Below are 115,343 nucleotides of genomic sequence, written 5' to 3'. Positions count from 1 at the left end.
GGTTGCGCATGTCGCCGTGCACCTGAATCCGCTGGCGTAACGTGCTCAAGGTGTCCTGGTACAGCGCACCGCAGGCGGCAATGACATTTTCGTGGGCCGGGCCGAAATGTTCCACCTGGGACTGGATCTGCGGCAGGCGTTTGCCGATGGTTTCCAGCATGTCGTCGCGCTTGGCCAGTTGACGCTCGAGGCCCAGCATCGACAGTGCGTAGCGCAGCGGTTCGCGCTGCAAGGTGCTGGGGTCGCGTTCCAGGGCGCCGATCAACGCGCGATAGCCTTCACGCAACGCTAGATCATCGCCGCCGTAGACTTCCAGGGTGTCCTTGGGGTCGCGGATCAACAGGCTGCCAAGCATGCAGGTCAGGCCTGCCTCGGTGACCTGGCCGGTCTTGGCGATCTTGTCCACCAGTACAGCGGCGAGGAAAACCCCGCCCAGTGCCGTCAATTGCTCCTGGGTCGGGCTCATGCCTGGCTGCTCCAGGCTTCGGCGACTTCGATCACGCCGCCGCCCAGGCAGATTTCACCGTCATAGAACACGACTGACTGGCCAGGAGTGACCGCACGCTGCGGGTCATCAAAGGTGGCGCGATAGCCGTCGGCGGTTTTTTCCAGGGTGCAGGGCTGATCGCTCTGGCGATAGCGCACCTTGGCCGTCAGGCGGCGAGGGCTGCTCAAGTCGATCGGGTTGACCCAGTAGATCTCCGACGCCAGCAGGGCGCCCGAGAACAGCAGCGGGTGCTCGTTGCCCTGGCCAACGATCAGCTCGTTGTGTTCCAGGTCCTTGACCAGCACGTACCACGGCTCTTCGCCGGCATCTTTCAAACCGCCGATGCCCAAGCCCTGGCGCTGGCCAATGGTGTGGTACATCAGGCCGTGGTGACGGCCAATCACGTCACCTTCGGTGGTTTTGATCTCGCCGGGTTGCGCCGGCAGGTACTGCTTGAGGAAGTCGCTGAAACGGCGCTCACCGATAAAGCAGATCCCGGTGGAATCCTTTTTCTTGGCGGTAGCCAGGCCGTGTTTCTCGGCGATCTTGCGCACTTCGGGCTTTTCCAGTTCGCCTACCGGGAACAGGGTCTTGGCGATCTGTTCACCGCCGACGGCGTGCAGGAAGTAGCTCTGGTCTTTGTTCGGGTCCAGGCCCTTGAGCAGTTCGGTACGCCCATCGATATCGCGACGGCGCACATAGTGGCCGGTAGCAATCAGGTCGGCGCCCAGCATCATGGCGTAGTCGAGGAATGCCTTGAACTTGATTTCGCGGTTGCACAGGATGTCCGGGTTCGGCGTGCGGCCGGCCTTGTATTCGGCCAGGAAGTGCTCGAACACGTTGTCCCAGTACTCGGCGGCAAAGTTGGCGGTGTGCAACTTGATGCCGATTTTGTCGCACACGGCCTGGGCGTCCGCCAGATCGTCCATGGCGGTGCAGTATTCCGTTCCATCGTCTTCTTCCCAGTTCTTCATGAACAGGCCTTCCACCTCATAACCCTGCTCCATGAGCAGAACGGCGGAAACGGAAGAGTCCACGCCGCCGGACATGCCGACGATGACGCGCTTCTTTTGTGTATCAGAAGGGGCTGAATCACGCATAGGGTTTCAACGGGTGTCTTGAAAAAGGACGCGATTCTAACAGGCCGCAGCCTCTAAGGCTAAAGAGAAGGGCGGATCAATTCGAGACTGTGGCGCTCGCCGCTCAAATAATCATCGATACAGCGGATAATCAGCTCGCTGCGCCAGTCGTCGCGCAGGGCCATCAACTCGTCGCGGGTCAGCCAGCGGGCGCGCAGGATGCCTTCATCAAGTGCGTAGTCCGGGTGGTATTTCAGCGCCTTGGCGATGAAACAGACGCGCTGGTAGGTCACGCCATTACTGGGGGCGGTGTACAGGTAAATGCCGACGATGCCGGTGGCTTCGACGTCCCAGCCGGTCTCCTCGAGGGTTTCGCGCACGGCGGCTTCGGTCAGGGTTTCATTGGGGTCCAGGTGCCCGGCGGGCTGGTTGAGCACGGCGCGGCCGCCTTTGAGTTCTTCGACCATGAGGAAGCGGCCGTCGTCTTCGACGATGGTGGCGACGGTGATGTGGGGTAGCCAGGTCATGGAAGTCTCGATGTAGGGGTATGACTCGGTCAAGTATGGGAGCGAGCAAGCCCGCTTCCACATTTCTGATCCGGTTTCACCAGCGGGAAACAGAAACCCCGGCACAGGGCCGGGGCTTCTTTGCATCCTTACAACCTTACTTCAACTTGGCAATCGCCGCGTTGAGGGTGTTGCTTGGGCGCATGGCTTTGCTGGTCAGCTCAGGGTTCGGCGCGTAGTAGCCGCCGATGTCCACGGGCTTGCCCTGTACAGCGTTCAGCTCGGCAACGATGGTTGCTTCGTTGTCGCTGAGGGTCTTGGCCAGTTCGCTGAACTGCGCTTGCAGTGCAGTGTCTTCGGTCTGGGCGGCCAGGGCTTGAGCCCAGTACAGCGCCAGGTAGAAGTGGCTGCCGCGGTTGTCGATGTTGCCGACTTTGCGCGATGGCGACTTGTTGTTGTCGAGGAATTGGCCGGTGGCCTGGTCCAGGGTCTTGGACAGTACCAGCGCTTTCGGGTTGTTGTAGGTCACGCCCAGGTGCTCGAGGGAGGCGGCCAGGGCCAGGAACTCGCCCAGGGAGTCCCAGCGCAGGAAGTTTTCTTCCAGCAGTTGCTGCACGTGCTTGGGCGCCGAACCGCCAGCGCCGGTTTCGAACAGGCCACCGCCGTTCATCAGCGGCACGATCGACAGCATCTTGGCGCTGGTGCCCAGTTCCATGATCGGGAACAGGTCGGTCAGGTAGTCGCGCAGAACGTTACCGGTGACCGAGATGGTGTCCAGGCCCTTGCGGGTGCGCTCCAGGGTGAACTTCATCGCGTCGACTGGCGACATGATGCGGATGTCCAGGCCTTCGGTGTTGTGGTCTTTCAGGTACGCCTGAACTTTCTCGACCACTACGCCGTCGTGCGCACGCTGAGGGTCCAGCCAGAAAACAGCTGGGGTGTTGCTGGCGCGGGCGCGGTTGACGGCCAGTTTGACCCAGTCCTGGATCGGCGCGTCTTTGGTCTGGCACATGCGGAAGATGTCGCCGGCTTCGACGTTCTGTTCCATCAGCAGGTTGCCCTTGCTGTCGGTGACGCGAACTACGCCGTCAGCCTTGATCTGGAAGGTCTTGTCGTGGGAGCCATATTCTTCGGCTTTTTTCGCCATCAGGCCAACGTTTGGCACGCTGCCCATGGTGGTTGGGTCGAAAGCGCCATTGGCCTTGCAGTCTTCGATGACGGCTTGGTAGATAGTGGCGTAGCAGCGATCCGGGATCACGGCCTTGGTGTCGTGCAGCTGGCCATCGGTGCCCCACATCTTGCCGGAGTCACGGATCATGGCCGGCATCGAGGCGTCGACGATCACGTCGCTCGGCACGTGCAGGTTGGTAATGCCTTTATCGGAGTTGACCATCGCCAGGGAAGGGCGAGCGGCGTAGACCGCCTGGATGTCGGCTTCGAGCTGCGCTTGCTGGTCGGCCGGCAGGGTCTTGATACGGGCGTACAGGTCGCCGATGCCGTTGTTCAGGTTGAAGCCGATCTGTTCAAGTACGGCGGCATGCTTGGCCAGCGCGTCTTTATAGAACTCGGCAACGATCTGGCCGAACATGATCGGGTCGGAGACCTTCATCATGGTGGCTTTCAGGTGAACCGAGAGCAGCACGCCTTGTTTCTTGGCGTCTTCGATTTCGGCGGCGATGAACGTGCGCAGGGCGCTTTTGCTCATCACGGCAGTGTCGATGATCTCGCCGGCCTGCACGGTGGTCTTTTCTTTCAGGACGGTAGTGGTGCCGTCTTTGGCAACCAGTGCGATCTTGACCGCATCAGCCGCTTCGATCTGTACGGCTTTTTCGCTGCCGTAGAAATCGCCATTGCTCATGTGAGCTACGTGGGACTTGGAGTCGGCAGCCCAGGCGCCCATTTTGTGCGGGTGCTTGCGTGCGTAGTTCTTGACCGACAGTGGTGCGCGGCGGTCGGAGTTGCCTTCGCGCAGTACCGGGTTCACGGCGCTGCCCTTGACCTTGTCGTAACGTGCGCGGGTTTCTTTTTCCGCGTCGGTGGTTACGGTTTCCGGATAGTCCGGCAGGGCGTAGCCCTGGGCCTGCAGTTCCTTGATCGCGGCTTGCAGCTGCGGGGTCGAGGCGCTGATGTTAGGCAGCTTGATGATGTTGGCTTCAGGTGTCACGGCCAGGTCGCCCAGTTCGGCGAGGTGGTCCGGGATTGCCTTGTTGCCCAGTTGCTCGGGGAAGCTTGCGAGGATGCGCCCTGCGAGGGAAATGTCGCGGGTTTCCACGGCAATATCAGCAGAGGCGGTGAAGGCCTCTACGATAGGCAGCAGTGAATAGGTGGCGAGGGCTGGGGCTTCGTCGGTGAAGGTATAGATGATCTTCGAGCGGGTGGGCATATTCGGATTAACTCTCTTCTTTGCTGAAAGCGTGCGCAGAAACTCGAGATGCGCCGGGTGGAGCGCGTTCGTTCAAAGTCATCCATGAGCGAAATGTCGAGGTTTCTTCGCGGTGATGTTGGGTTGCATCAGTCGAGCGTCAAGCGGGTGGACTATTGTAATAGTCCTGCTTTGCGAGCCGAGGGCACCTGTTCCAGAGCGGTCGGCTATCGTGACTCTTGGGTCAGCGGCGGCATTATACATAGGTCGCTATGCTTACGCCGAGCCTTCATACAAAAGGTGCGTCGTCCATTGGTCTAAAGGTCGCAGGTACCGCGTTGCGACCAAAGTCGTGCGATGTGCTCAAGTTTGGCGATTTTGCCTTTTGTTTCAAGCTTGTAGGCGACCAAATATGCTGTTTTCGATGCAAATGAGCGTGGCGTGAGGTTTCAGTCGTCATTTATCTGGAGTAGGCTCGAACGCAGCCAGATGTTCAATCCAAAGATGGAGTTCAGCATGGGATACAAGAAGATTCAGGTTCCGGCAGTCGGCGACAAAATCACCGTCAATGCAGACCATTCTCTCAATGTTCCTGATAACCCGATCATCCCGTACATCGAAGGCGACGGCATTGGTGTCGATATCAGCCCGGTGATGATCAAGGTTGTCGATGCAGCTGTTCAAAAGGCGTACGGCGGCAAGCGCAAAATCTCCTGGATGGAGGTTTACGCCGGCGAGAAGGCGACTCAAGTCTACGATCAGGATACCTGGCTGCCCCAGGAAACCCTGGATGCGGTCAAGGATTACGTGGTGTCCATCAAAGGTCCGCTCACTACGCCGGTCGGCGGCGGCATCCGTTCGTTGAACGTGGCCCTGCGTCAGCAACTTGACCTCTACGTATGCCTGCGCCCAGTGCGCTGGTTCGAGGGCGTGCCGAGCCCGGTCAAGAAACCGGGGGATGTGGACATGACCATCTTCCGCGAAAACTCCGAAGACATTTACGCGGGGATCGAGTGGAAAGCCGGTTCGCCCGAAGCGATCAAGGTGATCAAGTTCCTGAAGGAGGAAATGGGGGTTACCAAGATCCGTTTCGACCAGGATTGCGGTATTGGCGTCAAGCCGGTTTCCAAGGAAGGTACCAAGCGTCTGGCGCGCAAGGCCCTGCAATATGTGGTGGATAACGACCGCGACTCGCTGACCATCGTACACAAGGGCAACATCATGAAGTTCACCGAGGGGGCCTTCAAGGAATGGGCCTACGAAGTGGCGGCCGAAGAATTCGGCGCGACCTTGCTTGACGGCGGGCCGTGGATGCAGTTCAAGAACCCGAAGACCGGCAAGAATGTGGTGGTCAAGGATGCCATTGCCGACGCCATGCTCCAGCAGATCCTGTTGCGTCCGGCTGAATACGATGTGATCGCGACGCTCAACCTGAACGGCGACTACCTCTCCGATGCGTTGGCGGCCGAAGTGGGCGGTATCGGTATTGCGCCGGGGGCCAACCTGTCCGATACCGTGGCGATGTTCGAGGCGACCCACGGTACTGCGCCGAAGTATGCGGGCAAGGATCAGGTCAACCCTGGGTCGTTGATCCTCTCGGCAGAAATGATGCTGCGGCACATGGGATGGACCGAGGCGGCTGATCTGATCATCAAGGGCACCAATGGCGCGATTTCCGCGAAGACCGTGACGTATGACTTCGAGCGCCTGATGGATGGCGCAAAACTTGTATCGTCGTCGGGCTTTGGTGATGCGCTGATTTCGCATATGTAACGAAGGCTAAAAAAACGGCCATCCCAAGGTGATTGGGGTGGCCGTTTTTTATCGCTATTCACACGCTCGGTGGTGATTCAGACCGTTAATTTCTTTTCTTTTTGAGCGGTGGCGGTGGCGGTTTTTGCGCTGGTGTCGGCCGGAACTGCAGAGATGTTCACGGCGTGCAGCCCTTTGGGGCCTTGAATGATGTCAAAGCTCACGGGTTGGCCCGCTTTTAATGTTTTGTAACCATCCATTTGAATTGCCGAGTAATGCGCAAAAAGGTCGTCGTCCTTGTCGTCTTCATTAATGAAGCCGTAACCCTTGGCATTGTTGAACCACTTGACCTTACCGCTAGTCATGCCCATATCCCTCTGCACCAGACTCCATCACTGGAGTATCATCCAGTTTATCCGTCCTAACCCGAATAAATAAGGTTGACTGCGCGGACCTTTTTTACCCAATGTGGGTTCTATTGGTTGTAACACCGATTCGCCGATAGTCAAGGCGACCAGGCGGTCAGAGTTGAAATTCCGGCAGGTCGCCCCCACCACTGTATTTGAACCACTGACGAACCTTTCTTTCCATGCATGCAAATAGCCAGATTCGACTAACATTCAATCAGGATCGCCCGGATCAGGAACATGACGAGGACGGTTCTGCAGGGATTGCAGTACAGGAGGCCAAACCTGCGCTGCAGGCGCCGCCGATGTACAAGGTGGTTTTGTTCAATGATGACTACACACCGATGGATTTCGTCGTCGAAGTGCTCGAGGTGTTTTTTAACCTGAACCGCGAGTTGGCGACCAAGGTAATGCTGGCCGTTCATACAGAAGGACGGGCAGTATGTGGAGTGTTTACCCGCGACATCGCCGAGACAAAGGCCATGCAGGTCAACCAGTACGCCAGGGAAAGCCAGCATCCGCTACTCTGTGAAATCGAGAAGGACGGTTAACGCCGACCACTTGGGTATGAGGTGAAGCTATGTTAAACCGCGAGCTCGAAGTCACCCTCAATCTTGCCTTCAAGGAGGCCCGTTCGAAGCGTCATGAGTTCATGACCGTCGAGCACCTGCTGCTGGCACTTTTGGATAACGAAGCTGCCGCCACCGTTCTGCGTGCGTGCGGCGCCAACCTCGACAAACTCAAGCATGACCTGCAGGAGTTTATCGACTCCACCACGCCACTGATCCCCGTGCATGACGAGGACCGTGAAACCCAGCCGACCCTGGGCTTCCAGCGGGTATTGCAGCGTGCTGTTTTCCACGTACAGAGCTCCGGTAAGCGTGAAGTCACAGGCGCCAATGTGCTTGTGGCGATTTTCAGCGAGCAGGAAAGTCAGGCGGTGTTCCTGCTCAAGCAGCAGAGCGTTGCCCGTATTGATGTCGTCAACTACATCGCCCACGGTATCTCCAAGGTGCCTGGGCACGGCGATCATTCCGAGGGTGAACAGGATATGCAGGACGACGAGGGCGGTGAGTCTTCTTCTTCGGGCAATCCGCTGGATGCCTATGCCAGTAACCTCAATGAGCTGGCGCGCCAGGGGCGGATCGATCCGCTGGTGGGGCGCGAGCTGGAGGTCGAGCGTGTAGCGCAGATCCTCGCGCGTCGTCGCAAGAACAATCCGTTGCTGGTCGGCGAGGCGGGCGTGGGTAAAACCGCAATTGCCGAAGGCCTGGCCAAACGCATTGTCGATAACCAGGTGCCTGACCTGCTGGCCAACAGCGTCGTCTATTCCCTGGACCTGGGCGCGTTGCTCGCCGGGACCAAGTACCGTGGCGACTTCGAGAAGCGCTTCAAGGCTCTTCTCGGCGAGCTGAAAAAACGTCCGCAGGCAATCCTGTTCATTGACGAGATCCACACCATTATCGGCGCCGGTGCGGCTTCCGGTGGCGTGATGGATGCGTCCAACCTGCTCAAGCCGTTGTTGTCGTCGGGTGATATCCGTTGCATCGGCTCGACCACGTTCCAGGAATTTCGTGGCATCTTCGAAAAAGACCGCGCCCTCGCGCGTCGCTTCCAGAAGGTCGACGTGTCCGAGCCGTCGGTTGAAGACACCATCGGCATTCTGCGCGGGCTCAAGGGGCGTTTCGAAGCGCATCACGGCATCGAGTATACCGATGAAGCCTTGCGTTCGGCGGCTGAGCTGGCGTCGCGCTACATCAACGACCGGCACATGCCCGACAAGGCTATCGACGTGATCGATGAGGCGGGGGCTTACCAGCGCCTGCAACCCGTCGAGAAGCGTGTGAAGCGCATCGACGTGCCTCAGGTCGAGGATATCGTGGCGAAAATCGCACGGATTCCGCCAAAACATGTCACCAGTTCCGACAAGGAGTTGCTGCGTAATCTGGAGCGCGACCTCAAGCTCACCGTATTCGGTCAGGATGCGGCGATTGACTCGCTGTCCACGGCGATCAAGCTGTCCCGCGCGGGCCTCAAGTCGCCGGACAAGCCTGTCGGTTCGTTCCTGTTCGCAGGGCCGACCGGCGTCGGCAAGACCGAAGCGGCGCGGCAGTTGGCCAAGGCCATGGGTATTGAGCTGGTGCGTTTCGACATGTCCGAATATATGGAGCGTCACACTGTGTCGCGCCTGATCGGTGCGCCTCCGGGCTATGTCGGTTTCGACCAGGGCGGCCTATTGACCGAAGCGATCACCAAGCAGCCGCATTGTGTGTTGCTGCTCGATGAGATCGAGAAGGCCCACCCGGAAGTCTTCAACCTGCTGCTGCAGGTGATGGACCACGGGACCCTGACCGACAACAACGGGCGCAAGGCGGACTTCCGCAATGTGATCGTGATCATGACCACCAACGCCGGTGCCGAAACGGCTGCGCGCGCTTCGATCGGCTTCAGCCATCAGGATCACTCTTCCGATGCGATGGAAGTGATCAAGAAGAGCTTTACGCCGGAGTTCCGCAACCGCCTGGACACCATTATCCAATTTGGTCGCCTCAGCCATGAGGTCATCAAAAGCGTGGTGGACAAGTTCCTCACCGAGCTTCAGGCGCAGTTGGAAGACAAGCGCGTACAGCTGGATGTCACGGACGCGGCACGCAATTGGCTGGCGGAAGGTGGCTACGACGCGGCAATGGGGGCACGCCCAATGGCTCGCCTGATTCAGGACAAGATCAAGCGGCCATTGGCCGAAGAGATCCTGTTCGGCGAGTTGTCCGACCATGGTGGCGTAGTGCATATCGACCTGAAGGATGGCGAGTTGACCTTCGAGTTCGAAACAACCGCTGAAATGGCCTGATAGCTGTAACCCTGTAGGAGCGAGCTTGCTCGCGGAGATCGTCAACGATAACGCATGCTTTCTGACGGCTTGCGTTGCCCTTGAGTTCTTCGCGAGCAAGCTCGCTCCTACAGTTGTTTTGCGACCTTATAAATTGCGCACACACAAAAACGCCCGGCATAACCGGGCGTTTTGTATTGACTAGCTTAACGAGCGCGGTAAGTGATGCGCCCTTTGCTCAAGTCATAGGGCGTCAGCTCGACGCGCACTTTGTCACCGGTAAGAATACGAATGTAGTTCTTGCGCATCTTGCCGGAAATATGCGCGGTTACGACGTGCCCATTTTCCAACTCCACGCGAAACATGGTGTTGGGCAGGGTGTCGACGACAGTGCCTTCCATTTCGAAGCTGTCTTCTTTCGACATGCAGTAAAGCCCTCGGTGTCCAGTGAATGGCCCGGTGCAACTGCGCCAGGCAAAAGCGGCGTGCATTGTGCCCGAAAAAGGGTGTTTAAGCCAAGGGGTTCTAGTTAAGCGTGACCCATCTTTGATTAATCAGTAGCTCAATCGGCCGATATTGGGTCTTGTAGTTCATCTTTTTGCAGTTCTTGATCCAGTATCCGAGGTACACGGCCTCCAGCTCCAGGCGCGATGCTTCGCCGATCTGCCACAGGATCGCAAAGCGTCCCAGGCTGCGGCGGTCTTCGCCCGGCTCATAAAACGTGTAGACCGCCGACAGGCCGTTGGGCAACAGGTCGGTCACGGCCACGGCCAGCAAGCGGTCATTGAGGCGGAACTCATAGAAGCGCGAGAAGGGCAGGTCGCGCACCAGGAACGTGGAAAACTGATCGCGGCTAGGCGGAAACATGTCGCCGTCGGCGTGGCGCTGTTCGATGTAGCGCTGATAAAGGTCGAAATATTCTTCGGTGTACCGCGGCTTGGTCGCTTTCACCGACAGGTCGGCATTACGCTTGAGGATGCGTTTCTGATTGCGGTCCGGCAAAAACTGCGCAACCGGGATGCGCGCCGGGACGCAGGCATTGCAGTTCTGGCAATGAGGTCGATACAGATGGTCGCCGCTACGCCGAAAGCCCATTTCCGATAAATCGGCGTACACATGCACATCCATGGGCTGGCTGGGGTCGAGGAACAGCGTGGTGGCCTGCTCATCGGGCAGATAGCTGCAAGAGTGGGCTTGAGTGGCATAAAACTTCAAGCGCGCCAGCTCGGTCATGATCAACCCTCGGGATAAGCTTTGAAATAAGTGTAAGCCAGGTGCGCGTAAGTCGCCTAGGAAACCCACGGCCCAGTGCCGGGCTGATCCAGATGGTTGTGCAGGAAGGTTGCGAATTCGCTGCGCGGTATGGCCCGGGCGCCCAGGCTGTGCAGGTGATTATTGGGCATCTGGCAGTCGATCAGTACAAAACCCCCTGCCTGCAAGCGTCGGGTCAGTGTCGCGAAGCCGACTTTCGATGCGTTATCGGCGCGGCTGAACATGGACTCGCCGAAGAACAGTTGGCCCATCGCCAGTCCGTACAAGCCGCCTACCAGTTTGCCGTCATCCCACACCTCTACCGAATGTGCGATTCCGCGCTGATGCAGCGCCAGGTAGGCGCTTTGGATGCCTTCGGTGATCCAGGTACCGTCGGCATAGGCTCGAGGGGCCGCACAGGCCTGGATGACGGCTGCGAAGTCCTGGTCGAAGGTTACGGTGTAGCGCTGTTGGCGCAGCAGCTTTTCGAGGCTGCGTGAAACATGCAGTTCATCAGGGAATATCACCGTGCGCGGGTCCGGCGACCACCAGAGGATCGGCTGGCCTTGCGAGAACCAGGGGAAGCAGCCGTGGCGATAAGCCTGGATCAGCCGTTCAGCCGACAGGTCGCCGCCGGCGGCGAGCAGGCCATTGGGTTCGCGCATGGCCTTGGCCAGCGGCGGAAATGTCAGGGAGTCGCGTTGCAACCAGGTCAGCATGGCATCCGGGCTTACGGTAGGGGAGGGGAGAGGCAGGTAAGGTACCTGCCGCACAAGCGGTGATTATTATCGACGCAGCGCTGCGGGGCCAGCCTGAATCAGGCGTTGGCGTGTTTTGGCGTAAGCGGGTGTTTCTGCAACTCTGTGCGTGGGGCGTGGTCGTAATCGGGTCTGTGCCATGCAGGCCAATTGCCAAGCTTGTGCGGATTGATAAAAACATCTCATAAGCCTTTGTCAGCAAAGACAATGCATGCTCAAATTGAACAGGCTGTGACACCTGAGCCGGCAAGGTTGCCCAGTGACCGGCAAGGGCGTGGCATCAGGGGCACAAACCCGTACAATGCGGGCATTGTGGCGTTATCGCCATTTCATCCGGCAACCGCTCGGTGTTAAAAGTAGATTCAACGACATTCGTTCATTTTTCAGCTGCTCGGATTGGGCAGTATTTACAGTTATTCAACAGATGGACGCGCTAAAGCGCAGGAATAGACCCGTTTTGAAGAAATCCGCCGCAACACCTAAAGCAGCAGTCGTGCCGGCCTGGCGTCAGCACCTGCATTATCGACTCAAGGAAGGTGCGCTGATCGCCATCGGCGCGCTCTGCCTGTTCCTGATGATGGCCTTGCTCACGTACGGCAAGGACGATCCGGGTTGGAGTCACAACAGCAAGATCGAAGATGTGCAGAACTTCGGCGGCCCCGCCGGTTCCTACAGCGCCGATATCCTGTTCATGGTGCTGGGTTACTTCGCTTACATCTTCCCGTTGCTGCTGGCGATCAAGACCTGGCAGATCTTCCGCCAACGTCACGAGCCGTGGCAGTGGAGCGGCTGGCTGTTCTCCTGGCGCCTGATCGGCCTGGTGTTCCTGGTGCTGTCCGGCGCGGCCCTGGCCCATATCCATTTTCATGCGCCTACCGGCCTGCCGGCAGGTGCGGGCGGGGCGCTGGGTGAGAGCCTGGGCGACCTGGCACGCAGGACCTTGAACATCCAGGGCAGCACCCTGATGTTCATTGCCTTGTTCCTGTTCGGCCTCACTGTGTTCACCGACCTGTCATGGTTCAAGGTGATGGACGTGACCGGAAAGATCACGCTGGACCTGTTCGAACTGTTCCAGGGTGCCGCCAACCGCTGGTGGGCGGCGCGTGTCGAGCGCAAGCGCATGGTTGCGCAATTGCGCGAGGTGGACACACGCGTCAATGAAGTCGTGGCCCCAAGCACGCCGGACCGCCGTGAACAGGCCAAGGTCAAGGAGCGCCTGATCGAACGCGAACAGGCCCTGAGCAAGCACATGTCGGACCGCGAAAAGCAGGTGCCGCCGGTGATCGCTCCTGCGCCACCCAAGGCGCCCGAGCCCAGCCATCGCGTGCAAAAAGAGAAGCAGGCGCCGTTGTTTATCGACAGTGCGGTGGAAGGCACCTTGCCGCCGATCTCGATTCTCGACCCGGCCGAAAAGAAACAACTCAACTACTCCCCGGAATCCCTGGCGGCCGTCGGCCATCTGCTGGAAATCAAGCTCAAGGAATTCGGCGTGGAAGTGGCGGTGGACTCTATCCACCCCGGCCCGGTGATTACCCGCTACGAAATTCAGCCGGCCGCCGGCGTGAAGGTCAGCCGCATTGCCAATCTGGCGAAGGATCTGGCGCGCTCCCTGGCCGTGACCAGCGTGCGTGTGGTGGAAGTGATCCCGGGCAAGACTACCGTGGGTATCGAGATTCCCAACGAAGACCGCCAGATCGTGCGCTTTTCCGAGGTGCTGTCGACGCCGGAATACGACAACTTCAAATCGCCGGTCACCCTGGCCCTCGGCCATGACATCGGCGGCAAGCCGGTGATCACCGACCTGGCGAAAATGCCTCACTTGCTGGTGGCCGGTACTACCGGTTCCGGTAAATCAGTGGGTGTGAACGCAATGATCCTGTCGATCCTGTTCAAGTCCGGCCCGGAAGACGCCAAGCTGATCATGATCGACCCGAAGATGTTGGAACTGTCGATCTACGAAGGCATCCCGCACCTGCTGTGCCCGGTGGTCACCGACATGAAGGACGCCGCCAACGCCCTGCGCTGGAGCGTCGCCGAGATGGAGCGCCGCTACAAGCTGATGGCGAAGATGGGGGTGCGTAACCTCTCCGGCTTCAATGCCAAGGTCAAGGAAGCCCAGGAAGCCGGCACGCCGCTGACCGACCCGCTGTACAAGCGCGAAAGCATTCACGACGAAGCGCCGTTGCTGACCAAGCTGCCGACCATCGTGGTGGTGGTCGACGAATTCGCCGACATGATGATGATCGTCGGCAAGAAGGTCGAGGAGCTGATCGCGCGTATCGCCCAGAAGGCCCGTGCGGCCGGTATTCATCTGATCCTGGCGACCCAGCGTCCATCGGTGGATGTGATCACCGGTCTGATCAAGGCCAACATCCCTACGCGGATGGCATTCCAGGTCTCCAGCAAGATCGATTCGCGCACCATCATCGACCAGGGCGGCGCCGAGCAACTGCTGGGTCACGGTGACATGCTCTACATGCCGCCCGGCACCAGCCTGCCGATCCGGGTTCACGGCGCGTTCGTCTCCGACGATGAAGTGCACCGCGTGGTGGAAGCCTGGAAGCTGCGTGGCGCCCCCGAGTACAACGACGACATCCTCAATGGTGTCGAAGAAGCCGGCAGCGGCTTTGAAAACGGCGGCGGCGGTGGTGATGACGATGCTGAAACCGATGCCCTCTATGACGAAGCCGTGGCATTCGTGCTGGAAAGCCGTCGCGCCTCGATTTCTGCGGTGCAGCGTAAACTGAAAATCGGCTACAACCGCGCCGCCCGCATGATCGAAGCCATGGAAATGGCGGGTGTCGTGACCGCAATGAATACCAACGGCTCGCGTGAAGTCATCGCCCCCGGGCAGATGCGCGACTGATCCCGCGCCGTGTGGCGACACACGGCGCGCCCTGACACTCAATGAGGACTCCCATGCGTCTTATCCGCATGCTGTTGTTGCCGGCACTGGCCCTGACCGCTGTTTCGGCTCACGCTGACCCGGCCTCCGTCGCCAGCCTGAAGAACCTGCTGGATAAATCCCAGACCCTGACCGCGCGCTTCTCCCAGCTGACCCTGGATGCCGGTGGCACCCAGTTGCAGGAGACCGCAGGTGAAATGGCCGTGCAGCGTCCAGGGCTGTTCTACTGGCATACGGAAGGGAAGTCTGAGCAGACCATCGTGTCCGACGGCCAGAAGGTCACCCTGTGGGACCCGGACCTGGAACAGGCGACCATCAAGAAGCTCGACCCGCGCCTGAACCAGACGCCGGCGCTGCTGCTGTCGGGCGATGTGTCGAAAATCAACGACAGCTTCGACATCACCTCCAAGCAGACCAGCAACGTGATCGAGTTCACCCTCAAGCCGAAATCCAAGGACACACTGTTTGATACGCTGTCCTTGTCATTCGGCAACGGCGTGATCAACAACATGCGCCTGGTCGACAGCGTCGGCCAGCGCACCGATATCCTGTTCTCCGGCGTCAAGGCCAACCAGCCCGTACCGGCTTCCAAGTTCAAGTTCGACATCCCCAAGGGTGCCGACGTGATTCAGGAATAAATCTTCCAGAGGTTTCAAACGCTGCCCATGGATCTGTTTCGAAGTGACCCGATTGCTCAACCTCTGGCCGCGCGCTTGCGCTCGACCAACCTGGATGAGTACGTCGGGCAGGAGCACTTGCTCGCACGCGGCAAGCCATTGCGCGAAGCCCTGGAGCAGGGTGCGCTGCACTCGATGATTTTCTGGGGGCCGCCGGGGGTGGGTAAGACCACCCTGGCGCGGCTCCTGGCGAAAGTCTCGGATGCCCACTTCGAAACGGTCTCGGCGGTGCTCGCCGGGGTCAAGGAGATCCGCCAGGCGGTGGAAGTCGCCAAGCAGCAGGCCGGGCAATACGGCAAGCGCACCATTCTGTTCGTTGACGAAGTGCATCGCTTCAACAAGTCGCAGCAGGATGCGTTTTTGCCGTATGTCGAAGACGGTACGCTGATTTTTATCGGCGCCACCACCGAAAACCCATCGTTCGAACTCAATAACGCCTTGCTCTCGCGGGCGCGGGTCTATGTGCTCAAGAGCCTGGATGAAGCGGCGATGCAAAAGCTGCTGCACCGTGCCTTGAGCGAAGACAAGGGCCTGGGCACGCGTCACCTGAGCGTGGGCGATGAAGCCTTCAGGATTTTGCTGACCGCCGCCGACGGCGACGGTCGGCGCTTTCTCAACCTGCTGGAAAATGCCTCCGACCTGGCCGAAGACGGCAGCGAGATTGGCGTCGACCTGCTGCAAAGCCTGCTTGGCGACACCCGTCGTCGTTTCGACAAGGGCGGCGAGGCGTTTTACGACCAGATCTCCGCGCTGCACAAGTCTGTGCGCGGCTCCAATCCGGACGGCGCGCTGTACTGGTTTGCGCGCATGATCGACGGTGGCTGCGACCCGCTGTACCTGGCACGGCGCGTGGTGCGTATGGCCAGTGAAGACATCGGCAACGCCGACCCGCGCGCCTTGAGCCTGTGCCTTGCCGCGTGGGAAGTGCAGGAGCGCCTAGGCAGCCCGGAAGGCGAGTTGGCAGTGGCCCAGGCCATTACGTACCTGGCCTGCGCGCCAAAAAGCAACGCGGTGTACATGGGCTTCAAGTCGGCCTTGCGTGCCGCCGCCGAACACGGCTCCCTTGAGGTGCCGTTGCACCTGCGCAATGCGCCGACCAAACTGATGAAACAACTGGGTTATGGCGACGAATACCGCTATGCCCACGACGAACCCGATGCCTACGCCGCGGGTGAAGACTACTTCCCCGACGCGCTTGAGCCGCAGCCTTTCTACCAGCCGGTGCCCCGTGGCCTGGAGCTGAAGATCGGTGAAAAGCTCAATCACCTCGCTCAACTTGATCGACTCAGCCCCAAGCAGCGGAGAAAGTAGTGCTCAAGACGATTCTTGCCGTGTCCGCTGCGGGCATCGCTGGTACATTATTGCGTTTCGCCACCGGTACGTGGGTGAGCGCCAATTGGCCGAAGCATTTTTATGCGGCGACACTGGCGGTCAACCTGGTGGGTTGCTTGATCATCGGGCTGTTGTACGGCTGGTTCCTGTTGCGCCCGGAAGTGCCGATTGAAATTCGCGCCGGCTTGATTGTCGGCTTTGTAGGCGGTCTGACGACCTTTTCATCCTTTTCACTGGATACGCTGCGCCTGCTGGAAAGCGGGCAAGCCCTGGTAGCCTTCGGTTACCTGGGCATCAGCGTGTTCGGCGGGCTGCTCGCCACCTGGGCTGGCCTGTCCTTGACCAAACTTTGATAAACGAGAGACCGACATGCTCGATTCCAAACTGTTACGTAGCAACCTCCAGGACGTAGCGGACCGCCTGGCATCCCGTGGCTTTGCCTTGGATGTCGCGCGCATCGAAGCGCTGGAAGAACAGCGCAAGACCGTCCAGACCCGCACCGAAGCACTGCAGGCTGAGCGAAATGCGCGTTCCAAATCCATCGGTCAGGCCAAGCAGCGTGGCGAAGACATCGCGCCGTTGATGGCGGACGTCGAGCGGATGGGCACTGAGCTGTCCGAAGGCAAAGTCGAGCTGGAAGGGATCCAGACCGAGCTGGATTCGATCCTGCTGGGCATCCCCAATATTCCGCACGAGTCCGTGCCGGTGGGTGAAGACGAAGACGGCAACGTCGAAGTGCGCCGCTGGGGCACGCCAAAAGTCTTTGATTTCCAGGTTAAGGACCATGTCGCCCTGGGCGAACTGACCGGTGGCCTGGATTTCGAAACCGCTGCCAAAATGTCCGGCGCGCGCTTCTCCTTGCTGCGTGGCCCGGTGGCTCGCCTGCACCGTGCCCTGGCGCAGTTCATGATCAACCTGCACACCGGCGAGCACGGTTACGAAGAAGCCTACACGCCTTACCTGGTGCAGGCACCGGCGCTGATGGGCACCAGCCAGCTGCCGAAATTCGAGGAAGAGCTGTTCAAGATCAGCCGCGATGGCGATGCCGATCTTTACCTGATCCCGACTGCCGAAGTGTCGCTGACCAATATCGTGGCCGGCGAGATCCTCGACGCCAAGCAACTGCCATTGAAGTTCGTGGCGCACAGCCCGTGCTTTCGCAGCGAAGCCGGCGCATCGGGCCGCGACACCCGCGGTATGATCCGCCAGCACCAGTTCGACAAGGTAGAGATGGTGCAGATCGTCGAGCCGTCGACCTCCATGGAAGCCCTGGAAGGCCTGACCGCCAACGCCGAACGCGTCCTGCAACTGCTGGAGCTGCCATACCGCGTCCTGGCGCTGTGCACCGGCGACATGGGGTTCAGCGCCGTGAAGACCTACGACCTCGAAGTGTGGGTGCCGAGCCAGGACAAATACCGCGAGATTTCGTCGTGCTCCAACTGCGGCGACTTCCAGGCCCGCCGCATGCAAGCGCGTTTCCGTAACCCGGAAACCGGCAAGCCTGAGCTGGTACACACGCTCAACGGTTCGGGCCTGGCTGTAGGCCGTACCCTGGTCGCCGTGCTGGAAAACTACCAGCAGGCAGACGGTTCGATCCGCGTGCCTGAGGTGCTCAAGCCGTACATGGCGGGTGTCGAGGTCATCCGCTAAATGGAATTTCTGCCGCTGTTTCATAACCTGCGCGGCAGTCGTGTGTTGGTCGTCGGTGGCGGGGAGATTGCCTTGCGCAAATCCCGGCTGCTGGCGGATGCCGGTGCGCTGCTGCGGGTGGTTGCTCCCCAGGTCGAAGACCAGTTGCGTGAATTGGTGCAGGGCAGTGGCGGGGAAGTGATTGTGCGCGGTTATCAGGAGGCCGACCTTGACGGTTGCACCCTGATCATCGCCGCGACCGACGACGAATCGCTGAACGCGCAAGTGTCCAGCGATGCCAAGCGCCGTTGCGTGCCGGTCAACGTGGTGGACGCGCCGGCCCTGTGCAGTGTGATCTTCCCGGCGATTGTCGACCGCTCGCCGTTGGTGATTGCCGTCTCCAGCGGCGGCGATGCGCCGGTGCTGGCGCGCTTGATCCGGGCCAAGCTGGAAACCTGGATCCCCTCGACCTACGGCCAATTGGCTGGGTTGGCCGCGCGTTTTCGTGCGCAGGTTAAAGGTTTGTACCCGGATGTGCAGCAACGCCGGGCGTTCTGGGAAGAGGTATTTCAAGGCCCGATTGCCGACCGCCAACTGGCCGGGCAGGGCGATGAAGCCGAGCGCTTGCTGATCGAAAAGGTCAACGGCGCGCCGCCGTATGCGCCGGGCGAGGTGTACTTGGTGGGCGCAGGCCCGGGTGACCCGGACCTGCTGACCTTCCGCGCCTTGCGCTTGATGCAGCAAGCCGATGTGGTGCTGTATGACCGCCTGGTGGCGCCGGCCATTCTCGAACTGTGCCGCCGCGATGCCGAGCGCGTGTATGTCGGCAAGCGTCGCGCCGACCATGCCGTGCCGCAGGACCAGATCAACCAGCAACTGGTGGATTTGGCCAAGCAAGGCAAGCGCGTACTGCGCCTTAAAGGTGGCGACCCGTTCATCTTCGGCCGTGGCGGCGAAGAGATCGAAGAACTGGCCGCCCATGGCATACCGTTCCAGGTGGTGCCGGGGATCACGGCTGCCAGTGGTTGCGCGGCGTATGCCGGCATTCCACTGACGCACCGCGACTACGCGCAGTCGGTACGTTTTATCACCGGGCATTTGAAAGACGGGACTTCGGACCTGCCCTGGCGTGACCTGGTGGGGCCGTCGCAGACCCTGGTGTTCTACATGGGCTTGATTGGCTTGCCGATCATCTGTGAACAGTTGATCAAGCATGGCCGTTCGGCGGATACCCCGGCGGCGCTGATCCAGCAGGGCACGACGTCCAACCAGCGCGTATTCACCGGCACCCTGGCCGACTTGCCGCGGATGGTGGCGGAGCATGAAGTGCATGCGCCGACACTGGTCATCGTGGGTGAGGTGGTGGTGTTGCGCGAGAAGCTGAAGTGGTTTGAAGGCGCCCAATCCCAGGTCTGATCCACTGTAGGAGCGAGCAAGCTCGCTCCTACAGGATTTTTGTCAGCGCTGTATGCCTCTGCCGTTCAAGTGTTCTCGATCATGCTCGCCATCGAACGCCTGCAACGGTCCCTTCGGCACAATCCCTGTCGGGTTGATGGTCCGGTGGCTGGCGTAGTAATGCCCTTTGATATGGGCAAAATCCACCGTCTCGGCCACGCCCGGCCACTGGTACAGTTCCCTTAGCCAGTTCGACAGGTTCGGATAATCCGCAATCCTGCGCAGGTTGCATTTGAAGTGGCTGTAATACACCGCATCAAAGCGAATCAGCGTGGTGAACAGTCGCACGTCAGCCTCGGTCAGGTATTCGCCGGCCAGGTAGCGATGTTTCGCCAAATGTTGTTCCAGGTGGTCCAACTCGCCAAACACATCATCAAACGCACGCTCATACGCCTGCTGCGACGTGGCGAAACCTGCACGGTATACGCCGTTGTTCACGTTGGGGTAGATTCGCTCGTTCAAGGCATCAATGGTCGTACGCAGCGATTGAGGGTAGAGGTCCAGCGTATTGCCGGTCAGCTCGTTGAACGCACTGTTGAACATGCGGATGATCTCCGCGGATTCATTGCTGACAATGCGCTTGAGCTGCTTGTCCCACAGCACCGGTACGGTGACGCGGCCGGTATAATCGGCCGTGTCGGCGGTATAGCGTTGGTGCATGAATTCGAAGCCATCCAGCTTGTCGCCGGTCGAGCCGTGGGCCTTGTCGAAGGTCCAGCCGTTTTCCAGCATCAACCAGCTGACCACCGACACGTCGATCAGGCTTTCCAGGCCCTTGAGCTTGCGCACGATCAAGGTGCGGTGAGCCCAGGGGCAGGCGAGCGAAACATAGAGATGGTAGCGTCCGGCTTCGGCCTTGAAGTCGCCTTCACCGCTGGGGCCAGGCGCGCCGTCGGTGGTCACCCAATTACGGCGTTGTGCCTGTTCCCGCTGGAATGCGCCGTCTGCGCTACTTTCGTACCACTGGTCTTTCCAGTGTGCTTCGATCAGCAAGCCCATGACTGGCTCCTCGACTAATAAGCGTTGGAGGCCAGTTTAAAGGGCTTGGTTCGATTTAAAAGCGCAAAGACCGGGCGTTAATTATCGATCAAATCGATTTGTCACGCGCATCCCAGTATTGCTGCGCCAGGACGGATGCCTGCTCCCGGGGATGACCCAGGCCACGCAAGGCCAGGGCCATGGTGGCGATCAGCGCCAGTTGCGGATAGCTGTCCTCGACGTCGCCGCGCCACAGCGCCTTCAAGTGTTCCGGTTCGAGTGTGGCCGGTTTGACATGGCGCTGGGTGGAGAGGGCGGGCCATTCTTCGTCCCAGCTTTCGCCGCCGGTGGTGCCATATAGATGGCTTGCAGCGTCTGGGTTGATCTCGATTTCACCGCCGTCGCCCTTCACCACAATCACATTGTCGCCCAGCAGGCCGCTGGCAGCGCGGTGCACGCCCTGATAACCCGGATGGAAAATGCTTTGCAGGCCAAGGCGCGCATTCAGCGGGTTGAGCAGGCGGGCCAGGGAGTGGATCGGTGAGCGCAGGCCCAGGGTGTTGCGCAGGTCGATCATGCGTTGCAGTTGCGGTGCCCAGTCACCCAGCGGGATAAACGCCAGGTTGCCGTGTTCATAGGCCGCTTCAACCTGTCGCCAGTTGCGGCACAGCGGTATTTGCAAACCTTCCAGCAATTGCTCGGTGTACAACCGGCCCGCCGTGTGGGCGCCGCCGCCGTGCATGAGGATGCGCACACCGTTTTGTGCCAGGCATTTGGCCGCCAGCAGGAACCAGGGGAGGTGGCGTTTCTTGCCGGCATAGGTTGGCCAATCGACCTCTACGTTCAGCGCCGGAGCGTTCAAACGCTCGCGTACGGCTTCGGTGAAGCCGGCGAGTTCTTCCGGGCTTTCTTCCTTGTGGCGCAGCAGCATCAGGAACGCACCGAGCTGGGTGTCTTCGACGCGTTCGTCGAGCAACATGCCCATGGCCTCACGGGCTTCTTCGCGGGTGAGGTTGCGCGCGCCGCGCTTACCTTTGCCCAGGATGCGCACGAACTGCGCAAACGGATGTTCGGCAGGCGTTTCAAGGGTCAGCGGGGCAAAGTCGGTCATAAGCAATTCGTCGGTCTGGGCAGGCCCGCCAGCTTGGCGGCGAGTTTGGCGGGAGTGCCGTTGAACAGTTTGTTCAGATGCAGGCTGTTGCCCTTTTCCGGGCCCAGCTTCAAGGCGGTGTACTTGATCAGCGGGCGTGTGGCGGGCGACAGCTGGAACTCGGCGTAGAAGCCGCGCAGCAGTTCGAGGATTTCCCAGTGGTCCGCCGTCAGCGCCAGCGCTTCAGCGGCGGCCAGGGCGTTGGCGACCTCGGCGGACCATGCGTTCAGGTCGACGAGGTAACCATCCTTGTCCAGTTCGAGGACGCGTGAGCCTACGGTCAGGGTGTTCATAGCCAGGTGTTGACCTTGTCGTAGTTGATCGACAGTTGTACGAAACCCGGATAGTCCACGCTGTCGGCCCAGTCCGGCAGAAGCAGGTTACGCGCCTGCATGTCTTCGGCCAGCACGAACACCTTCAGGCCCTGGGTTGGCAGGGTCGGGTTGTGCAACCCATAGGCGCCGTCGCCGCAGAGCAGGATCGCGTCGTCGGCACCGCATACGCGCAGGCAACTGGCGAGTCGGCTGTCGGTGAATGGGGAGTGCGACACCACATGTAAAGTCGACATCAGAGGGTAATCACCTGGTCGTAACGGTCAATCAGCTTGGAGATTTCTTCATTGCCCAGCGCTTCGGTACTGGCGGGCGCCGTGAGCCCGCGCTCGGCAAGGCTATGGCGGCAGGCGAATACCTCGTCGATGCCGAACAGCCCCAGTGCCTGCAGGTTGGCGCTCAGGTCTTTTTGTTGCAGGGCCCTGGCGTCCTGATGCGGCGCCAGCTGGAACACGCCGTCATCCATGAACAGTAAGCCGATAGGCAGATCGAACGCGCCGCCGGCCAGCACGATATCCAGCGCTTCACGCGCGCTCGGGCCGGCCCACGGTGCCTGGCGGCTGATCACCAATAAAGACTTGGACATGTCATGGCCCTCCAAAGCAGATCAGGCGGTCGGCGGCCTGGGCAGCGTCGTGCAATTGTCCAAGGCCCGACAGTGCCCACGGCGCATCCAGGTTCACCGCACTGCGTTGGTAGCGTGTGGCCTCTTCGTTGTTGAGTACGCCACGGCGCAAGGCGGCGGCAATGCACACCACGGCGTCAAGCTGATGTGCGCTGACGAATTCACGCCACTGGCGCGCAATGTCTTGCTCATCCTGGGGCGCAACGATGGTGTTGGAGGCGCTGTACACGCCGTCCTGATAAAAAAACAATCGCACAATCTCGTGCCCGCTCGCCAGCGCCGCTTGGGCGAACAGCAAGGCGCGGCGTGAGGAGGGCGCATGGGCGGCGGAAAACAGCGCTATCGCGAACTTCATGGAACACTCTGCCAGCAAACGTGGGCCAATGATAAAGCCGCCGCCGCGAAAAAGCCCGCCGTGATCAAAACGGTCACTGCCGCTGATCGTTCCGGCGATTGCCGTCAGGCGTGCGGCTGCCTAGTCTGTGGGCAGTCGAATCGGAAACGGAGTCTCCATGTCTGGTCCCCTGGCGTCCCTCAAAGTGCTGGATTTTTCCACCTTGTTGCCTGGCCCCTTTGCCTCGCTGATGCTGGCGGATATGGGCGCCGAAGTGCTGCGGATCGAGTCGTCCACGCGCATGGACCTGTTACGCGTATTGCCGCCCCACGATCAGGGCACGTCGGCGAGCCATGCCTACCTCAACCGCAATAAGCGCAGCCTCGCGTTGGACCTGAAACAGGCCGAAGCGCTGGAGATCGTGCGCGAACTGATCAAGGACTACGACATCGTCCTTGAACAGTTCCGCCCCGGGGTGATGGCGCGCCTGGGCTTGGGTTACGAGGCGCTGAAGGCGATCAATCCGCGGCTGATCTATGTATCGATCACCGGCTACGGCCAGACCGGCCCCTACAAGGACCGCGCTGGGCACGATATCAACTACCTGGCGTTGGCGGGCGTGGCCAGCCATACCGGCCGCCAGGACAGTGGGCCGTTGCCGCTGGGGGTGCAATTGGCGGATGTGGGTGGGGGCTCGCTGCATGCGGTGGTCGGGTTGCTGGCGGCGGTCATTGCCCGGCAGCAGAGTGGCGTGGGCCAATACCTGGACGTGAGCATGACCGACTGCTCGTTCAGCCTGAACGCCATGGCCGGTGCCGGCTACCTGGCCTGTGGGGTGGAACCGGGGTGGGAGAAGCATGTACTCAATGGCGGCAGCTTTTACGACTATTACCGCACGCGAGACGGGCGCTGGATGTCGGTCGGCAGCCTGGAACCGGCCTTCATGCAGCCATTGTGTACGGCATTGGGCCGCCCGGAACTGGCGGCCCAGGGCCTGTCGCCCAGGCCGGAGCAGCAAAAGGCCCTGAAGCTGGCGCTGCAGGTCGAGTTTGAAAAGCGCAGCTTTGATGAGCTGTGTGAGTTGTTTGCCGGGGTGGATGCTTGTGTGGAACCGGTGCTCAGCCTGAGTGAAGCCGTGGAGCATCCACAGTTGAAAGCGAGGCAGTTGGTCAGCCAGGTGCCTCATGACGACGGCTCGACCCAGGCGCAGATAGCCTGCCCTCTGAAGTTTTCAGAGGGCTTGCCGGCGCCTCGGCATATCGGCGCGGCCGTGGGCGCGCACACCGATGAGGTACTGACTGAGTTAGGGTTCACTGCCCAGCGGATAACGGCGCTGCGCCAGGCCAAGGTTGTCGGTTGACGGGGGGCGCTATCGGGAGCAGGCCCCATACATTCGACCTGTCCGTACATCCCAAATGGGGGAGGGGCGGTGCAACGTTCGTCACTCCACCCGGGTTTCTCCAGTGAACACCAATGTTTGCCGGCAACGCCGACACAGATACCGCCGCCCTTGGTTCACCAGCCCGTGACGCTGTGACGAAAACGGAAAGTCGCTGTCCGCACAAGGGCATCGGTAGATATAGCGTGTCACCTGACGGCGCTTTACTTCATAGGTGTGGCAACGATCGGGCGGCAGTTCGTAAACTCCTCGCATGATCAACTGCCATTCTTCGCCGTGGGGTTGGATGCGCTCGCCAAACAACTGGTGGGCGATCAGGTGCGCCACTTCGTGGGCCACGGTCTGTTTCAGGAAGTGTTGGCTGTTTTCTCGGTACAACTGTGGGTTGAAACGCAGCAGGTTCTCGTGCAAATGCGCGACACCGGCTTTCTGGCCCCGCAGCTTGAGGCTGACCTGGGGGCGTTTGAAGCTTCGTTTGAAAAAGGATTCGGCTAGCAGGAAACAATCTTCGACGCGGGTATTGAGTTGCTCGGGCATGCTGTACATATCTCCAGAGACGACCAGTATGCCGCAAAGCTGGGTGTTTCCGAATCTGTCAGGCGCCGAATGGTCATGCATAACGCACAAGGCCACCTTGCGGTGGCCTTGCCCAGGTCGATAAGCGGATTTCAGTTGGTGTAAACCGGGCCTACGCCGAGGCCCCAGACGATCACGGTAAACGCCATGATCGCCACCAGGACGACCAGGCCCACTGCCAGTACCGAACTGGAGAACAGGAAGCCCTCGTCCGGGTCGATGTTCATGAAGGTCGGCAGCCCTACATACAGCAGGTACACCGTGTAGCAAATGGCTGCCATGCCCACCATCATGCCCAGCCACATATGCGGGTACAGCGCCGCCAGCCCGCCGATAAACAGCGGTGTCGCGGTGTAGGTCGCAAATGCCACGCAGCGTGACATGCTGGGGTTGGCGTCATAGGTGCGGGCCATCCAGTGGATGAACGCGCCCATCACCGCCACGCCGCAGAGCATCGCCGCGTACGACATGATGGTCATCCACAGCGCGCTTTCCTGGGTCAGCATCACCGGGGCGCGGCTGCCGATGACCCAGCCGACCCGGGTCGTGCCGATAAACGCGGATACGGCGGGGATCGCCGCGAGAATCAGGGTATGAGTGAGGTACATGTGGCCGATGCTTTCTTCCTTATCGCCACGGATTTCCCGCCATTCCTGGTCGGGATGGGTAAACAGCCCCACGACGTGATGGATCATGCCAGTCACTCCTGTCGTTATTACCATCGCCCCCCATCGGAGCGCTCACGGGCCATATGGCCTGAAAGGTCTGGATAGATGTGCGACCTCAAGTCGCAGTATAGGAAGTGATGACCGGAAAAACTGTAGGGCTTTAGAGCAAATCGCACTGTAAACACTGGCCCTAATCGCGGGAGGGTCTGTACGGGGTAATGCGGGTAGATAGGGCGGCGGGTTTGCTCCCGGTAGCAGTATTCAGCCAAACATGGCTATCTGGCTCGCCGCTATCGGGAAGCAGCCCCTGCGTAATGGAACTCAGCCATGCTTACCGGTAAAATGCTGCGCTTTTCGTCACACACCTCAAGCGGATCCAAGCGCCATGGGCACTCTTACAGTCAACCAGAACAAACTGCAAAAACGCCTGCGTCGCCTGGCCGGTGAAGCGGTCACCGATTTCAACATGATCGAGGACGGCGACAAGGTCATGGTTTGCCTCTCCGGTGGCAAAGACAGCTACACCATGCTCGACGTGCTGCTGCACCTGCAAAAGGTCGCGCCGATCAAGTTCGAGATCGTCGCCGTCAACATGGACCAGAAACAACCGGGCTTCCCTGAGCACGTGCTGCCGGCTTATCTCAAGGAGCTGGGCGTCGAATACCATATCGTTGAAAAAGACACTTACTCGGTGGTCAAGGAGCTGATCCCGGAAGGCAAGACCACCTGCTCGCTGTGCTCGCGCCTGCGCCGTGGCACGCTCTACACCTTCGCCGATGAGATCGGCGCGACCAAGATGGCCCTGGGTCATCACCGTGATGACATCGTCGAAACCTTCTTCCTCAATATGTTCTTCAACGGCTCGCTCAAGGCCATGCCACCCAAGCTGCGCGCCGATGACGGGCGCAATGTGGTGATCCGCCCGCTGGCGTATTGCAGCGAGAAGGACATCCAGGCCTACTCCGACCTCAAGCAATTCCCGATCATCCCGTGCAACCTGTGCGGCTCCCAGGAAAACCTGCAGCGCCAGGTGGTCAAGGACATGCTGGTGGACTGGGAGCGCAAGACCCCCGGTCGCACCGAGAGCATCTTCCGTAGCCTGCAGAATGTGATCCCGTCGCAGTTGGCCGACCGCAACCTGTTCGACTTCACCAGCTTGAAGATCGACGAGACGGCGGCTTCGCGCTTCGTCAATGTAGTGAACCTCTGAGCCGTTTCAATGCTCTGACACACGGCGCTCGCGGGCGCCGTTTTCAATTCAATTGCCAGGAGAGGGCATGCGCGATTACAAATGGCTGCACGAATATTGTCTGAACCGCTTCGGTTCAGCGGCCAAACTGGACGCCCACCTGCCTGTGCCCAAGACTGCGGCGCAATTGCGCAAGATCAGCGATGACCGTTACCTGTCGACCCTGGCGCTGCGCGTGTTTCGCGCGGGCTTGAAGCACAGTGTGGTGGATGCCAAGTGGCCGGCCTTCGAACAGGTGTTTTTTGGCTTCGACCCGGAAAAGGTTGTATTGATGGGCGCCGAACATCTGGAGCGTTTGATGCAGGACACGCGCATCATCCGCCACCTGGGCAAACTCAAGAGTGTGCCGCGCAATGCGCAGATGATCCTCGACATCGAGCAGGAAAAAGGCAGCTTCGGCGCATTTATCGCAGACTGGCCGGTGACCGATATCGTCGGGTTGTGGAAGTACCTGAGCAAGCACGGTCACCAACTGGGCGGTCTATCGGCCCCGCGCTTTTTGCGCATGGTGGGCAAGGATACTTTTGTGCCGAGCGATGACGTGGTGGCGGCCCTGAACGCGCAGAAGATCGTCGACAGGGCGCCGACCAGCCTGCGCGACCTGGCGGCGGTGCAGGCTGCGTTCAATCAGTGGCATGCCGAGAGTGGGCGGCCAATGTGCCAGCTGTCGATGATGTTGGCTTACACGGTGAATCACTAGGGTCGAGGCGACACATCTCGATCAGGTTGCCGCCAACCGCCGATTCAGTTGATGCCGCCAGCGTACATAGAGCAGGGCGGTGCAGAAGACCGCCAGGCTCGCCAGCATCTCCAGCACCCCGAACAGTTGCCGGTTCGGGTCATACGCCGCCAGCGCACCCTTGATGAAATACAGGTTCACCACGAAGCACATCCACGAATGCCCACGGGTACTGCCCAACAGCATCCCCGGTGCCAGTATCAGCAGCGGCACCCATTCGATCAGCAGGATCACCCATGGGCGGGCGCCGTGCAGGTCTGCGATGAACAGGTAGTACACACAGAGCAAGCCCACCAGACCAAGAAATGCCAACAGGCTCAGCGCCCGCGCCACTTTGACCCGTGGCTCCAGCCACGCTTGCGATGGCAGGGCCTTAGGCTTTCTGGCCACGGCCGTTCTCCAGCAGCAAGGCCGTGTTTGCCAGGCGCAGGCCCAGGGCGCGGCACAGGGTGATTTCATGTTGGTCAAGCATGCGTTTGCCGTCAGGTCCGGCATGGTGACTGGCCCCATACGGCGTGCCGCCGCCCTGGGTGTCGAGTAACGCCTGTTCGCTGTAGGGCAGGCCGGTGATGAGCATGCCGTGATGCAGCAACGGCAGCAGCATCGACATCAGCGTGGTCTCTTGGCCGCCGTGCAGGCTGGCGGTGGAGGTGAAGACCCCGGCGGGTTTGCCCACGAGCGCGCCGGTGAGCCACAGGTTGCTGGTGCCGTCGAGGAAGTACTTGAGCGGCGCAGCCATGTTGCCGAAGCGGGTCGGGCTGCCCAGCGCCAGGCCGGAGCAGTTCTTCAGGTCATCGAGGCTGGCATACAACGCGCATTCGTCCGGAATGCTCGGCGCGACGGCTTCGCACTCGGTCGAGATCGCCGGTACGGTACGCAGGCGTGCCTCCAGGCCGGCCTGTTCGATCCCCCGGGCAATTTGCCGGGCCATCTCGCTGACCGAGCCATTGCGGCTGTAATACAGCACCAGCACATACGGAGTCGTCACGGCAGGATCTCCAACACATTCTCCGGTGGGCGACCGATGATGGCTTTATCGGCGGTCTCCAGGATCGGGCGCTCCATCAACTTCGGGTGCGCGGCGATGGCGGCGATCAATTGCGCTTCGCTGAGGCTGGCGTCGGCCAGGTCGAGGGTTTTGTATTCGTCTTCACCGGTGCGCAGCAATTGGCGTGCGCTGATGCCGAGCTTGCTCAGCAAGGCCTTCAGTTGCGCGGCGTCCAGCGGCGTTTCCAGGTAGCGCACGACGGTCGGGGCCAGGCCGCGAGCCTCCAGCAACTCGAGCGCACCGCGCGATTTCGAGCAGCGCGGGTTGTGATAAAGCGTCAGATCGGTCATGTGCGGGTCGCATCTTGCGTAAGGTGGCGGGTATTCTACCTGCGCTGCGGCCCGCTCTTAAACCGTAAGAGGCGATAGGTCGCAGCCAATGTTCATTTTTACGAAGGATTACCCCATGACTAGGCGACTGATCGGTGCATTCGCGATCATCACAACCCTGCTGCTCAGCGGCTGCGGCAATGACTACGGCGTTGACCAATACGGCAAGAAAGTGGCGGCCGAACGTCTGGACAAGCAGTGGGTGGTGGTCAACTACTGGGCCGAATGGTGTGGCCCGTGCCGTACGGAAATCCCGCAGCTCAATGCCTTGGCCGATCAGCTGAAAGGGCAGAATGTGGGGGTGTTCGGCGTCAATTTCGACAATGTGCAGGGTGAGGAACTCAAGGCGGCCAGCGAGAAGCTGGGGATCAAGTTCACCGTCCTGGCGCAGAACCCGGAGGGGATCTTTGATATTCCGCGCAGCGAAGCGTTGCCGGTGACCTATATCATCGATGACAAGGGCAAGGTGCGTGAGCAGTTGATGGGCGAGCAGACGGCGGAGGGCGTGCTGGCCAAGCTCAAGGCCTTGCGCGGATAAATGTGGGAGGCGGCTTGCCCTCGATAGCGGTGGTCAGTCAAGGCAGGTATTGCTGACAGACTGTCATCGACGGGCAAGCCCATCCCACGTGCGGGCGGTATAAAGACCGGTCAGCCTTCCTCCCGCCACAAGCGAATCGGCTTGCCCTCGGCCGGCCAGAAGCGGGTCTGTTCGATCGGCGAGATATCCCAGCGTTCAACGCCTTGCAGGGCCTGGAAGAAGCGCTGTTCCTGCTCCATCAAGGCTTCGGCGCAAAGCTTGCGGGTGCTGCCGATCTTGCCGAAACTGAGTTTCTCGCCATCGACGGTGTACGGCGCAAACCAGTGGTTGCACCCGCCGTTGCCATAGGCGCGACCATCGGCACCCAGCGTCACGGTCAGGTGCGCGTAGTCCATCAATGGCCGCTCACCAATCCACTCCACTACGTAGCTGTGATCCTGCTCCAGCTTCGCCGTGTTGCCGGCGCAGCCGCTCAGGCCGACGCCGATGGCGGCGAGCAACAGAGGGGCTCTCATTGTGCGGCCTTCTGGCATTTCGGGCAGCGGTGCTTGTCGCCTTCACTGGCCCAGCCCAATTCCTTGATGCGCGCGTTGGCGGCCGGCTGCAGTGGCTCTTTGGTCAGCTTGGTTTCCACTGCGAATTCAAACTCCAGCACGCTTTCGCAGCTGTCGCAGTTGACCTTCCAGGTGTGAATCTCCAGTTCGCCGAATTTCGGCCCCTGGGCCATGGCGACCCATTGGCCCGCCGGGCGGATGGAATAGCGCGCGTCACCTTCGACGGTCAGTCGCATCGACAGGGTTTTACTGCCACGCAGGGTGACGATCAGTACGTCGCCATGCTTGATCGAACCACCGTTGCCGGTGACCTGATAACGGCCAGGCACCAGGGCACGGCATTCAATGAGGGTGTGTTGCGGGCTCAGCAAGCTGAAGCGGAAATCGTGTTCGGCCATGGATCCTCCAAATAGGCGCGGCATCCTATCACGGGTGCCGGCCTATCATGGGCCTGGTATGTGACCGCTGATCAGCCCTCGACGAGGTTCTGCGGCAGGCCGTCGGCCCATGCCGCAATGTTAGCCAGCGTGGTCCCGGCAATCGCTGCCAGCGCCTCGCGAGTCAGGAATGCCTGGTGGGCGGTGATGATCACGTTGGGAAAGGTCAGCAGGCGTGCAAGCACATCGTCTTGCAAGGGTAAGTCGGACCGGTCTTCGAAAAACAGCTGGGCTTCTTCCTCATACACATCCAGCCCCAAATAACCGAGTTGACCCTCCTTGAGCGCGTCGATCAGTGCCGGTGTGTCGACCAAACCGCCGCGCCCGGTGTTGATCAGCATGGCGCCCGGTTGCATATGTGCCAGGGAACGCGCGTTGATCAGGTGTTTGCTGTCCTGGGTGAGCGGGCAGTGCAGGCTGATGATCTGCGCCTCGGCCAGCAGCTCGGGCAAGCTTACGTAGCGGGCGCCGAGGGCTTGCACCTGAGGATTGGGGAAGGGGTCGTAGGCCACCAGTCGGCAGCCGAAACCGGCCATGATCCTGGCGAATGTTGCGCCGATCTGCCCGGTGCCGACCACGCCGACCGTCTTGCCGACGAGGTCGAAGCCGGTCAGCCCGTGCAGGCTGAAATCGCCGTCGCGGGTGCGGTTATAAGCGCGGTGCAAGCGACGGTTGAGGGCCAGGATCAACGCCACGGCGTGCTCGGCCACCGCGTGGGGCGAATACGCCGGGACGCGTACGACGGCCAGCCCCAGGTGCCTCGCGGCGGCAAGGTCGACATGGTTATAGCCGGCCGAACGCAAGGCAATCAGGCGCGTGCCGCCTTTGGCCAGGTGCTCCAGCACCGGCGCGCTGAGGTCATCGTTGATGAAGGCACACACCACCTCGTGATGGTCGGCCAGGGCCACGGTGTCGAGGTTGAGCCGCGCGGGCTGGAAGTGCAGTTCCAAGCCGGCGGGCAGCGGCTCGCCAAGAAAGCTGTCGCGGTCGTAATGCTGGCTGCTGAAAAGAATGACGCGCATCAAATAAAACTCCCTGTCATTGCGGATTGGGTAAGCGCCTGCAGGGGTCAGGCGCTGACCCGTGCTTCACTGGCCAGGCGCGCAATCGCCATGTCCAGCTCGTCGAGTGCGGCCATGGCTTTGGCGTCGTCCTGCTTGAGCAACGTTTCGGCGCGCTGGCAGGCGGCGCGCAGCTGCGGCACACCGCAGTAGCGCGTGGCGCCGTGCAGGCGGTGAACGCGTTCGATCAGGGCGTTGTTGTCATTGGCATCGCGGGCCGCGGTGATGGCCTGGCGGTCGGCCTCCAGGGACGCCAGCAGCATGGCGAGCATATCGGCGGCCAGGTCGGCCTTGTTGGCGGCCAGGCGTAAACCCTCCTCGTGGTCCAGTACCTGCAGTCGCACACCTGGAGCCAAATTTTCGGGGGTGCGCTCCGGCCCTTGATTGCGCAGGGCCAGACCGGTCCACTTCAACACCACCTGGGCCAGTTGCCGCTCGCTGATGGGTTTGGTCAGGTAGTCGTCCATGCCACTTTGCAACAGTGCTCGTTTTTCATTGGCCATGGCATGGGCCGTGAGGGCGACTATCGGCAACGGCGTGCCGTGGCGTTCGCTTTCCCACTGGCGAATCGCCTCGGTGCTCTGGCGGCCGTCCATACCGGGCATTTGCACGTCCATCAGTACCAGGTCGAAGGTCTCCTGTTTCACCGCATTGACGGCGGCATACCCGCTTTCCACCGCCTGGACCTTGGCGCCCATGTCTTCGAGCAGGGTTTGCACCAGCAACAGGTTCGCCGGGTTGTCATCCACGCAAAGTACACGCGGTGCACGACTGGACAGCGGCTCACCCGGTTCACTGCGCGAAGGCCGCGGGCTGATCAGGTCGGCCAACGCTCGGCGCAACTTGCGCGTACAGGCCGGCTTGGCCTGCAATTGGCTGTTGGGGTTGGGCACCGCCTGGTTGAACAGCATCTGCTCGGTGGTAGGACACAGCACCAGCACTTTGCAGCCCAGGTGTTCGAGGTCCCATAGATGCTGGTTGAGGCGTTCGGGAGGAATGTCGTTGGCGGTGACGCCGAGTACCGCCAGGTCAATGGCCTGCTCGGTCTGATGCGCGCTGGTGATGCCGTTGGTCAGGTTTTCCAGGGAGTTGAACGGCGTGACTTCAAGGCCGCAGTCTTCCAACTGATGTTGCAGGGCCTGGCGCGCCAGTTCGTGGTTTTCCAGCACGGCCACGCGGCGACCGAGCAGCGGCGGGGCGGGCAGGTCTTCAACGTCGTCGCGGGTCTTGGGCAGGTTAAGGCTGATCCAGAATTCCGAACCTTCACCCGGCGTGCTGTCAACGCCGATTTCACCACCCATCTGTTCGATCAGGCGCTTGGAAATCACCAGCCCCAAGCCGGTGCCGCCCGGTTGGCGCGACAGCGAGTTGTCGGCCTGGCTGAAGGCCTGGAAGAGTGCGCGTACATCTTGGTTGGACAGGCCGATGCCGGTGTCCTGCACGCTGATGCGCAGTTGTACGCTGTCTTCCTGTTCGTCCTCGATCATCGCCCGGGCCACGATGGTGCCTTCGCGAGTGAACTTGATCGCGTTGCTGATCAGGTTGGTCAGGATCTGCTTGAGGCGTAGCGGGTCGCCGACCAACGCCAGTGGCGTGTCGCGGTACACCAGGCTGACCAGTTCCAACTGCTTGGCATGGGCGGCAGGCGCGAGGATGGTCAGGGTGTCTTGCAGCAAGTCGCGCAGGTTGAAGGGCACGCTGTCGAGCACCAGTTTGCCGGCCTCGATTTTCGAGAAGTCGAGGATCTCGTTGATGATGCCCAACAGGTTGTCGGCGGATTTTTCGATGGTGCCCAGGTAATCCAACTGGCGTGGCGACATCTCGCTTTTTTGCAACAGGTGGGTGAAACCCAGGATGCCGTTGAGCGGGGTGCGGATTTCATGACTCATATTGGCCAGGAACTCCGACTTGATTCGGCTGGCCTCCAAGGCTTCCTTGCGCGCCAGGTCCAGTTCGATGTTCTGGATCTCGATGGTTTCCAGGTTCTGCCGTACGTCTTCGGTGGCCTGATCGATGCTGTGTTGCAGTTCTTCCTGGGCATTTTGCAGGGTTTCGGCCATACGGTTGATGCCCGAAGCCAATTGGTCCAATTCCTGGCTGCCCAAGGGTGGCAAGCGTGTTTCCAGATTACCGTCCTTGAGTTGGGCCACAGCCTGTTTGATCTGGCCGATAGGTGAGTTGATCGTGCGGCTGATGCGCAGTGCCAGAGCGGCGGTGCAGATCAAGCCAATGGCAATCAACAGCAGGCTGGCGAACAGACTGCGATAGCCGCGCAGCAACATGCCGTTGTGGGACAGTTCCACTTCGACCCAGCCCAACAGGCGGTCGGACTCATCGGGGATCAGTTCGCCGGCGAGGTTGCGATGGTGGCCGAATACCGGCAACAGATAGCGCGTGGCATCGTTGCCGGTGCGCTGCAGCAATTGTGAGCTGTTACCGGTGGGCGGCTGGTTGAGCATGGTCGGGCCGGCGTGGGCCAGGGGCGAGCGGTCGGGTGCGAGGAACGATACGGTGCGCACGTCCGGTTGTTCCAGGGATTGGGTGGCGATGCGTTCGAGCAGATCTGTGTTTTTGCTGCTCAGGGGTGGAGCCACCAGCGGGGCCAATTGCTCGGCGATCATCTCGCCGCGTTGCAGCAACTGGCTCTGCAGTTCCGACAGTTGCATCCAGGTGAAATAACCGCCCAACAACAAGGCCATCAGGCTGGTCGGTAATAAGGTCAGCAACAGTACGCGGCCTTTTATCCCCATTCTTCTAAGCACGCCACTCTCCTGCCACCACATTGATATCAATCATTCACACAGGCATCCGGCCCGTGCCACCTGCGCAGTGTAGCCATTTGCGCAGCGTGGATTCTCGTAAATTAATGACATGCGGCAATCTTCGGGCCATTTGCTGCCATCTGGCGATTGCCTGTAACAGTTTAATCTTGAATAATCAGTTATTGAGAATGACTTGCAGACGCTAATGAATCCCGCAGCAGTTGGCCCACCCAGTATCCTGACCATCGAAGATGACCCTGTATTGGGCGCCTATGTGCATGAGCACTTGGGCCGCTGCGGCTTCGAGGTCACGTGGTGCCAGAACGGCCGGCAAGGGTTGCAGATGGCCCGTGACCAGGCGTTCGACGTGGTGTTGATGGACATCCTGCTGCCCGGGCTGGATGGGTTATCGATCCTCACGCATTTACGCCAGAGCCATGCGGTGCCTGTGATCCTGATGTCGGCACTGGGTGCCGAGGCGGATCGCATCAGCGGCTTTCGCCTGGGGGCGGACGACTATCTGCCCAAGCCGTTCAGCATGATCGAGTTGCGCGTGCGCATCGAGGCGATCCTGCGACGGGTCGCCCTGGACCGTCGTCCGCAGGCGGCCCTGATAACCGCGCGCGAAGAAGCACATACCCTGCGCTTTGACGATGAAGTGTGTGACGTCTTTTACAAGGCGCGCTGGGCCGGGCTGACGCGCAGTGAATATCGCCTGCTGGAAACCCTGCACCGGAATGCCGAAGAGGTGCTCAGCAAGGCGTTCCTTTATCAGCATGTATTGCAGCGCGGTTATGCGCCCCATGATCGCAGCCTGGATATGCACGTCAGCCAGATTCGTCGCAAGCTCAAGGCCATCGGCTACAGCGAACGCGAAGTGCGTACCGTATGGGGCAAGGGCTACGTATTGAGCGGTGCCGATGAGGGGCTTTGAGCGCTTGCCTGGCAAGCACTCGCTGTTCTGGAAGCTCGCCAGCCTGTTGATCGCCTTCTGTTTGCTGATGATCTGGCTCAGTTGGTCCTGGGGCCGGTATATGGAGGAGCAAAGCGCCTACGTGTCTGAAGAGTCCCGCGAGATCCTGCGGGGCTACGCGGCGGGCGCCGAATTGGCCTGGAATACGCAGGGACGTGCGGGTGTCGATGCGTGGCTGCAACTGATGACCACCCGCGAGTCGACCTGGATCGGGGTGATCGGCAAGGATCTGCAATCCCTCAGCAGTACACCGTTAAGCGACAAGGAGAGCCAGCGCCTGACGTTCCTGCGCGGCCTGGAATGGCCGGTCAGTCGTCATGTCAAAGGGCTGCCGTGGCTGAAGGTTGCGTTTCCTGTGAACCCTGGCGCGGGGGCATTGGTGATCGAGCTGCCGCAACGATTCATGCCCGGGCGTTATCAGCTGTTCTGGCGTGTGGTGACCAATGGCGTGATTCCCGGTTTATTTACCCTGCTGCTGTGCGTTGGCCTCTATCGGTTGTTGATCATGCCCCTCAATCAATTGCGTGAGCAGGCCAACGCCTGGCGCGCCGACCAGTTGAATGCGCGCATGCCTAGCGAGGCCACCCGCCGCCAGGATGAACTGGGCGAGTTGAGCCGGGCCTTTGACCATATGTCCGAGCGCTTGCAGGGCACCGTGGTATTACAGCAACAGTTACTGCGGGATATGTCACATGAGTTGCGCACACCCCTGAGCCGCCTGCGCGTGGCCTGTGACAGTGAACAAGACCTGGCGCAACTGCGCGAGCGGTTGAGCCGTGAAATCGACGGCATGCAGCATCTGGTGGAAGACAGTCTGCAATTGGCTTGGCTGGACAGTGAGCGCACGCCCTTGCCCAATGAAGACATCCAGATCCAGGCGTTGTGGGACATGCTGCGGGAAAATGCCTGCTATGAAAGCGATTGGCCTGCGTCGCGCTTGCCGTGCCGCCTGGCGGTCGACTGTTGGGTGCGGGGCAACCTGAATGCACTGGCCCAGGCGTTGGAAAATATCCTGCGCAACGCGATCCGGCATTCGCCCGCTCACGGGGTGGTGCAACTGGATGGCTGTCGCGAAGGCGACCACTGGCATCTGTGGCTGGAAGATCAGGGTGGCGGGATTGATGAGCAAGACCTTGAACGCATCTTCGCGCCCTTTACCCGCCTGGAGGGCTCACGCCCCGGGGACGGTGGTTTCGGCCTTGGCTTGAGCATTGCCCGCAACGCCGTGCAGCGCCAGGGTGGGCGCTTGTGGGCGGAAAATACCGGGCAGGGCCTGCGCGTGCATCTGCGACTCGTGGCTCGGTAACCCTCAGGTACGCCGCTGTTTGCGCTTTTTCCATTGGTGGGCAACCCACCAGCGCCAGTACAGCATGGTCAGGCAGTAGGCCAGCGCCGCCAGCAGCACACCACAGACCACCGAGCCCAACAGGAATGGCTGCCACAGCGTGCTCAGTTGGCCGCTGATCCATTCCCACGTCAGGTTGTCGGGCAGGCTGCGTGGCGGCACATTCATCAGCCAGGCGCCTGTCAGATAGGTGCCGACAAACACAAACGGCATGGTGATCGGGTTGGTCAGCCACACCAGGCTGACAGCGATGGGCATATTGGCGCGCACGCTGATGGACAGGACCGCCGCCAATAACATCTGAAAGGGAATCGGAATAAACGCGGCAAACAGCCCAACCGCCATGGCGCGCGCCACGGAGTGCCGGTTCAGGTGCCAGAGGTTGGGGTCATGCAGCAACGTGCCGAGAAATCGTAAGGACTTGTGTTCCCTGATACTGCTGGGATCGGGCATGTACCGTTTGAATAAGCGCCGGGGCATAAGGGGTCCAGGTCAGTTCGAGGGGCAAGTATGCGCGTATTCTATAAACAGAAAATTCAGACTTTGTGACAAAACATCATAGGCCGCGCCGGGCGCCCAGCTAAGACTGAGTGGATCACTTCGAAAAGGATGATCCATGAGAACAGGGATGTTCGCGCTCGCACTCGGTTTGCTGACGTTGCGCTGGTTGCCGGCGCTGCCACCGGCTGGCGCTTTGTTGGCGATGCTGGTGCTGGCCTTGATGTTGTTGCCGTGGCGGAGCTACCCGCTGGCTTTTTTTCTGCTGGGCCTGAGCTGGGCTTGCATCGGCGCGCAGTGGGCGTTGAATGATCGATTGGTGCCGGCGCTGGATGGGCAGACTCGTTGGGTCGAGGGGCGTGTCAGCGGGTTGCCGCAGCAGACGGGCACCGGCGTGCGCTTCGAACTGACCGACAGCCGGGCGCGCAATGCGCGGTTGCCCAAGCGTATCCGAGTGTCTTGGCACGGCGGTCCACCGGTACGCAGTGGCGAGCGCTGGCGCCTGGCGGTGACACTCAAACGACCGTCCGGCCTGCTCAACTTTCACGGTTTTGACTACGAGGCGTGGTTGCTGGCCCAGCGCATTGGCGCCACGGCGTCAGTCAAGGACGGTGAGCGTCTGGCACCGGCTCGCGATGCCTGGCGCGATAGCCTGCGTCAACGCCTGATGAGCGTGGGCATGCATAATCGCCAAGCTGCCGTGGTGGCGTTGGTGCTGGGGGACGGTTCCGGGCTGACCGCGCAGGATTGGCGGGTGTTGCAGGACACCGGGACCGTGCACCTGCTGGTGATTTCCGGCCAGCATATTGGTTTGCTGGCGGGCTTGATTTACGGCCTGGTGGCGGGGTTGGCGCGCTACGGTGGTTGGCCCCGCGTGTTGCCCTGGCTACCGTGGGCCTGCAGTTTGGCGTTTGCCGGCGCGTTGGGTTACGGCCTGCTCGCAGGGTTTGGCGTACCGGTGCAGCGGGCCTGCCTGATGGTCGCCCTGGTGCTGCTGTGGCGTCTGCGGTTCCGGCACCTGGGCGGTTGGTGGCCTTTGTTGCTGGCGTTTAATGGTGTACTGGTGTTTGAACCCCTGGCCAGTCTGCAACCGGGGTTCTGGTTGTCGTTTGCCGCGGTTGCCGTGCTGGTGTTGGCCTTCGGCGCACGTTTGGGCCCCTGGAGCCCCTGGCAGGCGTGGACCCGACCCCAATGGCTGATTGCAATCGGGTTGTTTCCGATTTTGTTGGTACTCGGCCTGCCCATCAGCCTCAGCGCACCGGTGGCCAATCTATTTGCCGTGCCGTGGATCAGCCTGGTGGTGTTGCCCCTGGCGTTGCTGGGGACTGCGTTCCTGTGGGTGCCCTTTGTGGGGGAGGGTGTGCTGTGGCTGGCCGGCGGGGCGCTGGATGGGCTGTTCACGGGTTTGGCCCTGTTGGCCGCACAACGGCCCGCCTGGATACCGGCCGAAGTGCCGTTGGGGTATTGGCTGGTGAGCCTCGTGGGCGCGGTGATATTGCTGCTGCCCAAGGGTGTGCCGTTCCGGCTGCTGGGGTGGCCAATGCTCCTGTTGGCGGTATTTCCCCCCAGGGAGCTGGTGCCCCATGGGCGAGTGGAAGTGGTGCAACTGGATGTCGGCCAGGGGCAGGCACTGGTTCTGCGCACCCGTCATCACACCTTGCTCTACGATGCCGGCCCTCGATCCGGCGCGGTTGATTTAGGCGCGCGGGTGGTATTGCCATCGTTGAAAAAACTTGGGGTCGAGCGGTTGGACATGATGTTGCTCAGCCATGCCGACGCCGACCATGCCGGCGGTGCGGCTGCGATTGCCGAGGGGCTGCCCATCGGCCGGGTAGTGGGCGGCGAGACCGAAGGTCTGCCGGCGTTTCTCGGTACTCAGCCCTGTATCAGTGGCGAGGCATGGACGTGGGACGGTGTGTCGTTCGCATTATGGCAATGGCCTGGCGCTGTCGACGGTAATCCCAAGTCTTGCGTGTTACAGGTACAGGCCAATGGCGAGCGCCTGCTGCTCACCGGCGATATTGACCGTGCGGCGGAACGGGCTTTTCTCGACACGCCGCTGGCGAAGCCGACCGATTGGCTGCAAGCCCCCCATCATGGCAGCCGCAGTTCTTCATCCTGGCCCTTCGTACAACGGTTGGTGCCCAAGTCGGTGCTGATCTCCAGAGGGCGAGGCAATGCATTCGGCCACCCTCATGCCTCGGTGATGGAACGTTATCAGGCCCTGGGCAGTCGGGTATACGACAGCGCCGAGCAGGGCGCGGTGCGTCTGCAGTTGGGCGCCTTCAAGCCACCGGTTGTTGCGCGCAGTCAACGCCGTTTCTGGCGCGAACCGTTACCTTAGTCCAGCGTTATAAAGGCGGGTGCCTGCGACGGGCGGGTCTATGGTCGACGAACCCCGCCGCCGAACCTATATGATAAAGTGGCGCACTTTTTCGAGGGGACATTCACTGTGTGGGAATTGGTCAAATCCGGTGGCTGGATGATGTTACCGATCATCCTCAGCTCCATCGCCGCACTCGGCATTGTTGCCGAGCGCCTGTGGACCCTGCGCGCCAGCCGCGTCACCCCCGAGCACTTGCTGGGGCAGGTCTGGGGCTGGATCAAGAATAAGCAACTCGACAAGGAAAAACTCAAGGAGCTGCGCGCCAACTCACCCCTGGGGGAAATCCTCGCCGCCGGCCTGGCCAACTCCAAGCATGGTCGCGAGATCATGAAAGAGTGCATCGAAGAGGCTGCTGCCCGGGTCATTCATGAGCTGGAACGCTACATCAATGCCCTCGGTACCATTGCCGCGATGGCCCCGTTGCTCGGCTTGCTGGGGACGGTGCTGGGCATGATCGATATCTTCAGCTCGTTCATGGGCTCGGGTATGACCACCAACGCCGCGGTGCTGGCCGGGGGTATCTCCAAGGCTTTGATTACCACTGCGGCGGGCCTGATGGTCGGTATTCCATCGGTATTCTTCCATCGCTTCCTGCAGCGCCGCATTGATGAGCTGGTGGTGGGCATGGAGCAGGAAGCCATCAAGCTGGTGGAAGTGGTGCAGGGCGATCGCGATGTGGACCTGGTCGAGGGCAAAGCGTGAAATTTCGCCGCAAGCAACGGGAAAATGTCGATATCAACCTCGCGTCGCTGATCGACGTGGTGTTTATCCTGCTGCTGTTTTTTGTCGTCACCACCACCTTCACCCGGCAGACCGAGCTGCGGGTTGATTTGCCGGAAGCGGTCAGCGGCTCGCCGGCCGAAGATCAGCAGGTCAAGCAACTGGACATCGCCATCAGTGCCGATGGGGTGTTTTCGGTGAATAACCAGTTGCTGGAAAAGAACGACCTCAACAGCTTGATGGACGCCTTGCAGAAGGAGTCCGGTGGCGACACCAAAATGCCGCTGTCGATCAGTGCCGATGGCAAGACCCAGCACCAGGCGGTGATCACCGCGATGGATGCTGCCGGCAAACTTGGCTTCAGCCATTTGCGCATGTCCACCGTCGAGGCCGCGAGCGCACCCTGATGCCCATGTCCGATCGATTGCTCAAGGCCTGGTATGAAGGCCATCCGGCTCTCGCGCTGCTGCGGCCGCTGGAGTCTTTGTATCGCCGGGTGGTGCAGCGCAAGCGGGCACGGTTCCTGGCGGGTGAGGGCGAGATCTATCAGTCCCCGGTGCCGGTGGTGGTGGTCGGTAATATCACCGTGGGTGGCACGGGCAAGACACCGTTGATTCTGTGGCTGATTGAGCACTGCCGGCGCAGTGGTTTGCGCGTAGGCGTCGTCAGCCGTGGATACGGTGCCAGGCCGCCGCAACTGCCTTGGCGGGTAGAGGCCAGCCACAGCGCCGAGGTGGCAGGGGACGAGCCTTTGCTGATCGTGCAGCGTTGCGGCGTCCCATTGATGATCGACCCTGACCGTAGTCGCGCCGTTAAAGCATTGCTGGCCAGTGAAACCCTGGACCTGATCCTTTCAGACGATGGCATGCAACATTACCGCCTGGCCCGCGATCTGGAGCTGGTGTTGATCGACGCCGCACGGGGACTTGGCAACCGCCGTTGCCTGCCCGCCGGGCCACTACGGGAGCCGGTGGAGCGTTTGCAGAGCGTGGATGCGCTGCTTTACAACGGCGCCGTGGCGGACCGTGAGGACGGCTTTGCCTTCCGTCTGTTGCCCACGGCGTTGATCAACCTGAGTACCGGTGAGCGCCAGCCGATCGATTATTTTCCGATGGGCCAGGCGGTGCACGCGGTCGCTGGTATTGGCAACCCGCAACGTTTCTTCAATACCCTTGAAACGCTACACTGGCAGCCGATACCCCATGCATTTGCCGACCACGCGTCCTACAACGCCGAGGTCTTGAGTTTTACGCCGTCATTGCCACTGGTCATGACCGAGAAAGACGCGGTGAAGTGCCGCGCCTTTGCCCAGCCCGACTGGTGGTACCTTGCGGTGGATGCGGTGCCGTCGCCGGCGTTTGTCGCCTGGTTCGACACACAACTGATGCGCCTGCTGCCTGCCCGTCTTTTGCCTTAAAACGCTTCTTTCCAGGAAACACTCATGGACACCAAATTGCTCGACATCCTCGCTTGCCCTATCTGCAAAGGCCCGCTCAAGCTCAGCGCCGATAAAACCGAGCTGATCAGCAAAGGTGCTGGCCTGGCCTATCCGATCCGTGACGGCATCCCCGTGATGCTGGAAAGCGAAGCCCGCACCCTGACGACCGATGAGCGCCTGGATAAATGACCACCGCCTTTACCGTTGTCATTCCTTCGCGTTACGCATCGACCCGTCTGCCGGGCAAACCGCTGCAAATGATCGGCAACAAACCGATGATCCAGCTGGTGTGGGAGCAGGCCAGTAAAAGCAGTGCCGAGCGCGTGGTGGTGGCTACCGATGACCCGCGTATCATCGCGGCCTGCCAGGGCTTTGGCGCTGAAGCGGTGTTGACCCGCGAAGACCATAATTCCGGCACCGACCGCCTGGCCGAAGTCGCCACGCAGCTTGGCCTTGCGCCCGACGCCATCGTGGTCAACGTGCAAGGTGATGAGCCGTTGATCCCGCCCAGTGTGATCGATCAGGTGGCGGCCAACCTGGCCGCCCATGGCGAAGCACGCATGGCCACCCTTGCCGAACCCATTGAAGACATCGACACCCTGTTCAATCCGAACGTGGTGAAGGTGGTCAGCGATATCAATGGCCTGGCATTGACTTTCAGCCGTTCGACCTTGCCGTGGGCTCGCGACGCCTTCGCCAGGAACCCCGAAGTATTGCCGGAGGGCGTGCCGTACCGTCGCCACATCGGCATTTACGCTTACCGTGCCGGTTTCCTGCATGACTTCGTCAGTTGGGGCCCGTGCTGGTTGGAAAATACCGAATCCCTGGAGCAATTGCGCGCTCTGTGGCATGGCGTGCGCATCCATGTGGGCGATGCCCTGGAAGCACCGCCTGCCGGTGTTGATACGCCTGAAGACCTTGAGCGCGTCCGTCGCCTGCTGGGGGCCTGATGGAGGTTCTGTTTGTCTGTCTCGGCAATATCTGCCGTTCGCCGACCGCCGAGGGCGTACTGCGCCACAAATTGCGCGAAGCGGGGTTGGCGGGCCAGGTTGAGGTGGCATCGGCCGGTACTGGTCAATGGCATGTGGGCAATCCACCTGACCAGCGTAGCCAGCGTGCGGCATTGGCACGCGGCTATGACTTGTCGGGCCAGCGTGCGCAACAGGTGTCACGCGCCGACTTCGCGCGCTACGACCTGATCCTGGCCATGGACCACAGCAACCTGCGCAACCTGAAAATGTTGCACTCGGGTCAGGGCAAGGCCGAGTTGGACTTGTTCCTGCGCCGGTATGGCGCCGAGGTCGATGAGGTGCCAGACCCTTACTACGAAGGCGAACAAGGTTTTGAACGGGTCTTGGACCTGATCGAGCGAGCCTGCGATTTATTGGTGATTGAATTGAAGGGGCGGTTATGACCTTGCAAGTGCTTGCGCAGGTGTCGCTCAAGCCGTTCAACAGCTTTGGCATTGATGTGCGTGCCCAGCTGTTTGCGGAGGCCCACAGCGATGCGGATGTCCGTGATGCGCTGGCCTATGCCGCCGCGCAAGCGGTGCCGCTGCTGGTGATCGGTGGCGGCAGCAACTTGCTGTTGACCCAGGATATTCCCGCCTTGGTGCTGCGTATGGCGACCCAGGGTATCCGGGTATTGCGCGATGACGGTGAGCGTGTGGTCGTGGAGGCTGAGGCCGGGGAGGCCTGGCACCCCTTTGTGCTGTGGACCTTGGAACATGGCTTTTGCGGCCTGGAAAATCTCAGCCTGATCCCCGGGACCGTCGGTGCTGCCCCCATGCAGAACATCGGTGCCTACGGTGTAGAGATCAAGGACGTCTTTGCCGGCCTGACGGCCCTGGATCGTCATACCGGCGAGCTGCGGGACTTCAGCCTGGATGAGTGCAACTTCGCCTACCGCGACAGCCTGTTCAAGCACGAAACCGGGCGCTGGCTGATTTTGCGGGTGCGCTTTGCCCTGAGCCGAACCTCTCACCTGAAACTCGACTACGGCCCGGTGCAACAGCGCTTGGCCGCGCAGGGGATCATTGAGGCGACACCCAGTGACGTCAGCCGGGCGATCTGCAGCATTCGCCGCGAGAAGCTGCCCGACCCGGCGGTACTTGGCAACGCCGGCAGCTTTTTCAAGAACCCGCTGGTGTCCCAGGCATTGGCCGCAGAGCTACAGGCGCAGTACCCGGATCTTGTGGTATACCCTCAGGCAGATGGGCAGATGAAGCTTGCTGCCGGCTGGCTGATCGATAAGGCCGGCTGGAAGGGCTTTCGGGAGGGCGACGCGGGCGTGCATAAAATGCAGGCGTTGGTGCTGGTCAACTATGGCACCGCCACCGGGCACGACATTGCAAGCCTGGCACGGCGTATTCAGCGGGATATCGCTGAACGCTTCAAGGTCGACCTGGAGATGGAACCCAACCAGTATTGAGCCCTGAAACAAAAATGCCCCGTATCTTGCGATACGGGGCATTTTTTTGGGTGCTAGCAATCAGTCATCACGGCCCATGATGCCGAAGATCTGCAACAGGCTGATGAACAGGTTGTAGATCGATACATACAGGCTGATGGTCGCCATGATGTAGTTACGCTCACCGCCGTGGATGATGGCGCTGGTCTGGAACAGGATGCACACGGAGGAGAACAGCACAAAGCCCGCGCTGATCGCCAGTTGCAAGCCGCTGATCTGGAAGAACATGCCCGCTACCACGGCCGCCAGCAGCACGAAGAAACCTGCGGTAATGAAACCACCCAGGAAGCTCATGTCCTTGCGGCTGATCAGCACATAGGCCGACAGGCCACCAAATACCAGAGCCGTCATGGCAAATGCCGAGCTGACCACTTCAGCGCCGCCGGCCATGCCGAGGTAACGGTTCAGGATCGGGCCGAGGATAAAGCCCATGAAACCGGTCAAGGCAAACGCAGACACCAGGCCCCAGGCCGAGTCACGCAGCTTGTTGGTCAGGAAGAACAGGCCATAGAAGCCGATCAGTACGACAAAGATATTTGGATACCCAACACGCATCTGCTGCGCCACGTACGCCATCACGCCGCTGAATGCGAGGGTCAGGGCGAGCAAGCCGTAGGTGTTGCGCAACACGCGGCTGACTTCAAGCTGCTCAGCCTGCGCGTTACCATTCACTGCGTAATTCTGTTCGCGCATGGCGACACTCCTTCAGTTTTGAAACGTTCAGTCGCAAAGATCATAACAGACGCTCTGTAACAAGCTATGGCGAGAGTTTGACAGTGTGTTTCATTCGGGTATCATGGCGCCCGCTGAGACAGGAAGGGCTACAATACTCCTGTGATGCAAAAGGGAAATTGGCAGAGTGGTTGAATGCACCGGTCTTGAAAACCGGCGAACGTTAATAGCGTTCCCAGGGTTCGAATCCCTGGTTTCCCGCCAAGATTCAAACGAAAGCCTCGCGAAAGCGGGGCTTTTGTGTTTCTGGGGGTTGAGAAATCAAGCAGCCTAACTACTGATCGTTTCCGCATCATTTCAGTTGGTTTGCGCAACTCATTGCAAATTGCGGTCAGCGCGTTGGCTTTTCGATCTCCCGACCCGCCGATAAACCGTCTCTGCTATGCGCTTGTCCGGGTGCCCGAGCAGACGACTGGCGTTGCCTAGGTCGAGGATCGCGCTTGCGGCTTTTGGTCGAATGTCACGGAACGGAAACTCCGAATACTCGTTGCAAGAACCCCGTCGCCAGCCACTCTGCCGATGCCGATGGCGATCGCTTTGTCGCGGGCGTCGTCTAATCGCAGACGAAGCATGTATTTTTTCACCTGCCGGCCGTCCTCGGTGATTATGAGGTAAGGGTTGCGTATTCCTCGCGAACGTCTCTGCTCGATAAGTCTTGCAACCCGGGAGCCCAGGTCATTGAGCGTGCCGGCAGCGGTAAGGCGTATTCGCAGCCTCGGACGTCTTGCCCTGGGACACCTGCAGAAATTTGTTGGCGACGTCTGCCTCCCGTATTGACAGCGTGTCCGCCGATACGAACGGAAGACGCTACGGCATGGCGGCTGGCAAGGTTCGTTAATATGGGGTATTACGGGTGACCGGCATGGAGCCGAATCAAAGAGGCGTATCTGTGAAACTCAACTCAGACTGGATAGGTAATGAGGGAGCCTCTATCGAAGCTCTGAATGCCCTTCGTGCTGCAGCGCCTCGAGATCTCCCCTTCGAATACTACCAACTGCTCACATATAGCAATGGTGGTGAGGGACCGCTTACATACCCTCTCTTCAACTTTTGCCTTGATCCAGCTGAAACAGCCTCTGACGCTTCACAGATAGCCCTGTTTGAAGAGATAGCATCTGGCTTATTTGTTTTCGGCGGTGATGGCGGTGGGCAGCTGTTTGCGTTCGACCTGCGAGGAGCTGCCCCATGGCCGATAGTTTGCTTCGACGGGGTGGATCCGAGAGGGAGCATGTTTACGGTAGCTGCCAGGTTTTCTGAGTTCGCAAAGTTAATCAGTTGGTCTAGACCCTCGTGACAGGCGGTGGCAATTTGGTTTGGGTTGGGGTATATCGGTTGTCACCGGCATGGGCCGGAGCCAGGAGTAAAAATGCGCGAGCCTAATGTTTCAGTTGATTCTTTGAATGCATACGGGATCGACATCTGTACCCGCCATGGTAAAGCGTACGAGCTTGCCGAGATGCTTAACTTCTGCGTCGCGATCGCCAAAAAGGAATTACAAAACCGTGTCGTCAGCTTGTTCTATGACTCAAACAGCTGCTGTTGCAATTTTGAACTCTGCCCTTCTGTAGAGCAGTTCGATGATATTGCTGATGATATTTTGAATACTGCCTTAGAAACAATCGGCCAATTCGAATGGTTCGGTACCATTAAACACGGAGTACCGTTGGAGAGTGATCTGGAGGTATAACCCCATCCCCCCGGTCTCTCTTCAATTCTGCCAAGCTCTGATTATGAAATTCTCGTGCCACGTTTGCCCTAATAACGATTTCGTGGCGCGGATAACTCAAGAAGTCACTGGCCCGGTTATTTGCCTCATGCCTTAATTACTCGGACGTGAGTCATCCTGTCCCGAGTCCCATTCAAAAAAACCTGTCACTCCGAGGATTTTGTGGGATGCGTCCTTAAGCGAATGAGCTGCCGTAGAGATTGTTTCATCTGTTATCGCAGAGCAAAGGCTGTCCGTTGCTTCAGGCTCGATGCAAGCCAACGCCGACAGCTGGAGCTTTGGTCGCGGAGGATACATATTTCGCTTAAGGAAGGCATAATTAACTAATCCGTTTACAGCCAATGCTTGTAACTGCCAAAAAATAGGGCCTGGCTTGTCACTCATATCTAGTGCATCGTCTACTGCACTTGCTACTGCGTAGCGTGTATATAGCAGTTTTTCAGCGCTCCAGCATGGACCTCGCTTCAATAGCTCCTTTGAGGCATCAGCTATGTTCTCCATGAGACCATCTGTATCAAATATTATTTTTCCCGTTGCGATCATATGAGCCATGACAGGTGTTGCCTGATCAGCACCTTCGACAATGCTATGACGTAGCCACTCTTCTGAATTGAAAAAAACTTCTACAGGAGTACCGTTGAACCAGCGTTGAACTCTACGGCGCCAGCCGCTGGAGTGAAGCACGACGACGTCAAGATCGCTGGAAGGTCCTGCTGTTCCTGCGATGATACTGCCAGCAAAAACAACGCTTTTAGGTTCTGAAATTGTTGGCAACCAATCCAAAAGTTGTTGACAAGCGATTCTGTGCTTTTCAGTTAGTTTTAGGTGGGTTAATGCGTTTGATGCAGTCATGAGTGGGCCAATTTCGAACAAGGAATTAGGGCGGTTTGAGATACATAACCGAGAAACTATATGACTTGAGACCCTATGGTCAAATCCACTATACCTGCGGAGCGGGTGCATTTGTATGGCGCGAGTTATTCGATAGTGTCTTCATCGGAAAGACTCATTCGCAGCGATTCGGAAAATTTCCCTGCTGTGATTTGCGTGCCACGCTTTCACCTATCTCGTAACCGTGGCGCTTAATTTCGAAGAGGGCTCCGGATTTCTTGGCTCCTAGCGAGATGCGCTATTGCGTTTGGGACAGGTTTAAACGCTTTCCGAAAATGGCTCGAAGTAGATTGAGCTTAAATCCTGCTTCCGAGATAACTACCACCAGAGCTAATAATCCACACAAAATCGTAGGCTTAAGTTGGCGTGCTGATGTCGGTTCTGCGGAGGGATTTATCGCCCTTGTTGGACGTGATCTCATCCCAGCAGCCGGTGCAGCGGTAAATACCGGAAGCGGGCACCGGAGCTCCGATTCCGTATGCACTGTTACACTCCGGGGCATCGCCCAGGAGCGTGGTTCCGATCTGGGTGATGTGTAATGCCGCGTTCGCAGTTACCTGTGCCGTTGTCATTCCCTCGCATGGCTTGCTGAAAGCATAAGCTACTACGCCGGTAAGCCCTGTTTCTGACATTCCATCCACACTGGATAGTGGACATGTTTCAGAGCCGTGCAGAGCCAGCCTATTCACCGCTGAAACCTGCTCACGGCAGCTTCTATTCCGCCGAAGGTCCGGTAAACTTCGGAGTTTGGCTGGATGATCAGGCCTTTCGGCAGGTCTGGAATTTATGGATACAAGTACATCTCAGGTACGAAACCCCGCACGCCCGGTTATGGTCACGCTAGCAGTCATCTACTGCCTGGCTATCGCGGTAAAAATCGCCTACTGGCTTGTCAGCGAAGGCTGGGGTATGGCCAGGATGGGGGATTTTCCGCTGATCATGCTGTTCCCGCCAGCACTGGCGTGCGTCTTATTGGTTGCGGGCGGTGTGCTTTTTTGGGGGCGCCGCGCAAAATCATCATGGTTCCTGCTGAGTTCATTATTTTTCGCGCTGACGCTGATCCCGCTCACGCTGCCAGAAATTTTCCGTGTACCTGCCAGCCAGTACGTACAAGTTGTAAGGTTTGTGCTGCCGGAAATCATACAAGCGGTTTTGCTGATTGCCGTTTGGGTCTACAGCCTGTGGATGCGCCGAACCGGCTATTTCAAGTAAACCGCGAAGGTTAAGCCCGGCCCTGAGCCGGGCTTTTTGCATCTGGCGCCCACAAAACTCAGAAAGTCCTGAGCCGGAAGGCTGCCAGATTCAACGCTATGCCTAGAACTACCAAGCCAAAGGCAGTCGGTGCCTCGAACAGCTTGCGTGAAGGAGTAACAAAAACAGCAAGTAATGCTCCTATGAGGGCTCCAGGAAAGCTGAAGAAGTAAATAAGCCAACCCATAGACTCTGTGACCCATATGTCAAAAAGGTACAAGTACAGCGCCATGGCGGCAGCGATTCCGCCCAGCGTCCCTCGTGGTGCCTTGCAAAGAAGAGCTACGCAAAGAACTGCTGCTTGTGGTAACCAGTAACCCGTAAAGTTGGCTAAGAAATACTCATTTTTTGGAGATATTAAGGCAGCAACGGCTGGGCCCAGAGCGACGCCTATTGCCGCAATAGGTATGCGAGTGGGCTGTGAAATATTCTTTTCTGCTGATCTCATTCCCTGTGACCTTTTTAAAGCCGAGTGATGGTGCGGCCAGTTCGCGTGGCTTTTGACGCCAAAGCCTCAATGTTACAGTCCCACCAAACCAAAAGAGGGAACGACATGCGGATTATTCTCGGGACGCTAGCGATATGTGCGCTGGCTGGGTGTTCAAGTGTTGGGGATATCAGAAAAAATCCGGCATTGATTGAAATCGACTCGCCTCATTCACCTAAGGCTGTTGCCGAGTGCATCCGAGATGGGTGGCAGGCGACGGAGTTGATAGGTGGCAGTCTCGGAGGGATATTGCAGACGTCGGGTACTCGATACACGGTGATAGCACCAAATCCTGAAATTCCATGGCATCTGGCTGACGTTGATCCGAAAGGGGCTGGATCTCTTGTCCGGTACCATTTCTTCCGTACGTGGCAGACGCCATCGGAAAAAATTTCTGGAGTCGTGAGTGCTTGCGCCCGATGAGGGTTGCGGCGATCTGTACCATTTGAGAGTAAGGAAACGACATGCGGATTTTGATAGCGGCGGTAGTGGTTTAGGCGCTTCAAGTTGGGGTTCGAGACGGCACTCTAAAAGATGGGAGCCCGCAACAATGAGCTTTTATAGGGTATTTATCACTTGATTAGCTTTAATGCGAGAGCACCGTGGAGGTTCGGAAGATGACTTGGCCGGACGCTTATTTACGATCTCCCCCGAGGCGTCGATAACCGTTCTGGGTTATCCGCTTGTCAGTGTGGCCCAGGAGTCGGCTCGCATCTCCCAGGTCGGGGATCTCGCTTGCAGCCTTGGGGCGTATGTCGCGGAACTGGAATTTGCCAATGCTGGCTGCCAACACGCCATCGCCGCTCTCTCTGGCGATGGTGATCGCTTTGTCGCCCCTTTGAAAAACTAAATATTGGATGGATACAAGAGGAAAGATGAAAGGACGCACATTTCTCTCGGCGATACTCGCCGGCACTCTTCTGGCAACACAGGGATGTGAACGCCATGAGGAGCGGATATTTCATATGATTCGGTGCACCATGGCAGCGAGCGTTGAAAAGCAAAATGACCCTTTGATAGTGAAATCTTGGGAAATAACAGGCCTGTATATGCGAGAAAACGGTATCAAGAAAAACATAGCAGAGCTGACTAAGATCACTGCGAACGTCAGAGATGAAATTATGGGCTCTTCCGATTCTTCATGGGATGGACGGGACACCAGAGTCAATGAAATCGTTAATAGCGAGTTTTGCAGGGCCTATCTGAATTTGCTTCAGCAGAAATAAACAAAGTCTTCCCGCTGTCTGCCAAAGACCGTACCAGCGTCGACGCCCCAATGTATTGATCGCACCGTTCGCGTCTCGCACCACCTTGTAAGCACAGTGAGGTCAGGATGCTCGGGCTGCCGGTGTTGATTCCGTACCGCACTATCCGGCTATCGACGTTTATAGCGTCCAGAGTGCTGCCCAATACTGCGAACTCCGGGCAAAAACCCGGCGCTAGGCCGGGTTTCTTTGGGCTATTTAAATCGAATGGCTGTAGAAAAGGGCGTAAGACTCGATGCCATCATTTGGCTGTTTGATGCCTGCATTTGAATAGTGAGTCGCGCGGATACCAACCCGTTGCGTATCGCCAAACTTCAAGCCAGCGCCGATCCGGTCTTCAAAGTTGAAGGACGATCCAAATTTCTGGTCACCAGCGGTAGTGCCGGAAAACATTGCGACACCGACACCCGCTTCGATGAATGGCTTGATTTCGCCCTGGCCAAACTCATAAACGAAAACGGGCGAGAAGGAAACAGAATGACGGGCATCGGCCTCTTTGCCCGATTCCCAGTACGTGTACCCCAGATCCCAATAACCGGTCAGCTTGCCTGTCGAGCTTTGCAACCAAGCCTTATCCCAGCCAAAACCCAGCGCCGCCCGGGCAGTCAAACCACTCTGACTCGTCGCACCAATAGCGCCGGAAATTTCAGTAGCGCATACATTCAACGATGCACAAGAAAGCAGGAGAGCAGCGAGTACTATTTTCTTCATTTTATGACCAATAAGTATTGAAAATCAGGTAATTACGGATTTTGGAGACCGTCAGAGGCAAGCGGCTTCCGAATCGTTCCATAAATTTTCAACCGGTCATTTTTCAAACCTGGTTTGGCCAAATACATCTACTCTTCGCAAGCCCGCACAATCCCATCCCATAAAAAACCCGGCGCACTGGCCGGGTTCGATGCAATACAAGTTTTCAGTTATCGGGATGCTCGCTTGCCACTGAATCAGCGGCGTCTACATCCGACATGTCCTCTTCGAGAGGCGCGTCATCGTCGGGAGGCAACGGGATACCATCCCCGTCGCTCTTCGGATCGTGCCCTGTCTCATTGTCCGTGCCGCGCGTTACTTCCTGCTGTGAAATATTGCCCGGGGCGTTCTCATTGATTTCCATGCTGGCTCTCCGTCTAACGCACAGGATATCCGCGCTTGAAGATGGGAGTCGGCAAGTGTCAGCGAGTGCCGCACACTGGACGAACGGTGGAAAGCAAAAAGCCCGCACAGTGGCGAGGACTTGGAATGGGGGCGCGACTTAAGCCGCGCTGTATTTCTGGAAAGCCCGGCTTTGACGCAAGGCTCCTTCTTTCGTGGCACTTACGCAACGGTGCCATCAGCATTGAGAACGTCCCAGGACAGCGCCTGCATCGCGGCTCGCTTGACGAGCGGAGTTTTCCTCTGTTTAGTCTTCAACGCTGGATTTGTTTTCGGCTTCTGTCCGGGCTTTTTGCATCTGGTCCTCGGTGCTACAGTCACTCACGCTTGAGGAGGCATTTCCAGATAGCCGCGTGCTTTTTTTAACTACTCCAGTAGGCGCTCCAATGAAGAACACACCTCCCGAAGGTTTACCCATTTACCGGATACTGACAGGCAAGGATGACGCATCCTTTTGTCATCGAGTATCTGAAGCCCTCGCGCTGGGTTACCAGCTTTATGGCTCGCCAGCTGCAACCTTCAACGGCGAATACGTTGTAGTGGCGCAGGCATTGATTTGGAGTCCTACCGAGTAGTCGTGCCTGCACACAAGAAACCCAGCCCCGCGCTGGGTTTTTTGCATCTGCCCCCCCCCCAACACAAAAAAAGTGCTGCAGTCCCACCAAGCCAACGAGGCCACGACATGCGGATTTGACAGCTGCGTAGGGGTTTAGGAGCTTCAAGATGGGGTTTTGCGACAGCACTCTGGGCGGTTTTATTTGTGAATCTTAGGAAAATTCCTACATATTTCGATTGAGGCCTTGGTTATGGTCCTGCGCCTCGCCCAGCCAGATCTTACAGCAGCCTTAACCGGGGGATTTGCTTCTGGCCTGGGCGAGCTCTTTCTATCGCGCACCGCCAGGCATGTAGAGGGTTGGGTTAGGCTGTAGTGTCAGTGGTAAGTGAATGGCTGCGGTCAGGTGTCGCGCGCCAGGACTGTTCCGCACGACAGCCTGTGGCGTGCCGCTTCAAACTCGCTGCCGAGGATCTCGGCGGCGCCTTCTATCTGCTCGAAGCCATCCTCAGCCGTATGCCCAAGTTCAAATAGACCGCCGCCGCAAATCCAGACAGCGCTCGGGTCAACCCCATCATCTTCCAGGCTTCGTCCTGACCGAGGCTAGCCGGGCAATGCTCTTCCCACAGCCTGCTCAAGCGCCCACGCTCCGCTATCTGGCAGCCCGATCTTGTTGAGAAGTGCCCTTGGCACAGCAGTGGATGGAGCGTCAACCCGTCTAGATCAAGAGTTACGAGGCAATTCAGGGTTGCCACACCCGCTTTTGCCGTCTACCCTGAGAATGTTTGAATTGTTACGAATAATTTCGGGTTCGACCCATTCAAGGTCGTGCGACTTCAGGATGAGGAACGAAAGATGTTTTCACACGAAGGTCTTGCAATAGAGCTGTTGCTGTTCATATTTTCCCTGGCTGGCCTGCTTTTGGTCGCCTGGTTTATTCACCATCAATACGAACGAAAGAGCGGAAAAGGCGTAAAAAAACAACAAAATCGTGGCGAGGGTCGCTCGACATAAATTGCCACTCCGCGTCTTCTAATGAGCCAGTCATCAATGACTGGCTTTTTACGTTAAAAAACTGCCATTGAGCGCCCAGACCCTACCTGATTGTCCTAGCTGATTGCGGCGTATCCATTTGTCGCCTGCGTTGAACCGAATGTAACGAACTGTGTCAGATGTGACATGCAGTTCAACCCCGCCCGATGGATACCTCCATGCGCTTTAAAAAGAAATCCTTAGCTGCCGTTGTGTCGTGCGCAATGATGTTTGCCGCTGCGCCTTTGCTGCCTGCGGGACTGTCTGTCGTGGCTTCTGCCTATGCGAAAGACGGTGGCGGGCACGGTGGCGGTGGCAATGGCGGCGGTGGGGGCGGCCATGCAGGTGCTGGTCACTCGGCGGGTTCTGCGGGTAAAGGTCTCGCTGAAGGTCACGAAATCGACCATGACGCCAAGGGTGTTCGAGATCATGGCGTGAGTGGCAATCACGTTGGCCGTGGTCTCAAAAATGATCAGGGCCATGGGCTTGCCACTTCAGGCGTAGCGCACGCTAAAACAACCCAAGGGCTATCGAAGGCGACGGCGATCTCGGCGACTACGCCGGGGGATCACAACGCCAAGGGATTGAGCAAGGCCGGCATCTCAACCTCCCACTAAATGCTGTTCGCGAAATGCCAGGCCGCAGATTGGGTGGGGCATACGTATCCAGCTTTCAGGACATTCAGAATGAAACGCGCAGCAGCAATACTTTTGGCCACCACCGGCCTTCTCTTGCTGGGTGGTTGTGTACCTCTCTGGGATGACGGAGGACTGTACGGTCGTGATCATTACAGGCACTACGATCATGACCGCAGGTACTACGACCAGGGCGATGACAACGATCAAGGGCGAGGCCGTCGCTACGATGATCGTAGGTATGACCGCAATTACCACCGTGATCACGACGATCGGGATGACTGACGACTCAACATCCAAGGGCGGCCTGTAGCGCTACAGGCTGCCATTTCCTGCGCACCATTGATCGACACCTGTCCTTGAGGCAATCACAGCCCTCACATTGAAACGTTCTTGTGGTTGAATGCTCACGTCAGACAACGGAGGAACCGTTGTAGCTGATTTCCGAATGATCGGTACGATTGCTTCACCCACAAGGAGCTACACCATGCAAGGAAGTATGAAGTTCAAACACCTGGCGTTTTTGTTGATCCCGCTTGTTGCCGCCTGTACCACCACCGATAGAACACACGAGTCTGCGGTTGCCACCCAGGTGATGCCGGGACAGGCGCCGGCGTTCGATAACTGTGGCGTAGGCTGCCCTACCGGCGGCAGTCCTCTGACGTTGAATCGTCAGGCATATACCCTGAACAACAACGGTTCGACCAAGTTCGCGAACTGGGTATCGTACCGAATCACCAAGAACACACCGGCGAGCGGGCGGGCGCGCAACTGGGCGACGGACCCGGATATTCCGGCCGGAGAAACCCTCGACCCCGTGGATTACAACGGCGCCAATGTCGCGCTCAAGGTCGATCGCGGCCATCAGGCCAACCTGGCGTCAATGGCTGGTGTGGCGGACTGGCCAACCCTCAACTACCTGTCGAACATTACCCCGCAGAAGTCTGATCTGAACCAGGGGCCGTGGGCGCGCCTGGAAGACCAGGAGAGAAACCTCGCCAAAGAGGCCGGCGTGGATCAGGTGTACGTTGTCACCGGGCCGCTGTACGAACACTTTGTCGGCACGCTTCCCGGCACGAACAAGGTCCACACCATCCCAAGCGGCTACTGGAAAATCATCTTCGTCGGCAGTTCGCCGCAGGACGGTGTTTATGCCTCGTTCGTGATGAATCAGGAAACCCCGAAGGGCGCGGCTTTTTGTGATTATCAGGTGACCGTGAACCAGATCGAGGAGCGATCCGGGCTCACGTTCTGGAGCAACTTGCCGCAACCGGTTCAAGCCGCTTTGAAGTCCAGGCAGGGTCAGTTGCCTGCCCGCATCGGATGCAAAGCGACCTGAGGTGTGGCCTGACAGGCTGCCGAGGCCGGCAGCCTGTTCAACGGTATGAGCACAGCGGAACTTGAGCCTCGGTACCGCTTTGCGCTGCACTTTTTTGCATTTTCCTGATCTATCACTGTCCCGGCGACGCGCATTCGGTGCGTTGCCTGCAGAACCTGACCCGGTACCGATGGATCGATCGCTCACTGTTTTTATCACCCATTGGCCGCTGCTGCTCGCAACGGTGTGGATGCTGTGCGCGACCGGTTGCGGCCAGCAACAGGGGCGCGATATCGCCAGGCAGTTCAGCAATGGCAAGCCCGATGAGTTCTTTCAGACCAGTGTTGATCGCATGGCGACGCTGGGCATGCGCGACAACCTGCAAAGCCTCTATCTACTGATGAACAAGCTCTATCTGCGTAACCCCAACCAGTGGCGCCAATCGGGTTATCCGGATGCGGTGACTGCTGCGCGGGAAATTCGCCAGGCCATCGAAAACCAACAACCTTTGCCGGCATTGGGCACGCGCCGTGACCTGGCTGCGTTGAGCTATTCGTTGAGCCCGGAATTTCGCGGTGACCGGGTTGGCGCGTTCATCTATGCGATCGGCAGCATGCTCGTGACCGCCCATGGTGGCCGCACCCAGTTTTATATGACCGACTCGATCAACCCGCAGTTTGTCAGCAATGCCGCGCGTAACATCGAGAAGGCCACCTGGCTGCTTGGGCAGCGCCAGGATGCCAATGGCGTTTTGCTGCTGTTTTCCAATGAAATATCGGAGGAGGGCAGCAACCTCAGTTTCGCCGTTGAGTTCGGCAAGATTGTTGCGCGCCTGGACCTGCTGACCCAAATGCTCGATGAGCGTTACCGGCGCGTCGGGCTCAATTACGCACAAAGTCTGTTGCTGATGAATTTCTTGCCGGTGCAGTAACCGGCACGGTCGCAGCATGTATCGATCCGACAGTGCGGTGTTTCCTTTTCCTGCGTAGGAATCGGACGATCCGCTGCCCCTTCCCTTGAAACGCCGCCCCCGTCGGCCATAGCCTCGGACTTTTCTTAAAAACGAGTGCGTGCTTTGGGTAAGCAAAAAACGGTTTGGCCTACTGATCGCGAGATTCGCCTGCGATTTATCCTCTTTGCCGTTATCGACGCCGCGAGTGTCCAAGGGGTTTGCGCGAGTGTGTTATTGGCCGCGCACAAGTTGCTGCGGGACTCGCCGACTGAAGCGCAATTACGCGACACCCTCGCCGAAATTCTGTCCGAAGATGAAATGCAGGGGTTCAGGTTTCCACTGGGATCGGAGGCGGATGAGCTGATGATGGCGCTGGCGTCCCCTGCTGCTCAAGGGCAGTAAAACCGTCGGTTCTCTGCGGCCTTGATCAGGGAAGGGGGCGGCGCATTAATCAGACGTGACCTCAGGGAGCCACCCGCCTTCCCATCACTGTTCGCGTGATGGCCACGGCCTTTCATGCCCCTGCATTCCAAGGACCCGCCCATGTTGTTGCGACAACCTCCACTGCTTTTTGCCGCCCTGGCCTTCAGTTCAATCGCGCACGCCGAAGAGGTGCAATTGGCGCCGGTCGAAGTCACCAGCAATGAAGCCAGCGCCGGCGAAGTGGCTCAGGCCGAGCTCAAGAATGTACCCGGTGGCACCAATTTCATCGACATGGACAATGTGCAACAGGGCCGGGTCAGTACCAACGAAGACGTGTTCAAATATCAGGCCGGGGTGTACGCCAAGGCGGCGAATAACGAAGGCGTGAAGCTGTCCATTCGCGGTTCGGGCCTGAACCGCAGCCCTGGCGCCCACGCTTCCGGTCTTTATGAAATGCTCGATGGTTTGCCACTGACGGGCCCTGGCGGCACACCCTACGAACTCAAGGACCCGTTGTGGCAGAGCCGGGTCGAGGTGTTGCGGGGCGCCAATGGGTTTGATCAAGGCGCACTGGCTCTCGGTGGTTCGGTCAACTACATCACCCGCACCGGCTACGACGCGCCCAAGCTGCAGGTGCGCTATGAAGCGGGCAGTCGTGGCTACGCCCAGCGTGAAATCAGTTCGGGCCAGGTTCTGGGGGCTGCGGATTACTACATCAGCCTCACGGATTCGGAGTCCGACGGCTACCAGCACCAGAGTGCAGGCACCGGCAAGGGCGTCGCCGCCAACTTCGGCTACCGCTTCAACCCGGACCTGGAAACCCGCTTCTATTTCCGCTACCGCGAAACCACCAACGACACTCCGGGCAAACTCACCCGCGCCCAGATCAGCCACGACCCGCAGGCGGCCAACAGCCTCAACGCCGCCCGTGATTCCAAGCGTTTGCAACCGGGCTCCACCTGGATCGCGAACAAGACCACCTTGCAGTTGAACGACAATTCCCGGGTCGAGGCCGGCCTGGCCTACCACGACTACCCGATGGACCTGCGCGAAGGCACCAACCGCCTGAAAGTTGCCTACACCGATATCAGCAGTACCCTCAACTATATCCGCCAGGACACGCTGTTCGGCCACGACAGCAAAACCACCCTCGGCCTGCGCACCACCCAGGCGATGCCCAACAACGGGGCCTCGGAATTTGTACGCACGCCTGCCGGGAATACCGCCGGCTACGCGCCCGGCACCAAGACCCGCGACTACAGCTACCTGGGCTCCGACACGGTGCTGCATATCGGCAATGACCTGGAACTGGTCCCCGATCTGTGGCTGACCACCGGCCTGGCGGCGATCTACACGCGGCGCGAAACCCAGGTCACCTACCCCGAAGGGCAGGCACCGCTCAGCCAGCACGATTGGGACTACGCGCCGCGTATCGGCCTGCGTTATGACTTCTCCCCGCAATTGCAGGTATACGGCAACCTGAGCCGTTCGGTGGAGCCGCCGCATGCGTGGTCGATGATTTGGGGTTCCAACAAATACTTTCCTAAAGGCAGTGGCGCGGCCACCGGCTTGCAGCGCGAAGGCGTGAGCCTGAAAAACCAGACCGCCACCACCCTGGAAGTCGGCGGCCGTGGCGAGCAATGGTTCGGTCAGTGGGACCTGGCGCTGTACCGTTCCGAAGTGCGCCACGAACTGCTCACGGTGGAAACCCGGGCGCAGACCGCTACCACCAATGCCATCACCGCCGAAAACAACGCCAGCCCCACGATTCACCAGGGCGTGGAACTGAGCCTGCTCAGTGCGTTGTGGGACGGTGGGCGCGCGGGCCAGCTCGCCCTGCGTCAGGCCTACACCTTCAGCGACTTCCACTACCGCGACGACGACCGTTTCGGTGGCAACACCTTGCCCGGTATCCCCAAGCACTACTACCAGGCGCAACTGCGCTACAGCCATCCGACGGGGTTCTACACCAGCCTCAATACCGAACACGCGTCGCGGGTGGCGGTGGACTACGCCAATTCCTACTATGCCGCGGCTTACACCACACTGGGTGCCACCTTCGGCTACGACGCGCCCAAGCAGGATTGGCAGGCTTGGGTCGACTTGCGCAACCTGACCAATCGTCGCTTTGCCAATACCGTCACCCCGGGGTACGACGACAAAGGCATGGATATGGCGCGGTCTACACCGGCCGATGGCCGCGGCATCTACACCGGCGTGTCATGGAGCTGGCGTTGAACTGCTGAGGCGCGAATAAGGAGGGCTGTTGCGCGCAGGTGCAGGCAGTCAAGCCGCGCCGGCTCAGCCGTCGTTCTGGCGCAGGCGCTTGTACAGGGTATTGCGACTGACGCCCAGTTCCCGCGCCAGGTGGGAAATATTCCCGCCCACCGCCTTCAAACGTTGCGTCAGGTCGAGGTCGTCACTCAGGTATTCATGGGGTAGCGGCGCAGCGCTTTTCAGGTCGACGAAAAAGTCATCCGGCAGGTGTTCAGGACGAACCGGCTGGTCTTCGGCCATCGCCAACGCGACCTGCAGCACACTGCTTGCCTGGCGCAAGTTGCCCGGCCATGGGTGCTGTTCGAACAACCTCAGTACTTCAGCGCTCAAACCGGCGCGCTGGGTGGGTTCGCGGTGTTGTTGCCAGAGTTGCTGGAACAGAGCCTGCTTGTCGGCGCGCTCGCGCAGGGGTGGCAATTCCAGGGCCAGGCCGCCAATGCGGTAGTACAAGTCCTCACGAAACCGACCGGCCTGCACCCACTCTCTCAACACGCGATTAGTCGCCGAGATGATGCGTAAATCCACCGGGAACAGCTCGCTGCTGCCCACCGGTTGCACGCAGCGCTCCTGCAGCACCCGCAACAAGCGGGCTTGAGTCGGCAACGGCATATCGCCGATCTCGTCGAGGAACAACGTGCCCTTGTCGGCCTTGCGGATCAGGCCAATGCTGCCTTTTTGGTTGGCGCCGGTGAAGGCACCTTTTTCATAACCGAACAGCTCCGACTCCACCAGTTCCGCGGGAATCGCCGCACAATTCACCGCGATGAAGGCCTGCCGGCTACGGGAACTGGCCAGGTGCAGGGCTTTGACAAACACCTCCTTGCCCACGCCGGTTTCGCCATGGATCAGCAGCGGAATATCTTTCTCCAGCAGGCGCTCGGCCTGGCGCACCGCCTTCTCCACACGGCTATCGCCGAAGTGCAGGGCCTTGAGGCCGATCACGGTGGATTTTGCCGGTACAGCTTCACTGGGCGTGGGAGCATTGAAGAACCGCGCCTGTACCGGGGTTTTCTTCGGTCGTTTCAATACGCATTGGAACCGATTGCGTCCCGCGGCCTGGAGCGAAAACGGCAGCCCCTCCGGTTGGTTCAACAACTCCAGCAACGACACTTTGAACAAACTGTCGATCATCACTCGCGACAAACTGATGCCCAGCAAATTATCCGCGCGGCGGTTGGCGGACAGCACCTGGCCGCTTTCGTCAAAGATCAGCAGGCCGGCCCATTGGCTGTCGAGGTTGTTCAGGCCGGTGTTGAAGGTCAGCTGGAAATGTTCGCCACGAAACAGGTTGAGGATCAGCCGGTTCTCCACGGTCTGGCTCATCATCTTGACCATGCCAAGGGTGTGGGAGGGGGGCAGGTAGCTGTCACTGGACACATCCAGCACCGCGATGATTTCACGCTGGGCATCGAAGATCGGCGCGGCCGAGCCGGTCATGAAGCGGTTGGCCTTGAGGAAATGCTCGTCGTGCTCGATATGCACCGCCTCGGCACAGGCCAGCGCGGTGCCGATGGCGTTGGTGCCGGTGGCGCTTTCCCGCCAACTGGCACCGAGGTTGAACCCACGCGCCAGCTTCGGCGTGATGAAGCGCTGGGTGCCCCATGACGTCAGGACCTGGCCCTGATTGTCGGCCAGCATGATCAGGCAGTTGGAGTTACTGAGGATGTTTTCGTAATAGGGCAGTACTTCCTGGTGGGTGGTCTGCACCAGAGAGTGCTGGCTTTCCAGCAGTTGGCTGATGCCCTCGGCGGGCAGCAGGTCGAAGCTGGGCGTGCTCTGGTGATCCAGGCCGAAGGCGCGGCAACGGCGCCAGGACTCCTGGATAAGCGTGTCGTGAGCCAAGGGTTCGGCCATGGGGCGACCTTCTTTTTATTGTTATGGGATCTTGCACGATCTAACGGTTGAACCGAATCAAAGGGTGCGACTGGGCTTGCTCCCGATTACGGTGGAACAGCCCCACATGAATTGACTGACGCGTTGCCATCGGGAGCAAGCCCACTCCGGAATTGGCCGGTGTTGTCTGCTCAATCGAGTCCGAAGAGTGTTGTTCAGTACTGTTCATTGTCAACCCCGGGTTGTTCATTTGTGTTCAACCCTCAACAGGCTGTTTTGCTCTTTTCCTTGCACATCAAGCGATTGGCGTTCTGGCACGAATCTCGCTCTGACAGCCGGACAGATTCATTCCAATAATAAGAAAGGGCGCGTCATGTCATTGACCCTGGAACATGTGTCCCGCGTCGTCGAAGGCCAGACCTGGATCGACGACGCCAACCTGCGCTTCGAAGCCGGCTCGTTCAATGTATTGCTCGGCCGCACACTCTCCGGCAAAACCAGCCTGATGCGCTTGATGGCCGGCCTGGACAAGCCCGACAGCGGCCGCATCCTGATGAACGGCGTGGACGTCACCCACCAGCCGGTGCGCTTGCGCAACGTGTCGATGGTGTACCAGCAGTTCATCAACTACCCGACCATGACCGTATTCGAAAACATCGCTTCGCCGTTGCGCCAAGCGGGGATTGCGCACGATGTGATCCAAAGCAAAGTGCTGGAAACCGCCAGGATGTTGCGCATCGAAAAGTTCCTGCAACGCCACCCGCTGGAGCTGTCGGGTGGCCAGCAGCAGCGCACGGCCATGGCTCGCGCCTTGGTGAAAGACGCCGAGTTGATCCTGTTCGATGAGCCGCTGGTGAACCTGGACTACAAACTGCGTGAAGAACTGCGCCAGGAGATGCGCGAATTGTTCAAGGCGCGCCACACCATCGCCATTTACGCCACCACCGAGCCCAACGAAGCCCTGGCCTTGGGTGGCACCACCACCATTCTTCACGAAGGCCGGGTGATCCAGAGCGGCAAGGCGGCCGAGGTGTATCACCAGCCGCACACGGTGCTGGCCGCCGAGCTGTTTTCCGAACCGCCGATCAACCTGATGCCCGGGCGCATCAGCGGCAACGAGGTGAGCTTCGCCCATTTTGTGCACTTCCCGCTGAACGTCGACCTGCGCGATCTCGGTGAAGGCGAGTTCCGGTTTGGCGTGCGTCCCAGCCATATCAGCCTGGTGCCGAGCAACGACGATGACCTGGAACTGGCAGTGACTGTGGAAGTCGCGGAGATCAGTGGCTCGGAAACCTTCCTGCATGTGCGCAGCGAACACTTCCTGCTGGTGCTGCACCTGCCGGGGGTGCATGAGTACGATGTCGACGCGCCGATCCGCGTGTATATCCCCACCCATAAGTTGTTTGTATTCGATGGCCAGGGACGCCTGCTCCAGGCGCCCGGGCGTCGTATCGCGAGGGTTGCCTGATGGCCGAGATCCACTTGCAGAGCCTTGCCCATAGCTACAACCCTACGCCGAGTGGCCCAGAGGATTACGCCATTCGGGAAATGGACCACGTATGGGAGCAGGGTGGTGCCTACGCGTTGCTGGGACCGTCAGGCTGCGGCAAGTCGACCTTGCTCAATATCATCTCCGGCTTGCTCAGCCCGTCTGAAGGCCAAGTGCTGTTTGACGGCCAAGTGGTCAATCACCTTACCCCGGAAAAACGCAACATTGCCCAGGTGTTCCAGTTCCCGGTGGTGTACGACACCATGACGGTGTTCGACAACCTTGCGTTTCCGCTGCGCAACCAGGGCATGGCCGAGGCGAAAGTTCACAGCAAAGTGCAGGAAATTGCCGAAGTTCTCGACTTGCAAAACCTGCTGAGCAAAAAAGCCCGCAACCTCAGCGCCGACGAAAAGCAGAAAGTCTCCATGGGCCGGGGCCTGGTGCGCGACGATGTGTCGGCGATCCTGTTTGACGAGCCGTTGACGGTGATCGACCCACACCTCAAATGGAAACTGCGGCGCAAACTCAAGCAGATTCACGAGCAGTTCAATATCACCATGGTCTACGTCACCCACGACCAACTTGAGGCGTCGACCTTTGCCGACAAGATTGCGGTGATGTACGGCGGGCAGATCGTGCAGTTCGGTACCCCGCGTGAGCTGTTCGAGCGGCCCAGCCACACCTTTGTCGGCTATTTCATCGGCAGCCCAGGGATGAACCTGATCGAAGTGCGGGCCGAGGCGGGCGGTGTGGGCTTCGCCGGGACGTTACTGCCATTGGCCGAGGCGTTGCAGCAACGCATTGCCGATACCGACTACAAGAAACTGCAAGTGGGGATTCGTCCGGAATTCATCCACGTGTGGGACGAGTACAACCCTGATGCGCTGCAGGCTGATGTCTCTCACCTCGAAGACCTCGGTACCTACAAGATCATGACCCTCAACCTCGACGGCGCACTGCTCAAGGTACGTCTGGCAGAAGACAAACCGGTGCCCGTAGGCAAGGCCTCCATCAGCTTCCCCGCGCAATGGTTGATGGTCTACGCCGATGACTATCTGCTGGAGGTGCAGCCATGAACAAGGTGCAGAACAACAAAGCCTGGTGGCTGGTGCTGCCGGTGTTCCTGCTGGTGGCGTTCAGTGCGGTGATCCCCATGATGACCGTGGTCAACTATTCGGTGCAGGACATCTTTGACCAGTCCAGCCGCTACTTTGTCGGTGCCGACTGGTACAAGCAGGTGCTGCTCGACCCCCGTTTGCACGACTCATTGCTGCGCCAGTTCATCTATTCGGCGTGTGTGCTGCTGATCGAAATCCCGCTGGGCATCGCCATCGCCCTGACCATGCCGACCAAAGGCCGCTGGTCGTCGCTGGTGCTGATCATCCTTGCCATTCCGCTGCTGATCCCATGGAACGTCGTCGGCACCATCTGGCAGATATTCGGCCGCGCCGACATCGGCTTGCTCGGTTCCAGCCTCAACGCGATGGGCATCAGCTACAACTATGCGGCCAACACGGCGGACGCCTGGGTCACCGTGCTGGTCATGGATGTCTGGCACTGGACTTCACTGGTCGCGCTGTTGTGCTACTCAGGGTTACGTGCGATCCCGGACGTTTACTACCAGGCCGCACGCATAGATCGTGCATCGGCCTGGGCGGTGTTCCGGCATATCCAGTTGCCGAAGATGAAAAGCGTACTGCTGATTGCCGTGATGCTGCGCTTCATGGACAGCTTCATGATCTACACCGAACCCTTCGTCCTCACCGGTGGCGGGCCGGGTAATGCCACCACGTTCCTGAGCCAGACGCTAACCCAGATGGCCGTAGGCCAATTCGACCTCGGCCCGGCTGCGGCGTTTTCCCTGGTGTATTTCCTGATCATCCTGTTGGTGTCCTGGCTGTTCTACACCGCCATGACCCATTCCGACGCCAACCGCTGAGGCCGCCAACATGAGCAAGCGCAAGGTTATTCCGCTGCTGATCTACATCCTGTTCCTGCTGGTGCCGATCTATTGGCTGTTGAACATGTCTTTCAAGAGCAACACCGAAATCCTCGGTGGGCTGACGCTGTTTCCGCAGGACTTCACCCTGGCCAACTACAAGGTCATTTTCACCGACCCGAGCTGGTACACCGGCTACCTCAACTCGCTGTACTACGTGAGCCTGAACACGGTGATCTCCTTGAGCGTGGCGTTGCCGGCGGCCTACGCGTTTTCGCGCTATCGCTTCCTCGGTGACAAGCACCTGTTCTTCTGGTTGCTGACCAATCGCATGGCGCCGCCGGCGGTGTTCTTGCTGCCGTTTTTCCAGCTGTATTCGTCCATCGGTCTGTTCGACACGCATATTGCGGTGGCCCTGGCCCATTGCTTGTTCAACGTGCCGTTGGCGGTGTGGATTCTGGAGGGATTCATGTCCGGCGTACCCAAGGAAATCGACGAAACGGCCTACATCGACGGCTATAGCTTTCCCAAGTTTTTTGTGAAGATTTTTATCCCGCTGATTGGTTCGGGCATTGGCGTCACGGCGTTTTTCTGCTTCATGTTTTCCTGGGTCGAACTGCTGCTGGCGCGCACGTTGACCTCGGTCAACGCCAAGCCGATCGCGGCGGTGATGACCCGCACGGTCTCGGCTTCGGGTATCGATTGGGGCGTGCTGGCAGCGGCGGGGGTGTTGACCATCCTGCCCGGCATGCTGGTGATCTGGTTTGTTCGCAACCACGTGGCCAAGGGCTTTGCCCTGGGCCGGGTCTGAGGAGTCGATCATGGAATGGATGGCCTGGACCACCCCCACTGCACTGTTCTTCGCGGCGATTGCCCTGTTGCTGGCGGGCATGACCACGTGGGAGCTGCGCTCGCCAAGTATCCCGCGGCGCGGTTTTCTACCGATCAGCACCACCCGTGGTGATCGCTTGTTTATCGGTCTTCTCGGCAGCGCCTACCTGCATCTGCTGGTAATCGGCGTCACCGGCTGGAGCATCTGGGTGGCCACCGCGCTGTCCCTGGTGTGGCTGTTGTGCGTGATGCGTTGGGGCTAGTGGCCCAGCACCTTGTTAGGAGCGAGCTTGCTCGCGAAGATCGTCAACGATAACGCGGTGCTTCAGGTCGCCCGCGGTGTCTGTGAGTTTTTCGCAAGCAAGCTCGCTCCTGCAGATGTTGTGTTCGCAAGTCCCGTTTGAAAATAACCAGGAGGTCTCTATGTTCGATAAAAACAATAAGCTGCGACATAGCATTTCATTGGCCGCCGTACTGGCCCTCAGCGGTTTGAGCGCTGCGGCGTGGGCCGATGCGTATGAAGATGCCGCGAAAAAATGGGTCGGCAGTGAGTTCAAACCGTCCACGCTCACCGACGCCCAGCAGCTCGAAGAGTTGAAGTGGTTTATCAAGGCGTCGGAACCGTTCCGTGGGATGAAGATCAACGTGGTGTCGGAAACCCTGACCACCCACGAATATGAATCCAAGGTGCTGGCCAAAGCGTTCAGCGAAATCACCGGCATCAAGTTGACCCATGACCTGCTGCAGGAAGGCGACGTGGTGGAGAAACTGCAAACCCAGATGCAGTCCGACAAGAACATCTACGACGGCTGGGTCAACGATTCCGATTTGATCGGTACGCACTTTCGCTACGGCAAGACCGAATCCATCACCGATTTGATGGCCAACGAAGGCAAGGACTTCACCTCGCCAACCCTGGATATCAAGGATTTTATCGGCCTTTCCTTCACCACCGCACCGGACGGCAAGATCTACCAGTTGCCTGACCAGCAATTTGCCAACCTGTATTGGTTCCGCGCCGACTGGTTCGAGCGTCCGGAGTTGAAAGCCAAGTTCAAGGAAAAATACGGCTATGACCTCGGCGTGCCGGTGAACTGGTCGGCCTATGAAGACATTGCCAAATTCTTCAGCGAAGACGTCAAGGAAATCGACGGCAAGCGCATCTACGGTCATATGGACTACGGCAAGAAAGACCCGTCCCTGGGCTGGCGCTTCACTGATGCCTGGTTTTCCATGGCCGGCGGCGGCGACAAAGGCTTGCCCAACGGCTTGCCGGTGGACGAGTGGGGCATTCGTGTGGAGGACTGCCATCCGGTCGGTTCCAGCGTGACCCGTGGCGGCGACACCAACGGCCCGGCCGCCGTGTTCGCCACGCAAAAATACGTGGACTGGATGAAAGCGTACGCGCCGCCGGAAGCGGCGGGCATGACCTTCTCCGAATCGGGCCCGGTGCCGTCCCAGGGCAACATCGCCCAGCAGATCTTCTGGTACACCGCGTTTACCGCCGACATGACCAAGCCGGGCCTGCCGGTGGTAAACGCCGACGGCACGCCGAAATGGCGCATGGCGCCATCGCCGGTTGGGCCTTACTGGGAGAAGGGGATGAAGAAGGGTTATCAGGACGTAGGTTCCTGGACCTTCCTCAAGTCGACGCCGGAGAAACAGAAACTCGCGGCCTGGCTCTACGCCCAGTTCGTGACCTCGAAAACCGTCTCGCTGAAGAAAACCATCGTTGGTCTTACGCCGATTCGGGAGTCTGACATCAACTCCCAGGCCATGACCGACCTGGCGCCGAAACTCGGTGGCCTGGTGGAGTTCTATCGCAGTCCGGCGCGGGTGGAGTGGACCCCGACCGGCACCAACGTGCCGGACTACCCACGCCTGGCGCAACTGTGGTGGAGCAACATCGCGGCCGCCGCCAGTGGCGAGAAAACCCCGCAACAAGCCCTCGACAACCTGGCCAAGGAACAGGACGCGATCATGACGCGCCTGGAACGCTCCAAGGTGCAGCCGGTGTGCGGTCCGAAAATGAACCCCGAGCGCGACGCGCAATACTGGTTCGACCAGCCGGGCGCGCCGAAACCGAAACTGGCCAACGAGAAACCGAAAGGCGAAACGGTGGCTTACAGCGACCTGCTCAAGTCGTGGGAGGCGGCGCGTAAGTAACGGTTGGGCAAAGACGGTAAAACGGCACGCTTGCGTGCCGTTTTACCCTTAGAGAGGAGCGTATGGATGAGTGTGTCGCCGGTGTCACCTAGTGTATGTCGGAGCAACGTTGACTTGGCCGACATTCGCATTGTGGACTTTGAGATCCCAGCCCGCCGCGCCACTGAAAGTCAGCTCATACTGTTCATGAGTTTGCATCCACATAATGGAGCCAGGAGCCTTACCCGTGACGTTGGTTAAGTCGATCGCTGATGAACCCCCCCTCCACTGTATGGATTGATTAATACCGTGGACCCCGGTTGAGAGGCTTTCGAAAAGCTGATAGTTGGGGTACTCAGGGTGGGATCAATATTAATGATTTTTACATCCCCCGTACCTACGATGGGGTACATGAAGTTGTGTTGATTGCCGACGGTAACGCCCATGATGATTATCCTTACGTTAGTTGGTTGACTTCACGCAGGTGCTACGTGAATGACCTAAGGTTATGGGCGGTGAGGGGTGCACGGTACTGTGAGAACTGACAGTTTTTTATATTTAATTGGTAACGACTGAACTTTTTTTATTTCCTTCGGCATTTCGAAAGATTCAACATTCTGCACAATGGGTAAATCCAAGAAATCAACGGCAACCACATTCAGCGGGCGACCCGGCCGCGCAGGCGGGCCTTAGGCCGCCTGCGGCTGAACCTGCAACGCTCCCTCCACTTCCTTGACCAGCCCACTGGCCAAAAACAGCGGCGCCAGGCGCTTGTGCAGTTGCGGCTCGACAAACTCCTTCACCGTGCCCAGTGCCAACACGCCGCTGAGCGGCAACTCAGCTTTGGTGTACGACAACCACGCCTTCTTCAACACTTGCAACACATCGCTACCCGCCGTGGCGGCGAAGCGACGGTGGGTGGGTTTGCCGTCGAAATCGAAGGTGTGCTGGAAGGCGTAGCCGGTTTCATTGCCATTGGCCGCCGTGCATCGAACGCAGGTGCACGGGCCGTCGCCGAATGCGCTGCGCAGATAGGCGTTGAAGTCCACCACGGGTTTGAGTGACAGGCGCTTATCCACCTCGAACAGGTCACCGGTCATTTTTTCGTCAGTGTTCAACGTCGATTTCCTCGCAGGCATGCAGCTGTTTTTCAAAGCGCGAAACAATACCAGCCGAGCAGGGTTTTGGGGATTATTTGCATAACAATAGATCCCGATATTCTTTTCCCGTCTTAAAAATCGCCGCTACGCTCCATCACCTTCTTAAAAACGCGGCAGATTCCTACATGACGCTCAAGCGTTCCTCCCTGACCCTACTGGCTGCTGCGAGCGCCTTGATCAGTCTCGGCGCCCAGGCCGAAGGCAAGATCAGCATTGCCCAGCAATTCGGCATCGGCTACCTGATCCTCGACGTGGTGCGCGACCAGCACCTGATTGAAAAACACGGCAAGGAGCAGGGCCTGGACATCCAGGTCGAATGGAACAGCATTTCCGGTGCCACCGCGATGAATGAATCGCTGCTGGCCGGTGCCTTGGACGTGGTCTCGGCCGGTGTGCCGCCAATGCTCACGCTGTGGGACCGTACCAAGGGCAAGCAGAACGTCAAGGCCATCGCTTCCCTCGGTTCGATGCCCAATTATTTGCTGACCAACAATCCCAACGTGAAGACCCTCAAGGATTTCACCGAGAAAGACCGCATCGCCGTGCCGGCCGCCGGTGTAGGTTTCCAGTCGCGCACCCTGCAGATCGAGACCGCCAAGCAGTTCGGCGATGCGAACTACAAGAAGTTCGACGACATCTCCATCAGCCTGGCCCACCCTGATGCAACCGCTGCGCTGATCGCCGGTGGTTCAGAGATCAATTCGCACTTCTCCAGCCCGCCGTTCCAGTATCAGGAATTGTTGAACCCCAACGTGCACAAGGTGCTCAGTTCCTACGACATCCTGGGTGGGCAGGCGTCGTTCAACGTGCTCTACACCACGCAGAAATTTCACGATGAAAACCCCAAGACCTACAAGGCGTTCTATGCCGCCCTGGCCGAGGCCGAGCAGATCATCAAGGCCGACAAACCCGCCGCCGCCAAGGCCTATATCCGTGTAGAACAGTCCAAGCTGCCGTTGGATCTGGTGGAGAAGATCGTTCAGGACCCGGAAATCGATTTCACCATCGTGCCCCAGCGCACCTTTATCTACGCCGAGAAACTCCAGGCGCTGGGCGTGTTGAAAAACAAGGCGGCGAGCTGGAAGGACTACTTCTTTGAAGAAGCCCACGGCGGCAACGGCAGCTGACCGGCCTGTGGGATGAGGCGCAGTTATTGTGGCGAGGCAGCTTGCTGCCGTCGGGCCGCGAAGCGGCCCCAGCCAGGTCAGCGAAAGAACTCACCTGGAGTGGCATCAAACTGCTGACGAAACGCAGCAATGAACGCCGACGTCGACTCATACCCACAACTCAACGCCACATCCGTTACACGCTCGCCTCGTTCCAGGGCGGGCAGGGCACTCAGCAGTCGCAGGCGCTGGCGCCAGGCGCGAAAGGTCAGCCCCGTATCGCTCAGGAACGACCGGCTGAGGGTCTTTTCGCTGACGCCGAGTTTTTCGCTCCAGTGCCCCAGCGTGGTCTGTTGCTCCGGGTGCAGGTTCAAACTGCGGTAGATCTGGCGCAGCCGTGGGTCATGGGGCAGGGGCAGCATCAAATCCACCTGCGGGGCGGCGGCGAGCTGATCAAGTACCACCTGGGCCAGACGTCCATCCGGCCCGTCCTCGGCATACTCCACCGGCAGCTCGCTGAAGCTGCGAATCAACTCGCGTAACAAACTGCTCACCTCCAGCACCTGGCAACGCTCGGCCGCCCAGGTCGTGACGCTGCAATCCAGGTATAAGCTGCGCATTTCGGTATGCGGCGAACTGAACACCCGGTGCGGTACCCCCGCAGGAATCCACACGGCGCGCTGGGGCGGTGCAACGAAACGGCCGGCACTGGTCTGGATTTCCAGCACCCCGGAAATCGCGTAGGAAAGCTGCACCCACGGGTGGCTGTGCCGTCGCGTCAATGCACGGTTGGGCAGCGATTCGGTGCGCCCATACACCGGCCGAGGCAGGCTGGACAGCCCGGGTACGCTGCGGCGCACGGTTTTATCGTGTCCTTTTGGCGGCATTTACTGGCTCATTGGCGTTAGTCGGTAACAAGCCATTACGTTAGAGTCGCGATGACGTGTTTTGCAACCCCTGGACGACTTGCTCATGACCCGCCCACGTTTTCTACCTGACAACTTCACCCTGACCCTGATAGCCACGGTGATCATCGCTTCGCTGCTGCCCGCCACCGGGCAAACTGCCGTAGCGTTCGGCTGGGTGACCAACCTGGCCATCGCCCTGCTGTTTTTCCTGCATGGCGCCAAACTGTCACGCCAGGCCATCGTCGCCGGCGCCGGCCATTGGCGCCTGCACTTGTTGGTGTTCAGTCTGACCTTCGTGCTGTTCCCGTTGCTCGGCCTGGCGCTCAAACCGTTGCTGTCGCCGCTGATCGGCAAAGACCTGTACATGGGCATGCTGTACCTCTGCGCATTACCGGCCACGGTGCAATCGGCGATTGCCTTTACTTCGCTGGCGCGCGGCAATATTCCGGCGGCGATTTGCAGCGCAGCGGCGTCGAGCCTGTTCGGTATCTTCCTCACGCCGTTGCTGGTGACGCTGTTGCTCAACGTACACGGCGAGGGCGGCTCTACCGTCGACGCCATCCTGAAAATCAGCGTGCAACTGCTGCTGCCCTTCATCGCCGGGCAGATTGCCCGCCGCTGGATCGGAGAGTGGGTAGGGCGCAACAAATCCTGGCTCAAATTCGTCGATCAGGGTTCGATCCTGCTGGTGGTGTACGGCGCGTTCAGCGAAGCGGTCAATGAAGGTATCTGGCACCAGATCCCGCTGTGGGAACTGGGCGGCCTGGTGGTTGCGTGCTGCGTGTTGCTGAGCTTGGTGCTGGTGGCGTCTACGTTGCTGGGCAAGGCGTTCGGCTTTAACCAGGAAGACCGTATCACCATCCTATTCTGCGGCTCGAAGAAGAGCTTGGCGACGGGCGTGCCGATGGCCCAGGTGTTGTTCGCCGGGGCGACCATGGGCGTGCTGATCCTGCCGTTGATGCTGTTCCACCAGATTCAGTTGATGGTCTGCGCGGCGTTGGCACAGCGTTATGCCCGACGGCCGGAAAGCATCCCGGAGTTGATGGGGCAAGTGGACCCTTGAGGTGATGCCGCCTGGCTATCAGGCATTTCTTAAAGCGACGAAATTTCTCAAGTCTGCGTCCGAACGGACGATGACCTTCTTAACAACCAAGAAGGGGCGTCGTCATGAACGTTATACGTTTGTCAGTGGTTACAGGCTTCCTTGCGGTATGGGCGGGGGCTTGTATGGCCGCCTCTTCAGGCGTCATTCAATTTCACGGCAGTATCGTCGAGCCCGGTTGCAAAGCGACTGCGCAGGGCGGCTCGACAGTGGCACTCAATGGGTGCCCACAGGCCATGCGCGGGAGCCGGTTCGATGTGCAGCCCGTGCGCACCGTACAGGCACTGGGCAATGCGGTGGCCAATGTCAAATTGGTGGCCGACAGCGGCAGTGGGCGCTATTACGACCAGCGGTACCAGCTGGTGGATGCCCTTGGAAAGCCAATTGAGTCGGGGGCCTACATCGTCACCCTGACCGCGCCGTGATGAAACTGATGGTTGTTTGATCAGGAACAACGTCAACAGGCCGCCGAGAAACCTATAGAATACTCGGCGGCGGCGCTTGTCCTGGGTGACCGCTTGATCACCGTCAGAGTACCGCGCCATTCCATGAGCCTTTCAGCCACAACCCCCCAAGCCAACTGGCAACCGGTCATCGCCCTCGCGCTGGCCGCCTTTGTATTCAACACCACCGAATTCGTCCCCGTCGGGCTGCTCAGCGCCATCGGCAGCAGCTTCGACATGCCCATCGCCAGCGTGGGGCTGATGCTCACCATCTATGCCTGGATCGTGTCATTGACGTCATTGCCGGTGATGCTGCTGACCCGCAACGTCGAACGGCGCAAATTGCTTATCGTGCTGTTCGGCCTGTTTATCGCCAGCCATATCCTCTCCAGTGTTGCCACCAGCTTCGGCATCCTGATGCTCAGCCGTGTCGGCATCGCCTTGTCCCACGCACTGTTCTGGTCGATCACCGCGTCCCTCGCGGTACGCCTGGCGCCGGCCGGCAAACAGGTGCAGGCCCTTGGCCTGCTCGCTACCGGCACTTCCCTGGCGATGGTGTTGGGCATTCCCCTGGGCCGCCTGCTCGGTGAAGCCATGGGCTGGCGCACCACGTTCCTGGTCATCGGCGCTTTCGCGGCCGCCCTGGTGTTCTGGCTGGCGCGCACCTTGCCGTTGTTGCCGAGCCAGAACTCCGGCTCGTTGCGTAGCCTGCCGCTGCTGTTCAAGCGCCCGGCGCTGGTGGCGCTCTACGTGCTCACCGCCATGACGGTGACGGCGCAGTTCACCGCCTACAGCTACATTGAACCCTTCGTCGAAGGCGTGGCGGGCATGAGCGGTAACGCTGTCACCTTGATCCTGCTGGTGTTCGGCGGCGCCGGCATCATTGGCTCACTGCTGTTCAGCCTGGTGCACCGTTTCAACCCCCATCTGTTCGTGGTCGGTGCGGTATTCCTGCTGGCGGCATGCCTGGCCTTGCTGCTGCCGTTGAGTGGCGCAGAGTCTTATCTCGTCGGCCTGAGCGTGTTCTGGGGCATCGCAATCATGGGCTTCGGCCTGGCCATGCAGTCCAAGGTACTGGTGCTTGCACCGGACGCCACCGACGTGGCCATGGCCATGTTCTCGGGCATCTACAACATCGGCATCGGCGGCGGCGCCCTGATGGGCAGTTGGGTCGGCAGCCACTTCGGTTTCGCCTGGATCGGCGCGGCGGGCGGGCTGCTGGCGACCGTGGCGCTGATCGGGTACTGCCTGGCAATCCGACGCTTCGGGCAGGGCGTAACGCCCAGTTGAGTCGACCGATCATTCCATCCATGGGAATGCGCCGCCTGCCGTGTTCTTGATCTGCTTTAGATCTTGATCTTGATCCTAGGCGCCCCGTAAACCACGCTGGCCGAACGCAGGCTTGAAACCGTGGTAACCCGGCAGGACGCCGGGTTAGCCGTCCTGGGCCAGGGAGGGCCCAACGGAGGCGAGCCCCCTCGCGGAGGGCCAGTTGGATAGTCGGCGGTTTCCGAGCCGCCACGGGAGCAAGCTCCCTCGCCACAGGGTCATGGCCACATCAAAGTTGTGTAGCGCAGGCAAGTCGACTCCCATAGGAAAGCAACAGCTGCAGCGCGGCATGGTTGTCTACACACATCACGATGCGAAGCGAGCCGCTTTTGATCTTGATCTCAGGCGCCCCGTTAAACCACGCTGGCCGGAATTCGATATTGATTTGGGGGGTAAACCGGCAGGGATGCCGGTTTAGCCGCCCCGCGCCATGGATGGCGCGTGGCGGCGGCCCCCCAAATCAATGTCGGATTACGGGCACACCGAGCCTGAGCGAGGTGCCGAGTGGTGGGGCAAGAGCCTTTTTGGTTACTTTTGGGGCTCTTTTCCAAAAGTGACCCGCCGTAAGGGCGGAACCCTAAGCCGCCGTTACCGCAGCAATGGATATGTACTCATTCCATTCCAACAATCGGGGCGAACTCTCTGGCGGAGGGCCAGTTGGATAGTCGGCGGCTTCCGAGCCGCCACGGGAGCAAGCTCCCTCGCCACAGGTTCATGGCCACACCAAGGTTGTGTAAATACTCTGTGTAGTGCGGGCAAGCCCAGCTCCCACAGAAAAGCAAAAGCTGCAGCGCAGCATGGTTGTCTACACACATCACGATGCGAAGCGAACCGCTTTTGATCCTGATCTCAGGCGGCCCCCCAAATCAATGTCGGATTACGGGCACAACGAGGTGCCGAGTGGTGGGGCAAGAGCCCTTTGCTCATGTCGATCCCCATGCCCCGCTAAGCCACGACCGGAGCGGCGCAAGGCCACCCTTGTCCCTGCTTCCCATGTCACGCCCTGCCTGCCAAACCCCTTAAGTTCCCAGACCTGCCGGAAGCCTCTCCAGGCCCTCCGGCTGCGCCCGCTATTTTTTCAGGGCGCCCAGCATCCCCGATTCAAGCGGCAGCTGAAAACGGACTTTCTCCTTAACCGTGACTTATCAGGCAGGTTACCCCATGCAGTTCAGCGAATTATTGGCAGCGATTTCCACCCATGCGATCCGTCTGCAGACTGAAGAAGGCGACCTGATTATCCTGGGCGACGACGAAGCCCTGAGCGACGCACTGTGGGATCAACTGATCGCCCATAAACCCCGGCTGCTGGCGCTGGTGGCCGAGCACGGTGGTGACTGGCTGAGCCCGGCCTACCGCATCACGCCGTCAATGTTGCCGCTGGTCAATCTCGACCAGGAGGCCATCGATCGTATCGTCGCCGCGATCCCTGGCGGCGCGGCGAACGTGCAGGATATCTACCCCCTGGCCCCGCTCCAGGAAGGCATGCTCTATCACCACCTTTCGGCCGAGCACGGTGACCCCTACGTGCTGCACGCGCAGTTTGTGTTCGACAGCCGCGCACGCCTGGACGCCTTCGCCGAAGCCTTGCAATGGGTGATCGAGCGCCACGACATCCTGCGCACGTCCATGGTCTGGGAGCGCCTCGACGAACCGCTGCAAGTGGTGTGGCGCAAAGCGCCGCTGGTGTGCGAAGAAGTCCGCTGCAGCGGCGACGATGCGCTGGCTCAACTGCAGGCGCGTTACGACGCGCGCACTTACCGCATGGACCTGGGCCAGGCGCCGCTGTTGCGCCTGGTGTTCACAGACGACCCGGCCAACCAGTGGGTGGTGGCGATGTTGCTGTTCCATCACACCATCCTCGACCATACCGCCCTCGATGTGGTGCGCCATGAAATCCAGCTGTACCTGGCCGGCGAGCAAGCCCAGGCCGGTGAGCCCGTGCCGTTTCGCAGCTATATCGCCCAGGTGCATCACGGCGTCAGTGAGCAGGCCCACGAAGCGTTCTTTCGCGAGATGCTGGCGGATATCGATGAGCCGACGTTGCCGTTCGGCTTGCAGGATGTGCACGGTGATGGCCGGGGCGTCGAGGAAGCGCGTATACCCGTCGACAGCGCCCTGAGCCGCCGCCTGCGCGCCTTGGCCCGCCCGCTCGGGGTGAGTGTGGCGAGCATGCTGCACCTGGCCTTGGCCCGTGTGCTGGGCGTGGTCTCCGGCCGCGACGCGGTGGTGTTCGGCACGGTGATGCTCGGCCGCATGGACGCGGGCGAAGGTGGGGAACGGGCCTTGGGCATGTTCATCAATACCTTGCCGCTGCGCGTGGATGTGGGCGAGCAGGGCGTACGCGCCGGGGTCAAGGCGACCCATGAGCGCCTCACCGGCTTGCTCGACCATGAACATGCTTCCCTGGCGCTGGCCCAGCGTTGCAGCGGCGTAGCCGCACCGACGCCGTTGTTCAGTGCGATGCTCAACTACCGTCACAGTGCCGCCACTGATATGGCCGCGGTGATTGAAGTCGCACAAGGCATCCAGGTGTTGGGTGCCGAGGAACGCACCAACTACCCGCTGACGGTCAACGTCGATGACTTGGGCGAAGACTTTGCACTGACCGTGATGGTAGCGGCCTCCATCGGCGCACGGCGGGTGGCCGGCTACCTGCATACGGCCCTGGAAAGCCTGGCCGACGCCCTGGAGCAGCGACCGGATATGCCGCTCAGCGGCCTGAACATCCTGCCCGACACCGAACGCCAGACCCTGCTGCACGACCTCAACCAAAGCCCCTCGCACTACGCCGATAGCGCCCTGATCCACCAGCAAGTCGAAGCCCATGCCGCCGCCCACCCCGAGGCGGTCGCGCTACATTTCGACAACCGGCATCTCACGTACCGCCAACTCAACGAACGCGCCAACCAGGTTGCCCACCGCCTGCTGGCCCAAGGCGTGCGCCCCGACGACCGCGTGGCGATCTGCGTCGAGCGTGGCCTGGAAATGATCATCGGCCTGCTGGGCATCCTCAAGGCCGGCGCCGGTTATGTGCCGATCGACCCGGCCTACCCGCTGGAACGTATCGCCTACACCTTGCAGGACAGCGAGCCCCTGGCCGTATTGGTGCAGGCCAACACCCGTCACCTGGTCGGCGAACTGACGCAGATCGACCTCAACCACCTGCGCCAGGAATCTATCGTCAATCCGCGGCTGCACCTCAGCCCGGCCAACCTGGCCTATGTCATCTACACCTCCGGCTCCACCGGCCTGCCCAAGGGCGTCATGATCGAACACCGCCAGGTGGCGCGGCTGTTTACGGCCACCGAACACTGGTTCGGCTTCAACGCCAGCGATGTGTGGGCACTGTTCCATTCCTTCGCCTTCGATTTCTCGGTGTGGGAAATCTGGGGTGCGCTGATGCACGGCGGGCAGTTGCTGATCGTGCCTCAGTTGGTCAGCCGCTCGCCGGACGAATGCTACACGCTGCTCTGCGAGGCAGGCGTGAGCATCCTCAACCAGACGCCCAGCGCGTTCCGGCAGTTGATCGCCGCCCAGGCTCGCAGCCCCGCCGTGCATTCCCTGCGCCAGGTGATTTTTGGCGGTGAAGCCCTGGAACCGGGCATGCTCAAGCCTTGGTATGCCCGGGCTATCAACGCCGGTACGCAACTGGTGAACATGTACGGCATCACCGAGACCACCGTGCACGTGACCTATCGCGCCCTGCAAGCGGCGGATGCCCAACTGGTGGGCGTCAGCCCGATTGGCGTGCGTATTCCCGACTTGCAGTTGTACGTCCTCGATGCGTATCGCGAGCCCTTGCCGTTTGGCGTGGTGGGCGAGTTGTATGTGGGCGGTGCCGGTGTTGCGCGCGGCTACTTGAACCGGGAGGCGCTGAACGCCGAACGCTTCCTTGCCGACCCGTTCACCGGCCTGCGCATGTACAAGACCGGTGACCTTGGCCGCCTGCTGGCCGACGGCAGCGTTGAATACCTGGGGCGTAACGACGACCAGGTGAAGATCCGTGGTTTCCGCATCGAACTGGGCGAAATCCAGGCCCGCCTGGCCACCGCCGACGGCGTGCGTGACGCGGTGGTGATTGCCCGTGAGGATGAGCCGGGCGACAAGCGTCTCGTGGCCTACGTGATTGCCGAAGGCGAACTCAGCACCGCCGCCTTGCGCGACCATTTGCTGCTGAGCCTGGCTGACTACATGGTGCCCAGCGCCTTCGTATGGCTGGATAAATTTCCGCTCACCACCAACGGCAAGCTCGACCGCAAGGCGTTACCCGCGCCGGATACCGATGCCCTGGTGCGCCGAGGCTACGAAGCCCCGCAAGGTACGGTGGAAACCACTATCGCCGGCCTCTGGCAAGACTTGCTCAAGCTCGACCGCGTGGGCCGTGACGATAACTTCTTCGAACTGGGCGGCCACTCGCTGCTGGCGGTCAAGTTGATCGAACGCATGCGCCAGGTCGATCTCAGTGCCGATGTGCGCGTGCTGTTCGGCCAACCCACCTTGGCCGCGTTGGCGGCGGCGGTGGGCGGGCAACGCGAGGTCCAGGTCCCGGCCAACCTCATCACGGCCGCCAGCACCCACATCACGCCGCAGATGCTGCCGCTGGTGGACCTGGACCAGGCGGCAATCGACCACATCATCGCCAGCGTGCCCGGCGGCCTTCACAACGTGCAGGACATCTATGGCCTGGCCCCGTTGCAAGCCGGCATCCTCTACCACCACCTGGCAACCACCGAGGGCGACCCCTACGTGTTGCAGGTGCAGTTGCGCTTCACCGATCAAACGGCGGTGGACGCGTTCATCCAGGCGCTGCACAGCGTGATCGAACGCAACGACATCCTGCGCACCGGCATTCTCTGGGAAGGGCTGGATGAACCGGTGCAAGTGGTGCTGCGCCAGGCATCGCTGGCCGTCGAGCGCCTTGAATCCAACGGCCTGGATGCCCTGGCCCATCTGCAGCAGCGCTTCGACCCGCGCCACTATCGCCTCGACTTGTCGCGCGCCTCACTGATGCACTTTGCCTACACCCAGGCGGACGGCGGGTTTGCCGGCATCCTGTTGCTGCACCATATCCTGCTCGACCACACCGCCCTGCAAGTGCTGGTGCAGGAGATGAGTGCCAGCCTGTCCGGCAGTGACGCGCACCTGCCTGAGCCCGTGCAATACCGCAATTACGTGGCCCAGGCGCGCCTTGGCGTCACCCAGGCGCAGCACGAAGCGTTCTTCAGCGACATGCTCGGCGACCTCGATGAACCCACCCTGGCGTTCGGCTTGCAGGACGTGAATGGCGATGGCAGCGGTATCATCGAAGCCCATTTGCCCCTGGAACCGGCGCTCAGCCAGGGCCTGCGCGAACAGGCGCGGCAACTGGGCGTGAGCACGGCCAGCCTGGTGCACCTGGCCTGGGCGCACGTACTGGGCCAGGTTTCCGGCCAGCAGGATGTGGTGTTCGGTACCGTATTGCTGGGCCGCATGCAGGGCGGCGAGGGCGCCGACCGTGCGCTGGGGATGTTCATCAACACCTTGCCGCTGCGGGTCAGCCTCGGCGCCGTCGGGGTGCAGGCCGCGGTACGCGCCACCCATGCGCGGCTCGCGCAATTGCTCGGGCATGAACACGCCTCGTTGTCCCTGGCCCAGCGCTGCAGCGGTGTGCCGGGCTCATTACCCTTGTTCAGCACGCTGCTCAACTACCGCCACAGCGCGCCGGGTGAAGCGCCGGGGGACAGCCCGTTCGCCGCTTCGGGCATTGAAATCCTCAGTTCCGAAGAGCGCAGCAACTACCCGCTGGTGCTCAACGTCGATGACGTGGGCACAGGCTTCGCGCTCACCGTGCAAGGCGTGGCCAGTCTGGATGTGCAACGCGTAGGCGAATACATGCTCACCGCATTGCGCCAACTGGTCGGCGCCTTGCAGCAAGCGCCGACCACGCCGTTGCAGGCGGTGTCGATCCTGCCGCCCGCCGAGCGTCACCAACTGCTGGAGACGTTCAACGCGACCCGCCGCGAATACCCGTCGCACCTGACCGTGCACCAACTGTTCGAAGCGCAGGTGCTGGCCCGGCCTGAAGCCGTGGCGGCCGTGCACGGCCCGTTGTCGCTGAGCTACCGTGACCTTAACCGCCGTGCCAACCGCCTGGCCCATCACTTGATCCAGCAAGGTGTGCAGCCGGGTGAAAGCGTGGCGATTGCCCTGCCGCGCTGCCTCGATCTGGTGGTGTGTCAGTTGGCGGTCCTCAAGTGTGCGGCGGTGTATGTGCCGCTGGACATCAATGCCCCGGTGGAACGCCAGGCGTTCATGGTGCAGGACAGCGGCGCGCACCGGGTGCTCAATACCCTGGCCGACCTGAACCTGGATGCGCAATCACCGCGCAATCCAGAGGTGGCGCAAACCTCGGAAAGCGTGGCGTACATCATGTACACCTCCGGCTCCACCGGTGCACCGAAGGGCGTGCAAGTGCCGCACCGCGCCATCTCGCGCCTGGTGCTCAATAACGGTTATGCCGATTTCAACGAGCGCGACCGCGTGGCGTTCGCCTCCAACCCGGCCTTCGACGCCAGCACCCTCGACGTATGGGCGCCGCTGCTCAATGGTGGTTGCGTGGTGGTGGTCGAGCAGGCGGTGCTGCTGTCCCAGGCGGCGTTCGCGACGTTGTTGCAGGAGCAACGGGTCAGCGTGTTGTGGATGACCGCCGGGCTGTTCCATCAGTACGCCGATGCGTTGATGCCGGTGTTGCGCCAGCTGCGTTACCTGATCGTCGGCGGCGATGTCCTGGATCCGCTGGTGATCGGCCGCGTGCTCGAGCATGGCAAGCCTCAGCACCTGCTCAACGGCTACGGGCCGACCGAGGCCACCACGTTCTCCACGACCCACGAGATCACCCGCGTGGGCGAGGGCGGTATCCCCATCGGCCGTCCGATTGCCAATGCTCAGGCCTATGTGCTCGACGCCCGCCAACAACCGCTGCCGCTGGGCGTGGTCGGTGAGCTGTATATCGGCGGCGCCGGTGTAGCCAAGGGTTACTTGAACCAGCCCCAACTGACCGCCGAAAAATTCATTCCGAACCCCTTCGGTGACGGCCTGTTGTACCGCACCGGTGACCTGGCCAGCTGGCGGGCCGACGGTACGTTGCTGTACCAGGGGCGTAATGACCTGCAACTGAAGATTCGCGGCTTCCGTATCGAACCGGGTGAAATCGAGACCTGCCTGGCCACGTACGCCGGGGTGAAGGACGTCGTGGTAATGGCCCGCGAGGACCAGCCTGGCGACAAACGCCTGGTGGCGTACTACACCGCCGACGTCGCGTTGCCGATCGAAGCGTTGCGCACGCACCTGCAAGCCCGGTTGCCGGATTACATGGTGCCCTCGGCCTATGTCTGGCTGGAACTGTTGCCCCTGACCGCCAACGGCAAACTGGACCGCAAGGGCCTGCCGGTACCGGACCAGAGCGCGTTGCTCAGCCGTGGCTACGAGGCGCCGGAAGGCGAAGTGGAAACCCTGCTGGCGCAGATCTGGCAGGACGTGCTCAAGCTCGAGCGCGTGGGGCGGCATGACCATTTCTTTGAGCTGGGCGGGCACTCGTTGCTGGCCGTCAGCCTGATAGAACGCATGCGCCAGGTCGGCCTGAGCGCCGATGTGCGCGTGCTGTTCAGCCAGCCGAGCCTGGCGGCGTTGGCCGCGGCGGTCGGCAGTGGCCGTGAGGTGGTGGTGCCGGCCAATGGCATCCCACCGCGTTGCACCTGCATCGAGCCGTCGATGCTGAGCCTGGTGCAACTCGACCAGGCCGCTATCGACCGGATCGTCGCCAGCGTGCCTGGGGGCGCCGCAAATGTGCAGGACATTTACCCGCTGGCGCCGCTGCAGGAAGGCATCCTCTATCACCACATCAGCGCCGAGCAGGGCGACCCGTATCTGTTGCAATCGCGCATGGCGTTCGACAGCGTGGAGCGGTTGCAGGGTTTCATGAGCGCGCTGCAACAGGTGGTCGCGCGCCACGATATCTTGCGCACGGGGGTGGTCTGGGAAGGATTGGATAGCCCGGTGCAAGTGGTGTGGCGCGACGCGCAGTTGCGGGTGCAGGAGGTTGCCCTGGACCCGGCGGACGGCAGCGTCATCGAACAACTGCACGGGCGTTTCGACGCCCGGCACTACCGCCTGGACATCACCCAGGCACCGTTGCTGCGCATGGTCTACGCCCAGGACCCGGCTCACAACCGAGTCGCGGCAATCCTGTTGTTCCACCACTTGGCGCTGGACCATACCGCCATGGAAGTGGTCGGCCAGGAAATGCGTGCATGCCTGCTCAACCAGGCCGATGACTTGCCCGCAGCCATGCCGTTTCGCAACTACGTGGCCCAGGCACGCCTGGGCGTGAGCGTGGCGGAGCATGAACAGTTCTTCCGGGACATGCTCGCCGACGTCGATGAACCGACCTTGCCCTTTGGTGTGCAGGACGTGCAGGGCGATGGGCGCGACATCGAGGAGGCCGAGCAACCTCTGGACGCCGCACTGGCGTTGCGGGTGCGTGAACAGGCGCGCCTGCTGGGTGTCAGCGCGGCGAGCCTGATGCACCTGGCCTGGGCGCAGGTACTCGGGCTGGTATCCGGGCGCGACGACGTGGTATTCGGCACCGTATTGATGGGCCGCATGCAGGCTGGCGACGGCGCCGACCGTGCGCTGGGGATGTTCATCAACACCTTGCCGCTGCGGGTCGATGTGGCCACCGGCGCCGCCGTTGCGGTCAAGGCCACCCATGCGCGCTTGAGTGCGTTGCTCGGCCACGAACACGCTTCGTTGGCCCTGGCCCAGCGTTGCAGTGGCGTGGCGACGTCCCTGCCGCTGTTCAGCGCGCTGCTCAACTACCGCCATAGCACCCCCGACGAAATGCCCCGCGATGGCCATGGCATCTGGGAAGGTGTGCAACTGCTGGGCGGTGAAGAGCGCAGCAACTACCCGCTGACCTTGAGCGTCGACGATCTGGGCGCAGGCTTCAGCCTGAGCGTACTGGCGCTGCCGCAGATCGGCGCTCAGCGCTTGTGCGGCTACATGCACAGCGCCGTGGAGCAACTGGTCGCGACCCTGGAAAGTGGCGCCACCACCGCGCTCAATCAACTGCCCATCCTGCCGGCAGCGGAGTGCGAAAGCCTGCTGCGCGAGTTCAACATCACCGCGGCGGATTTCCCCACCGGGCATACCGTGCATGGCGCCTTTGAAGCCCAGGTCGAGCGTCAGCCCAACGCGATTGCCGTGCAGCAGGAAGGCGAATCCCTGACCTACCAGCAGCTCAACCAACGCGCCAACCAGTTGGCTCATCACTTGCTGCAACAGGGTGTGCAACCGGATGACCGCGTGGCGATCTGTTGCCGTCGCGGCCCACAGATGCTGGTCGGATTACTCGGCATTCTCAAGGCCGGTGCCGGGTATGTGCCCATCGACCCGGTATACCCCGCAGAGCGTATCGCCTACCTGCTGCAGGACAGCGCCCCGGTGGCGGTGTTGGCCGAGGCCAGTACGCGCGATCTGCTGGGCGCGCTGCCCACGGTGGATCTTCACTGCGACAGCTGGCGGCACCACGCCGTCAGCAACCCGCAACTGACGGCCCTGACACCCGCGCACCTGGCTTACGTGATCTACACCTCCGGCTCCACCGGCCAGCCCAAGGGCGTCATGGTGGAACACCGTACCGTGGAAAACCTGGTGCACTGGCATTGCGAAGCCTTCGGCCTGGATGCGCGCAGCCACACCAGCAGTGTCGCTGGTTTCGGTTTTGACGCGATGGCCTGGGAGGTCTGGCCGGCCCTGTGCGCCGGCGCGACCCTGCACCTGCCGCCCGCCCAGGTGGGCAATGAAAACATTGACGAGCTGCTCGACTGGTGGCTGGCACTGCCGCTGGACGTGAGCTTCCTGCCCACCCCCGTGGCCGAATACGCCTTCAGCCAGAACCTGCAGCACCCGACCTTGCGCATCCTGCTGATCGGTGGCGACCGCCTGCGCCAGTTCACTCAGGAGCGGCGCTTTGCGGTGATCAACAACTACGGCCCTACCGAAGCCACGGTGGTTGCCACCTCCGGTCGCGTGCGCGCCGGGCAGGTGCTGCACATCGGCAGGCCGATCGCCAATGCCCACGCCTACCTGCTCGACGGGCAACTGCGCCCGGTGCCGGTCGGTGTGGCCGGCGAGTTGTACGTGGGCGGCAGCGGTGTGGCGCGGGGCTATCTGAACCGTGCGGACCTGACCGCCGAGCGCTTCCTGCAAGACCCGTTCAACCCGGGGCGCATGTACCGCACCGGCGACCTTGCGCGCTGGTTGCCCGACGGCAATATCGAATACCTGGGCCGTAACGATGACCAGGTGAAAGTGCGCGGCGTACGCGTCGAGCTGGGCGAAATCGAAAGCCGCCTGGCCGCCCTGGAGGGCATTACCGAAGCGGTGGTGCTGGTCCGTGACGGTCGCCTGGTGGCTTGGTTCACCGCGCAGCAACCGCCGGCCATCGAGACGCTGCGCGAGCAACTGCAAGCGCAATTACCCGATGCACTGGTGCCGGTCGCCTACGTCAAACTCGATGCGTGGCCGCTGACCGCCAACGGCAAGCTGGACCGCAAGGCCCTGCCTGAGCCCGATCAAGCCGCCTTGCTCAGCCGCGACTATGAAGCGCCCCAGGGCGATGTCGAAACCAGCCTGGCGCGGATCTGGGCCGAGGTGTTGCAGGTGGAGCGAGTCGGTCGTCATGACCACTTCTTTGAACTGGGCGGGCATTCGTTGCTGGCCGTCAGCCTGATCGAACGCATGCGCCAGGTCGGCCTGAGCGCCGATGTGCGCGTGTTGTTCAGCCAGCCGACGTTGGCCGCACTGGCCGGCGCCGTGGGCAGTGGCCGCGAAGTGCAGGTGCCGCCCAACCGTATTGCCGTCGACTGCATGCACATCACCCCGGACATGTTGACGCTGGTCGACCTCGATCAAGCGACCCTTGACCGGGTCGTCAGCCAGGTGCCCGGCGGCGCCGCCAATGTGCAGGATATCTACCCGTTGGCGCCGTTGCAGGAAGGCATGCTTTATCACTACCTCAGCGCCGAACAAGGCGACCCCTACCTGCTGCAATCGCACCTGGCCTTTGACCGCATTGAGCGCGTGCATGCCTTTGCCCGGGCGTTGCAACGGGTGATCGACCGTCACGATATCCTGCGCACCGGCGTGGTCTGGGAGGGACTGGTGCAGCCGCTGCAAGTGGTGTGGCGCCAGGCCGAGTTGCCGCTGGAAGAGGTGCAGCTGGACGGCGATGTACTGGCGGGGCTGTACGAACACTCCGATGCCCGCCGCTATCGCCTGGATATCCGCCAGGCGCCGCTGATTCGTCTGATGTTCGCCAACGACCCCGCCAACCAGCGCGTGGTGGTGGCGTTGCTTTATCACCACATTGCGCTGGACCACACCGCCTTCGACGTGGTGCTGCGGGAAATGCAGGGTCATTTGCTGGGCCACGCCGCCCCGACCGCCGCGCCCATGCCGTACCGCAATTACGTGGCCCAGGCGCGCCTGGGCGTCAGTGAGCAGGAGCACGAAGCCTTCTTCCGCGAGATGCTCGGCGACGTCGATGAGCCGACCTTGCCGTTCGGCTTGCAGGATGTGCGCGGCGACGGCAGTGAGATCCAGGAACACAACCTGCGCCTGGACAGCGATCTCAATCGCCGCCTGCGGGCCCAGGCCCGGTTGCTTGGCGTGAGCGGCGCGAGCCTGTTTCACCTGGCCTGGGGCCAAGTGCTGGCCGCCACGTCGGGCCGTCACAGCGTGGTGTTCGGCACCGTGCTGGTCGGTCGGATGCAAGGCGGCGAGGGCGCCGACCGGGCACTCGGGGTGTTTATCAATACCTTGCCGCTACGTCTGGATATCGATGCGCAAGGCGCACGCGCCGCGGTGCGTGCGACCCATGCGCGGCTGACCGCGTTGCTCGGGCATGAGCACGCGTCCCTGGCCCTGGCCCAGCGTTGCAGCGGGGTGGCGGCACCGGCACCGTTGTTCAGCTCGATGCTCAACTATCGTCATCGCGGTGCCGCCACCCGTTCCGCCGAGGCGCAGCAGGCGTGGGAAGGCATGCAAACACTGGTCAACGACGGGCGCACCAATTACCCGCTGACGCTGAACGTGGATGACCTCGGCGATGGCTACGAGGTCACCGCCCTGGCGCAGTTCGACGCGCAGCGCGTGTGCGGCTATATGCAGACTGCCTTGGCGGGCTTGGTCGACGCCTTGGAGCAGGCGCCGCACCAGCCGCTCAACCGTTTACCGATTTTGAGCGGCGAAGAGCGGCACAAGCTGCTGGTGACGTTCAACTCGACCGACGTCGACTACAACCTCGACCAGACCCTGCACGGGCTGTTCGAGGCACAGGTTGCGAAGACGCCGAATGCGCCGGCGGTCAAGGCCGGTGAGCAACAGCTGACCTACAACGAACTCAATCAACGCGCCAATCGCCTGGCCCATCACCTGCGGGCGCTGGGGGTACAGCCGGATTCGCGCGTCGGTATCTGCCTCGAGCGCGGCCTGGACATGGTGGTCGGCCTGTTTGCCATCCTCAAGGCCGGTGGCGGTTACGTGCCGCTGGACCCGGCGTACCCGTTGGAGCGTATCGCCTACATGCTGCAGGACAGCGCGCCGGTGGTGGTGCTGGCGCAGGCTGCCACCCGCGCGTTGCTGGGTGACGTGCCGCTGCTGGATCTGGACCAGGACACCTGGCAGCACCAGCCTGTCACCAACCCCCACGTGCCGGGCCTGACCGCCCGGCACCAGGCTTATGTGATCTATACCTCGGGCTCTACCGGTCAGCCAAAGGGCGTGATCAACGAACACATCGGCGTGGTCAACCGCTTGCTGTGGATGCAGGACGCCTACGGCCTCAAGGCCCATGACGCGGTCCTGCAGAAAACCCCGTTCAGCTTCGACGTGTCGGTGTGGGAATTCTTCTGGCCGCTGTTTACCGGCGCACGTCTGGTGATGGCGCGCCCAGGCGGGCACAAAGACCCGGCGTACTTGTGCGAAGTGATCGAGGCGGAACACATCACTACGTTGCACTTTGTACCGTCGATGCTGGACGTATTCCTGGCCCATGGCGATGTTGGCCAAGCCGCCGGGCTGGTGCGTGTGATGTGCAGCGGCGAAGCCCTGCCGGGCAGCCTGGTGCGGCGTTTCAAGCAGCAGTTGCCGGGGATCGGCCTCTACAACCTGTATGGCCCGACCGAAGCGGCGGTGGACGTGACCGCATGGAATTGCGCACGCCCCGAGGTGCCGGACAACACGCCGATCGGCAAACCCATCGCCAACACCCGTATGTATGTACTGGATGCGCAGTTGCAGCCGGTGCCCCTGGGTGTGGTCGGTGAGTTGTTCATCGGCGGTGTGCAAGTGGCGCGGGGTTACCTGAACCGTCCGCAACTGTCCGCCGAGCGCTTTCTCAAAGACCCGTTCACCGACGGGCGCCTGTATCGCACGGGCGACATCGGGCGCTACCTGGCCGACGGCAATATCGAGTACCTGGGGCGTAACGATGATCAGGTGAAGATCCGTGGCCTGCGCATCGAGCTGGGCGAAATCCAGGCGCGCCTGCTGGAGCATGCGCACGTCGACGAAGCGGCGGTGGTGGCCCGCGAAGATCGGCTGGTTGCCTATTACACCGGCGTGCTGACCGACATCGAACAGCTGCGCGCCCATCTGTTGCAGCACCTGCCGGACTTTATGGTCCCGGCCCTGTTCGTGCACCTCGACGCGCTGCCCCTGAGCCCCAACGGCAAGTTGGACCGCAAGGCGCTGCCGCTGCCCGGCATGGAGGCGTTGAGCGTGCGCGAATACGAGGCGCCTGCAGGTGACACCGAAACCCTGCTGGCTCGGCTCTGGGTCGAACTGCTGGGGGTGGAACGGGTAGGGCGTCACGACAATTTCTTTGAACTGGGCGGGCATTCGTTGCTGGCCGTGAGCTTGATCGGGCGCTTGCGCCAGGAAGGCATGGAAGCCGACGTACGGGCGCTGTTCGAACAGCCGACCCTGGCCGGCTACGCCGCTGTAATCGAACAAATGGAGATCGTCCTGTGAGCATTCTAGAACTGCTGGCGACGCTGCAAACCAAGGGTGTCCAATTGGCGCTCAAGGGTGAGCAGTTGTCGGTACAAGGTAATAAACAAGCCCTGGAAGACCCGGCGCTTCTGGGCGCGCTGCGCGAACACAAACCGGCGCTGATCGAGTTGATCAAAAGCGGCGAATACTCGGCGACCAAGGCCGGTGAACGCTCGGTACCGGCCAATGGCATCCCGCTAGGCGCCGAGTGCATCACACCGGCGATGTTGACCCTGTCGACCCTGAGCCAGGAGGAGATCGACTGCCTCGTCGCTACAGTCGACGGCGGCGTCGCGAACATCCGGGACATCTACCCGTTGGCGCCGTTGCAGGAGGGCATTCTGTTCCATCACGTCAGCGCCGAGCAGGGCGACCCCTACGTGATGCAGTCGCAGTTCGCCTTCGACAGCCTTGAACGGTTTGACGCGTTTGCCCAAGCTTTGCAGGTGGTCATGGACCGTCACGACATCCTGCGCACCGGCGTGGTCTGGGAGGGGTTGCGGGAACCGTCGCAAGTCGTCTGGCGCCAGGCGCGCCTGCCGGTGCAGGCCCTTGAGCTGGACCCTGCCGACGGCGACATCGCGGCGCAGCTGCACGACCTGTTCGACGCCCGCCACTATCGCCTCGACGTAACCCGGGCGCCGCTGCTGCGCCTGGTGCGTGCCCATGACGCGGTGAACGCGCGCATTGTCGCCACCTTGCTGTTCCACCATATGGCCCTCGACCACAGCGCCCTCGAAGTGGTGTGCCATGAAATGCAGGCATGCCTGTTGGGGCAGGGCGGAGCGCTCGGCCAGGCGGTGCCGTTTCGCAACTATGTAGCCCAGGCGCGACTGGGGATCAGCGAGCAGGAGCACGAAAGTTTCTTCCGCCAGATGCTCGGCGATATCAGCGAGCCGACCTTGCCGTTCGGCTTGCAGGATGTGCAGGGTGATGCCCGCGCAATTACCGAAGTCAGCCTGCCGCTGGCGCCGGAGCTGGGCCAGCGCTTGCGTGCCCAGGCCCGGCAATTGGCGGTAAGTGCCGCCAGCCTGTTTCATATGGGCTGGGCGCAGGTGCTGGGCGTGCTCGCCGGCAAGCGGCAGGTGGTGTTCGGCACGGTCTTGATGGGCCGCATGCAAGGCAGCCATGACACCGATCGCGCGCTCGGTATCTTCATCAACACCTTGCCGTTTCGCGTGGACCTGAACGGCCAGGACGTGCGTGAAGGGGTCAAGGCTACCCATGCGCGGTTGACCACGCTGCTGCGTCATGAGCATGCGGCGCTCGCGCTGGCGCAGCGCTGCAGTGGGGTAGCGGCGCCGACGCCATTGTTCAGTGCCTTGCTCAATTATCGTCACAGTGCGCCGGCAGCGAGTGCGCAGGCGCTATCGGCGTGGTCAGGCATCGCCGCGCTCAGTGCCGAGGAGCGCACCAACTACCCATTGACCTTGAGCGTGGATGACCTCGGCGACCGTTTTGGCTTGAGCCTGCTGGCCAGCAACCTGATGGACCCGCATCGCGTCTGCGCCTATCTGCAAACCGCGCTGGAAAACCTGGTGACGGCGCTGGAACAAGCGCCACACACTGCGCTCGATCAAATCACGGTAGTGCCGGCAGCCGAACGACAGCTGCTGCTCGAACAGTTCAACACGACCCAGGCCGACTTCCCCCAAGGCACCACGCTGCACGCTCGTATCGAAGCCCAGGCCGTGCTCACGCCCGACGCTGTGGCAGCCGTGCACCAGGGTCGGCAACGCACCTATGCCGAGCTGAATCAGCAAGCCAACCTGCTCGCCCATCACTTGTTGGCCCTGGGCGTAAAGCCTGACGACCGCGTGGCCATCGTCGCCCGCCGTGGCCTGGACACCCTGGCCGGGTTGCTGGCGATCCTCAAGGCGGGTGCCTGCTATGTGCCGGTGGACCCCTCCCACCCGGCCGAGCGCTTGAACTACCTGCTGAGCGACAGCGCGCCGGTGGCGGTACTGACCCAGCACGCTTTGCTCGACCGACTGCCGACGCTGGACGTACCGGTGATCAACCTGGATCGCTACACCTGGCAGCACCATTCGGCGAGTAATCCCAACACCGCCGTCACCCCGTCGAACCTGGCCTACGTGATCTACACCTCCGGTTCCACCGGGCTGCCCAAGGGCGTGATGGTGGAACACCACACCGTGACCAACCTGGTGGACTGGCATTGCCGCGCCTTCGACCTGTGTGCCGGGCGCCACACGGCCAGCGTGGCGGGGTTCGGCTTTGACGCGATGGCCTGGGAAGTGTGGCCGGCGCTGTGTGTGGGCGCGACCCTGCACCTGGCGCCCGCCCATGACGGCAGCGAAGACATCGACGCGTTGTTGGCGTGGTGGTGCGCACAACCGTTGGACGTGTGCTTCCTGCCGACACCGGTGGCCGAGTACGCCTTCAGCCAGCAGATCGAACACCCGACGCTGCGCACCTTGCTGATCGGAGGGGATCGCCTGCGCCAGTTTGCGCGGGCCCAGCGCTTTGCCTTGATCAACAACTATGGTCCTACCGAAGCCACGGTGGTTGCCACCTCCGGCAAGGTCGAGGCGGGGCAGCCGCTGCATATCGGCAAACCCATCGCCAACGCCACGGTGTACGTGCTGGATGAGCAGCAACGCCCGGTGCCCCTGGGTGTGGCGGGCGAGTTGTATGTGGGCGGCAAGGGCGTGGCGCGCGGTTACCTCAACCGCCCGGAACTGACCGCCGAACGCTTCCTGCAAGACCCCTTCAACCGTGGGCGCATGTACCGCACCGGCGACCTGGTGCGTTGGCTGCCGGACGGCAATCTCGAGTACCTGGGGCGTAACGACGACCAGGTGAAAATCCGCGGCATGCGCATCGAGTTGGGCGAGATCGAAACCCAGCTCAACCAACTGCCGGGCGTTCTTGAGGCCGTTGTGTTGGTTCGTGACGAGCGCCTGGTGGCCTACTTCACCGAGCGTCCACAGTTGGACCCGCTGACGGTGGGCGTCATCCGAGCGCATCTGGTGGCTCACCTGCCGGACTACATGGTGCCGGTTGCCTTCGTGAAACTGGACGCGCTGCCGTTGACCGCCAACGGCAAGCTCGACCGCAAGGCCCTGCCGGCACCGGACATGGCGGCGGTATTTACCCGCGAATACGAGGCGCCCCACGGCGAAATTGAAACCCAACTGGCGCAGATCTGGGCCGAGGTGCTGCAGGTTGAGCGCGTCGGGCGGCGTGACCATTTCTTCGAACTGGGCGGGCATTCGTTGTTGGCTATGCGCATGGTCTCCCAAGTACGCCAGCGCCTGGGCGTGGAGCTGTTGCTGGGGGATTTGTTTGCCAACGCCGAGCTTGCCGCCGTCGGCGAAGTACTGGCCCAGGCGGGGCGCAGCACCTTGCCGGATATCCTCCCGGCCAACCGCGATGAAGACATTCCGCTGTCTTTCGCCCAGCAGCGCCTGTGGTTCCTGGCGCTGATGGAAGGCGCCAACACCGCCTACAACATCCCCATTGGCCTGCGCCTGCGCGGGCAGTTGCATGTGGAGGCGTTGCAACGGGCGCTGGCCCGCATCGTCGCGCGGCATGAAACCCTGCGCAGCCGTTTCGCCCAGCACGGTGACGAAGCCCAGGTGCTGGTGGTTCCGGCCGAAGAGGTATTGCCCCTGCAAGTGCAGGACCTGCGCCGCCACCCGCAACCGCAACAGGCACTGGACGCCTTGATCCATGGCGAAGCCTCGGCGCCGTTCGACCTGGAGCGCGGTCCGTTGCTGCGCGGGCGCCTGGTGGTAATGGCCGACGAACACCATGTGCTGTTACTGACCCTGCACCATATCGTTTCCGATGGCTGGTCCATGGGCGTGCTCACTCGCGAGTTGATGACGCTGTACCGTGCGTTCAGTCACGGCCAGCCCGACCCGTTGCCGCCGCTGCCAATTCAGTACGGCGACTTTGCCGTGTGGCAGCGCTTGTGGTTGAGCGGCGAAGTGCTGCAGCGCCAGAGCACCTATTGGCAGCAGGCCCTGGACGGTGCACCGGCCTTGCTCACGCTGCCCACGGACCGCCCGCGCCCGGCGCAACAGGACTACGCCGGCAGCAGCGTTGCCGTGCGCCTGGATGAACGCCTTACTGCCGGGCTCAAGGCCTTGAGCCAACGGCATGGCACCACGCTGTACATGACCTTGATGACGGCCTGGGCGTCGTTGTTGTCACGGTTATCCGGGCAGCAGGACCTGGTGATCGGTACGCCGGTGGCCAATCGCACGCGCAGCGAGGTGGAAGGGCTGATCGGGCTGTTCGTCAACACCCTGGCGGTGCGCATCGATACCTCGGGAGCGTTGAGCACCGAGGCATTGCTGGCGCGGGTCAAGCGCCTGACGCTGGCGGCCCAGGCCCATCAGGACCTGCCGTTCGAGCAGGTGGTGGAAATTACCCGGCCGGTACGCAGCCTGGCCCATAGCCCGGTGTTCCAGACCCTGCTGACCTGGCAGGACAGCAGCGCACCGGCGTTGGCGCTGGGCGACCTGGCATTGGAGAGCATTGTGGAGAACAGCCACTTTGCCAAGTTCGACCTGTCCCTGGACCTGGGAGAAGTGCAGGGCACTCTCATCGGATCGCTGGAATACGCGGTGGCGTTGTTCGATGAATCGACGATTCAGCGCTATGTCGGCTATTTCACCCGAGTCTTGCAGGCCATGGTCGATAACGACCAGGCCGTGCTGGAACATGCACCGCTGGTGGATGAGCGCGAGCGCCAGCACCTGCTGTTCGACTTCAACGCGACGCAGGTCGACTACAACCTCGACCAGACCCTGCATGGGATGTTCGAGGCTCAGGTCGAGCGTTCACCGCACGCGGTGGCGGTCAAGGCCGGTGACCGGCAATTGACCTACGCCGAACTCAACGCCCAGGCCAACCAGTTGGCCCATCACCTGCTGGCGTTGGGGGTACAACCGGGCTCGCGGGTCGCGATCTGTGTGGAGCGCGGCCTGGAAATGGTGATCGGCCTGTACGCGATCCTCAAGGCCGGTGCCGGTTATGTGCCGTTGGACCCGGCGTACCCGCTGGAGCGCATCGCCTACATGCTCAAGGACAGCGCACCGCTGGTGGTGCTGGCCCAGGGCACGACGCATACGTTGCTGGGCGGGGTGCCGGTGATCGACCTGGACCGTCCGACCTGGCAGCACCTGCCTGCCGAAAACCCGCAGGTGGCAAGCCAGACCGCGTATGTGATCTACACCTCCGGTTCCACCGGCCAGCCCAAGGGCGTGATCAACGAGCATCCGGCGGTGGTCAACCGCCTGCTGTGGATGCAGGACGAATATGGCCTGAACGCCGATGACACGGTGCTGCAGAAAACCCCGTTCAGTTTCGACGTGTCGGTGTGGGAGTTCTTCTGGCCGCTGTTTACCGGTGCACGCCTGGTGATGGCGCGCCCGGGCGGGCACAAAGACCCGGCCTACCTGTGTGAAGTGATCGAAGCGGAGCGCATCACCACCTTGCACTTTGTACCGTCGATGCTCGACGTGTTCCTCGCCCACGGCGATGTGAGCCAGGCCCGCGGGCTGGTGCGCGTGATGTGCAGCGGCGAAGCCTTGCCCGGCAGCCTGGTCCGACGCTTCAAGCAGCAACTGCCGGGCAGCCAGTTGCACAACCTGTATGGTCCGACTGAGGCGGCGGTGGATGTGACGGCATGGAATTGCGCCGGGCCGGTGACGCCGGACAACACGCCGATCGGCAAGCCGATTGCCAATACCCGCATGTACGTGCTGGATGAGCAATTGCAGCCGGTGCCGCTGGGCGTGGTGGGCGAACTGTTTATCGGCGGCGTGCAAGTGGCACGGGGGTATCTGAACCGCCCGGAGCTGACTGCCGAGCGCTTCCTCGACGACCCGTTTACCCCCGGCCGTCTGTATCGCACCGGGGACGTGGGCCGCTACTTGCCCGACGGCACCCTCGAATACCTGGGGCGCAATGACGACCAAGTGAAGATCCGTGGCCTGCGCATCGAACTGGGGGAAATCCAGGCGCGGCTGCTGGAGCATGCACAGGTCAACGAAGCGGCGGTGGTGGCCCGCGAAGACCGGCTGATCGCTTACTACACCGGTGCGCAGGCCGATATCGAACAGCTGCGTGCCCATCTGCTGCAGCACCTGCCGGAATTCATGGTGCCGGCCATCTTCGTGCATCTGGAGGCGTTGCCCCTGAGCCCCAACGGCAAGCTCGACCGCAAGGCGCTGCCGGCACCGGGCCTGGATTCGGTGGTGGTGCGCGAATACGAAGCGCCCCAGGGCGACACTGAAATCAGCCTGGCCAGCCTGTGGGCCGAGCTGCTCAACGTGGAGCGCGTAGGCCGTCACGACAACTTCTTCGAGCTGGGCGGGCACTCGTTGCTGGCGGTCAGCCTGATGGGGCGCATGCGGCGCCTGGGGTTGTCGGCGGATGTGAAAGTGCTGTTCGGCCAACCGACGCTGTCGGGGCTGGCGGCGGCGTTGGGCGGCGGGCGCGAGGTGGTGGTGCCGCCCAATGGGATCGGCGCGCAGTGCAGCCATATCACACCGGACATGCTGCCGTTGATCCAGCTCGATCAGTCGGCTATCGACCGTATCGTCGCCTGCATCCCGGGCGGTGCGACAAATGTGCAGGACATCTACGCCCTGGCGCCGTTGCAGGCCGGAATGCTCTATCACCATCGTGCAACGCAAGGCGCTGACGCCTATGTGTTGCAGGCGCAGTTTGGCTTTGACAGCCAAGTGCGCCTGGACGCCTTCGTCAACGCGTTGCAGGCGGTGATCCAGCGGCATGACGTGCTGCGCTCGTCGTTTCACTGGGATGGCTTGGACGAGCCGGTGCAAGTGGTGTGGCGCACGGCCTCGTTGAGTGTTGAAACCGGAGCGTTGCCGCAACGTCTCGACCTGGGCCAGGCACCGCTGATGCGCCTGGTTTGCAGCGAGGCGTCGCAAGGGGTGGTCGCCACGCTGCTGTTCCACCACTTGGTGATGGACCACGTCGCCCTGGAAATCCTGCAACACGACCTGCAGGCATTTCTGCTGGGCACTCAGGACACCCTGGGGGCGGCCGTGCCGTATCGCAACTACGTGGCCCAGACCCGACTGGGCGTGGAGGATCACGAAGGGTTTTTCCGCGAAATGCTCGGTGAAATCGATGAGCCGACTGAAGTCGAGCCACTGGGCGCCGATGAGCAGGTGCACCTGGCGTTGGCGCCGCTATTGAGCCAGCGCCTGCGCACCCAGGCACGGCTTTCGGGTGTCAGCGCGGCCAGCCTGATGCACCTGGCCTGGGCGCATGTGTTGGGCAAGGTGTCGGGCCGTGAGCACGTGGTGTTCGGCACGGTAATGCTCGGCCGTCTGCAAGGTGGCGAAGGGGCCGAGCGGGCCATGGGGGTGTTTATCAATACCTTGCCGCTGCGGGTCGACCTCGGTGAACACTCGGTGCGTGATGCACTGCGCGCCACCCACGCACGTCTGACCCAACTGCTCAGCCATGAACACGCACCCCTGGCCTTGGCCCAACGTTGCAGCGGTGTGCCGGCGGGTACGCCGTTGTTCAGCGTGCTGTTCAACTACCGCCACAGCGCGCCGCAAGCCGGTGGCGTCGCCGAGGCGTGGCAAGGTATTCAATTGCTCAAGGCGCAGGAGCAGACCAACTACGGGCTGTCGCTGAGCGTGGATGACCTGGGCGACGGTTTCAGCCTCAAGGCCATGGGGCAGGGCGCCCGTCGCCTGTGTGACTACCTGAACGTGGCCCTTGAGCACATGGTGCAGGCGTTGGAGCAGGGCAGCGATATCGCGATCGGGCGCCTGCCGATACTGCCCGCGCTCGAGCATCAGCAATTGCTGGGTTTCAATGCGACCACTCGCACGTTCCCCCGTGAACACACGGTGCAGCGCCTGTTCGAAGCCCAGGCCCAGGCGCGACCTGACGCGGTGGCGGTACTGCACGGCGAGCAACGCCTGAGCTACGCAGACTTGAACACCCGCGCCAATCGCCTGGCCCATCACCTGATAGGCCTGGGCGTACAACCGGGTGACCCTGTGGCGATCCTGTTGCCGCGTTCGATGGATCTGCTGGTCAGCCAACTGGCGATCCTCAAATGCGCAGCCGCCTATGTGCCGCTGGACATCAACGCCCCGGCCGAGCGCCAGGGTTTCATGCTGCAAGACAGTCGCGCGGCCTGGCTGTTGACCCGCAGCGACACGGGCTTTGAGCATTCGGCGCAGCGGCTGGACTTGGACACCCTGGTCCTCGACCCGCAACCGAGCCATAACCCGGACCTGTCGCAGGCTTCGGACAGCGTGGCGTACATCATGTACACCTCCGGCTCTACCGGCACGCCCAAAGGCGTGTTGGTGCCTCATCGCGGGATCACCCGGCTGGTGCTCAACAACGGCTACGCCGACTTCAATGCCGGCGACCGCATAGCCTTCGCCTCCAACCCGGCATTCGACGCCAGCACCATGGACGTATGGGGAGCGTTGCTCAACGGCGGCCAGGTGCAGGTGATCGACCACGCCACCTTACTCGACCCGGCCGCGTTCGGCGCCGCCCTGGAAGGCGTCACGGTGCTGTTCGTGACCACGGCGCTGTTCAACCAGTACGTGCAGATGATTCCGCACGCCCTGGCCGGCCTGCGCATCCTGTTGTGCGGCGGCGAGCGGGCCGACCCGGCCGCCTTCCGCACGTTGCTGGCACGCGCACCGGCTGTGCGCCTGGTGCATTGCTATGGGCCGACCGAAACCACCACCTACGCCACTACGTATGAAGTGCGTACGCTGGCTGAAAGCGCCGACAGCGTGCCTATCGGCGGGCCGATTTCGAATACCCGGATCTATGTGCTGGATGCGCAATTGCAGCCGGTGCCAGTGGGCGTGAGCGGCGAGATCTGCATCGGTGGCGACGGCGTGGCCAACGGGTATTTGAACCGACCGGAGCTGACCGCCGAGAAGTTTGTGGATGACCCGTGCAACCCCGGCAGCCTGATGTACCGCACCGGCGACCTTGGGCGCTGGACCGCGGACGGCCTGCTGGAGTGCATCGGGCGCAACGATGATCAGGTGAAGATCCGCGGCTTCCGCATTGAGCTTGGTGAGATCGAAGCGCGCCTGGGCGCGTTCGAGAGTCTGCGGGAGGCGGTGGTGTTGGCCCGTGAAGACGTGCCGGGCGACAAGCGTCTGGTCGCGTATTTCACCTGGGCCGGCGAGCCGGTCAACGTCGACGCCGTGCGTGCCTATCTGCAAGGCCAGTTGCCGGAGTACATGGTGCCGTCGGCGTACATACCCTTGGCGCAGTTGCCGTTGACCGCCAACGGCAAGGTCGACCGCAAAGCCTTGCCCGTGCCTGACATGGAGGCGCGCGGCCAGCGCGAGTTTGAAGCCCCGGTGGATGACCTGGAGCACACCTTGGCGCAACTCTGGGCCGACGTGCTGAAGCTTGCGCAGGTAGGGCGCCATGACAGCTTCTTTGAGTTGGGCGGGCATTCGTTATTGGCGATCCGTCTGGTCAACCTGATGGAAGAGGCGGGTGTGCCGGTGTCGTTGGCCGAACTGTTCCAGCATGCCAGCGTGGCGTCGGTGGCAGCGATGCTGCGCCAGCGTGGCGATGAGCCGGTGCGTGAGACGTCGGTGGTCACGGTGCGCAGCGACGGTTCGCAGCCGCCGCTGTTCCTGGTGCACGAGTTCAGTGGCATGGACGTGTACTTCCCGGCGCTGGGCCAGCATCTGCCGGGTGATTACCCCATCTATGGCCTGCCGGGCGTGCCCCTTGGCGAGCTGCACCTGAACACCATGGAAGGGCTGGCGGCGCGCCTGGTCGGCTTGATTCGCGAGCTCCAGCCCCATGGCCCGTACCGGCTTGCCGGATGGTCGTTTGGCGGTGTGCTGGCCTATGAAGTCGCCATGCAGTTGTTGGGGCTGGACGAGCCGGTGGCGTTCCTCGGGTTGATCGACAGCTACGTGCCGCGCATGACCGACCAAGGCAAGGCGCGCTGGAGCGGCGCGGATGCACTCAAGCGCCACTTGCTGTTGCAGTGCAGCGCGTATTGGAAAGCACAGGGAGGTGTAAATGAGCTGGCGAGTCTTGAGCAATTGGAGGCAGGCATTGGACAGTTGGACTTTGCGGGCCTGCTGCAACGCTGTCGCGATCAAGGTCTGCTATACGCGCAAATGGCGGCGGCGACGGACGCGGACCTGCTGAGTTTTATCGAGCGGGAAGTGGGACACGGGCATGCGCTGGCGCATTACAGCCTGTTCCCGCTGCCGGTGGCGGTGCATCTGTTCAGCGCGCAAGAGCGGCCCACCGAGCTGGCGCGACGCAGTGATTCCCTGGGTTGGAGCGACGCTCTGGCGCCTGGGCAACTGCGCCGGGTGGAGGTGCCGGGGGATCACCAGAGCATGATGCAGTCGCCGCATATCCAGGCGTTGGGACGCGCGCTGGGCGAGGCATTGGCGACCTGTACGCCGGTCACGCAGGCCTCGCATCAACCGCTGCTGCGCATTCAAAGCGGCCGTGCAGGGCACGCCCCGATCTTTTGCGTGCCGGGGGCAGGTGACAGCGTCACCGGGTTCGTCGGCCTGGGTGAAGCGCTTGGGCGTGACTGGCCGCTGTATGGCTTGCAGCCCCGTGGCCTGGACGGCGAAGCGGTGCCCCACAGCCAAGTTGAAGCGGCGGCGCAGTGTTACCTGGCCGCGCTGGAACACGAGTGCCCGCTGGGACCGGTGCACCTGGTAGGTCATTCGTTTGGCGGCTGGGTTGCGCTGGAGATGGCGCTGCGCTTACAGGCGGCGGGGCGTGAAGTGGCGTCGTTGACGGTGATCGACAGTGAGTCGCCCGGTGGCAACGGCGTGGTGGGGCGGCCGTATACATCGACGGCGGCGCTGCTGCGGTTGATCGAGGCGATGCAGTTGTCGGCCGGGAAGTCACTGGGGATCGATCCGCTGGCGTTTGCCGGGTTGGATGAGGTGGCCCAGCGGCAATGTTTGCATGCGGGGATGGTACGCGTTGGTTTGCTGCCTGCGCGCGCGGCGGTGGATGCGATGAACGGGCCTTCGCGTACCTATGCGGCGGCGTTGCGCACGGTGTATCGCCCGTTGCAGCGGTACCGCGCAGTGGTGCGGTTGGTGTTGGCGCAGGACCCGACCCTGGACACGGCGGGTAATCAGCGCGAGCAGGGGTTGATGATTGAAGGCTGGCGACGCCAGGGCGCGGGGCTGGAGGTGTGGTATGGCGAGGGAAATCATTTCACCTTGCTCAAAGCGCCGAATGTCCACGGGTTGGCGCAGTGGTGGCTTGAGCGCTTGGTGATTGGGGAGGTGGTGTCTTGATGGCTGTACATCGATCCAAAGGTGAGAGGGGCGGTGATGGCTATCTCCCTGATGCAGGGGGATGCAAATGGGGGAGCGGGCCTCCTGTGGCGAGCAAGCTTGCTTGCGCTGGGGTGCGAAGCGCCCCCCATAAAGCCGGAGACTGCTGCGCAGTCAGCGGGAGCAAGCTCCCTCGCCACAGCATGCTCCCTGGCTACAGCAAGCGGGGCGGGTCTCCTGTGGCGAGCAAGCTTGCTTGCGCTGGGGTGCGAAGCGCCCCCCATAAAGCCGGAGACTGCTGCGCAGTCAGCGGGAGCAAGCTCCCTCGCCACAGCAAGCGCCCTGGCTACAGCAAGCGGGGCGGGCCTCCTGTGGCGAGCAAGCTTGCTTGCGCTGGGGTGCGAAGCGCCCCTCATAAAGCCGGAGACTGCTGCGCAGTCAGCGGGAGCAAGCTCCCTCGCCACAGCATGCTGCCTGGCTACAGCGAGCTCTCTGGCCACAGCAAGCTCCTTGTCACAGCAAGCCCGTTTTCACAGTGAACCGTGCTCGCTTTAGAACGGAATTCATCACTTCTTTATGGTCATTTATGGAAAAGTCAACGTTTCGCAAAGTAGGGTTCGGCCTGGCATTGGCCGTCGCGGCGGCATTGGTCCTCTACACGCTGCAAGCGCCCGCCGACACCCCGCAATACCTCACCGCGCCCGCCGAGCGCGGTGATATTGAAAACGCCGTATTGGCCACCGGCATTCTGGAGGGCGTCAAGCAGGTTGACGTCGGTGCCCAGGTTTCCGGGCAGTTGAAGTCACTCAAGGTCAAGGTCGGCGACAAGGTCAAAAAGGGCCAGTGGCTCGCCGAAATCGACCCATTGATCCTGGAGAACACCCTGCGCAAAGCCCAGGTAGATGAAGAAAACCTCCAGGCCCAACGCCGGGCTACGGTGGCCCAGCTTAAACAGACCAGGTCGGTGTATGAGCGCTACAAAGGCTTGCAGATCGATGAGTCGGTGTCGCGCCAGGACTTCGAGAACGCCGAGTCGAACTTCCAGGTGCAGCAGGCCAACCTGGTGGCGCTGGATGCGCAGATCAAAAGCGCGCACATCCAGATCGATACCGCCAAGGTCAACCTGGCCTACACCCGCATCGTTGCGCCCATCGATGGTGACGTGGTGGGCATCGTCACCCAGGAGGGCCAGACCGTGATCGCCAACCAGCTGGCGCCGGTACTGCTCAAGCTGGCGGACCTGGACACCATGACCGTCAAGGCTCAGGTGTCGGAGGCCGACGTGATCCATATCAGCCCCGGCCAGCCGGTGTATTTCACCATCCTCGGTGAGCCGGACAAGCGCTACTACGCCAAGTTGCGCGGCACGGAACCGGCGCCGCAGAACTTCCTGGAAACCCAGGCCGCGGGGACGCCGAAGCAGAACACGGCGGTGTTCTACAACGCGCTGTTCGAGGTGCCCAACCCTGACCATCGCCTGCGTATTTCCATGACCGCCCAGGTGCGCGTCGTGCTCGACACCGCCCAGGCCGCGCTGGTGGTCCCGGTAGCCGCGCTTGGTGCGCGCAACGACGATGGCCGCTACACGCTGCGTGTGCTGGATGCCAAGGGCAAGGCGGTGCCCCGCGACGTGAAGATCGGCATCAATAACAACGTCAAGGTGCAGGTCCTGGAGGGCCTGGCCGAGGGCGATAAAGTGGTGATCGGCGATGCAACCCCTGCCGTGGCGGGGAGCTGACGCATGATCCAGCCACTGTTGGAGCTCAAAGGCATCACTCGCAGTTTCATGGCCGGCGAGCGTGAATTCATTGCGCTCAAGGGGATCGATCTGACGATCCAGGCCGGGGAAATGGTCGCGATCATCGGCGCCTCGGGGTCGGGTAAATCCACGTTGATGAACATCCTCGGCGGGCTGGATTACGCCACGGCCGGCAGCTACAAAATCAACGGCATCGAAACCCGTTCCCTGGGCGATGAACAACTGGCGGAACTGCGTCGGGACTACTTCGGTTTTATCTTCCAGCGCTACCACTTGCTGGCGCATCTGAGTGCCTTGCACAACGTGGAAATGCCGGCGATCTACGCCGGTACAGCGCAAACCGCACGGCATAGCCGGGCCCGGGAGTTGCTGGCGCGGCTGGGGCTGTCGGGGCACATCAGCCACCGGCCGAGTCAGTTGTCGGGCGGGCAACAGCAACGGGTGAGTATCGCGCGGGCCTTGATGAATGGCGGCGAGGTGATCCTCGCCGACGAGCCCACCGGGGCACTCGACAGCCACAGCGGCAAAGAGGTGATGCGTATCCTCGCTGAACTGCACGCGGCCGGGCACACGGTGATAATCGTCACCCACGACCCCAAGGTCGCCGCGAACGCCCAGCGTATCGTCGAAGTCTGTGACGGCGAAATCGTCAGCGACAAGGCCAACGACAGTGTCGGCCTGGAGCTGCCCGGTGAAGCCCCCATTGAACCCAGGCGCAGTGGCGCTCGCCGGTTGGTGGCGAGCCTGGGGCTGTTCAAGGAAGCGTTCAACATGGCCTGGGTCGCGCTGATTTCCCATCGCATGCGCACCTTGTTGACCATGCTCGGGATCGTCATCGGGATTACGTCGGTGGTGTCGATTTCGGCTATCGGCGAGGGCGCCAAACGCTATGTGCTCAAGGACATCCAGGCCATCGGCAGTAACACCATCGACATCTTTTCCGGCACCAGTTTTGGTGACAGCCGTGCGTCGGCCATCGAGACCTTGATGCCTGCGGATGTGGAGGCGTTGAACCAGCTGTATTACGTCGACAGTGCCACACCGGTGGTGGGGCGCAACCTGTTGCTGCGCTTTCGCAATATCGACCTGGACGCGCAGGTCAATGGCGTGAGTGACCGCTATTTCAAGGTCAAAGGCCTGAAGCTGGAAGCCGGTATTGCGTTCAGCGAAAACGATGCGCGACGCCAGGCGCAAGTGGTGGTGATCGACCACAACACGCGCCACCGTTTATTCGGACCGAATGTCGACCCGCTGGGCCAGGTGATCTTGGTGGGCAAGCTGCCGTGCACGGTGATCGGGGTGACCGCCGAGAATAAAAACATGTTCGCCGCCAACAATTCGCTGAACGTGTGGGTGCCTTACGAAACGGCGGCGGGGCGCCTGTTGGGCCAGCGTCATCTGGACAGCATCACCGTGCGCATCAAGGATGGCCAGCCGAGCAAGGTGGTGGAAGACAACGTCAATAAACTCATGCTGCAACGCCACGGCACCAAGGACTTCTTCACCAACAACCTCGACAGCATCATGCAGACGGTGCAGAAAACCAGCCGCTCACTGGCGCTGTTGTTGTCGTTGATCGCCGTCATTTCGTTACTGGTGGGTGGCATCGGGGTGATGAACATCATGCTGGTGTCCGTCACCGAACGTACCCGCGAGATCGGCATTCGCATGGCCGTGGGTGCTCGACAGTCGGATATCCGCCAGCAATTTCTGGTAGAGGCGGTGATGGTGTGCCTGATCGGCGGCGTGATCGGGATTTCACTGTCCTACGCCATCGGCTATCTGTTTTCACTGTTTGTGAAGGAGTGGGAGATGGTGTTCTCCCTGGGCTCGATCGTCACCGCGTTTGCCTGTTCGACGTTGATCGGCATTGTGTTTGGGTTTGTGCCGGCGCGGAATGCAGCGCGGCTGGACCCGATTGAAGCGTTGGCCCGGGACTGATGGATGATGGTGGGAGAGGCCATGCACCTCCCACCGTTCCATGGGCGTTCGCTTACAGGTCTGGCGTATCCTCGGTGGCGTACATCCAGCGCAACAACGAATGCCGCCCACTGATCCCCAGCTTGATCGCCGCTCGCTTAAGGTAGCTCTCGATGGTGTTGACCTTCAGCGCCAATTGCTCCGCCAACTCCGGTGCGGTGCGCCCGGCCAGCAGGCCGACACAGACTTCCAGTTCCCGTTTGGACAAGGTCAGCCCCGACTGCTCAAGGCGCTCTTGAATGCGCAGGCGCAAGGTTTCGATGCCTTGGTTGTCCGGCACCAGCGGGTCGCTGTCCTGGCGGTAGGGCTGGATTGCGATGATGTGGTTTTCCACCATCGGCAGCAGCAGGGTGGAAAAGTCCCGCAACATGCTGCGTTCCTGCGGTGAGAAGCTTTTGGACTGATGGGAGCGATACACCGACAGCACGTAACGCAGGTTGTCCTTGCGGCGCGTGAGGTGTAACTGGGTGGCGGGTTGTTCGGGGTCCAGGGCCACTACCGAATCGGTGTAGACCGGGTTGATCCCGCGGCCGGCTTGCCCGGTGCAACTGACCTGTAATTGCGTGATATGGGTGGCATCCACAGACAGCTGGGTGAGGATGAGGTCATGCAGCAAGCGTGGGAAATGGCGACTGCCGGTGCTGGCGATGACTTTGCCTATATGGGGGAACAGGTGTGAGTTCATCAAATTCGTCCATGAATTTCAGATACGGATATTCAGCCTTATAAAGGCGGGTATCAGACGGTAGCCGATGTGAGTAACTGGCAATGATAATGCTTCCCGTCGGCACGTATGCTAGTACAGCCTGGCGACAGGATGGGGATCCAATCCGTAAAAAATCAGATAAAAAGGCACAACGGCGGTCGGACCAGTCCGACCACCGTTGTGGGAAAGGATAACGCCAAGCTTGGACTTATCTCACCGCATGCTCGGCAAGCGAGGCGCGGCGTGTCGCCTCGCGCGTGCATTTGGCCAGGGCTTGTTGCACGTCGGCCAATAGATCGGCGACATCCTCAAGCCCCACCGACAAACGCACCAGGCCTTCACTGATGCCGTGGTGCGCGCGTTCTTCCGGAGTGTAGGTGGAGTGGGTCATGCTCGCGGGATGCTGGGCCAGTGATTCCGCATCGCCCAGGCTGACCGCGCGGGTGAACAGCTTGAGTGCGTTCATGAAACGCCGACCGGTCTCAATCCCGCCCTTGAGTTCAAAAGCGATCATGCCGCCCGCCATTTTCATCTGGCGCGCCGCCAATTCGTACTGCGGGAAAGAACGCAGCCCGGGGTAAGTCACCCATTGCACAGCGGGGTGCGCCTGCAAGGCTTCGGCCACCGTCTGGGCACTGCTGCAATGGCGTTCCATGCGCAGGGCCAGGGTCTTGAGGCCCCGCATCAACAGGGACGCATCCTGCGGCGACATCACTGCGCCGGTCAGATCCTTGAGCCCTTGCAGGCGAATGCGTTGCGCCAGGGCGTGGCTGCTCACCGCGATGCCTGCGGTGATGTCGCCATGCCCACTGAGGTATTTGGTGGCCGAATGCACCACCACATCGGCGCCCAACTCCAGGGGGCGTTGCAGGTAGGGCGTGCAGTAGGTGTTGTCGACCACTACGGTGACATTCGGTTGTTGATGGGCGAGTTGCGCCACGGCGGCGATATCGACCAATTGCAGGGTGGGGTTGGCCGGGGTTTCGCAGTAGATCATGCGGGTGGCGGGGGAGAGTGCGGCGCGAAGGGCGGCCAGGTCGGTAAGGTCGACGTGCCGCACCTTGATACCGAACTCGCCGATGCCGTGGTGCAGCAGGGCGAAGGTGCAGCCGTAGAGGGTTTGACTGACGATGATTTCGTCGCCGGGGCGCAGCAGGGTCCAGAACGTTGCGGCAATCGCGCCCATGCCGGAGCTGAACGCCACTGCGGCCTCGCCGTTTTCCAGGGTCGCCATGCGCGACTCCAGCAGGGCCAGGGTGGGGTTGGAAATACGCGTATAGAAGTGACCGCTCGCTTCGCCGGCGAAACAAGCGGCACCGTATTCGGCGGTGGGGAAGGCGAATGTGGCCGACAGGTAGATCGGCGGCACCAGGGCACCATGGTGGTCCTTGGGGTCATAACCGTGGTGGATGGCGCGGGTGGAAAAGCCGAATGCATTGTGTTTATTGTTCATCTCGGGCGCTCCTTGTTTCCTACAATGCTATGCTCATAACCGCAGATGAACGTTGCCAAATTTGCCGCCAAGTCCCGCGTCAAGGGATGAAAAACCTATAAAAATAATGATTCGAGGCACGTTATGCCCATCAGTCTGGATCGTACCGACAAAGCCCTTTTAAACGCATTGCAGGGCAATGCGCGCCTGACCGTTGCCGAACTGGCCGACCGGGTTGCCCTGACCACTTCGCCCTGTTGGCGGCGGGTCAGGAACCTGGAAGACAGCGGCGTGATCAGCGGCTACCAGGCGATCTTGTCGCCCAAGGCTCTGGGGTATGGGGTGACGGCGTTTGTCAGCATCATGATGGAGAGCCACACCCAGGACATTGCCCGGGCGTTCGAGAAACGGCTGTTGGACATTCCGGAGATCGTGGCGTGCCACAACGTGTCGGGGCGCTATGACTTTCTACTGGAAGTCGTGGCCAAGGACCTGGAATCGTTCGGCGAGTTTGCCCGGGAGGTCTTGCAGACCCTGCCCTGTGTCAAAGAGATCTATTCGAGCTTTTCCTACAAGTCGGTCAGGCCGTTGCGCGTGATTCCATTGCCCGGTTGATCAGAGCGCTATGCGCACCTGGGCACACAACCCGCCGCCGACACGATTGCTCAGCGTCAGTGAGCCGCCAATCGCCACCGCCAATTGCTGCGCAATCGCCAACCCCAACCCGGTGCCACCGGTGCCACGGTTGCGTGAGCTTTCTACCCGGTAAAACGGCTGCATCACTTGCATCAGCTCCTCGTGGGCAATGCCGGGGCCGCGGTCCAGCACCTTGATCGACAATTGCCCGTCGGCGGTCGAACTCACCTCCAACTCGGCGTTGCCGGCGAATTTCAGGGCATTGTCCACCAGGTTCACCAGCACCCGGCGCAGGGCGTGGGGGCGGGTGTCCAGCACCACCGCACTTTTACCGGTGAGGCTGACGTTTTTATGCATGTCCTGATAGTCAAAGACCAGGCTGTCCAGGAACGCATCCAGGTCGATGCGGTGGCTGGCTTCGGTGGCGCCGTGGACGCTACGCGCATAGGCCACGCCTTCGCGTACCAGATGCTCCATTTCCCCCAGGTCGTTCCACAATTTGTCACGATCGGCGGAGTCTTCCATGAACTCGGCGCGCAGCTTCATGCGGGTAATCGGCGTTTGCAGGTCATGGGAAATCGCTGCGAGGATCTGCATGCGTTCCTTGAGGTATTCGGCGATGCGTTTTTGCATTTCATTGAACGCCGCGGCGGCGTGGGCCACTTCGGTGGGGCCTTTTTCGTCCAGGGGCGTGGGGTGGGCGTTCGGGTCGAGGGTTTCTACGGCGCGGGCCAGGCGGGTCAGCGGGCGGATGGCCAGGCGCACGGCGATCCAGGTGCAGCCGAGCAGTAGCGCCAGTTGCAACACCAGCACCACCGGTAGCCAGTAGGCAACGGGCAGGGCGGCTGGGCGTACGTCAATAGTGATCGGGTTGCCGTCAGCCAGGGTCACGTGCGCCTGGAAGTGTTTTTGCAGGCCGGGGATGTCGCGAAAGGTCAGCGCATACCGTTCGCCCAGGGCACTGGCGATTGATGTGGCGGCCATGGGCACATCGTCATTGTTCATGGGCTCGCCGGGCTCGCCGGCATTGAGCAGGTAGCGATAATTCTGCCGGTCGAGGCGTGGCAGCCACCCTGCGCGTTCGTTGGCGGGCAGGCGGTCGAGGATCGCCACCGAGGTGGACACATCATTTTCCAGGTTGCCGAGCATTGCGGTGCGGGCGCTGATGTAGCGCTCGTAGAACTGCGCGCTGAACGACAGGCCATGGGCGCACACCAGGCTGATCAAGAAGATCAGGGACAACTGCGATGCCAGCGTGCGCGGCCAACCCAACCGCCACTTCATGGCGCGGCCCCGAGGATTTCCACCGGCAGGGAAAACACATAGCCCTCGCTGCGCACGGTCTTGATGTAGGCCGGTTCACGGGCGTCATCCAGCAGGCGCTGGCGCAGGCGGCTGACCAGCAGGTCGATGGAACGGTCGAACAGGTCCGCGTCACGGCCTTGGGTAAGGTTCAGCAACTGGTCGCGGTTGAGCACACGCTGGGGGTGGTCGAGGAATACCCGCAATAACCGATATTCCGCACCGCTCAGGGCCACCAGGGTGTCGTCCTCATCCAGCAGGTGGCGGGCGGTGGTGTCCAGGCGCCAGCGTCCAAAACGAATCAAGCGCCCGGTTTCGCTGACGACCAGGTTGGGCGGCAACATCCGCGTACGGCGCAACACCGCGTTGATCCGCGCCAGCAACTCACGGGCGGCGAAGGGTTTGACCAGGTAATCATCGGCGCCCATTTCCAGGCCGATGATGCGGTCGGTTTCGTCGTTGCGCGCGGTGAGCATCAGCACCGGCGTGGCCTTGTGCTTACCCACCCGCAACTCGCGGCACAGCAGCAGGCCGTCGTCGCCGGGCATCATGATATCCAGCACGATCAGGTCCACCGGGGTGGTGTCGAGGAAGCTGCGCATCTGGCGGCCGTCGGCGACCACGGTGGTGCGCATGCCGTTTTTCTTCAGGTAATTGCCCACCAGCTCGCGGATCTCCCGGTCGTCATCGACGATCAGGATGTGATCGACATGCTCCATGCTGCGCTCCTCAAAAAATGTCATTGCCGCGCAGTCTAGCCATTGCGGGCGCGGTTGCCTTGTGCCCTTTGTATTGCACTGTATCTGGCGATAAGCAGATACACGGTGACGCAAAAAACAGCGACATTGTCGACGGTACGGCAGGCTTGCCAGGCATCACGCCTGACTATGCGCGCGCGGCCTTGTCCAGCAAGGTTTCGAATAGCCGTTGTGCCCGTGGCTCATCGGTATGCGCCACGTTGAAACGCATGGAGTCGCGGTTGGCCGGGTCATAACCGAACAGCGCGCCTGGCGCCAACACCATGCTGTGTTTCAGTGCCTCCTGGGCCAGTTGCTCACCGTTCACTCCCGCAGGCAAGCGCGCCCAGATAAACATCCCGCCCTCATAAGCCATTGGAAGTTCGCAGCCGCAGCGCTTGAGCCATTGCTCGACTCGCCCTCCGGCTTCCTGCAAGCGCTGCACCGTGCGCTTACGATGCTTGGCGTAGCTGCCTTCGCTGAGCATGCGGTACACAACGTGCTCGAACAGCTCGGACGTCACGCCGCCGCTCATCAACTTCATATGGGTCAGGTTGGCAGCCAGTTGCGCAGCAGCCACCACGTAGCTGACACGGGTGTTGGCGCTGAGGATTTTCGAGAACCCTGACAGGTAGGTGACCTGATCCAGCCCGGCCAGGGCCGCCAGGCGCGGGAGAGGGTTGGGATGCAGGTCGCCGTAAAGGTCGTCTTCGACGATATGGCAGCGGTACTGCTGGGTCAGTTGCAGCAGGCGAAACGCCTGGCTGGGGCTGAAGGAGTGTCCGGTGGGGTTTTGCAGCACGCTGGTGGTGAGGTACAGGCTGGGCCGGTGTTCGGCCAACAATTGTTCCAGTGCAGTGAAGTCGAAACCGTCGGGGCGACGCTGGATCGTCACCACTTTGACCCCGTGCAGGGCCAGGTTGGCGTGGAAGTTGAAGTAGCACGGCGCGTCCAGTAGCACGGTGTTGCCGGGGCGAACCAGCAGGCGCATGAGCATGTCCAGGCCCTGCACGGTGTTGGGGGTGGTGATGATCTGCTCCACCGGCACCGACAGACCTTCGGTGTGCAGCTTTTGCTGCAGGGCCTGGCGCAGCGGCAACAGGCCCGCCGGCGTGCCCAGCCCCGCAATACGCAGCGAGGGCGCGCGCACCACACTGCGCATGGCCTGGCGGATGGCTTCGGTATTCAACCAGTCTTCCGGTAAATGCCCGCTGCCGAGGCGCAGCTCGCTGCCGGCGTTTACCAATGGGCGTCGCAGCACGCTGAGCAAGTCCTGGGGCAACAGATCGACCCAGGCTACCGACGCCGGTCGGGCGGTCTCCATCGCGACGAAGTAGCCACGGCCCTGGCTGGACGTCAGCAGGTTGCGCCCACGCAGGCGGTCCAACGCCTCATTGAGGGTGAACTTGCTGACGCCCAGCACCTGGGTCAACTCACGCACCGACGGCAACTTGCTGCCGGGCGCCCACTCGCCGCCTTCGATGGCCTGGCTGAACGCCTCGACAATCTGCTGCACCTTCGGGATGCCTTCCACAAAGGCGATGGCGGATACGAACATGAACCTTCCTTGTGTTTGCCGGTTATTTTACCGGTGAAGTCAGGCCGGATTAGGCATCACTTTACCTGCCTTGCGCAATGGCGCCGCCCTAGACTGCGCGCCATTGAGTCACCGAAGGGAATCACGCCATGCACGACGAATTGACCAACCCCGCCGTACTGTTCTGCAACGGGTTGGCGCAACAGAAATACCAGAACGCTGAAAAAGGCTTGCACGCCGCCGACGAAGACGGCTGCACCCACTGGTACATCGACGGCAGTTTGTACGGCGAGATGGTCGAGGACTGGACCGAAGCACGTATTGCCAACCTGCAGGCGCAGATGACGGTCGCGGGTGTCACGCCGATCTATCGCAGTAACTTCAAGGCGCCGCTGGGCAGCGAGGTCGAGGCATTCCGTGGGGCCGCCGTGGAGTACGTGAAAAAAGAAATCGACATCGCCAGCCAACTGGGCGCGCCGTTAATCATCCACGGCGGCTGCCTGGTCGAACCTGACCGGCTACAGATGGCCAAGCAGATTGCCCTGGAGCGCTACCTCAGATCGGTGCAGGAATTAGCACGGTATGCCGAGGGCAAGGGCACGGACATCTACCTGGAAAGCCTGGCGCACTACGCCAATTACCGGATTTTCACCGATCAAGCGCAATACGCCTTGGTGGCTGAACGTCTGCAAATACAGCGCAATGTGTACTTCGTCCTTGGCGTCGGCTACCCCAACATCGACAGCGGTTTACTGGCGTACGTGCTGCGCCGATATCACCCTCTGATTAAAGGTATTTCTTTCGGCCCCCACGACGGTTATGCCGACGTGGTGCAAGCGATGGGTGAAACCCGCTGGAGGGGCCTGGTGACCCTCGAAGCCCACCACCGTTCACCCCATCAGGCATTGGCTGACCTGGCGGCGATGTACCTCGAATCCTTATGATCCTCCTTCAAGGCCCCGGACCATGACCAGTGCGTTAACGCTGTCTTCGTTTCTCTATTTTCTAGTGTTTTGCGCCGCCATGACCTTCAGCCCCGGCCCCATGACCTTGCTGCTGTTGAGCCTGGGTTTGCGGGACGGCCTGCGCCGTTCGATCCCGGCGCAGCTCGGCGCCAGTGTGGCGTACCTGATTTCGATCCTGATTTTTGCCGTGGGCTTTTCGCAGTTGATCAAGGGCAACCTTGTCATCACGCAGACCATCCAGTCCGTCGGCGTGGCCTACATTCTTTACCTGGCCTACAAACAGTGGACCAGCAGTGCGGGGACGATCGACCAGGGCGGCGCCATGGAAGGCTCACGCAGCCTGTTCGGCAAGGGCTTGTTGACCGGGTTTTCCAACCCCAAGACCCTCATCATGTTCAGCGCCGTGTTCCCGCAGTTTGCCGGAGCAGGGGAGCACAACTCTACGGCGGATATCGCGATCCTGGGCCTGACCTTCCTGCTGCTGCAGTTTGTCAGTGGTTGCGTGTATTGCTATTTCGGCCAACGCATCCGTTACGTGCTGGAAGAGCCCAGGCGGCGAGTGTTGTTGCAACGGTGCACTGCGGTGATGCTGGTGGGCGTTGCGTTGATGTTGGCGCGCGGGTTTTCGCACTGAAGTATTAGCCCATAAGCGGTAGTGGCGATTTGACGTCGCCCTGATAGACTCCAGGCACTTATCCTGGATTACACCCACACCATGCCAGCCGCCGGAGGAAAGGGACTTCCGCTAGCTTCGCGCCTATATAAATCCCGTGCACTGGGGCTGACGCTCGGTTTTGTGTGCGTTGCGTTCGCTATGTACCCCCTGCACCCGTCCTTCTGGGTATGGGCCTGGATGCTGATCAACGCTTTTGCCTGGCCGCACCTGGCCTATCAATGGTCGCGCCGTGCGAGCAATTCGCTGCGCAGTGAGCGACGCAACCTGCTGTTCGATTCCTTCTGCGGCGGCTTCTGGGTCGGCGCCATGCACTTCAACCCGTTGCCCAGCGTCACCACACTGTCGATGATGACCATGAACAACGTCGCCATCGGCGGGTTGCGTTTCATGCTCGCAGGCTGGGTGGCGCAAGCGCTGGGCATTGGTGCGTCCCTGCTGCTGTTCGCGCCGGCGTTCGTTGCCGTGACCAGCGAGGCCCAACTGTACGCCTGCCTGCCAATCCTCACGGTATACCCCGTGGCCCTGGGCTGGATCTGCTATCGCCAGGCCGTGACCCTGGCCCGGCACAAGCGTGAATTACTCGCCCTGAGCCGCACCGACAGCCTGTCCGGCCTGCTCAACCACGGCGCCTGGAAAGACCATCTCGAAATCGAGTTTCAACGTTGCCGCCGCGGCCCGGCCGGCGCAGCGATTGCCCTGATCGATATCGACCACTTCAAGACCATCAATGACACTTACGGCCATGTGACCGGTGACATCGTGCTGCGCCAACTGAGCAAAGTGCTGCGCCAGAACCTGCGCGCTACCGACCTGGCCGGGCGTTATGGCGGCGATGAGTTCTGCGTGATCCTGCCCGACATGCCACTCAGCCGTGCCACCGAAGTGATGGACGCCCTGCGTGCTCGCTTCAACGCCTTGGCATACGCCCAAGACCCGACCTTGCGCGCCAGCTTGAGTATTGGCCTGGCGCCGTATCAACCGACCCACGCCGATTCCACGAGTTGGCTCAATGACGCCGACCTGGCGTTGTACGAGGCCAAGAGCAGCGGGCGTAACCGCGTCAGCTCGGCCCTGGGGAGTTTGTTGCGATCGATTTAGTGGGGTAGGGTAGCGCAGCACCTCTCAACAAAAAACAAGGATCGGTTCATGCTTTTTACCTTCCCCCGTACCCTTCTGGCGGCGACGTTGGCCTTGTCCTTCGCCATGCCGGCCTACAGTGCCGAACCCCATAAACAGATCCAGGCGGATGCCGAACAGTACAAGGCCGAGGCGTTGAAGCTGTTGGAGCGTCTGGTGAATATCGATTCGGGCTCCGGCTACGAGCCGGGCCTGACCCAGGTACGTGATATTGCCGTTGATGAACTGAAACAGCTGGGTTTCAGCATTGAACGGGTGCCGGACAAAGCCGCCAACAATAGCCATGTGATCGCTACCCTCAAGGGTACCGGCAAGGCCAGGATCCTGCTGATGGCCCACATGGACACCGTGTTCAAGGAAGGCTCGGCCGCCGAGCGCCCGTTCCATATCAAGGACGGCCGCGCCTATGGCCCCGGCGTGATGGATGACAAGGGCGGCATCGTCGCCGGTATCTACGCGCTCAAAGTCCTGAAAAACCAGGGCTTCAAGGATTACGCGCAAATCACCTTCCTGCTCGACGCCAGCGAAGAAACCGGCTCTGAAGCGGCCTCCGAACTGATCCGCAAAACCGCGAAAGCCCACGACGTGACTTTGAACCTTGAGCCCGGCCGCCCAGCCGACGGCCTGGTGGTGTGGCGCAAAGGCAGCGCCACCGCCGTCGTTGAAGTCAAAGGCAAAGCCGCCCACGCCGGCGTCGCCCCGGAACTGGGCCGCAATGCCGCCATGGAGGCCGCGCACCAGATCCTGCAACTGGGCAAGCTGGGTGACGAAGAGAAGAAAACCACCATCAACTTCACGGTGCTCAAGGCCGGCGACCGCGTCAACGTCATCCCGGACCAAGCCACCGCCAAGGCCGACGTCCGCGCGGCGTTGCCGGAAGAGTTTGATCGTATCGAGAAAGACCTGGCGCGAGTCTCGGCCAACAAACTGATCCCCGACACCGAAGTCACCACCAGCCTGCACCGTGGTTTGCCACCCATGCCGCAGACACCGGAGTCGGACAAACTGGTGGCGATTGCCCAAGGGATCTACGGCGAGTTGGGCAAGACATTGACGATTGAAGGCAGCGGCGGCGCGGCCGATGCGAGCTTGTCGGCGGGTGTGGGCACGCCGACATTGGATGGGTTTGGGATTGTGGGCGGCAATATCCACACGCCGGAGGAATATGCGGAGGTGGAGAGTGTGGTACCGCGGGTTTATTTGCTGAGTCGGATGATTATGGAGCTTTCAAAGCGGTGACTTGGGTGGGGGCTTATCGATGATGATTACCCCCCTTTTTTTGTGGCGAGCGAGCTTGCTCGGTCGGGCTGCGCAGCAGCCCCCAAACACACAATGCCAATTCAACTGAAAACACCCGTCGCCATGCCTGGGGCCGCTTCGCGGCCCAGCGCGAGCAAGCTCGCTCGCCACAGGAGGCGGTGTCGCTTTGTAGGGCGGTGGTGTTGTTACCAAGTTAATGGGGCTTCGAGGCTGGCTTTTGAAGGTCGTCTTTCCAGCCCTCATTGGCCAGTCGATATATGTCGGCGAAGAAGCCACGGGGGCGACTATTTCTGTCTCGTCCCAAGCCATTTTTGAATATGTTTCCGGGTCGCCCTCAAAATATGAGCTGGAGTTAAAGTATTCAGTGTTCAGGGCGCAAAGTAAGTTTTCCATTAGCTTGTATCCGTGGTGTTAGTTGTAAGGATATAAGCAGTATTAAAGTATGAACGCTTCTCTATCTTTATTTTCGTTAAGGGCTGAAGTTGGTGAGTTCCTTCCCCTTGGTTTTCTCCCTGTCGTAAATATCAAAAATCCTTACGAAATAGCTTAAGCTGGCGTCGAAGATATCTGTTCGGATGAGGGGTGAAATAGCATTTGTTATTCGTTGGCGGGAAATAGATCATTCTCGGTTAATTTGTTTTTTAAGGTTGTTAAAATAAATAGGCAGGCGCGGCGGTGATGTTTATTAGGATTCAGTCCATTTGGTTCGGTAAGCTATTTGTTCGTTTATATCGTTCGTGAGGTCATTTTCTTCGTAGTCAAATATTCTTACGAGTTCTGCGTTTGGATCCCCAATTCTTACCTCGTAGGCGACCACTCCGCCTGACATTTGTGATGCCATTGCTGATGGGTATACATTGACTTTCGAACCTTTGCAGAGGAATTTTACATCGCTGAATTCTTTTCTCAATGAACCGAAGCATGTGTAAATGTCTATCTCAGTAAATGTCTTTTTTACTCCGTCAGAAAACTCTATTGAAAGGGTTGACGTTTTTCTTTCGCACTCAATAATCGCCTTTTCTCGAAGGGAGTTCCTGATTATGGATATTTCTAGCTTTTTCATTTTATTCCCTATTTTGGTTGATTGGTGAATAGCCCTTGTCTGTGCCGTTTTCATTAAGAAGTGTGGATCCTAAAATGTCTTTTGTGTCTATTCGCCTTGGTATGGCTATTTCTCGTTCCCTTTGATAATCGGATAATTTTCCTGGCTTTGTTGACGTCTCGTCCGTCTATTTTTTTAAAGTGTAAAGGTAGCCTTCCTCTAACCAAAAAATTGATCCGAATGTAATTGCTTCATCTATCGCCCAACTTCAAAAATCTCTTTCGGATGTCTATCGTCTCCACGCCAAACTCTTCCAGTAACACTGGAGGCAGGAAGTCCGGTCACAGGTGAGCACTCCTTTTTTGTGGCGAGCGAGTGGGCTTACTCGCCACAGAATTCGCGTCAGCTAAGGCAGAGTGTTATTTTGTACTTTCTAAGTAGTCCTAGTTAAATTTTTCATAGTCCTGCGCGCCTAGTGAAGCTAGCCATTTTTTAAAAAAGTCGATTTGGTCTTGTGGGTTGTTTGTAAGGTTTTCATCTTCATAGTCGAATAAGTGTACTATGTCATCGTTGGTGGCTTGTTTGCCTAGAGTCATTTCGTAGGCGACAAGGCCGGAGCTCATTTGAGATGCCATTCTTGAGGGTTTAACGTTTATCTTTGCGCCTTTGCATAGGAAAGTTATGTTAGGAAAGTCTGCTCTAACTTTTGCAAGACAAATATATATATCTCTTCCTTCGTAAACTTTTTTGAAGTTGTCGGCTTCTGAAAAAGTCATTGTCAAGTCTTTAACGCTGTATTTTACAGTTACCTCTGTTTTTTGGTTGTTGATTATTGCGCTTATTTTTTGTGTTTTCATTTTTTGTTCCTGTTCGGGTTTAGGATTGAGTACCCTACATAGCTTCCGTCTGCCTTAATTGGCGTCACACCTATGATGTCCTCTGGTTCTATCTTGTGGTGAATGGCGAATTCTCTCTCTTTTTTGTAAGGTGCCTGATCACCCAGTTCCGTATTTATATCATGTCCCTCGATACTCCTAAGAATGTATAAGTAACCTTTTTTCATTTCGTAACTAGTGGCAAAGTCGATTCCCACCGAGCGGAGTGGTGAAGTGCTAATGAAATTACTTGGCGGATCATCACTATCGACCGCGTGTAAGTATAAGTCCTCGCTATCGCCTTTACTTTTAAATCCATTTTTAAAAACCTTGTTCGGAGGGATTTTGTCCCCACGGAAAAGATATTCTTCTTCGCTTGGAACTGGTGGTCCAGGTTCTGATTTCTCAATCGATGCTTGTACTGAGGGGTCATCAGCGGTGTGTGTTGGCCTGCACCCATCCCCACCAGGGCAAGTACTCAATCCCAGCGGATCCACCCACCCTGTAGGATTAGGCACGTACTGGTACGCGTTGATCCCGCCGGCCAGCCTCACCGGATCCGGCGTCAGGTACCGACCAATATCCGGATTGTAGTAGCGATGGCGATTGTAGTGCAGCCCACTCTCCGCATCGTAGTACTGGCCTTGGAAACGCAACGGATTGTCGATTTTGCCGACATCAAGACGTGCGACTTCTCCGTAGGCACGGTAGTGCGCGGACCACACGATTTCGCCGTCAGGTGTCGTGAGTTCCTGCGGCGTGCCGAGATGGTCGAGTTGGTAGTGGTAGGGTTTTGTGTCTTTCGGGCCAAAACCTTCCAGCATTGCGAGCGGGCGAAAGGTGCCAGCTTCATAGACATAACTGCGATGGCGCTCCGCATGATGCTCGGCAATCAGCTTA

Annotated in this window: 92 protein-coding genes, 1 tRNA gene and 1 pseudogene (1 of these 94 running past the window's edge); 53 read left to right on the top strand and 41 right to left on the bottom strand. The window is 60.5% G+C overall.

All coding sequences use genetic code 11. The features are described 5' to 3' along the window. From hflD to M5B97_RS13390, 4 genes are all read right to left on the bottom strand, one after another. Positions 1-466 carry the 5' portion of a high frequency lysogenization protein HflD gene (hflD, locus tag M5B97_RS13405; protein ID WP_123717782.1) on the bottom strand. 158 nt of this gene lie to the left of the window's left edge, so 466 of the gene's 624 nt are visible here — the first part of the coding sequence; its start codon is at positions 464-466; the stop codon falls past the left edge of the window. Then, the gene (gene mnmA / locus M5B97_RS13400) at positions 463-1,587 is read right to left on the bottom strand and encodes a tRNA 2-thiouridine(34) synthase MnmA (RefSeq protein ID WP_123717781.1); all 1,125 of its coding nucleotides are present in this window, start codon (positions 1,585-1,587) and stop codon (positions 463-465) included. The genes hflD and mnmA overlap by 4 nt, the downstream gene beginning before the upstream one ends. A gap of 59 nt (positions 1,588-1,646) precedes the next feature. Next, on the bottom strand, positions 1,647-2,093 hold the full coding sequence (locus M5B97_RS13395) for an NUDIX hydrolase (RefSeq protein WP_248731695.1): 447 nt from the start codon (positions 2,091-2,093) through the stop codon (positions 1,647-1,649). Positions 2,094-2,229: 136 nt separating this feature from the next. Then, entirely contained in the window at positions 2,230-4,455 is a 2,226-nt protein-coding gene (locus tag M5B97_RS13390) for an NADP-dependent isocitrate dehydrogenase (RefSeq protein ID WP_248731694.1), read from the bottom strand. Between the two features lie 495 nt (positions 4,456-4,950). On the opposite strand from M5B97_RS13390, the gene icd reads away from it, so the two are divergent. After that, complete coding sequence (gene icd, locus M5B97_RS13385) at positions 4,951-6,207, top strand: NADP-dependent isocitrate dehydrogenase (protein WP_123718723.1); 1,257 nt, start codon at positions 4,951-4,953, stop codon at positions 6,205-6,207. A gap of 77 nt (positions 6,208-6,284) precedes the next feature. On the opposite strand, the gene cspD is transcribed toward icd, so the two are convergent. Further along, positions 6,285-6,557, bottom strand: coding sequence for a cold shock domain-containing protein CspD (gene cspD / locus M5B97_RS13380; RefSeq protein WP_123717778.1), 273 nt, complete (start codon positions 6,555-6,557; stop codon positions 6,285-6,287). Between the two features lie 218 nt (positions 6,558-6,775). On the opposite strand from cspD, the gene clpS reads away from it, so the two are divergent. Together clpS and clpA are read left to right on the top strand one after the other, a co-directional pair. Next, positions 6,776-7,144: an ATP-dependent Clp protease adapter ClpS gene (clpS, locus tag M5B97_RS13375; RefSeq protein WP_060755656.1), complete on the top strand. Its 369-nt coding sequence runs from the start codon at positions 6,776-6,778 to the stop codon at positions 7,142-7,144. Between the two features lie 29 nt (positions 7,145-7,173). Next, positions 7,174-9,444 (top strand): ATP-dependent Clp protease ATP-binding subunit ClpA, encoded by a 2,271-nt coding sequence (clpA, locus tag M5B97_RS13370; RefSeq protein ID WP_248731693.1) that lies wholly within the window; start codon positions 7,174-7,176, stop codon positions 9,442-9,444. Between the two features lie 185 nt (positions 9,445-9,629). On the opposite strand, the gene infA is transcribed toward clpA, so the two are convergent. The 3 genes from infA to aat all read right to left on the bottom strand — a co-directional run bounded on the left by infA (position 9,630) and on the right by aat (position 11,393). After that, entirely contained in the window at positions 9,630-9,848 is a 219-nt protein-coding gene (gene infA / locus M5B97_RS13365; protein WP_002553999.1) for a translation initiation factor IF-1, read from the bottom strand. Between the two features lie 100 nt (positions 9,849-9,948). Next, the gene (locus tag M5B97_RS13360; protein ID WP_123717776.1) at positions 9,949-10,656 is read right to left on the bottom strand and encodes an arginyltransferase; all 708 of its coding nucleotides are present in this window, start codon (positions 10,654-10,656) and stop codon (positions 9,949-9,951) included. A gap of 56 nt (positions 10,657-10,712) precedes the next feature. Next, positions 10,713-11,393 carry a leucyl/phenylalanyl-tRNA--protein transferase gene (gene aat, locus M5B97_RS13355; RefSeq protein ID WP_248731692.1) on the bottom strand — a complete coding sequence of 227 codons (681 nt, stop codon included), beginning with the start codon at positions 11,391-11,393 and terminating at the stop codon, positions 10,713-10,715. 496 nt (positions 11,394-11,889) lie between these two features. Between aat and M5B97_RS13350 the strand changes: the two genes are divergently transcribed. From M5B97_RS13350 to cysG, 6 genes are read left to right on the top strand one after another with little or no spacing between them, the layout of a single operon-like run. After that, on the top strand, positions 11,890-14,298 hold the full coding sequence (locus M5B97_RS13350) for a DNA translocase FtsK (RefSeq protein WP_123717774.1): 2,409 nt from the start codon (positions 11,890-11,892) through the stop codon (positions 14,296-14,298). 53 nt (positions 14,299-14,351) lie between these two features. Continuing rightward, complete coding sequence (gene lolA / locus M5B97_RS13345) at positions 14,352-14,975, top strand: outer membrane lipoprotein chaperone LolA (RefSeq protein ID WP_060755651.1); 624 nt, start codon at positions 14,352-14,354, stop codon at positions 14,973-14,975. A gap of 27 nt (positions 14,976-15,002) precedes the next feature. Continuing rightward, positions 15,003-16,325, top strand: coding sequence for a replication-associated recombination protein A (locus M5B97_RS13340; protein ID WP_123717773.1), 1,323 nt, complete (start codon positions 15,003-15,005; stop codon positions 16,323-16,325). Then, entirely contained in the window at positions 16,325-16,699 is a 375-nt protein-coding gene (crcB, locus tag M5B97_RS13335) for a fluoride efflux transporter CrcB (RefSeq protein ID WP_003232122.1), read from the top strand. The genes M5B97_RS13340 and crcB overlap by 1 nt, the downstream gene beginning before the upstream one ends. A gap of 16 nt (positions 16,700-16,715) precedes the next feature. After that, positions 16,716-17,996: a serine--tRNA ligase gene (gene serS / locus M5B97_RS13330; RefSeq protein ID WP_248731691.1), complete on the top strand. Its 1,281-nt coding sequence runs from the start codon at positions 16,716-16,718 to the stop codon at positions 17,994-17,996. Beyond that, entirely contained in the window at positions 17,997-19,391 is a 1,395-nt protein-coding gene (gene cysG, locus M5B97_RS13325) for a siroheme synthase CysG (RefSeq protein WP_123717771.1), read from the top strand. A gap of 42 nt (positions 19,392-19,433) precedes the next feature. On the opposite strand, the gene M5B97_RS13320 is transcribed toward cysG, so the two are convergent. The 6 genes from M5B97_RS13320 to tusD all read right to left on the bottom strand — a co-directional run bounded on the left by M5B97_RS13320 (position 19,434) and on the right by tusD (position 22,870). Beyond that, positions 19,434-20,429, bottom strand: a complete 996-nt coding sequence (locus tag M5B97_RS13320) for a glutathione S-transferase family protein (RefSeq protein ID WP_248731690.1) — start codon at positions 20,427-20,429, stop codon at positions 19,434-19,436. Between the two features lie 88 nt (positions 20,430-20,517). Then, positions 20,518-21,519, bottom strand: coding sequence for a glycosyl transferase family protein (locus M5B97_RS13315; protein WP_248731689.1), 1,002 nt, complete (start codon positions 21,517-21,519; stop codon positions 20,518-20,520). Beyond that, on the bottom strand, positions 21,516-21,851 hold the full coding sequence (locus M5B97_RS13310) for a TusE/DsrC/DsvC family sulfur relay protein (protein WP_134657663.1): 336 nt from the start codon (positions 21,849-21,851) through the stop codon (positions 21,516-21,518). Before M5B97_RS13310 ends, M5B97_RS13315 begins: the two co-directional genes overlap by 4 nt. After that, positions 21,848-22,126, bottom strand: coding sequence for a sulfurtransferase complex subunit TusB (tusB, locus tag M5B97_RS13305; RefSeq protein WP_248731688.1), 279 nt, complete (start codon positions 22,124-22,126; stop codon positions 21,848-21,850). Before tusB ends, M5B97_RS13310 begins: the two co-directional genes overlap by 4 nt. Further along, entirely contained in the window at positions 22,126-22,476 is a 351-nt protein-coding gene (gene tusC, locus M5B97_RS13300; RefSeq protein WP_248731687.1) for a sulfurtransferase complex subunit TusC, read from the bottom strand. The genes tusB and tusC overlap by 1 nt, the downstream gene beginning before the upstream one ends. Before the next feature lies 1 nt (position 22,477). Then, entirely contained in the window at positions 22,478-22,870 is a 393-nt protein-coding gene (gene tusD / locus M5B97_RS13295) for a sulfurtransferase complex subunit TusD (protein ID WP_248731686.1), read from the bottom strand. A gap of 157 nt (positions 22,871-23,027) precedes the next feature. Here tusD and M5B97_RS13290 point away from each other — a divergent pair, with 157 nt between their 5' ends. After that, a complete protein-coding gene (locus M5B97_RS13290) occupies positions 23,028-24,209 on the top strand; it encodes a CaiB/BaiF CoA-transferase family protein (protein ID WP_248731685.1) in 1,182 nt (393 codons plus the stop codon). Between the two features lie 81 nt (positions 24,210-24,290). Here the strand turns inward: M5B97_RS13290 and M5B97_RS13285 are convergent, their stop codons facing one another. Together M5B97_RS13285 and M5B97_RS13280 are read right to left on the bottom strand one after the other, a co-directional pair. Further along, entirely contained in the window at positions 24,291-24,785 is a 495-nt protein-coding gene (locus M5B97_RS13285) for a SprT family zinc-dependent metalloprotease (protein WP_123718722.1), read from the bottom strand. Between the two features lie 131 nt (positions 24,786-24,916). Continuing rightward, positions 24,917-25,519, bottom strand: a complete 603-nt coding sequence (locus M5B97_RS13280) for a Yip1 family protein (RefSeq protein WP_123717763.1) — start codon at positions 25,517-25,519, stop codon at positions 24,917-24,919. A 358-nt stretch (positions 25,520-25,877) separates the two neighbouring features. Between M5B97_RS13280 and ttcA the strand changes: the two genes are divergently transcribed. After that, positions 25,878-26,702: a tRNA 2-thiocytidine(32) synthetase TtcA gene (gene ttcA, locus M5B97_RS13275; RefSeq protein ID WP_248731684.1), complete on the top strand. Its 825-nt coding sequence runs from the start codon at positions 25,878-25,880 to the stop codon at positions 26,700-26,702. Between the two features lie 67 nt (positions 26,703-26,769). Further along, positions 26,770-27,441 (top strand): DNA-3-methyladenine glycosylase I, encoded by a 672-nt coding sequence (locus M5B97_RS13270; protein ID WP_134657657.1) that lies wholly within the window; start codon positions 26,770-26,772, stop codon positions 27,439-27,441. Between the two features lie 21 nt (positions 27,442-27,462). On the opposite strand, the gene M5B97_RS13265 is transcribed toward M5B97_RS13270, so the two are convergent. From M5B97_RS13265 to arsC, 3 genes are read right to left on the bottom strand one after another with little or no spacing between them, the layout of a single operon-like run. Next, positions 27,463-27,870: a DUF2069 domain-containing protein gene (locus M5B97_RS13265; RefSeq protein ID WP_248731683.1), complete on the bottom strand. Its 408-nt coding sequence runs from the start codon at positions 27,868-27,870 to the stop codon at positions 27,463-27,465. After that, positions 27,854-28,468, bottom strand: a complete 615-nt coding sequence (gene wrbA / locus M5B97_RS13260; RefSeq protein WP_248731682.1) for an NAD(P)H:quinone oxidoreductase — start codon at positions 28,466-28,468, stop codon at positions 27,854-27,856. Before wrbA ends, M5B97_RS13265 begins: the two co-directional genes overlap by 17 nt. Beyond that, entirely contained in the window at positions 28,465-28,818 is a 354-nt protein-coding gene (gene arsC / locus M5B97_RS13255) for an arsenate reductase (glutaredoxin) (RefSeq protein ID WP_248731681.1), read from the bottom strand. Before arsC ends, wrbA begins: the two co-directional genes overlap by 4 nt. 115 nt (positions 28,819-28,933) lie before the next feature. On the opposite strand from arsC, the gene M5B97_RS13250 reads away from it, so the two are divergent. Further along, a complete protein-coding gene (locus M5B97_RS13250) occupies positions 28,934-29,395 on the top strand; it encodes a TlpA disulfide reductase family protein (protein ID WP_123717757.1) in 462 nt (153 codons plus the stop codon). Between the two features lie 110 nt (positions 29,396-29,505). Here the strand turns inward: M5B97_RS13250 and M5B97_RS13245 are convergent, their stop codons facing one another. The 4 genes from M5B97_RS13245 to M5B97_RS13230 form a co-directional block, all read right to left on the bottom strand. Continuing rightward, entirely contained in the window at positions 29,506-29,910 is a 405-nt protein-coding gene (locus tag M5B97_RS13245) for an META domain-containing protein (RefSeq protein WP_134657653.1), read from the bottom strand. Continuing rightward, complete coding sequence (locus M5B97_RS13240) at positions 29,907-30,347, bottom strand: hypothetical protein (RefSeq protein ID WP_123717755.1); 441 nt, start codon at positions 30,345-30,347, stop codon at positions 29,907-29,909. The genes M5B97_RS13245 and M5B97_RS13240 overlap by 4 nt, the downstream gene beginning before the upstream one ends. A gap of 71 nt (positions 30,348-30,418) precedes the next feature. Beyond that, positions 30,419-31,408 (bottom strand): 2-hydroxyacid dehydrogenase, encoded by a 990-nt coding sequence (locus M5B97_RS13235; RefSeq protein WP_248731680.1) that lies wholly within the window; start codon positions 31,406-31,408, stop codon positions 30,419-30,421. Between the two features lie 47 nt (positions 31,409-31,455). Further along, positions 31,456-34,209, bottom strand: coding sequence for a response regulator (locus M5B97_RS13230; RefSeq protein WP_134657650.1), 2,754 nt, complete (start codon positions 34,207-34,209; stop codon positions 31,456-31,458). A 205-nt stretch (positions 34,210-34,414) separates the two neighbouring features. Between M5B97_RS13230 and M5B97_RS13225 the strand changes: the two genes are divergently transcribed. Together M5B97_RS13225 and M5B97_RS13220 are read left to right on the top strand one after the other, a co-directional pair. Then, a complete protein-coding gene (locus tag M5B97_RS13225; protein ID WP_248731679.1) occupies positions 34,415-35,143 on the top strand; it encodes a response regulator transcription factor in 729 nt (242 codons plus the stop codon). After that, positions 35,130-36,488, top strand: a complete 1,359-nt coding sequence (locus tag M5B97_RS13220; RefSeq protein ID WP_248731678.1) for a sensor histidine kinase — start codon at positions 35,130-35,132, stop codon at positions 36,486-36,488. The genes M5B97_RS13225 and M5B97_RS13220 overlap by 14 nt, the downstream gene beginning before the upstream one ends. A gap of 3 nt (positions 36,489-36,491) precedes the next feature. Here the strand turns inward: M5B97_RS13220 and M5B97_RS13215 are convergent, their stop codons facing one another. Beyond that, complete coding sequence (locus M5B97_RS13215; protein WP_123717751.1) at positions 36,492-37,007, bottom strand: DUF2062 domain-containing protein; 516 nt, start codon at positions 37,005-37,007, stop codon at positions 36,492-36,494. Positions 37,008-37,143: 136 nt separating this feature from the next. On the opposite strand from M5B97_RS13215, the gene M5B97_RS13210 reads away from it, so the two are divergent. From M5B97_RS13210 to murB, 8 genes are all read left to right on the top strand, one after another. Beyond that, entirely contained in the window at positions 37,144-39,369 is a 2,226-nt protein-coding gene (locus tag M5B97_RS13210) for a DNA internalization-related competence protein ComEC/Rec2 (RefSeq protein ID WP_248731677.1), read from the top strand. 108 nt (positions 39,370-39,477) lie between these two features. Beyond that, positions 39,478-40,113: a MotA/TolQ/ExbB proton channel family protein gene (locus tag M5B97_RS13205; RefSeq protein WP_090370297.1), complete on the top strand. Its 636-nt coding sequence runs from the start codon at positions 39,478-39,480 to the stop codon at positions 40,111-40,113. Next, entirely contained in the window at positions 40,110-40,538 is a 429-nt protein-coding gene (locus M5B97_RS13200) for a biopolymer transporter ExbD (protein WP_123717749.1), read from the top strand. Before M5B97_RS13205 ends, M5B97_RS13200 begins: the two co-directional genes overlap by 4 nt. Then, the gene (gene lpxK / locus M5B97_RS13195) at positions 40,538-41,548 is read left to right on the top strand and encodes a tetraacyldisaccharide 4'-kinase (protein ID WP_123717748.1); all 1,011 of its coding nucleotides are present in this window, start codon (positions 40,538-40,540) and stop codon (positions 41,546-41,548) included. Before M5B97_RS13200 ends, lpxK begins: the two co-directional genes overlap by 1 nt. A gap of 24 nt (positions 41,549-41,572) precedes the next feature. Next, positions 41,573-41,758 (top strand): Trm112 family protein, encoded by a 186-nt coding sequence (locus M5B97_RS13190; RefSeq protein WP_003174668.1) that lies wholly within the window; start codon positions 41,573-41,575, stop codon positions 41,756-41,758. Beyond that, positions 41,755-42,519, top strand: a complete 765-nt coding sequence (gene kdsB, locus M5B97_RS13185; RefSeq protein WP_134657644.1) for a 3-deoxy-manno-octulosonate cytidylyltransferase — start codon at positions 41,755-41,757, stop codon at positions 42,517-42,519. Before M5B97_RS13190 ends, kdsB begins: the two co-directional genes overlap by 4 nt. Next, on the top strand, positions 42,519-42,983 hold the full coding sequence (locus M5B97_RS13180; RefSeq protein ID WP_123717746.1) for a low molecular weight protein-tyrosine-phosphatase: 465 nt from the start codon (positions 42,519-42,521) through the stop codon (positions 42,981-42,983). The genes kdsB and M5B97_RS13180 overlap by 1 nt, the downstream gene beginning before the upstream one ends. Next, complete coding sequence (gene murB / locus M5B97_RS13175; protein ID WP_248731676.1) at positions 42,980-43,999, top strand: UDP-N-acetylmuramate dehydrogenase; 1,020 nt, start codon at positions 42,980-42,982, stop codon at positions 43,997-43,999. Before M5B97_RS13180 ends, murB begins: the two co-directional genes overlap by 4 nt. A gap of 60 nt (positions 44,000-44,059) precedes the next feature. On the opposite strand, the gene M5B97_RS13170 is transcribed toward murB, so the two are convergent. Then, positions 44,060-44,731, bottom strand: coding sequence for a Bax inhibitor-1/YccA family protein (locus M5B97_RS13170; RefSeq protein WP_060755618.1), 672 nt, complete (start codon positions 44,729-44,731; stop codon positions 44,060-44,062). 152 nt (positions 44,732-44,883) lie between these two features. On the opposite strand from M5B97_RS13170, the gene M5B97_RS13165 reads away from it, so the two are divergent. After that, positions 44,884-44,974 (top strand) — tRNA-Ser (locus M5B97_RS13165). A 1,162-nt stretch (positions 44,975-46,136) separates the two neighbouring features. Next, positions 46,137-46,457: a hypothetical protein gene (locus tag M5B97_RS13160; RefSeq protein ID WP_134657639.1), complete on the top strand. Its 321-nt coding sequence runs from the start codon at positions 46,137-46,139 to the stop codon at positions 46,455-46,457. 132 nt (positions 46,458-46,589) lie between these two features. Here M5B97_RS13160 and M5B97_RS13155 read toward each other — a convergent pair whose 3' ends face one another. Beyond that, a complete protein-coding gene (locus tag M5B97_RS13155) occupies positions 46,590-47,348 on the bottom strand; it encodes a hypothetical protein (RefSeq protein WP_248731675.1) in 759 nt (252 codons plus the stop codon). 825 nt (positions 47,349-48,173) lie between these two features. Here M5B97_RS13155 and M5B97_RS13150 point away from each other — a divergent pair. Next, on the top strand, positions 48,174-48,599 hold the full coding sequence (locus tag M5B97_RS13150; protein WP_248731674.1) for a hypothetical protein: 426 nt from the start codon (positions 48,174-48,176) through the stop codon (positions 48,597-48,599). A 58-nt stretch (positions 48,600-48,657) separates the two neighbouring features. On the opposite strand, the gene M5B97_RS13145 is transcribed toward M5B97_RS13150, so the two are convergent. Both M5B97_RS13145 and M5B97_RS13140 read right to left on the bottom strand, forming a co-directional pair. After that, entirely contained in the window at positions 48,658-49,086 is a 429-nt protein-coding gene (locus tag M5B97_RS13145) for a hypothetical protein (protein WP_248731673.1), read from the bottom strand. Between the two features lie 673 nt (positions 49,087-49,759). After that, a pseudogene (locus M5B97_RS13140) lies at positions 49,760-49,927 on the bottom strand (integrase); the annotation flags it as partial. A gap of 73 nt (positions 49,928-50,000) precedes the next feature. On the opposite strand from M5B97_RS13140, the gene M5B97_RS13135 reads away from it, so the two are divergent. Further along, positions 50,001-50,351, top strand: coding sequence for a hypothetical protein (locus tag M5B97_RS13135; RefSeq protein ID WP_248731672.1), 351 nt, complete (start codon positions 50,001-50,003; stop codon positions 50,349-50,351). A gap of 237 nt (positions 50,352-50,588) precedes the next feature. Here M5B97_RS13135 and M5B97_RS13130 read toward each other — a convergent pair whose 3' ends face one another. Both M5B97_RS13130 and M5B97_RS13125 read right to left on the bottom strand, forming a co-directional pair. Further along, complete coding sequence (locus M5B97_RS13130; protein ID WP_248731671.1) at positions 50,589-51,101, bottom strand: acyloxyacyl hydrolase; 513 nt, start codon at positions 51,099-51,101, stop codon at positions 50,589-50,591. 205 nt (positions 51,102-51,306) lie between these two features. Next, positions 51,307-51,504, bottom strand: coding sequence for a hypothetical protein (locus M5B97_RS13125; RefSeq protein WP_123717740.1), 198 nt, complete (start codon positions 51,502-51,504; stop codon positions 51,307-51,309). A gap of 424 nt (positions 51,505-51,928) precedes the next feature. On the opposite strand from M5B97_RS13125, the gene M5B97_RS13120 reads away from it, so the two are divergent. The 7 genes from M5B97_RS13120 to M5B97_RS13085 all read left to right on the top strand — a co-directional run bounded on the left by M5B97_RS13120 (position 51,929) and on the right by M5B97_RS13085 (position 58,693). Next, positions 51,929-52,117, top strand: a complete 189-nt coding sequence (locus M5B97_RS13120) for a DUF1737 domain-containing protein (protein WP_248731670.1) — start codon at positions 51,929-51,931, stop codon at positions 52,115-52,117. 833 nt (positions 52,118-52,950) lie between these two features. Next, positions 52,951-53,109 carry a hypothetical protein gene (locus tag M5B97_RS13115; protein ID WP_167659630.1) on the top strand — a complete coding sequence of 53 codons (159 nt, stop codon included), beginning with the start codon at positions 52,951-52,953 and terminating at the stop codon, positions 53,107-53,109. 197 nt (positions 53,110-53,306) lie between these two features. After that, positions 53,307-53,744: a hypothetical protein gene (locus M5B97_RS13110; RefSeq protein ID WP_248731669.1), complete on the top strand. Its 438-nt coding sequence runs from the start codon at positions 53,307-53,309 to the stop codon at positions 53,742-53,744. A 505-nt stretch (positions 53,745-54,249) separates the two neighbouring features. Continuing rightward, on the top strand, positions 54,250-55,101 hold the full coding sequence (locus M5B97_RS13100) for a DNA/RNA non-specific endonuclease (RefSeq protein WP_134657632.1): 852 nt from the start codon (positions 54,250-54,252) through the stop codon (positions 55,099-55,101). 169 nt (positions 55,102-55,270) lie between these two features. After that, positions 55,271-56,011, top strand: coding sequence for a hypothetical protein (locus M5B97_RS13095; RefSeq protein WP_248731667.1), 741 nt, complete (start codon positions 55,271-55,273; stop codon positions 56,009-56,011). Between the two features lie 144 nt (positions 56,012-56,155). Continuing rightward, on the top strand, positions 56,156-56,434 hold the full coding sequence (locus tag M5B97_RS13090) for a hypothetical protein (protein ID WP_248731666.1): 279 nt from the start codon (positions 56,156-56,158) through the stop codon (positions 56,432-56,434). A 141-nt stretch (positions 56,435-56,575) separates the two neighbouring features. After that, entirely contained in the window at positions 56,576-58,693 is a 2,118-nt protein-coding gene (locus tag M5B97_RS13085; RefSeq protein WP_248731665.1) for a TonB-dependent receptor, read from the top strand. A gap of 63 nt (positions 58,694-58,756) precedes the next feature. Here M5B97_RS13085 and M5B97_RS13080 read toward each other — a convergent pair whose 3' ends face one another. Next, complete coding sequence (locus M5B97_RS13080) at positions 58,757-60,586, bottom strand: sigma-54-dependent Fis family transcriptional regulator (protein WP_248731664.1); 1,830 nt, start codon at positions 60,584-60,586, stop codon at positions 58,757-58,759. A gap of 352 nt (positions 60,587-60,938) precedes the next feature. Between M5B97_RS13080 and M5B97_RS13075 the strand changes: the two genes are divergently transcribed. The 6 genes from M5B97_RS13075 (at position 60,939) to M5B97_RS13050 (ending at position 66,990) form a co-directional block, all read left to right on the top strand. Continuing rightward, positions 60,939-62,033, top strand: coding sequence for an ABC transporter ATP-binding protein (locus tag M5B97_RS13075; RefSeq protein ID WP_248731663.1), 1,095 nt, complete (start codon positions 60,939-60,941; stop codon positions 62,031-62,033). Beyond that, positions 62,033-63,130 carry an ABC transporter ATP-binding protein gene (locus tag M5B97_RS13070; protein ID WP_248731662.1) on the top strand — a complete coding sequence of 366 codons (1,098 nt, stop codon included), beginning with the start codon at positions 62,033-62,035 and terminating at the stop codon, positions 63,128-63,130. Before M5B97_RS13075 ends, M5B97_RS13070 begins: the two co-directional genes overlap by 1 nt. Next, a complete protein-coding gene (locus tag M5B97_RS13065) occupies positions 63,127-63,993 on the top strand; it encodes a sugar ABC transporter permease (RefSeq protein ID WP_123717733.1) in 867 nt (288 codons plus the stop codon). The genes M5B97_RS13070 and M5B97_RS13065 overlap by 4 nt, the downstream gene beginning before the upstream one ends. 10 nt (positions 63,994-64,003) lie before the next feature. Next, complete coding sequence (locus tag M5B97_RS13060; protein ID WP_003174634.1) at positions 64,004-64,804, top strand: carbohydrate ABC transporter permease; 801 nt, start codon at positions 64,004-64,006, stop codon at positions 64,802-64,804. A gap of 10 nt (positions 64,805-64,814) precedes the next feature. After that, entirely contained in the window at positions 64,815-65,087 is a 273-nt protein-coding gene (locus M5B97_RS13055) for a DUF2160 domain-containing protein (RefSeq protein ID WP_123717732.1), read from the top strand. A gap of 160 nt (positions 65,088-65,247) precedes the next feature. Next, a complete protein-coding gene (locus M5B97_RS13050; RefSeq protein WP_248731661.1) occupies positions 65,248-66,990 on the top strand; it encodes an ABC transporter substrate-binding protein in 1,743 nt (580 codons plus the stop codon). A 668-nt stretch (positions 66,991-67,658) separates the two neighbouring features. On the opposite strand, the gene M5B97_RS13045 is transcribed toward M5B97_RS13050, so the two are convergent. Beyond that, a complete protein-coding gene (locus M5B97_RS13045) occupies positions 67,659-68,087 on the bottom strand; it encodes a hypothetical protein (RefSeq protein ID WP_248731660.1) in 429 nt (142 codons plus the stop codon). Positions 68,088-68,254: 167 nt separating this feature from the next. On the opposite strand from M5B97_RS13045, the gene M5B97_RS13040 reads away from it, so the two are divergent. After that, positions 68,255-69,256, top strand: a complete 1,002-nt coding sequence (locus M5B97_RS13040; RefSeq protein ID WP_248731659.1) for an ABC transporter substrate-binding protein — start codon at positions 68,255-68,257, stop codon at positions 69,254-69,256. Between the two features lie 77 nt (positions 69,257-69,333). On the opposite strand, the gene M5B97_RS13035 is transcribed toward M5B97_RS13040, so the two are convergent. Further along, entirely contained in the window at positions 69,334-70,122 is a 789-nt protein-coding gene (locus tag M5B97_RS13035; RefSeq protein WP_123718190.1) for a helix-turn-helix transcriptional regulator, read from the bottom strand. 85 nt (positions 70,123-70,207) lie between these two features. Here M5B97_RS13035 and M5B97_RS13030 point away from each other — a divergent pair, with 85 nt between their 5' ends. The 7 genes from M5B97_RS13030 (at position 70,208) to M5B97_RS13000 (ending at position 102,099) form a co-directional block, all read left to right on the top strand. After that, complete coding sequence (locus M5B97_RS13030) at positions 70,208-71,206, top strand: bile acid:sodium symporter family protein (RefSeq protein WP_123718189.1); 999 nt, start codon at positions 70,208-70,210, stop codon at positions 71,204-71,206. A gap of 104 nt (positions 71,207-71,310) precedes the next feature. Next, the gene (locus tag M5B97_RS13025) at positions 71,311-71,670 is read left to right on the top strand and encodes a type 1 fimbrial protein (protein ID WP_123718188.1); all 360 of its coding nucleotides are present in this window, start codon (positions 71,311-71,313) and stop codon (positions 71,668-71,670) included. A 123-nt stretch (positions 71,671-71,793) separates the two neighbouring features. After that, on the top strand, positions 71,794-72,978 hold the full coding sequence (locus M5B97_RS13020) for a sugar transporter (RefSeq protein ID WP_123718744.1): 1,185 nt from the start codon (positions 71,794-71,796) through the stop codon (positions 72,976-72,978). 1,200 nt (positions 72,979-74,178) lie between these two features. Next, positions 74,179-87,090 (top strand): non-ribosomal peptide synthetase, encoded by a 12,912-nt coding sequence (locus M5B97_RS13015; RefSeq protein WP_248731658.1) that lies wholly within the window; start codon positions 74,179-74,181, stop codon positions 87,088-87,090. Further along, positions 87,087-98,420: a non-ribosomal peptide synthetase gene (locus tag M5B97_RS13010; protein WP_248731657.1), complete on the top strand. Its 11,334-nt coding sequence runs from the start codon at positions 87,087-87,089 to the stop codon at positions 98,418-98,420. The genes M5B97_RS13015 and M5B97_RS13010 overlap by 4 nt, the downstream gene beginning before the upstream one ends. Before the next feature lie 565 nt (positions 98,421-98,985). Continuing rightward, the gene (gene macA / locus M5B97_RS13005; RefSeq protein WP_248731656.1) at positions 98,986-100,137 is read left to right on the top strand and encodes a macrolide transporter subunit MacA; all 1,152 of its coding nucleotides are present in this window, start codon (positions 98,986-98,988) and stop codon (positions 100,135-100,137) included. A 3-nt stretch (positions 100,138-100,140) separates the two neighbouring features. After that, on the top strand, positions 100,141-102,099 hold the full coding sequence (locus M5B97_RS13000; protein WP_248731655.1) for a MacB family efflux pump subunit: 1,959 nt from the start codon (positions 100,141-100,143) through the stop codon (positions 102,097-102,099). 52 nt (positions 102,100-102,151) lie between these two features. Here the strand turns inward: M5B97_RS13000 and M5B97_RS12995 are convergent, their stop codons facing one another. Then, positions 102,152-102,823, bottom strand: a complete 672-nt coding sequence (locus M5B97_RS12995; protein WP_248731654.1) for a LuxR C-terminal-related transcriptional regulator — start codon at positions 102,821-102,823, stop codon at positions 102,152-102,154. Between the two features lie 229 nt (positions 102,824-103,052). Then, a complete protein-coding gene (locus M5B97_RS12990) occupies positions 103,053-104,297 on the bottom strand; it encodes a methionine gamma-lyase (protein ID WP_248731653.1) in 1,245 nt (414 codons plus the stop codon). 123 nt (positions 104,298-104,420) lie between these two features. Here M5B97_RS12990 and M5B97_RS12985 point away from each other — a divergent pair, with 123 nt between their 5' ends. Beyond that, positions 104,421-104,891: an Lrp/AsnC family transcriptional regulator gene (locus M5B97_RS12985; RefSeq protein ID WP_123714408.1), complete on the top strand. Its 471-nt coding sequence runs from the start codon at positions 104,421-104,423 to the stop codon at positions 104,889-104,891. Here M5B97_RS12985 and M5B97_RS12980 read toward each other — a convergent pair whose 3' ends face one another. The 3 genes from M5B97_RS12980 to M5B97_RS12970 all read right to left on the bottom strand — a co-directional run bounded on the left by M5B97_RS12980 (position 104,892) and on the right by M5B97_RS12970 (position 108,509). Next, on the bottom strand, positions 104,892-106,196 hold the full coding sequence (locus M5B97_RS12980) for an ATP-binding protein (RefSeq protein WP_248731652.1): 1,305 nt from the start codon (positions 106,194-106,196) through the stop codon (positions 104,892-104,894). Continuing rightward, on the bottom strand, positions 106,193-106,933 hold the full coding sequence (locus M5B97_RS12975; RefSeq protein WP_060755575.1) for a response regulator: 741 nt from the start codon (positions 106,931-106,933) through the stop codon (positions 106,193-106,195). Before M5B97_RS12975 ends, M5B97_RS12980 begins: the two co-directional genes overlap by 4 nt. A 166-nt stretch (positions 106,934-107,099) precedes the next feature. Continuing rightward, positions 107,100-108,509, bottom strand: coding sequence for a PLP-dependent aminotransferase family protein (locus tag M5B97_RS12970; protein ID WP_248731651.1), 1,410 nt, complete (start codon positions 108,507-108,509; stop codon positions 107,100-107,102). A 128-nt stretch (positions 108,510-108,637) separates the two neighbouring features. On the opposite strand from M5B97_RS12970, the gene M5B97_RS12965 reads away from it, so the two are divergent. The 4 genes from M5B97_RS12965 to M5B97_RS12950 all read left to right on the top strand — a co-directional run bounded on the left by M5B97_RS12965 (position 108,638) and on the right by M5B97_RS12950 (position 112,505). Continuing rightward, positions 108,638-109,432 carry a TIM barrel protein gene (locus M5B97_RS12965; protein WP_248731650.1) on the top strand — a complete coding sequence of 265 codons (795 nt, stop codon included), beginning with the start codon at positions 108,638-108,640 and terminating at the stop codon, positions 109,430-109,432. A gap of 22 nt (positions 109,433-109,454) precedes the next feature. Next, the gene (locus M5B97_RS12960; RefSeq protein ID WP_134657611.1) at positions 109,455-110,087 is read left to right on the top strand and encodes a LysE family translocator; all 633 of its coding nucleotides are present in this window, start codon (positions 109,455-109,457) and stop codon (positions 110,085-110,087) included. A gap of 81 nt (positions 110,088-110,168) precedes the next feature. Then, positions 110,169-111,227: a diguanylate cyclase gene (locus tag M5B97_RS12955; protein ID WP_248731649.1), complete on the top strand. Its 1,059-nt coding sequence runs from the start codon at positions 110,169-110,171 to the stop codon at positions 111,225-111,227. A 48-nt stretch (positions 111,228-111,275) separates the two neighbouring features. Continuing rightward, positions 111,276-112,505 (top strand): M20/M25/M40 family metallo-hydrolase, encoded by a 1,230-nt coding sequence (locus M5B97_RS12950; RefSeq protein ID WP_248731648.1) that lies wholly within the window; start codon positions 111,276-111,278, stop codon positions 112,503-112,505. Between the two features lie 706 nt (positions 112,506-113,211). Here M5B97_RS12950 and M5B97_RS12945 read toward each other — a convergent pair. The 3 genes from M5B97_RS12945 to M5B97_RS12935 form a co-directional block, all read right to left on the bottom strand. After that, complete coding sequence (locus tag M5B97_RS12945) at positions 113,212-113,589, bottom strand: hypothetical protein (RefSeq protein ID WP_248731647.1); 378 nt, start codon at positions 113,587-113,589, stop codon at positions 113,212-113,214. Between the two features lie 422 nt (positions 113,590-114,011). Then, positions 114,012-114,425 carry a hypothetical protein gene (locus M5B97_RS12940; protein ID WP_248731646.1) on the bottom strand — a complete coding sequence of 138 codons (414 nt, stop codon included), beginning with the start codon at positions 114,423-114,425 and terminating at the stop codon, positions 114,012-114,014. Next, a partial coding sequence (locus M5B97_RS12935) for an RHS repeat-associated core domain-containing protein (RefSeq protein ID WP_248731645.1) occupies positions 114,422-115,343 on the bottom strand: 922 nt, incomplete at its 5' end. The genes M5B97_RS12940 and M5B97_RS12935, both read right to left, overlap by 4 nt.

The organism is Pseudomonas sp. MWU13-2517, from assembly GCF_023242545.1.
Lineage (GTDB): Bacteria > Pseudomonadota > Gammaproteobacteria > Pseudomonadales > Pseudomonadaceae > Aquipseudomonas.
This window is presented reverse-complemented; position numbering and strand designations above follow the sequence as displayed.

Coding starts and splice junctions, on each gene's coding strand:
- M5B97_RS12950 (WP_248731648.1), top strand. CDS start 111,276: ATGCTTTTTACCTTCCCCCGTACCCTTCTGGCGGCGACGTTGGCCTTG.
- cysG (WP_123717771.1), top strand. CDS start 17,997: ATGGAATTTCTGCCGCTGTTTCATAACCTGCGCGGCAGTCGTGTGTTG.
- M5B97_RS13310 (WP_134657663.1), bottom strand. CDS start 21,851: ATGAACACCCTGACCGTAGGCTCACGCGTCCTCGAACTGGACAAGGAT.
- M5B97_RS13050 (WP_248731661.1), top strand. CDS start 65,248: ATGTTCGATAAAAACAATAAGCTGCGACATAGCATTTCATTGGCCGCC.
- M5B97_RS13035 (WP_123718190.1), bottom strand. CDS start 70,122: ATGCCGCCAAAAGGACACGATAAAACCGTGCGCCGCAGCGTACCCGGG.
- M5B97_RS13070 (WP_248731662.1), top strand. CDS start 62,033: ATGGCCGAGATCCACTTGCAGAGCCTTGCCCATAGCTACAACCCTACG.
- aat (WP_248731692.1), bottom strand. CDS start 11,393: ATGCTGACCTGGTTGCAACGCGACTCCCTGACATTTCCGCCGCTGGCC.
- M5B97_RS13210 (WP_248731677.1), top strand. CDS start 37,144: ATGAGAACAGGGATGTTCGCGCTCGCACTCGGTTTGCTGACGTTGCGC.
- M5B97_RS13160 (WP_134657639.1), top strand. CDS start 46,137: ATGCGCGAGCCTAATGTTTCAGTTGATTCTTTGAATGCATACGGGATC.
- M5B97_RS13115 (WP_167659630.1), top strand. CDS start 52,951: ATGTTTTCACACGAAGGTCTTGCAATAGAGCTGTTGCTGTTCATATTT.
- M5B97_RS13280 (WP_123717763.1), bottom strand. CDS start 25,519: ATGATCCATCACGTCGTGGGGCTGTTTACCCATCCCGACCAGGAATGG.
- M5B97_RS13080 (WP_248731664.1), bottom strand. CDS start 60,586: ATGGCCGAACCCTTGGCTCACGACACGCTTATCCAGGAGTCCTGGCGC.
- ttcA (WP_248731684.1), top strand. CDS start 25,878: ATGGGCACTCTTACAGTCAACCAGAACAAACTGCAAAAACGCCTGCGT.
- M5B97_RS13225 (WP_248731679.1), top strand. CDS start 34,415: ATGAATCCCGCAGCAGTTGGCCCACCCAGTATCCTGACCATCGAAGAT.
- mnmA (WP_123717781.1), bottom strand. CDS start 1,587: ATGCGTGATTCAGCCCCTTCTGATACACAAAAGAAGCGCGTCATCGTC.
- M5B97_RS13320 (WP_248731690.1), bottom strand. CDS start 20,429: ATGGGCTTGCTGATCGAAGCACACTGGAAAGACCAGTGGTACGAAAGT.
- M5B97_RS13125 (WP_123717740.1), bottom strand. CDS start 51,504: ATGGAAATCAATGAGAACGCCCCGGGCAATATTTCACAGCAGGAAGTA.
- M5B97_RS13110 (WP_248731669.1), top strand. CDS start 53,307: ATGCGCTTTAAAAAGAAATCCTTAGCTGCCGTTGTGTCGTGCGCAATG.
- M5B97_RS12975 (WP_060755575.1), bottom strand. CDS start 106,933: ATGGAGCATGTCGATCACATCCTGATCGTCGATGACGACCGGGAGATC.
- M5B97_RS13340 (WP_123717773.1), top strand. CDS start 15,003: ATGGATCTGTTTCGAAGTGACCCGATTGCTCAACCTCTGGCCGCGCGC.
- arsC (WP_248731681.1), bottom strand. CDS start 28,818: ATGACCGATCTGACGCTTTATCACAACCCGCGCTGCTCGAAATCGCGC.
- M5B97_RS13130 (WP_248731671.1), bottom strand. CDS start 51,101: ATGAAGAAAATAGTACTCGCTGCTCTCCTGCTTTCTTGTGCATCGTTG.
- M5B97_RS13030 (WP_123718189.1), top strand. CDS start 70,208: ATGACCCGCCCACGTTTTCTACCTGACAACTTCACCCTGACCCTGATA.
- M5B97_RS12945 (WP_248731647.1), bottom strand. CDS start 113,589: ATGAAAAAGCTAGAAATATCCATAATCAGGAACTCCCTTCGAGAAAAG.
- M5B97_RS13270 (WP_134657657.1), top strand. CDS start 26,770: ATGCGCGATTACAAATGGCTGCACGAATATTGTCTGAACCGCTTCGGT.
- tusD (WP_248731686.1), bottom strand. CDS start 22,870: ATGAAGTTCGCGATAGCGCTGTTTTCCGCCGCCCATGCGCCCTCCTCA.
- lpxK (WP_123717748.1), top strand. CDS start 40,538: ATGCCCATGTCCGATCGATTGCTCAAGGCCTGGTATGAAGGCCATCCG.
- M5B97_RS13250 (WP_123717757.1), top strand. CDS start 28,934: ATGACTAGGCGACTGATCGGTGCATTCGCGATCATCACAACCCTGCTG.
- M5B97_RS13360 (WP_123717776.1), bottom strand. CDS start 10,656: ATGACCGAGCTGGCGCGCTTGAAGTTTTATGCCACTCAAGCCCACTCT.
- M5B97_RS13075 (WP_248731663.1), top strand. CDS start 60,939: ATGTCATTGACCCTGGAACATGTGTCCCGCGTCGTCGAAGGCCAGACC.
- M5B97_RS12985 (WP_123714408.1), top strand. CDS start 104,421: ATGCCCATCAGTCTGGATCGTACCGACAAAGCCCTTTTAAACGCATTG.
- M5B97_RS13100 (WP_134657632.1), top strand. CDS start 54,250: ATGCAAGGAAGTATGAAGTTCAAACACCTGGCGTTTTTGTTGATCCCG.
- M5B97_RS12965 (WP_248731650.1), top strand. CDS start 108,638: ATGCACGACGAATTGACCAACCCCGCCGTACTGTTCTGCAACGGGTTG.
- tusB (WP_248731688.1), bottom strand. CDS start 22,126: ATGTCGACTTTACATGTGGTGTCGCACTCCCCATTCACCGACAGCCGA.
- M5B97_RS13060 (WP_003174634.1), top strand. CDS start 64,004: ATGAGCAAGCGCAAGGTTATTCCGCTGCTGATCTACATCCTGTTCCTG.
- clpS (WP_060755656.1), top strand. CDS start 6,776: ATGCATGCAAATAGCCAGATTCGACTAACATTCAATCAGGATCGCCCG.
- M5B97_RS13020 (WP_123718744.1), top strand. CDS start 71,794: ATGAGCCTTTCAGCCACAACCCCCCAAGCCAACTGGCAACCGGTCATC.
- M5B97_RS13285 (WP_123718722.1), bottom strand. CDS start 24,785: ATGCCCGAGCAACTCAATACCCGCGTCGAAGATTGTTTCCTGCTAGCC.
- M5B97_RS13095 (WP_248731667.1), top strand. CDS start 55,271: ATGGATCGATCGCTCACTGTTTTTATCACCCATTGGCCGCTGCTGCTC.
- kdsB (WP_134657644.1), top strand. CDS start 41,755: ATGACCACCGCCTTTACCGTTGTCATTCCTTCGCGTTACGCATCGACC.
- tusC (WP_248731687.1), bottom strand. CDS start 22,476: ATGTCCAAGTCTTTATTGGTGATCAGCCGCCAGGCACCGTGGGCCGGC.
- M5B97_RS12980 (WP_248731652.1), bottom strand. CDS start 106,196: ATGAAGTGGCGGTTGGGTTGGCCGCGCACGCTGGCATCGCAGTTGTCC.
- M5B97_RS13245 (WP_134657653.1), bottom strand. CDS start 29,910: ATGAGAGCCCCTCTGTTGCTCGCCGCCATCGGCGTCGGCCTGAGCGGC.
- M5B97_RS13395 (WP_248731695.1), bottom strand. CDS start 2,093: ATGACCTGGCTACCCCACATCACCGTCGCCACCATCGTCGAAGACGAC.
- M5B97_RS13065 (WP_123717733.1), top strand. CDS start 63,127: ATGAACAAGGTGCAGAACAACAAAGCCTGGTGGCTGGTGCTGCCGGTG.
- M5B97_RS12970 (WP_248731651.1), bottom strand. CDS start 108,509: ATGTTCGTATCCGCCATCGCCTTTGTGGAAGGCATCCCGAAGGTGCAG.
- M5B97_RS13085 (WP_248731665.1), top strand. CDS start 56,576: ATGTTGTTGCGACAACCTCCACTGCTTTTTGCCGCCCTGGCCTTCAGT.
- M5B97_RS13215 (WP_123717751.1), bottom strand. CDS start 37,007: ATGCCCCGGCGCTTATTCAAACGGTACATGCCCGATCCCAGCAGTATC.
- M5B97_RS12955 (WP_248731649.1), top strand. CDS start 110,169: ATGCCAGCCGCCGGAGGAAAGGGACTTCCGCTAGCTTCGCGCCTATAT.
- M5B97_RS12995 (WP_248731654.1), bottom strand. CDS start 102,823: ATGAACTCACACCTGTTCCCCCATATAGGCAAAGTCATCGCCAGCACC.
- infA (WP_002553999.1), bottom strand. CDS start 9,848: ATGTCGAAAGAAGACAGCTTCGAAATGGAAGGCACTGTCGTCGACACC.
- M5B97_RS12990 (WP_248731653.1), bottom strand. CDS start 104,297: ATGAACAATAAACACAATGCATTCGGCTTTTCCACCCGCGCCATCCAC.
- lolA (WP_060755651.1), top strand. CDS start 14,352: ATGCGTCTTATCCGCATGCTGTTGTTGCCGGCACTGGCCCTGACCGCT.
- M5B97_RS13290 (WP_248731685.1), top strand. CDS start 23,028: ATGTCTGGTCCCCTGGCGTCCCTCAAAGTGCTGGATTTTTCCACCTTG.
- M5B97_RS13315 (WP_248731689.1), bottom strand. CDS start 21,519: ATGACCGACTTTGCCCCGCTGACCCTTGAAACGCCTGCCGAACATCCG.
- M5B97_RS13120 (WP_248731670.1), top strand. CDS start 51,929: ATGAAGAACACACCTCCCGAAGGTTTACCCATTTACCGGATACTGACA.
- M5B97_RS13240 (WP_123717755.1), bottom strand. CDS start 30,347: ATGGCCGAACACGATTTCCGCTTCAGCTTGCTGAGCCCGCAACACACC.
- serS (WP_248731691.1), top strand. CDS start 16,716: ATGCTCGATTCCAAACTGTTACGTAGCAACCTCCAGGACGTAGCGGAC.
- murB (WP_248731676.1), top strand. CDS start 42,980: ATGACCTTGCAAGTGCTTGCGCAGGTGTCGCTCAAGCCGTTCAACAGC.
- M5B97_RS13190 (WP_003174668.1), top strand. CDS start 41,573: ATGGACACCAAATTGCTCGACATCCTCGCTTGCCCTATCTGCAAAGGC.
- M5B97_RS13180 (WP_123717746.1), top strand. CDS start 42,519: ATGGAGGTTCTGTTTGTCTGTCTCGGCAATATCTGCCGTTCGCCGACC.
- M5B97_RS13390 (WP_248731694.1), bottom strand. CDS start 4,455: ATGCCCACCCGCTCGAAGATCATCTATACCTTCACCGACGAAGCCCCA.
- M5B97_RS13055 (WP_123717732.1), top strand. CDS start 64,815: ATGGAATGGATGGCCTGGACCACCCCCACTGCACTGTTCTTCGCGGCG.
- M5B97_RS13000 (WP_248731655.1), top strand. CDS start 100,141: ATGATCCAGCCACTGTTGGAGCTCAAAGGCATCACTCGCAGTTTCATG.
- M5B97_RS13135 (WP_248731672.1), top strand. CDS start 50,001: ATGAAAGGACGCACATTTCTCTCGGCGATACTCGCCGGCACTCTTCTG.
- M5B97_RS13025 (WP_123718188.1), top strand. CDS start 71,311: ATGAACGTTATACGTTTGTCAGTGGTTACAGGCTTCCTTGCGGTATGG.
- clpA (WP_248731693.1), top strand. CDS start 7,174: ATGTTAAACCGCGAGCTCGAAGTCACCCTCAATCTTGCCTTCAAGGAG.
- M5B97_RS13015 (WP_248731658.1), top strand. CDS start 74,179: ATGCAGTTCAGCGAATTATTGGCAGCGATTTCCACCCATGCGATCCGT.
- M5B97_RS13150 (WP_248731674.1), top strand. CDS start 48,174: ATGGATACAAGTACATCTCAGGTACGAAACCCCGCACGCCCGGTTATG.
- M5B97_RS13235 (WP_248731680.1), bottom strand. CDS start 31,408: ATGCGCGTCATTCTTTTCAGCAGCCAGCATTACGACCGCGACAGCTTT.
- macA (WP_248731656.1), top strand. CDS start 98,986: ATGGAAAAGTCAACGTTTCGCAAAGTAGGGTTCGGCCTGGCATTGGCC.
- cspD (WP_123717778.1), bottom strand. CDS start 6,557: ATGGGCATGACTAGCGGTAAGGTCAAGTGGTTCAACAATGCCAAGGGT.
- M5B97_RS12960 (WP_134657611.1), top strand. CDS start 109,455: ATGACCAGTGCGTTAACGCTGTCTTCGTTTCTCTATTTTCTAGTGTTT.
- M5B97_RS13220 (WP_248731678.1), top strand. CDS start 35,130: ATGAGGGGCTTTGAGCGCTTGCCTGGCAAGCACTCGCTGTTCTGGAAG.
- M5B97_RS12940 (WP_248731646.1), bottom strand. CDS start 114,425: ATGAAAACACAAAAAATAAGCGCAATAATCAACAACCAAAAAACAGAG.
- M5B97_RS13155 (WP_248731675.1), bottom strand. CDS start 47,348: ATGACTGCATCAAACGCATTAACCCACCTAAAACTAACTGAAAAGCAC.
- M5B97_RS13145 (WP_248731673.1), bottom strand. CDS start 49,086: ATGAGATCAGCAGAAAAGAATATTTCACAGCCCACTCGCATACCTATT.
- M5B97_RS13040 (WP_248731659.1), top strand. CDS start 68,255: ATGACGCTCAAGCGTTCCTCCCTGACCCTACTGGCTGCTGCGAGCGCC.
- M5B97_RS13170 (WP_060755618.1), bottom strand. CDS start 44,731: ATGCGCGAACAGAATTACGCAGTGAATGGTAACGCGCAGGCTGAGCAG.
- icd (WP_123718723.1), top strand. CDS start 4,951: ATGGGATACAAGAAGATTCAGGTTCCGGCAGTCGGCGACAAAATCACC.